Raw genomic sequence first — 115343 nt, forward strand, 5'->3', positions numbered from 1 at the left:
CTATGTGCGGAAGGGATAAGTGCTGAAAGCATCTAAGCATGAAGCCCCCCTCAAGATGAGATTTCCCATAGCGCAAGCTAGTAAGATCCCTGAAAGATGATCAGGTTGATAGGTCAGAGGTGGAAGCGCGGTGACGTGTGGAGCTGACTGATACTAATCGATCGAGGACTTAACCAAATTACGATGAAACGTATTTCTTCTTCTTCAAAAAATATTATCTAGTTTTGAGAGAATGGTAAAAATTTCTCTTGAAAAAATGCGAAAAACTATTATAATAAAATAGTGTCGCATAAATAGTCTGGTGGCGATAGCGAAAAGGTCACACCCGTTCCCATACCGAACACGGAAGTTAAGCTTTTCAGCGCCGATGGTAGTTGAGGGTTTCCCTCTGTGAGAGTAGGACGTCGCCAGGCGGTAATGGAGGATTAGCTCAGCTGGGAGAGCACCTGCCTTACAAGCAGGGGGTCGGCGGTTCGATCCCGTCATCCTCCACCAAAGTTTTTTTACGAAGTGAAAATAATTATCCATTAAAAGTTCTTCTTTTGTAAACTAAAGATATTTATTTTTTTGCCGGCGTAGCTCAATTGGTAGAGCAACTGACTTGTAATCAGTAGGTTGGGGGTTCAAGTCCTCTCACCGGCACCATTTGTACGAGCCATTAGCTCAGTCGGTAGAGCATCTGACTTTTAATCAGAGGGTCGAAGGTTCGAGTCCTTCATGGCTCACCATTTTTCATAAGTAAAATGGTTTTAATTATGCGGGTGTGGCGGAATTGGCAGACGCACTAGACTTAGGATCTAGCGCCGCAAGGCGTGGGGGTTCGACTCCCTTCACCCGCACCAAAGCTTTTTGCACTAGCAAAACAAGTTATCATATGCGGAAGTAGTTCAGTGGTAGAATACAACCTTGCCAAGGTTGGGGTCGCGGGTTCGAATCCCGTCTTCCGCTCCAGAACTTTTTTTGCCGGGGTGGCGGAACTGGCAGACGCACAGGACTTAAAATCCTGCGGTAGGTGACTACCGTACCGGTTCGATTCCGGTCCTCGGCACCAAGGATTTTTACGAAGTAAAATATCCAAAGCTTTTTGCGCAAGCAAAATAGCTGTCCTTAACACTCTAATATAAGTAACATTAAAAAATATGCGCCCGTAGCTCAATTGGATAGAGCGTCTGACTACGGATCAGAAGGTTATGGGTTCGACTCCTTTCGGGCGCGCCATATTAGATTTAATCGGGGAGTAGCTCAGCTTGGTAGAGCACTTGGTTTGGGACCAAGGGGTCGCAGGTTCGAATCCTGTCTTCCCGACCATGATACTATTATTTATTTAATGGGGCCTTAGCTCAGCTGGGAGAGCGCCTGCCTTGCACGCAGGAGGTCAGCGGTTCGATCCCGCTAGGCTCCACCAAGATTTTTTCGCGGAACGTAGTGTAGTGAAAATAATCTTCATTAATTCATTGAGCATAGTAAAAATCTTTATTAATATAACTTTGGCGGTGTAGCTCAGCTGGCTAGAGCGTACGGTTCATACCCGTGAGGTCGGGGGTTCGATCCCCTCCGCCGCTACCAAAACTATTAATTTGTTTCATTATTTTGTTGGACCTTTAGCTCAGCTGGTTAGAGCAGACGGCTCATAACCGTCCGGTCGTAGGTTCGAGTCCTACAAGGTCCACCATTTGCAACATTTGGAGGTATACCCAAGTCCGGCTGAAGGGATCGGTCTTGAAAACCGACAGGCGGGTCAAACCGCGCGGGGGTTCGAATCCCTCTACCTCCTCCATTTTTTTAAAATAATATTGTCGCGGGGTGGAGCAGTCTGGTAGCTCGTCGGGCTCATAACCCGAAGGTCGCAGGTTCAAATCCTGTCCCCGCAATTAATGAAAGTTATTTTTCAAGTAACACTTGAAAAAAGCTCTGGTCCCGTGGTGTAGCGGTTAACATGCCTGCCTGTCACGCAGGAGATCGCCGGTTCGATCCCGGTCGGGACCGCCATTAAATGAATCAGTAGCTCAGTTGGTAGAGCACGATGAATAAGCTTCAAAGATAAAGCATTTTTATCTAGGGTATTATAATAAGTATGGCTCAGTAGCTCAGTCGGTAGAGCAAAGGACTGAAAATCCTTGTGTCGGCGGTTCGATTCCGTCCTGAGCCACCATTTATTTTCAATTTAATTATGGCGATTGTGGCGAAGTGGTTAACGCACCGGATTGTGGTTCCGGCATTCGTGGGTTCAATTCCCATCAGTCGCCCCATAAATTTTTCGCGGGTGTAGTTTAATGGTAAAACCTCAGCCTTCCAAGCTGATGTCGTGAGTTCGATTCTCATCACCCGCTCCAAATAAGGGCCTATAGCTCAGCTGGTTAGAGCGCACGCCTGATAAGCGTGAGGTCGATGGTTCGAGTCCATTTAGGCCCACCATATTTTATTACGATAATGAATAACTTACCAATATTCCACAGTAGCTCAGTTGGTAGAGCATTCGGCTGTTAACCGAACGGTCACAGGTTCGAGTCCTGTCTGTGGAGCCATATGGGGAAGTACTCAAGAGGCTGAAGAGGCGCCCCTGCTAAGGGTGTAGGTCGGGTAACCGGCGCGAGGGTTCAAATCCCTCCTTCTCCGCCATATTGGCCCCTTGGTCAAGCGGTTAAGACACCGCCCTTTCACGGCGGTAACACGGGTTCGAATCCCGTAGGGGTCATAAAAACATTGAACATTTGTTCAATGTTTTTTTCTTATTTGGCAAGTCCATGGTTAAAGAATATCTCTTTAAGTTTTCTTACCTACTCTAACTAAAATACGTGCAGCTAGAGGAATAAAGCAATCTAGTTATACGGAGGGAGAGATACCTGCATTGATTATGTTAATCATTAAACTTCATATTATCTCTTACATAGGAGATCGATTAAATACAGAACCAGCATTAATTTGATAAAAGCTCTCTTTTTCTCATACATTTTCTGATTGAATCCTAATTCATACAAAAGGAAATGGAGAGCTTTTTAATGACTTCACAAGTGAATAATAACGAATCTTTATCTTCCGATGCAAAAAAAATGGTGGTTTTAACATGTACCATTCTCGCTTTTGCAGTGATGAATGGAACCATGTTCAACGTGCAATTCCTGATATATCCGAATCATTTAATTTAACCCCTGCTCAAGTTAGTTGGGTAGTGACTAGTTTCACTACAATTTTTGCAATAGGAACATTGATTTATGAAAAAATAGCTGATTTTTATCCCATTCGAACTCTCTATACAATAGGAATAAGCTTATTTTCATTGGGAGCCTTCATTGGCTTTCTATCACCAAACTATGAGATATTAATTCTTGCAAGAATCCTCCAGGCAATGGGAGTTGCTTCTGTGCCTTCTTTATCTTTTATCGTACCTATGCGTTTTTTTAAAAACGATAGAGGAAAAATCTTCTGTTACCTAGCCTCTACCATTGCTTTCTATCCGATAACACCTCCAACAATAGGACCTATTCCTGCTCCATAGTGTTTGGATTGATTTTTTTAATTCCTATAATGCTAAGGGATCAACTTCATATAAACCTCCATTGTATCAGTGGAGGTTTATTAATTTTTACCTCTTCTATTAAATATCTTCAAATCATTTCAAACACTTCCAATTTTCGACAAATATATGAAAACCCTTTCATTTTTCATCATAAAAATGACCTCATCACAGAAAGAAATCCACTTGAATATATTATTCAAATTTCAATTATTACACAATTCGAAATACATATTTTATTCATTATCACCAAATAATTAGCATATATCTCTATATCTGCATCATAAAATTTATTATCTATTAAAAAATAATTTCTATCATTTTTTGCAGTTTGCTGCGTTAAAGGGATGAATGCTGTCGAAATCATTGGTCTTATAGAAAATTTTGTCGAAATGGACAGTTAATTGTCAGAAAAATTAAAGAGGGATTTGAAAGAGTGGCGAGAATTATACAGTAAAAGTAATGTACAAAACTAATGAATAGGTAGGGAGTAGAATGATTTTGGATTTGATTCATCCAACTGAATACCAGCTGCACTTGTTTCATGAGGGGAATTTCTTTGAATGTTATCGTCTGTTTGGAGCTCATGTTCTTACCATTGACGAAAAGAAATGCACAAGATTTTGTGTGTGGGCACCAAACGCAAAGCAAGTATCTTTAGTTAGTAATGTAAACAATTGGAATGGAAGTGGTTATGAATTTAAGAAGGTGAATGATGAAGGTGTATGGATGCTCATTGTTGAACAGGATTTAACGGGCTGCCTTTATAAATATGAAATTCATACATCCACTGGAGAAGTATTATTGAAATCTGATCCATATGCTTTTTTCTCTGAAGAGCGGCCAAAAACAGCTTCCATATGTTACTCCTTAGATGGATACCAATGGAACGACCATAAATGGCTTCAGAAAAAAGAAAAAAACAAGGTATATTCAAGTCCTACTGTTATTTATGAGATGCATGTTGGATCATGGAAAAAGAAAGAGGACGGTAGCTTTTTCACGTATCGTGAATTAGCAGACGAGGTTATTCCTTATGTACTTGAACATGGATTTACTCATATTGAGCTATTGCCACTAGTGGAGCATCCTCTAGATATTTCTTGGGGCTATCAAGGAACAGGATATTTTTCCGTTACTAGTCGTTATGGAACGCCTCACGATCTAATGTATTTTATTGACCAATGTCATCAAAATCACATTGGTGTAATTATGGATTGGGTTCCAGGTCATTTCTGTAAAGATGCACATGGTTTACACAGATTTGATGGATCATGGGTTTATGAATATGAAACAGAAGTGGATCGTGAAAATTTTACTTGGGGGACTGCTAATTTTAACTTATGTAAAACTGAGGTACAGAGTTTCTTAATTTCTAATGCATTGTTTTGGATGGAATACTTTCATGTGGACGGATTTCGCGTAGATGCGGTTTCAAATATCATTTATTGGCCTAATTCAGATGGTCAACGAGTAAATGAATTTGGTCTTGCATTTTTAAAGAAGTTAAATCAAATTGTTTATCAATATGATTCACACCTTTTGATGATTGCCGAGGACTCTACTGATTGGCCACAGGTAACTTCCCCAACTCACTACGGTGGATTAGGTTTTAACTACAAATGGAATATGGGCTGGATGAACGATATTCTTTCCTATATGGAAAAAAGTTCAAATGAACGCTCACAATTTCACGATAAAGTCAGCTTCTCCCTTCTGTATGCATTTTCGGAGAATTATGTCCTTCCATTTTCACATGACGAAGTTGTTCATGGAAAGAAATCATTACTTGATAAAATGCCAGGAGATTATTGGCAGAAATTTGCTCAACTAAGGCTTTTATTAGCATATATGTTTGGACACCCAGGAAAAAAACTCCTATTTATGGGATTTGAACTAGGTCAGTTCTCTGAATGGAAGGATGAAGAAGAACTCGATTGGCATTTATTAGATTATGAAATGCATGGAAAAATGAATCAGTTCGTAAAAGAGTTGATTAAGGTATATAAGCGCAATAAACCTTTATATGAACTTGACCATTTACATGAAGGATTTGAATGGATTGATGTAAATAACCGTGATCAATCGATTTTCTCTTATGTTAGAAAAGGGGAAGAAGGAGAACCATTGGTCATCGTGTGTAATTTTACAGAAAAGACATATGAAGATTATAAAGTCGGTGTCCCAAAAGAGGGAACGTATCGCGAAATATTAAATACTGATGCGGAGGACTTCGGAGGATCCGGTGTAATAAATAAAAAGTCATTAGAAACAATTGATGAAAGTTTTCATGGAAGAGAGCATCACATCATGATGAGGATACCTCCATTTGGGGTTTCTATATTGCGTCCAGTTAAACATCGAAAGGAGAGAAAAGGAAATGGCAAAGAAGAAGTGCGTAGCTATGCTGTTAGCAGGAGGGCAAGGAAGTAGGTTACATTCCTTAACTTCAAATTTAGCAAAACCAGCTGTACCGTTTGGAGGGAAGTACCGAATCATTGACTTTACTTTGAGCAATTGTACGAATTCTGGAATTGATACGGTGGGTGTCCTAACTCAGTATCAACCACTAGTATTAAACTCGTACATTGGAATCGGAAGTGCATGGGACTTGGATCGAAAAAATGGTGGAGTGACTGTTCTCCCACCTTATAGTGAGTCCAAAGAGATGAAATGGTATACAGGTACTGCTTGTGCCATCTATCAAAATTTAAACTACTTAATTCAATATGATCCGGAATACGTACTCATTTTGTCCGGGGACCATATATACAAAATGAACTATGAGTTAATGCTAGATTTCCATATTAAAAGAGATGCTGATGCTACCATTTCGGTCATTGAAGTGCCTTGGGATGAAGCGAGTCGATTTGGTATCTTAAATACTGATAGCGATATGAAGGTTGTTGAATTTGATGAAAAACCTGCTAATCCGAAAAACAATCTAGCCTCTATGGGGATTTACATTTTTAAATGGTCTGTTCTGAAAGAATACTTAATAAAGGATGCTGCACTTCCCGATTCAAGTCATGATTTCGGAAAGGATATTCTTCCGACGTTACTATCAGACCAGAAGAAACTATTTGCTTATCCATTTAGTGGTTATTGGAAGGATGTTGGGACTGTTCGTAGTCTCTGGGAAGCAAATATGGATCTATTAGATGATACATGTGGATTGGATTTATTTGATTATACTTGGAGAATTTATTCAGTTAATCCAAATCAACCACCACAGTTTATATCAGACGATGCACTCGTCGTTGATTCCCTGATCAACGAGGGTTGTGTAATTGAAGGAGAGGTTGAGAAGTCGGTTCTTTTTCAAGGAGTAAAGGTTGAAAAAGGTGCTCTTATTAAAGAATCAGTGATCATGCCTGATGCAGTAATTGGAAAAAATGTGTTTATTGAAAAGGCGATTGTCCCTTCAGAAATGGTTATACCTGATGGAACGATTATTCGTGCGTTGCCAGATGCGGATGATGAAATTGTGTTAGTAACAGAGGATATGCTTCAATCCCTTTAAAATACAGAATAGAGAACAATAAATGAGGAGATGAGGGGTAAGGATGGATAGAAAGCTGCTTGGAGTAATTGATGCAACAACATATCAAAAAGGATTAGAGGATCTAATCCAACATCGTTCATTAGCTGCAGTACCATTTGGAGGACGATATCGATTAATAGATTTTATCCTATCAAACATGGTTAATTCTGGAATAAAGAGTGTAGCAATTTTTCCGAAAAACCAATACCGTTCCTTAATGGATCATTTGGGGTCTGGGAAGGATTGGGACTTAAATCGTAAGCGCGATGGGCTCTTCTTTTTTCCTGCTCCTGCAGAAGAAAAAGAAATAACATCATTTAATCATTTTGCTGCAAATAAAGATTTCTTTGATCGTAGTAACCAACAGTACGCCCTCATCTCAAATTGCTTTACTGTTTGTAATATGGATTTTGAACCAATCCTTGATTGGCATATCAAGAGCGGCTGCGATATTACAGAAGTAAGAAAAGACGGACGGTCTCTTCATATGTTTTTAATGAAAAAATCTCTTTTAGTAGAACTTTTCGAAACAAGAGAGGAAACAGGATATACATGTATGAGAGATGTTGTGACAGATATTAATAGTCCTTATCGTCAATGTCATTATGAATTTAAAGGATACGCAGTGATGATTGACTCGATTACTACGTATTTTAATGAAAGTATGAAGCTATTAAAACCATCCATTTGGAAGGAACTATTTTTAAAGAATCAGCCAGTATATACAAAAGTAAAGGATGAGCCTCCTACTAGGTATTTTACAGGAGCTTCAGTGAAAAACTCAGTAATTGCCAATGGGTGCTTAATTGAAGGAACAGTTGAAAATAGTATTATTTCTCGTGCTGTAAAAATCGGCAAGGGATCTGTTATAAAAAACAGCATCATCATGCAAAAATGTCAAATTGGTGAAAATTGCGTATTAGACTCCGTTGTTTTAGATAAAGATGTTAAGGTAAATAATGGAACGATGATGTATGGAACAAAGGAATTACCATATGTGGTTCGTAAAGGAACAGTACAAGGGGCGTTGATGAATTCGTGAAAGTTTTATTCGCAGTTTCGGAATGTGTACCTTTCGTTAAATCCGGAGGGTTAGCAGATGTAGCAGGATCTCTACCAAAAGAGTTGAAAAGACTTGGTACAGATGTAAGAGTAATGATGCCGAAATACGGTACCATTTCTCAAGCAATACGTGAAAAGATGACAAAAAAACATGAGTTAATTGTGAGTGTTGGTTGGAGAGAACAATATTGCGGTATTGAAGAGTATATACATGAGGGTATTACTTATTATTTTATAGATAATGAATACTATTTTAAGAGAGATTCTCTGTACGGTTATTTTGATGATGGTGAACGATTTGCTTTCTTTAACCGAGCCGTACTTGAAGCGATACGGATGTTAGATTACTATCCAGATGTCATTCATTGCCATGATTGGCATACTGGGATGATTCCTTTCTTGCTAAAAACAGAATATCAAAAGAAAAATGGTTATGGTTTTATGCGAACGGTATTTACCATTCATAATCTTGGGTTCCAAGGTATTATGCCTAAGGAAGCTTTAAAGGATTTATTTGATTTAGATGATTCATATTTTAATACCGACCAGCTTGAGTTTTATGGAAATATAAATTTCATGAAAGCAGCACTTATTGCATCTGATCGAATTACTACGGTAAGCCCAACATATATGGACGAAATCCAAACGGAGTACTATGGAGAAAAGCTGGATGGATTGTTAAGAAGTCGTATAAGCGATCTAGAAGGAATCCTAAATGGAATCGATGATGAATTTTATAATCCAGAGAAGGATTCATTTCTCGTAAAAACATACGATGCAAATCATCGAAATCATAAGCTTGTAAATAAAAAGGCCATACAAGAACGATTTGGCTTGCCACAGGCTTCACAAATACCATTAATGGTGATGGTTACACGTTTAACAAAACAAAAAGGATTAGACCTTGTTAAACATGTGTTTAATGAAATTATGGCTGAGCCAATTCAATTCCTCATTCTTGGAACGGGGGATGACGAGTTTGAAAATTTCTTTCGAGACATGGAGCGGGAGTATCCAGATCGATTTAAAGCATATATTGGTTTTGATGAAGGTCTAGCTCATCAAATTTATGCGGGTGCAGATCTTTTTCTCATGCCTTCAAAATTTGAACCATGTGGGTTAGGCCAAATGATTGCGATGAGATATGGCACACTCCCTATCGTTCGAGAAACAGGGGGTCTAAATGACACGGTATCAGCATATGATGAATTCTCAGGAGAAGGGAATGGTTTCTCCTTCAAGAATTTTAATGCGCATGATATGTTGTATACCATTAAACGTGCCATCCATTTTTACGAAAATGATAGGGTTTGGAATAATCTTGTTAAGCATACAATGAGCATTGATAACAGCTGGGCGCAGTCTGCGTTTAAGTACAATCAATTATATGCTCAACTTATATCCAGGAGTGAAACTCATGTTTTCTAATAAAGAAATGTTCACGGAAACGTTTTTACAACGTCTCGAAATGACTTGTGGAAAAAGCTTTCAAGAAAGTACGAATAGAGATCACTATCATACTTTAGGAATTATGATCCGTGAATATGTAAGCTCAAACTGGATCAAGACAAATGAAAGTTATCGGGCTGAGAAAGAAAAACAAATTTATTACTTATCTATTGAATTCCTACTTGGTAAGCTTTTAAGGCATAACCTCCTTAACCTAGGAATTGATCATGTAGTGGAAGAGGGACTTAAAGAGCTAGGAATTGATCTTAGCGATTTAGAGGAAATGGAAGCAGATGCAGCACTAGGTAATGGCGGCTTAGGACGTCTTGCTGCCTGCTTCATGGATTCTCTCGCTACTTTAGATCTTCCGGGTCACGGATGTGGTATTCGCTATAAGCATGGCTTATTTGAGCAGAAAATTGTAGATGGATATCAAGTAGAATTACCTGAGCAATGGCTTCGTCATGGTCATGTATGGGAAGTAAGGAAAGCTGATTTAGCAGTAGATGTTCCTTTTTGGGGAAGAGTTGAAGCGATCAATAATAATGGAAAGCTAGTATTTCGTCATATTGAAGCAGAAACCGTCATGGCCGTGCCATATGACCTTCCAGTAGTAGGTTATGAGACTGACACGGTCAACACGTTGCGTCTATGGAGTGCCGAAACGACGCCGTATCCAATGAATCGAGATATTATGAAATACAAGCGTGATACGGAGCTTATTTCAGAGTTTTTGTATCCAGATGATACGCATGATGAAGGAAAAATTCTACGATTAAAGCAGCAGTATTTCCTTGTATCTGCAAGTATTCGCTCGATTGTAAGATCTTATCGTAAACAACATGCTAGTTTAATAGATTTTCATAAATATGTGGGTCTTCATATAAATGATACGCATCCCGTGGTAGCCATCCCTGAATTGATGAGGGTACTTATTGATGAGGAAGGGATGAGCTGGGAAGAAGCTTGGCATATTACTACGAACACTATTTCATATACGAATCATACAACTTTAGCAGAGGCTTTAGAAAAATGGCCGGTTCGTATTTTTCAACCGTTGCTTCCAAGAATCTTTATGATTGTAAATGAAATAAACGAGAGATTTTGCCAAGATCTATGGAAGCAGTATCCAGGAGATTGGCGAAAAATTGAGGACATGGCAATCATTGCTCATGACCAAGTAAAGATGGCTCACTTGGCGATTGTCGGTTCATACAGTGTGAATGGAGTGGCAGCCATTCATACAGAAATTTTAAAACAAAGAGAGATGAACCAATTTTATCAAGTATTTCCTGAAAAGTTTAATAATAAAACAAATGGGATTACGCATAGACGTTGGCTGATCAAATCCAATCCACAACTGACCAATTTAATTAACGAGGGGATTGGAACGAAGTGGATCAATCACCCAGAGCATTTAAAAGAGCTTCAGTTCTTCCAGCAAGATTCTGCATTTTTAGAGCAGTTGTATGAAATCAAGCAGAATAATAAGAAATCACTTGCTGAAAAAATTAAAGCAAAGACAGGTATTGTCGTTGATCCTCAATCTATATTTGATGTTCAAGTAAAGAGATTGCATGCTTATAAACGGCAACTCTTAAATGTTCTTCATATTATGTATTTGTATAATCGCTTAAAAGAGGATTCAAGCTTTCAGATGCATCCAAGAACATTCTTGTTTGGAGCGAAAGCGTCACCAGGTTATTACTATGCAAAGAAGATTATTAAACTCATTAATACCATTGCAGAAAAAATAAATAATGATAAAACGGTATCTGATCGATTGAAAGTAGTGTTTCTTGAAAACTACCGTGTGTCATTAGCTGAAGAAATCTTTCCTGCATCAGATGTGAGTGAACAAATTTCGACTGCTAGTAAAGAAGCCTCGGGAACAGGTAATATGAAGTTTATGATGAATGGTGCAATAACATTAGGTACACTTGATGGAGCTAACATCGAAATCAAGGAACATGTCGGCGATGACAATATATTTATTTTTGGATTAACAGCGGAAGAAGTAATGAATTATTACCAGTATGGTGGCTATACGTCAGTTGACTATTATCATCATGATAAACGTATTCGCCAGGTGGTAGATCAGTTAACGAATGGATATTTTGGCGATCTTGATAATGAGTTTGAACCAATCCATGATTCGTTATTAATGGAAAATGACCAGTATTTTGTATTACGTGATTTTTCATCTTATATAGAAGCCCAAAGAGAAGTAGGGAATGCTTATGGTGATCAAAATAGGTGGTTAAAGATGAGTTTAGCAAATATAGCGAATTCAGGCTTTTTCTCTAGTGACCGAACCATACAGCAGTATGCGGATGATATTTGGAGTATCTCTCCTGTAAAAGGCAAAGTAAGGTAAATGAAAAAGAGGAGACCATTTAATATGGCCTCCTCTTTTGTTTAATTGTTTAAGAAATGTCCTAAAAATAGTCCAATTGATAACAAAAATCCAAATATCGTATTTGTTTGGGCTGTTGCTATCATAGCTGGCACCATTTGAACGGGCTTTGTTTTTCCGATAAATCCTTTGATCGCTTTTACTGCCTTAGGTGAGCTTAGGAGCACAATCGCTAACCAAGCAGAAGCATAGTCCAAACCAATAAGAGTAAACACCCAGGCATAAGAGACTACGAACATTCCTGCTAAAAGAACGATCGCTCTTTTTTGACCTAGTAATATTGCTAATGTTCTTCTTCCATTTTCCTTGTCACCATCATGGTCACGTATATTATTGGCAAGTAGAATCGCACCTACTGTTATGACAATTGGTACAGAAACTAATACACTAATCGTAGTAATAAAACCTGTTTGAATATAAAAGGCAATCAGTATGATAAGCATTCCCATAAAGAACCCTGCAAAGATTTCTCCAAAAGGGGTGTACGCGATCGGAATAGGTCCTCCCGTGTATAAATAACCAACTGTCATTGAAACTAGACCAATCGCAGCTAGCCACCAGCTAGAATTCATACAAATATAGACACCTAACAGCATAGAAATACCATAAAGGCTAAGAGCTATTTTCATGACGGTCGCTGGTTGAATTCCTTCCCGAACAATGGCTCCACCTATACCGACAGAGTGCTCGTTATCGAGACCACGTTTGAAATCATAATACTCATTAAACATATTTGTGGCTGCCTGTATAAGTAAGCAAGCGATAAGCATGGCGATAAATAAACCAAGGTCAATAGATGTTAATGGTAAGGCTAATGCGGTTCCTAATAATACTGGAACAAAGGCAGCTGTTAACGTATGTGGTCGTGTAAGTTGCCACCAGACTCTCCAATTTTTCCCTTTAAACGTAGGCGAAGGACCCGTTTGCATTTGTGGTTGCATCGTACCTCTCCCCATTTCTATATTTATTTGTCAAAACTATATAAGTTTAAAATAATTTATATCCAAATTCAAGTGTAGGAAAAACGAAGGATTGTGTCAATTAAATTTTCCTCCCTATTGGAGGAGACGATTTCCATATTTTCTACGATAATTTTTTGTGCAGGAAAGACATTTAAGGGCATAATATCTCAAAATAGATAGAAATAGCTTATAATAAGGAAAGATATAGGTTTTTCAAGGTTCCTTTTGTTGACATGGTCTTGGATTGAGGTGTATCTTAAAATAAGTTTATAACGTTATTTAACAGGAGTTGTACGAATTTGGTTACCATTCAGAATACGGAGCTTAAGGAAGGGATCATTGAAGCAATTGAGAGAGCACGGAAGCTTTCAATGCCCGTATTAGTTAGCGAAGTCCAAAGGATTCATCCGGTTCAGCCGCTGTCCGTGTTTGCAGCTGGAAGAGACCAATTTGTTGGCGAACGCTTTTTTTGGAAAGATCCCTCTGATGAAGTAGTTATGATTGGCATTGGAATATGTAAAGAAATACAATCGGATCAGGCTTCTGGCCGCTTTTTTCATGTGGAGAAACAATGGCAAGAGCTTATGAATAATAGCATCATGCTAATGGAAGAGAAACAGACAGCAACAGGACCAATGATGTTCGGAGGATTTTCCTTTGATCCATTAAAAAAGAAAACAGATCTTTGGGCACAGTTTCCACATTCTCTTTTCCACATACCCAAATACTTAGTAAGTGCAATAAAAGGAGAATACTATTTAACGACTAATCTTCTTTGTTCAGCGGAAGATAATGATACATTATTTGAGGAAGTTGAACAAGAAAGAAAAGCGCTATTCAGTGGAATGGAGAAAGAATCACTTCCACGTTTGTCTACCCTATCAGATGTAACTGAAGTCCACCCTGAAAATTGGAAGAAACGTGTGAGTGAGGTAGTAGAATTATTAAAGGCAGGTACCATGAAAAAGGTCGTGCTTGCTAGAGAACTAAGGCTTCATTTTGAGGAGCAAATCCCAGTAGAGCCCGTGATTATGAATCTTTTAGAGGAACAGAGAGACAGTTTTATTTTTGCCTTTGAATCGAAAGGTGACTGTTTTATTGGGGCATCACCAGAAAGATTAGTTAAGAAGGTGAAAAACACGGTGTACTCGACCTGTTTGGCCGGTTCTATTGCCAGAGGGAAGACTTTAAAAGAAGATGAGCAGCTAGGTAATGAGCTTCTATGCGATGAAAAAAATTTAATTGAACATCAATTTGTTGTTGATATGATCAAAGAGGCAATGGAAAAGGTATGCCACGAAGTACGAATTCCGACTCACCCACAGTTGTTGAAAAATAAGCATATCCAGCACTTATACACACCAGTAGTTGGAACCGCAGATGAGAAAAGTTCGTTACTTCAGCTTGTGAACCTGCTTCACCCCACGCCTGCTTTAGGTGGGTTGCCAAGAAAAGAAGCAGTAGAGAGCATCCGGATCATGGAAGACTTAGATAGAGGAATGTATGCTGCACCGATCGGTTGGATTGATTTTGAAGGCAATGGAGAATTTGCGGTTGCGATACGTTCGGGCTTGGTACAAGGAAACGAGGCTTCTTTATTCGCCGGTTGTGGAATCGTAAAGGATTCAAACGTAGACAGTGAGTATCAGGAGACGAATATTAAGTTTCGTCCAATGCTTTCTGCCTTAAGGGGGAAAGAGTAATGAATCACCAACAAGCATTAACAAAATACATTGCTTCATTTGTAGCAGAACTAATACATGCAGGAGTAAAGGATGTTGTTGTTAGCCCAGGGTCAAGATCTACTCCTATTGCAATGATTATGGCTGAACATCCTGATCTTCGTCTTCATATTCATGTAGATGAAAGATCAGCAGCCTTTTTTGCGTTGGGAATGGCCAAGGCTTCCCGAAATCCAACCGTCTTGTTATGTACTTCTGGAACAGCAGCAGCGAACTATTTCCCTGCGATAGCTGAAGCAAATTTATCAAGGGTACCTCTTATGATTATCACAGCGGATCGACCACATGAACTTCGTGATGTTGGGGCACCACAAGCAATGGATCAAGTGAATTTATACGGAAAGCATGTAAAATGGTTTATCGAGATGTCTCATCCGGAAGGCTCCAAAGAGATGCTTCGGTATGCGCGCACCGTTGCTGGACGAGCTGTTGCAACCGCTTTATCTTCACCAGCTGGTCCCGTTCATTTGAATTTTCCACTTCGTGAACCTCTTGTTCCTGATATAACAAGTGAGAATATATTTGTCATGGCAGAAAGAGAAAATGGTTATGTTCACATTGAACAAGGTCATTTGTCACTGAATGAAAATCAATTAACATCCATTGCGAACGTGTTGAATGAACATACAAGAGGCTTAATTGTTTGTGGCGAAATCGATCATCCTGCCTTTGCTAGAGCCATCACTACGCTAGCTGCAAAGCTACAGTATCCAATTATTGCGGATCCTTTATCACAGCTGCGGAGCGGAAAACACGAGTTTGTACATATTATAGACAGCTATGATACATTTTTAAGAAATGAGGATGCCGTAAGTCACTTAGCACCAGATGTAATTATTCGCTTTGGTGCAATGCCTATCTCAAAAGCATTTTCATTATTTATGAAAAAGAATGAACAAGTCCCGCAATTTGTGGTGGATGGCGGGGAAGGCTGGAGAGACCCATCCTTATTAACGACAAACATGGTTTATTGTGATGAAGTAGAATTTTGTGAATCACTTCTCCCTCTTTTAAAAGATCACCAGGATACAATGTTTGTTGAAAAGTGGCAACAAATGAACGAGCTAACTAGAACATCGTTGTTCCGTGTAAAGGAAAACGAATCCCTCAGTGAGGGTCGTTTATTTTATGAATTAGTAGAATTACTGCCTGATGGAGCCACCTTATTTGTTGGAAATTCCATGCCAATACGAGATTTAGATTCCTTTTTCTATAATAATCAAAAGTCCATTCGAATCATGGCAAATCGCGGTGCAAACGGGATTGATGGAGTCATTTCATCCGCTCTAGGTGCTGCTACCGTCCATAAACCTATGTATTTAGTGCTTGGAGATTTGACTTTTTTCCATGATTTAAATGGACTCATTGCATCAAAGTTATATCATATTGATCTACGTGTCATTGTGATAAATAACAATGGTGGGGGGATTTTCAGCTTCCTTCCTCAAGCTAGTCATCCGAAGCATTTTGAACGACTATTTGGTACTCCATTAGACCTTGATTTTGAACCCGTTGTTACTATGTACGGTGGGACATTTAGCCGAGTTTCTTCTTGGGGAGAGCTTTCTTCCTCTTTTGAGCAAACTTTGGCGAAAGATGGATTATCGGTTATTGAAGTTCCGACAAAAAGAGACGAAAACCTACAAGAACATCGAAATCTGTGGGATTACGTTTCCCGGGAAATTAGTCGGAATTTGCGTGGCGAAATCTGATGAATATTGAAGTTAGTGGTATAGATTACCATGTCGAAGTTTCAGGAGTGGGTTTTCCAGTTGTTTTACTTCATGGATTTACCGGTAGCATCTCTACATGGTCGGAATGTGAAGAGGAGTTAATGAAAAACTCAAAAATCATTAAAATAGATCTTGTTGGACATGGAAGATCGTCATCCCCAGATTCAATTAAGCGTTATGAAATGAAGTCAGTGTTAGCAGATTTACGTTATATTTTACAATATTTAAATATAGATCAAGCAGATGTAGTTGGATACTCGATGGGAGGTCGAGTGGCACTTGCATTTGCGGTGATGAATCCAACGTTAGTACGTAAGCTTGTACTCGAAAGTGCTTCACCAGGACTCGTAACGGATGAAGATAGAAGAAGTCGAAGAGAACAGGATCAACAGTTAGCCAATAAAATGAAACAAAATGGGTTAGAGTGGTTCGTCGAATATTGGGGCAATATTCCGTTATTCGAGAGTCAAAAAAAATTACCATCACTTATTCGACAACGAATAAAAGAGCAAAGAAAGCAAAACTCTATTAAAGGATTGGCAAATAGCTTGATTGGAATGGGCACCGGCTCACAACCCAGCTATTGGGAAAACCTAAAGCAGTACGCAGGTGAAGTCTTATTGCTTACAGGATCCGTTGACAAAAAATTTGTCATCATTGCTGAAAAGATGTCAAAACGTCTAAAATACAGTCAGTGGGTAAATATTGATGGATGTGGACATGCAATACATGTGGAACAACCTGAAAAATTTGGTACAATAGTAAGTGGGTTTTTGTCGAATAAATCCGATTCTTAATTAAAGGAGGAAAACACATTGACAGTTGAATGGGTATCTCAAAGAAATTACGAAGATATTCTGTATGAAACATATAATGGCATTGCAAAGATTACGATCAATCGTCCAGAAGTGCGAAATGCCTTTCGCCCTAAGACAGTAATGGAATTGATTGATGCATTTGCTTATGCACGTGACGACCGCAATGTAGGTGTAATCGTCTTAACAGGAGCTGGAGACCAAGCGTTCTGTTCAGGTGGAGATCAAAAAGTACGAGGACATGGTGGGTACGTTGGAGAAGACGAAATCCCTCGTTTAAACGTTCTTGATCTTCAACGTTTGATTCGTGTTATTCCTAAGCCAGTTGTTGCGATGGTAAAGGGATATGCTATTGGTGGAGGACATGTTTTACATATCGTTTGTGATTTAACCATTGCTGCTGATAATGCGATCTTTGGACAAACGGGTCCTAAAGTGGGTAGCTTTGATGCTGGATATGGCTCCGGCTATTTAGCAAGAATCGTTGGACACAAAAAAGCACGAGAAATTTGGTATTTATGCCGTCAATACAATGCGCAGGAAGCACTTGATATGGGGCTAGTAAATACAGTTGTTCCTCTTGATCAAGTAGAGGCAGAAACAATTCAATGGTGTGAGGAAATGCTTGAAAAGAGCCCAACCGCTCTTCGTTTCTTAAAAGCAGCATTTAATGCAGATACTGATGGTTTAGCTGGAATTCAACAGTTTGCTGGAGATGCAACTCTCCTATATTACACAACGGATGAAGCAAAGGAAGGGCGCGATGCGTTTAAAGAAAAACGCAAGCCAGACTTTGGTCAATTCCCTCGTTTCCCTTGATCGGTTAGAAAGAAGATGCTTGGCTTATAAACAGCCAGGCTCTTTTTTTTGAAAAATATCTTGTAATACAACTTATAATTATTGTATATTCAAATAATCAGATATACAAATAAAAAGATAAGAAGGGTGAACATGTTAAGTGATAAAAGATTTTCTAATTATTCGTTAAGTAGTATTCCAAAGGATGTACTATCTGGTCTTATTGTTGGTGTCATCGCTATTCCACTTGGAATGGCCTTTGCCATTGCTTCAGGAGTAAAACCGGAATATGGTATAGTTTCAACCATTATAGGTGGAATCCTTATCTCCTTGTTAGGAGGATCTAAATTTCAAATAGGGGGTCCAACCGGGGCTTTTATTCCCATTCTATTTGGAATTGTTATGACTTACGGATATGAAAATCTATTAATTGCAGGTTTTTTAGCTGGTATTATGCTCCTTCTTATGGGGATCTTTAAAATCGGCTCACTTATCAAATACATTCCAAGACCCGTAACTATTGGTTTTACATCGGGAATCGCTGTTACTATTTTTTCTGGACAACTGGCAAGTTTTCTCGGACTTGTTGGAATTCAAAAGCATGAAGAATTAATTAGTAATTTACTAGAAATTGTTACACATTTTCATTCAGCGAATCTTTATAGTGTATTAACTGCGGGTGTATGCTTACTAATTATCGTACTTTCACCGAGGTTAGTCCCTAAGGTTCCAGGTCCATTACTGGGCTTGATCATCTCAACCTTGGTAGCAACCTGGTTTTATCCTGGTCAGGTTGCAACGATTGGTTCTGCATACGGTGCAATTCCGAACTCATTACCGCGCATACATTTGCCAAACATAAGTATCGAAATGATCCTTACTCTATTAAAACCTGCCTTTGTTATTGCCATGCTCGGAGGAATAGAATCGTTGCTCTCGGCAGTTGTGGCAGATGGCATGACAAACACCCGTCACAACAGTAACAAAGAATTAATCGGACAAGGAATTGCAAATATGGTTACTCCACTATTCGGAGGCATTCCGGTAACAGGGGCTATTGCAAGAACAGCTACCAATATAAAAAATGGAGCAGTTTCTCCTTTATCTGGAATTATACACGGGGTTGTTGTTTTACTAGTTTTGTTGTTTTTTTCTCCATATGCTACCTATATTCCACTCGCTAGTATGGCACCGATATTAATGGTGGTTGCATGGAATATGAGTGAAAGGAAGGTATTTGCTCATATATTAAAAACAAGATCTACTGACTCCATCGTTCTGGTAGTTACCTTTTTACTAACTGTCTTTGTTAATTTAATGACTGCTGTTGAAATCGGATTGATATTGGCAGCTATCTTATTTACAAAAAGAATGAGTGATGTAGTCACGACTGCGAAAGCATTGCCTAATTTACATCATAAGTATGCAAAAGTAGAAAATCATGTTGTGACGGATACACATGATTGCCCGCAAATTAGCATCTATAATGTAGCAGGTCCCCTCTTTTTTGGGGCAGCTCAAACCTTTGAATTTTCAATCATGGATACGATTCACTATCGACCTAGTATATTATTGTTACGAATGAGTAGGGTGCCTCTTATGGATACAACGGGGGAAGCAAATTTAGCTAGTATTGTGTCTCATTTTTCAAGAAATGGTATAGTTATCATATCAGGTATAAACGAGCAGCCAAAAAATGTATTAATGCGAACGGGTCTATATGACAAAATTGGTCACGAACACTTTTTTGAACATACTGGGGAAGCGATTGAATTTGCGTTAAAACAGGTGGACAAAAATAAGTGTTTAGGGTGTAGACACTTTGCTTTCAGAGAGTGTACCAAACTATCAAAAGCCGAATCTACTGAAGGGAAAGTACTACAGCCTACAGCCTTCTAGTAATGAAACAAGGAAGTGAAATGATTGAATTTAGAGATGCAACAGTTTAAAGCAGAGTTTTTTAAGGCTTTGGCTCATCCGTTAAGAATACGCATTCTAGAATTGTTAGCTGAAGGGGATAAGAACGTAAATGAAATTCAAACCCTCATAGGTAGCGAAGGTTCATCTGTTTCACAGCAATTAACGATATTAAGAGCTAAAAATATTGTGTCAGGGACAAAGGAAGGTAATAAAGTCATTTACACGTTAAAGGATCCGATGATTATCGAACTTTTAGCGGTTGCGCGCCAAATATTTAACAATCATCTTGTCGATACAATAACTATTTTAGACCGTTTCACTGAAAAGGAAGAAGAAGGGAACATCGTGCCGAAGAATTAGATCTTCGGCTTTATTTATGTTGTACTTCAGCATGTACATTGAAAAAAAGAAAACAATTTGATAACGTGAATAGGAAGAGGGTGAAAAAATTGTCAATAGAAGTCATGCCGAATTTTCTTAAAAAAAGAGCATTTTTGACACCTAGTCGAACGGCGTTGGTATATGAAGATAAACGCTACACATTTCAACAGCTATATGTCGAAAGTGTCGATGTAGCAGGTCGAATGCATGCATATGGAATGAAACAGGGGCAATACATTGCATTGTTATTATCGAATCATTCCGAAAGTGTCGTTATATTGTTATCATTACAGCTACTTGGTATTAAAGCAGTTTTGCTTAACACAAGATTAACTACAGAAGAACTGAATTATCAATTGAAGGACTCAGATGCAGCATTTCTAATTACGGAATCATTGTTCGAAGAAAAAGCAAAACAATTAAATGTAAGTGTCGTCCTCAAAAATGAGTTGTTTCAAATATCATATATGGAACCACCTCTTGTTCATGAAGTAGCTTTAGAGGAGGTTTGCACTCTCATGTACACTTCCGGAACGACGGGTTCTCCTAAAGGGGTTATGCAAACGTACGGAAACCATTGGTGGAGTGCAGTTGGCTCAAGCTTAAATCTTGGATTGCAAGAGAGTGATGGCTGGCTATGTGCAGTGCCTCTGTTTCATATTAGTGGGTATTCCATATTAATGAGAAGTGTGATTTATGGAATGAAGATGGTGTTGCATGAGAGCTTTGACGTGGAAAAAACGTTACAAGATATAAAGTCAGAGAAAGTAACAACGATGTCTGTTGTAAGTACAATGCTTTCACGATTACTAGATCACTTGGATAGCCAGTTACCGAGTCATTTTCGCTGTATGCTTTTAGGAGGAGGACCAGCGTCTCTTTCATTATTAGAAAGATGTGTGGAGCTACAAGTTCCAGTTTATCAAACATACGGAATGACCGAAACGGCCTCTCAATTTGTCACTTTATCTCCTGAGTATAGCTTGAGCAAATTAGGTTCGGCAGGAAAGGCACTTTTTCCATCACAGTTACAAATTGTTGATTCTGATGGTTTGGAACAGCAACCGTTAAAATCCGGAGACATCTATGTAAAAGGTCCGAATGTTACGAAAGGGTACTTGAATAAAGAGGGTTCGCACCTAAAGGATGGATGGTTTGCAACAGGAGATATAGGGTTTGTCGATGAAGAAGGGTTCTTATACGTCCAAGATCGCCGTTCTGACTTGATTATCTCAGGTGGAGAAAACATTTATCCTGCGGAAATCGAAGGAGTTTTACAAGGGCATCCTGCTATTCAAGAGGTGGGGGTTATCGGTGTGGAAGATCTGGAATGGGGACAAGTACCGGTAGCCTTTGTTGTTAGGGATTCACCTATTACTGAAGCAGAAATCATACAATATGCTTCATCCAAGTTAGCGAAATATAAGGTTCCTAAAAAGGTCATCATCGTTGACCACCTACCAAGAAATGCGTCTAATAAGCTTTTAAGAAGAAGTTTGAAGGAATGGATTAAAGGCGGAGACACAAATGAAAATTGAGAGAATTAAGCTATCAGTTATCTCCATGAAATTAAAGACTCCATTTACCACTCATTTAGGTACGGTGCACGAACGGGAAGGGATTGTAATAGAGGTGATGGATCGAGAGGGAGTGTCTGGGTTTGGAGAGGTAGTTGCCTTTTCCTCTCCGTGGTATACGGAAGAAACCGTCCAAACCTCCTTACATATGTTAAAAGAGTTTTTTATCCCGCTGATCTTTGACAGTACCATTGAGCATCCAAGTGAGGTTACTCCGCTTTTTAACCGATTCCGGAGAAATTTTATGGCCAAAGCAGGTCTTGAGATGGCTGTTTGGGATCTATATGCAAAGGAAAGAAATCAGTCATTATCAAGCCTGCTTGGAGGGACTCAAAGTGCAATTCCATCCGGAGTGGTGGTTGGGGCCAAGTCGATGAGAGAGACGCTTCTGCAAATTGAAAGAAATCTTGAGAACGGCTATAAGCGTGTGAAGGTAAAAATCTCTCCAAAAAATGATTACGAATATATCCAATCAATTAGAACTCATTTTCCTCATGTTCAATTAATGGCCGATGCAAACTCTGCCTATACATTAAGAGATATCAATCGATTAAAGGCACTTGATGAGTTTGGATTGCTAATGATTGAACAACCGTTAGGGTACGATGATATTGTTGAGCATGCAAAGCTACAATCCGTACTTCAAACACCGATTTGTTTGGATGAGAGTATTGTAACATTTGACGATGCTAAAAAAGCAATAGAGTTAGGGAGTTGCCGGGTAATAAATATAAAAGCTGGCAGAGTAGGTGGGATTCAAACGGTAAAGGACATTCATGATTATTGTTTGGAAAAAGGAGTCCCCGTCTGGTGTGGAGGCGTGTTGGAGTTTGGTATCTCTAGAGCACACAACATCGCTATTGCAACTCTCCCTAATTTTACGATTGCCGGAGATATTTCAGCAAGCAACCGATACTGGGAGGAGGACATTACAACTCCTGAAGTGATGGTCCGTAATGGTATGATTGATGTTCCAAGTGGTCCTGGTATAGGGTTTGAGATGAATCATAAGAGATTGAAAGATGTAATGATCTTTGAGCAAACCTTTACGAAATAATGATTAGAAAAAATCGTGCCAAAGTTGGTTTCACATCAAATTTCGGGCACGATTTTTCCTTGCGCTTTTCTTATGACTTCGTTTCTTCTGGTGGTTTTTGCTGCAGATATCTTTTGTCATTCATAAATAATGTCCAGAAATAAAAGAAACCTGGGAAAAGAATGGCAAAACCTGCTATGTAGGTTGCGAAAATAGCACGGAACGAATTTGGATCTGTAAAGGCGTTCTGAATGGTTACCTCTGGGTAAACAATGTAAGGCAAGTGTGCTTGTCCGTATACAAGACTAGCAAGTAAGTATTGAATAGTAATTGCAATGACAGTAAGGCGAGGCATTCCCTTTGGTCCTCCAGTAACAGAAGGTAAAAACAAACCAAGTCCTCCAATGACAAAAAACACAACCGATGCGATTAGAAAAGCTAAATTATCCATCATTTTTTCGTAAAGCCAAGGTGCTTCTGTTCGGATGGTGAACATAATGAGGACAGCCATTCCCAGAGAGATGGGCCCTAGAATAATGGCATCCCTTCGATATACAGCATATGCCTCATATTCTTCCGCTGTTTTTGAATAGTCTGCAAGCAATAAAGATGATAAAAACAAAGTGGAACTTATTGCGAAGCCAATAAAGGCGTATTCATTGGCACTGGTAAAAAGTTTTATCAGATCAAGGGTTTGACGACCATCTGAAAAATCAATATAGTTCCCATGTGTAATTGGAAGTACGCTGATGAGTAATCCAGGAATGAGAATACCGGTAATTCCAGAGATATATGTTAGTGGTTTTCGATATTCAGATGCAATATTTGAGAAAACGAGAAACGCACTTCGTAAGGCGAGCAAAAGCAAGATCATACTGCCTGGAATAAGCAATACAGTCCCAAGCGTGTATGCTGCAGATGGAAATAAACTGTACACAGCAACAACAAGAGCAACAATAAATGTGTTGGTAACCTCCCATGTGGGGGACAGATATCGGTTAGCTATGTTAGTAGCCTTAGTCTGCGTTCTATTGAAGTAAAGCATAGACCAAAATCCGGCTCCAAAGTCCATGGTTGCCATTACAGCATAGATGAATACAAATCCCCATAATACAGTAATGGCTAGTAATGCATCCGTCATTTATTTTCACTCCTCCATTAAAATGGTGCCTCGTTACGTATTGGATCCATATAGCGGTACACCTTTTTGTTCGGCTCGATGTAAATCATCAGCAACCGTGTTCTTTCTAAAATAATATAAAAGGACAAATACAACAGAAACTCCTAGAATGATGTATACAGATACAAATGCTAGAAATAAGATGCCTAAATTTGTCGCTGTTGTCGCCGAATCGGCCGTTGACAGGACACGATAAATTGTCCAAGGTTGTCTTCCTGTACAAGCAAAAATCCATCCAAATTCAATCGCGAGTACTGCTAAAGGGCCTGAGGCAATAAAGGTCGAAAGAATCCAACGAGGATATTTGTCTTTTTTCAAAAATTTTATCCAAAGTAACGCGAGTAAAGGTAATAAGATTAGTAAAGATCCAATGCCGACCATTCCATTGAAAAGGGTGTGAACAAAAAGCGGTGGCCATTCTTCTTCCGGCCATTCTTTAAGTCCCTTAACGACGGTATCAAAGCTATTTCCTGCTAAAAAGCTAAGTGCCCAAGGAATGTGAATAGCGTACTTAACCTCTTCGGTTTCTCGGTCAGTAAACCCTCCGATAACGAGAGGGGCATGAGATTGAGTTTCAAATAATCCTTCTGCTGCTGCAAGTTTTTCAGGTTGATATTCATGCAAATATTGAGCGGATTCATGTCCGTTTATGGCGGTTAATAGAGAAAATACTCCTCCAACAATGAGACTTAGCGTTAATGCTTTTTTGTGAAAATGGTAGATGCGTGTATTAAATTCAGTGCGCCATAGTTTATAGGCTGATACGGACGCAATTACAAATGCACCTGTTGTATAGGCAGATAAAGCGACATGTCCGGCTGTGACAATAAAGCTCGGGTTAAAAAATGCTGCCCATGGATCAACATCGGTTATGATACCGTTTTCGATTCGAAATCCAGTGGGTGTCCCTTCCCAGGCATGTACATTTGTTATGAGAACAGCAGATGCTAAAGCACCAATCGCTACAAGTACCAAACTTGTGATTCTAGCCCAAGGAGGAATACGTTCAGCGGCATATACATAAATGGACATAAATAGAGCTTCAATAAAGAAAGCATAGATTTCAATTTGGAAGGGAAGGGCCATGACGACACCGATGACTTCCATAAAGCCTGGCCATAATAAAGAAAGTTGAACTCCAGCAATTGTACCTGTTGGGATCCCTACACCAAGAAGTACGGCAAAAGCTTTTGTCCAGCGCTTAGCCATAACTACGTACTCTTGGTCTTTCGTTTTTTGGTACATGAGCTCAGCCGTAAGCATCATAAATGGCAAACCTACTCCGATCGTGGCAAAAATAATATGAAAACCCATAGTAGTTCCGAATAGCGAGCGCGCAATTAGTAAATCATCCATAAAAATCTCCCTTTCAATATACTCACCAAGTTATTCTTTTCTAATTAAAAATAAATATGTAATCTTTTCCTCTATTTACAAGAAATAAGGCAATATCGTGACAGATAATGGATCTAAGAACAGCAAAACCCCCTCGAAAACCGAGGGGGTTGACTTTACACTATTCGTTTAAAGCGGTTTGCAATGCTTCCAAATTATCTTTCATAATGGTAAAATACGTGCGTTCTTCTTTTACATCTTCATCGGTTAAGGTTGATAGATTATGAAGGGTTAATGGTTCTGCCCCAATTTCCTTTTGAACAATTTCAGTTAGCTTTGAGCTTACATTTTGCTCAAAGAAAATATAATGTAGATCATGTTCCTCGGCTTCAGCGATAATATTTTCAAGCTCCTTTTGAGTAGGTTCATTTGTTGAAGCTAAACCAGATACGCTGATTTGCTCAAGCCCGTAACGCTCAGACCAATAACCGAATGCGGCGTGGGACACTAAAAATTCCTTATGTTTTGCTGTGCTTGTTACTTCAGTAAAATCGTCATTTAATTGCTGTAATTCTTTTTCTAGTGCTGCGAAATTTTCTTCGATTTGCTCTTTATCATCTGGTAATTTTTCAAGAAGCTGTTCTTTAATTTCTTCCGCTAAGCTAATGGCGTAAATTGGATCAAGCCATACATGAGGGTCTACATCACCGTGGTTATGTTCATCCTCTTCTTCATGAGCATGCTCTTCTGACGTTTCTTCATGAGCATGTTCTTCTTCAGTTTCTTCGGCATGCTCTTCGAAAGTGATATGTTCAGCAGTGGCTACTAACGTGACGTTTTCATTCTTTAATGCTTTCTCTGCCTTTGAAACGAATCCTTCTAAACCTAAGCCAATGTAAAAGAAAAGGTCAGAATCGGCAAGATCAATCATATCCTTTTGAGATGGCTCATAAGAGTGTTCATCTGCACCATTAGGATAAATGGATTGGACATTTACTAAATCTCCACCAATACGTTCTGTGAAGTACTGTAATGGATAAACGGTTGTATAGATTGATAGTTTATCGTCTTCTTGGCTACTTTCCGCTGTATCTCCCTGACAACCTGCTAAAAATGTGGCAATGAGTATCATAAAAACGAATGCTGTATATTTACGAAACATACTTACTCTCCTCTCGATTATAAATAAAACGTAATTATTTCGATTTAAAGTATATAAGAATAGATGGAGTTTGGTATTTTAATAGATAATCCGAAACGGTTACGATTTACATTAGTTATATTACCTAATTGTAGAGAATTATGCAACCATAAAAATTGTCTAGTTTTGCAATTATCTTGTATTATAGTCATAAGTACAAAAAAGGGGGTAACCAGGATGAGACTGTTAGATGAGATTTTACAATATAATCAGGAGTTTGTTTCCGAAAAACGGTATGAGGAATTTACAACAACAAAATTTCCGAACAAACGACTTGTTATTTTAACATGTATGGACACAAGATTATTAGAGCTATTACCAAAAGCAATGAACGTGTCCAATGGGGATGTAAAGATTGTTAAAAATGCTGGTGCACTAGTTATGCATCCGTTTGGAAGTATTATGAGAAGTTTACTTGTTGCGGTGTATCAGTTGCAAGCAGACGAAATCCTAGTTATTGGTCATTATGATTGTGGAATGAGTGGAATGAAGGCTGATGTAGTGATCGAAAGCATGAAAGAGCGGGGAATCACGCAAGAGACGCTTGATATGCTTAACTACTCTGGCATTAACGTCTCTGAATGGATGCATGGATTTGACAATGTGTCTGATAGCGTAAAGCATAGTGTGGACATGATTAAGAAGCATCCTCTTCTTCCAAAAGGAGTTCCTGTACATGGACTTGTCATTGACCCTGCAACAGGTAGATTAGACGCTGTCGAAAATGGGTATGAGAACATCTAGTTCTTTCTTTCCTTTTTTTCAGGAACATAATCAAACCCACCTGGATGAAAAGGATGACATTTTAATAATCGCTTGATGGTTAGGTATCCACCTTTTATCGGTCCAAATCTTTCGATGGCCTCTAAACCATAGTGTGAGCATGTTGGATAGAAGCGGCAACTTGGCGGCTTGAGCGGAGATATGGCAACTTGGTAGAAACGGATAAAGGCAATCATCGCCTTTTTTAACATGTAAATCTCTCACTTTCCTCTTCCTATTTACGAACAACATAACATAGATAGGGAAATTAGTCTAAAAAATGGTATGTGGGTATGTAGAGATAATGCGTAATAATTGTTGTATACTGATAAAAGAAATTGAATGATTAGGAGTGGAGTATATGCCTTCTGTAGAAAGCTTTGAATTAGATCATAATGCAGTGAAAGCCCCGTATGTAAGACATTGTGGAGTACATAAAGTGGGAACTGATGGAGTTGTTAATAAATTTGATATTCGATTCTGTCAGCCGAATAAGCAAGCTATGAAGCCAGATGTTATTCATACACTGGAACACTTATTAGCATTTAATCTTCGTGAGCATGCTGAAAAATACAGCCATTTTGATATTATTGATATCTCTCCAATGGGATGTCAAACAGGCTATTACCTAGTGGTGAGTGGGGAGCCTTCGGTAGAAGAAATTATTGATCTATTAGAGGATACGATGAAATCAGCGGTGGAAATCGTTGAGATTCCTGCAGCTAATGAAACACAATGTGGGCAAGCGAAGCTTCATGACCTTGAGGGAGCTAAACGATTAATGCGTTTTTGGCTTGAACAATCAAAAGAAGATTTGAAACAGGTATTTGCATAAAAATTTAGCCGAGCATTTTTTTTGCTCGGCTTTTTTTTATAAGATAGGAGATAACAGTCTTGATACAGATTCTTTTAGACGAATCTTCAGTGGTCTTTTCATATAATTTTCAAGAGTAAGCTCTGTTGAGGATTTCATATCCTCTGAAAATTGATCCATTAGTATGCTGGAAAATTCTCGATTATAGATAAATGCATTTACTTCAAAATTCAGTCGGAAGCTTCGCACATCAATATTAGCTGTCCCAACAGAAGCAATTTCATTATCCACGACAATAGATTTCGAATGGATAAATCCTTTTTCATAAATATAAATTTTTGCCCCAGCCTTCAGCATTTCTCCAACATAAAAATAGGTAGCCCAATAAACAAACATATGATCTGGCTTATTTGGGATCATAATTTTAACATCGACTCCACATAAAGAAGCGATTCTTAATGCGTCTAAAAGGCTCGTGTCAGGAATAAAGTATGGTGTTTGAATAAAAATGGTTTCTTTTGCTAAAGAAATCATTTTTATATATCCGTTTTTTATTTGTTCCCACTCTGAGTCAGGTCCGCTTGTTACAATTTGTAGGCCCACATCCCCACTATTTCTTAGTTGTTGAAAGTATCGAGGGGAATAGTTAATATCGTGACGGTAGGAAGCTTGATTCCAATCGAGAATAAACCTAGTTTGTATAGGGTGCACAGCTTCACCGACAATCCGAACATGTGTATCACGCCAGTATCCGAATCTTTTATTTAATCCTAAATATTCATCTCCCACATTGAATCCGCCCACATAACCGATTGTCCCATCAATGATCGCAAGCTTACGATGATTACGATAATTTAATCGCAAATTGATTAAAGGAAGTTTTGAAGGGAAGAAGGCTTCTACCTCTCCTCCAGCTCGACGCAACTCCTTGAAAAAAGACTTTCTTAATGATCGAGACCCTAGCTCATCGTAAAGAACTCGAACCTTTACTCCAGCTCGTGCCTTTTGTGATAATACGTTCATTAACCTTCTGCCGAGTTCGTCGTTTTTGATGATATAGTATTGCAAATGAATATGATCTCGAGCTTGTTCTATGTCATGAAAGAGTGAGTGGAATTTTTCTTTACCATCAGTAAAGATTTGAATGTCGTTATTTCGAGAAAACATGGCAGCATTATTAATTAAATGCATATGAATGAGGTCTCGACTTTTTTCCTCGGTTGAATTTTGGAAAGGAAAGCTTCTTTGATTCAATTGTGAAATCTGCTCTTCGATTAAAGGCTCTATTCCTACTTTGTCACGATCTTCCCAATAAAACATTTTCTTTCTGCTCAAATTCTGTCCAAATAGTAAATACATAATAAAACCGAGTACAGGAATGAAAAATAGTACTAAAATCCAAGCCCAGGTGGCACTAGGATCTCTTCTTTCTAAAAAAATGACAATGATAGCAAGTAAAATGTTTAGGAAGAAAATAATTCCAACAAAAATAGAAAGTATATTCACTAAGATACCCTCACTCTTCTTTTTTTTGATCGATTTCTTTATGTATATTTGGGTTATCCTCAAGTGAATCAACGGTATGTTTATATGAATAGGCCTTTGAAGTTGTGACAACCGATAATAGTAAAACAATACCTACAATTATGAGACAAATAATTAGAACAGTTATCATATTATTCCTCCTTTCTCCCATTCTATTTTAGCATGTGTGATTAAGAACTTTAATTATTTGTCACTTAGCAAAACGTTTTATCTTGTCCATTCTGGGTAATATAACAATGGGAGTAATGGCATGAATAAAAATGGTAGGAGGAGATCATATGGATAATAAACTGCATGATGTGTTGAATAGCCAAATCTCTAACTGGAGCGTGTTATTTGTCAAGCTACATAATTTTCACTGGTATATAAAAGGGAAAGACTTTTTTACACTGCATACAAAATTTGAGGAGTTTTATAATGAAGCCGCTATTCATATTGACGAATTAGCAGAAAGACTTCTATCCATAGGTGGAGAGCCTATTGCTACTATGAAGGAGTACTTAGAGAAATCGAGTATCAAGGAATCTACAGGTAGTGAAACAGCGATTGAAATGGTTCAAAGCCTATCAAATGATTTTTCATTGTTAATTGAAGAACTAAAAAGTGGAATGTCACTAGCGGAAGAGATGAACGATGAAGCAACAGGTGACATGTTCCTAGCCATTCATTCAACACTAGAAAAACATGTATGGATGTTAAAAGCGTACCTAGGTGAATCAGTATAATTGTAAAAACAACTCTTGAACAGGAACGGGTTCAGATAACTATCACTTTTTATATAAATTTGAAAATCTCCTTATATTTGTATACATTTTGTCCTGCGAAATGCAGGGCTTTTTGTTGTGTAAGAATATTACAAAGTGCCACCTAATGTATAATGCATGTTAAGCCAAGGAACTGTTATAAAACTGATGTTGGATTTCACTGTGCTTGAAAAATAACCGGAAAAATTCCGTTTAAATTGGGAAATACCCATATTTCCTTAAGAATAAGCGGAGTTTTTCCGCTTATGTGATCCAAATCTTTGAATTTTGGCTTATTAAGAGCAGTTAACCGGAATTCCTCCGCTTATTTCTGCTTCTTAAGCGTCCTCTATATACATTAGCCGGAAATTCTCCGCCTATTCATTCTTTTACCTATACGAAATCATCAATGAATAACTACAGAGCCAAAGTCAAAAGAATCAATAAAAAATGGAACATCAAATTCACATACAAATGAATGGTCATTTTAATATACATTTTGGATTTTTGTAATAGGTAAGAGAACCCGTAACTTGAACATGGTACAAAAGATTCAATAATTTTAAAAATTTCCTATTCTCTAAATCGACAATATTTTCGAAATTGTGATATTATTTATCATATCATGTCATAAAACATAACATTGAGGTTCGGTTTGAGAGGAGAATGAGTGGTTATGGTTAGTACTCAAGAGAAAAATTTAAATGTATCCGTGCTGATGGATGAGTTAAAGCAGGAAAATAGTAAGATGGAAGGGGTCATGCAAAATATTAAAGACATTTCCATGAAATCCAATATATTAGCGTTAAATTCAGGAATTGAGGCAGCAAGAGCGGGAGAGGCAGGACGAGCATTTTCAGTCGTTGCGAAGGAAATTAAAAAGTTTGCTCAAGATTGCTTAGATTCTAGCAAAGCAAGTGAGAGCATTATCAAAAGTATACAAACAAAAGCAAATAATATTATTGCTTTACGAACGGTGGATATTGCCTATGATACGATTGATAAAATCGATCGGAATTTATTTGAAAGAAATTGTGATGTTCAGGCATGGGCAACCTTCGATGCGATAAAAGAATGTTTAATTCAGCCTACCTCTGCTTCAAAAAAGACAGCGGAAGCATTCATGAAAAATATTTATAAGATTTATGAAGTATATTTCGATTTGTTCGTTGTTGATTTATCCGGAGAAATTCTGGTTGCTGCACAAAATCAAAGCCAAGTAGGACGGAATATGAGTGACCGGGATTGGTTTCAAGAAACGGTAAAAACAAACGATGTGTTTGTCACAGATATGTACTATTCTTCAGTTGTTGAAGGGTACACAATGGGATATTCCTGTCCTGTTCGAAATGATGCGGGAGAAGTCATAGGTGTATTTACTACCCGATTTAACTGGGAGTACATATACGACATTATTGACCGTGTTCAAACAGATGAAAAAAGTAAGCTCTATGCAATCAATTCAGAAGGTTATGTTATAGCTTCTAAGGACCGTACCGAAATTTTAAAAACAAAGCTCACTCATTTAAAAGCTGTCCAGAATATTTTATCAGGAAGAGAGACGCGAGGGTATACGATTGAGGATAATCAAATTTTCGCATACTCGTTAACGGAAGGATATAATGCCTATAAAGGTAAAGGTTGGTCAGTTATTGTTGCAGAATCTATATAAAGTAAAATAAAGGAAGCTGACTAATGTTAGTCAGCTTCTGTATATGTGCTTTCGTTTTCTTCTATGTACCGTTAGTGAAAGTTCCGTTGTTGGAAGTTAGGGATTTTTCGTTGGCCGTATTCTTCTTGAGCAAATTTCCCTTTCAATCCTTCAATTAGATAGACACCAACTAAATCGTACAATTCCTGCTTATCAAGATCTTTAATGATATTAAGTAAATCCTCTTGCGTTAACTCCTCTAAAAAGGCAAAAGCAAGCATATCAATATCTTCTTCATCTCCAGTTAACTTGTGCCGATAAAACTCATATATTTCATCTACAAGCTTCACGTTCTTCACCTCCCTTATTTTTTATTATAAAGGTATTGTTATCATTATACTTCAGCAATACCCGTAAATATGTAAACTATTCTTTAATTTTCTTCAATAAGGTGTTGGGAAAAAGGGAATAAATCATTTCCTTGTGCTAATTATAATAAAAAAGGGAGTGTGGGTCATGGATAATGAGAAAAAGACTTACTATATAACGGTAAGTACTGGAGAAATCACACAAAGCAAGACGAGTTCTCCTTGGAATTTTAAAATTGAAGCCACAGATGAAGAAATCATTCAGCTTCGTGAATATTTTGATCAAAATCATGCAAACGACTGGGAAAACTTTTTTCGTGCACATGTTCCATATGTTCAATATCATCATGACAGACAAAATGATGCCTATGATTCTGTTACGGTTCAAGTGTATAACATGATTTATAATCTTGGGGACGACGAAGCTAAAAAGCATATTGAGTCTATGGGCATATTAAACAACAAACCGCTTACGTAATTCGAAAGCGGTTTGTCTATTTACATTTCCATTTCTGTAGCAGTTTCTAATACTTCTTTTGGAATGGTAATTGTATTAACTTCGTTAAACTTGTTGTATGTTCCTTTCATGTCTTGAATCATGTGTACAGTTTCACCTTCTGCTGAGATTTCCATATCCATGTACACATCGGTTTTAACAGGATAAAACGTTTCTTTATCAATATGGTATACAAATTTAGCGTCATTAATTTTCATCGCATCAAAAATGGCAGGGTCAGCAGTCAGCTCAGCGGGCATTCCTTCCATCGCTGTCTCTTTGATCAATTCACTAAGATCTTCCCCAGAAGCATGTAGAGTTAAGATGTAATTCTTATTATCTTGTTCGAAAGAAAATTCATTAACATATTCCTTTAGATTTTTTAGTTCTTCTGCAGGATTTGTTTGTTGATCAGATAGTTGTAGCAATTGATCAGACATCTCACTTGGGAACTTCATCCAAGTATTGGTGGTTGGATCTGAAATAAACATTCCATCCTTTGAAAAGTATGCTTCTGTTGCAAAGCTTTCAGAAGTACCTCCCATTGTCATGTTCATTTTTTGGTAAAACGCCATTGGTTCTGTAACAACATCCATCGTAATGGAAGATTCAATCTTCATCGCTTCTTCTTGTGCTACAGTTATCTCTTGGCTAAGATCCATGTCGACAGTGAAACTTTGTAATTCCTCAGAGGCTTTTAATGACTTCTCAAATACTTGTTCAAGAGTTAAATCTGAATTTGTTTCTTTGCTGCTACTGTCTTTTTCATTATTTCCTGTTGGTGTGGCTGTTTGTGAACAGGCTGCTAGTAATAATACTAGTAATAAGGTACCGAATGGTTTCAAGAACTTTTTCATTTTATCCCCCCTAAATCTCTTCGACATATATACGATTGGAAAAACAATTGGTTTCAGCTATTATGTAAATAAATAGAAAAATTAAGGGTGAAGGGTTCATGGAAATGTTTAGGGACCATTTGGGAGCACAAGTGTTGCTTTCATTTGGAGAAAATAAGTTTGGCACTGTTGTTAAACATGTTCTTATTCTAAGTAAATTTAAAAATGGATGGGTGCTGACTAAGCATAAGAAAAGAGGTTTGGAATTTCCTGGTGGGAAAGTGGAACGTGGGGAAACGTTAGAGGAAGCTGCAACCCGAGAAGTATTTGAAGAAACAGGCGGAGTGTTAAATAAGTTAATAAAAATTGGTCATTATGAAGTTCGTAACAAGGATGAGAGATTTGTTAAAGCCATCTTCTTCGGAGAAATAAAGGAATTGATAAGGAAAGATGACTTTCTAGAAACGGACGGGCCAGTGTTCATTGATGATCCACACCTAAGTGATCGATTGAGTGGTGAATATAGTTTTATTATGAAGGATTCAGTGGTTGAAAAGAGTTTACATTACATACAAACACATTTGTTGTAAAAAAGAGGCAAGGATGATCCTTCGCCTCTTTTAGTTGCTTTTAATCAATTTTCTCTCTAACAGTTCAACCAACTGGTACATAATTGTCGCGAATATGGCAATGACCAATAAGGAGAGCAGTACAAGAGTGAAATTAAATACTTGAAAACCATAAATTATCATGTAACCCAATCCTTTGGACGAAACAAGGAATTCTCCAACAATGACTCCAACCCATGAGAGTCCAACATTCACCTTCAGTGTTGAAATGATCGTAGGAAAACAAGCTGGAAGTATGGCCTCTTTAAAGCATTGAGATCTTGTGGCACCAAATGTTTGGAGTACCTTAATATAATTGGGATCCACTTCTTTAAAGGCAGTATAAACGACAATGGTCGTGATGATGACCGAGATGATTGCACCCATCGCAATAATAGAAGTCATACTCGGACCGAGTGCAACGATTAAAATTGGACCTAAGGCTACCTTTGGCATAGCATTTAAAATCACTAAATAGGGGTCAAGTACCTTTGACAGGAAGGGTGACCACCAGAGTATAGCAGCAAGAATGGTTCCAAGAAGCGTTCCTAAAATAAAACCAAGAACGGTTTCTGATAAGGTGTAGCCAAGGTCGACCATTAGTGTGCCGTCTTGGATTTTTCTAATGAAAAGATTCCATACTTTTGAAGGTGCACTAAAGATTAACGGATCAATCCATTGTTTCTTGCTCGCAATCTCCCAACCTAGGAAAAATACAAAGAAGATGACAAATTGGTAAAAACGGACCCATCTCTTCTCATAGGTGAGCTTTTTAATATAATTTTTATGAAGGAGTTCCGTTGATTGCTTATTATTCAAGGGATTCCAACTCCTTCCATATTTCTTGAAATAGGTGAGTATAATTTTCGTGATTTCTAGCTTGAAAAGGTGAGAGTTCTCTTAACTCCTTTGGAACCTTAAATGACTTGTGAATTTGCCCAGGACGAGCAGAAAATAAATAAATTCGATCACTCATGGCGATTGCTTCTCCAATATCATGTGTGACGAGGATAGCGGTTTTTCCGAAGGATTTCAATGTCTCAGACACAAGATCCTCGAGTCGAAGCTTTGTTTGATAATCTAATGCAGAAAATGGTTCATCTAGCATTAGTAGCTTCGGTTCTGTTACTAAAGTTCTAACTAGTGCAACCCTTTGTCTCATTCCACCAGAGAGTTGCTTCGGATATTGTTTTTCATAACCCTTTAATCCCATTTCTTCAAGAAGAGAATAGGCATATTCTTTCTTAGCACTGTCTTCATTTCCAAAAATCTTTAAACCTAGCAATATATTTTCCTCGATGGTTTTCCAAGGAAATAAATAATCTTGCTGTAGCATATAACCGATCTTTTTCTTAGATTTGTTAACAGATTGATTCTCAAGCAGGATGGTACCCTCAGTTGGTTGAAATAATCCCGCTATAATTGATAGTAGGGTTGTTTTTCCGCATCCGCTCGGACCAAGGAAGGAAATGAATTCTCCTTCCTTGACTTCGAGTGAAATGTCGGAGAGGGCCGTTGTAGCAGAGGTCTTAGTAAAATACGTGTGATGAATATGTTCTAGCTTCAAAAAGCTCATAGTCGGCCACCTCGAAATTTAGTGATTTTATTTCATTACTTCTTCAGCAATTACGGTATTAACAAGAACACTGTGATCCACTCTCTTAGGTAACTCTCCTGCTTCATCCATAATATTTTGAAGGTTTTCCCACTCTGCTTCATCAAGTACTGGATTGGTTGCGTAAGAGCCCTGGCTCTTGTATCGGTCAACCACCGTCTCAATTAAGGTTAAGTCGGTATCTTCGAAGTAAGGAGAAATCGCTTCAGCGATATCCTTTGCAGAATTTTCTGCAACCCATTTTTGTGCTTTATAAATAGCTTTTGCGAATTTTTCAACGGTTTCTTTGTTTTCCATCATATAGCTTTCTTTTGACATAAATGTTGTATAAGGTACCATGCCTGACTCTGTTCCGAATGAGGCGACAATATGCCCTCTTCCTTCCTGTTCAAACACACTCGCAGTTGGTTCGAAAAGTTGAACAAAGTCGCCCGTTCCAGAAGCAAAGGCACTGGAAATATTGGCAAAATCAATATTTTGGATTAGGTTCAGGTCGTTATGTGGATCAATCCCGTGCTGTTTTAGAACGAACTCCCCAACCATTTGTGGCATACCACCTTTTCTTTGACCTAAAAAGGTGGATCCCTTCAACATATCCCAAGAAAAATTATCAATTTTTTCGCGAGATACAAGGAAAGTACCATCTGTTTGTGTGAGCTGTGCAAAATTGATGACTGGGTCATTGGCTTCTTGAGCATAAACGTAAATAGATGTTTCAGAACCAACGAGAGCAACATCAATACTATTGGATAACAAGGCAGTCATTGTCTTGTCTCCACCTGAGGTAGTTGTTAGCTCAACATCTAATCCTTCTTCTTTAAAAAAACCTTTTTCAATGGCAACATATTCAGGTGCATAGAAAATGGAACGCGTTACTTCACCAATACGTACTTTTTGAACTTCTTCCTTGCTACAGGCAGCAATCGGTATAATGAGAATGACGACTAATAACATGGAAAAGAAAATCTTAAATGACTTTTTCATTTTATGGATAACCTCCTTAATAGATAAACTTTTTTATGTGAACGGTTTGGGAGCCTAACATATCGTATGAAGTCGAAAAAAATGTGTGAATGCCTATATGAAAAACATGTGTAAGGGAGTGTAACACAAGGGATGTATACTCTAGAAATTATTGATATGGAGAGGTTTCCTTCACCTCATCCTCATGTGGAGTTATCGATCGTAACGTATTATTCAGATGGATATAAGGTGAAAGGAATGTTAGCAGAACCTAAAGGCGATGAGCCTCTAGATGGTTTCTTATATTTGAGGGGTGGAATAAAAAGTGTAGGAAAGGTAAGACCATCCAGGTTGGTTCAATTTGCTAGTGAAGGTTTTATTGTCTTTGCCCCGTACTACCGAGGAAATCAAGGAGGAGAAGGAAATGAAGATTTTGCTGGAGATGATCGAGAAGATGCATTTGCAGGGTATCGTATCTTACAGCAGCATTCAAGAGTGAAAAGGGTACATGTATTTGGATTTTCTCGTGGTGGGGTGATGGCATTATTAACAGCCATCAAGTTTCCTGATACAGCCTCTCTCGTCACCTGGGGTGGAGTAAGTGATATGAACCTTACATATATAGAAAGAGAAGATTTGAGAAGAATGATGAAGAGGGTGATTGGTGGTACACCGACAAAATATCCAGAAAGATATAGATTTCGGACCCCTTTGTATGAGATAGAACAATTAAGATGTCCCATTTTAATTATTCATGGATCGAAGGATCAAAATGTAAGTGTGGACCATGCTAGAAGATTGGAAGAGAGGCTAAAGGATTTGCGTCATAAAGTAGAGAGCTGGTATTTTGAGGAGTTGACACATTATTTTCCTCCAAGTATTAATCGAAAAGTCGTAGCAGACTTAACTCAATGGATGAAAAAACAGTCATAATAATGATAAAATATAAGAAAAGGAGTGGAGCATTATGGGTATGCCATTAGAGCTTAATACTATGATTGTTACTAAAGGTAGAGAAAAGAGACTTGAGGAAAACCTGTTTACGCTAACTAAAGAAGGATATCGCTTATATCCAATAGACATTCCTCTTGAGGTCAGAAGAACGATTGATGGGGAAGTTAGTGGCATGGCAAAAATCAAAAAAGTAATATTAGAAGCTGAAAAAACGACGATCGAGTATCAATTAATCTCCTTACATTCATCTAATTAAAAGAGCGTAATCGACTGATTACGCTCTTTTTTTAAAATTAGACTAAAGGACCGCCTTCTTCAACAATCTGTGCTGAAACATTTGCAAATTTTTTGAAGTTATCTTTGAATTTAGTGGCTAATTCGTTTGCTTTAATTTGGTACGCCTCTTGGTCAGCCCATGTTCGGTTTGGCTGAAGAACATCATCCGGCACTCCAGGAACATGAAGAGGAATCTCTAATCCAAAAATAGGATCTTTACATGTTTCTACATGGTTTAGTTCCCCTTCAAGAGCTGCCTGTACCATGGAGCGAGTGTATGTTAGCTTCATTCTACTTCCGACTCCATACTCGCCACCAGTCCAGCCTGTATTCACTAGATATACCTTCGCATTATGTTCGTCAATCTTGGATCCTAGCATTTCAGCATAGCGGGTAGCTTCTAATGGTAGGAATGGAGAGCCAAAGCAAGTTGAAAATGTTGCTTGCGGTGAAGTGATTCCTTGTTCCGTACCAGCAAGTTTTGATGTGTATCCGCTTAAGAAATGGTACATCGCTTGTTCTTTAGATAGCTTTGCAATGGGAGGTAGTACTCCAAAAGCGTCTGCTGTTAGGAATATAATTGTATTAGGATGACCAGCTACACTTGGATCCACGATATTACTAATAGATTGGATAGGATAAGCAGCACGCGTATTTTCAGTTAATGTTCCATCATCATAGTCAGCGACTCGTGATTCCTTATTCAGCACGACGTTTTCTAACACAGATCCAAAATGAATCGCGTCGAAGATTTGAGGCTCCTTTTCTCTTGAAAGGTTAATGCACTTAGCGTAGCAGCCTCCTTCAATATTAAAGACACCGTTAGCTGACCAGCCGTGTTCATCATCTCCGATTAAGCGTCGATTCGCATCAGCAGATAAGGTCGTTTTACCTGTGCCTGATAAGCCGAAGAATAAAGCAACATCTCCTTCAACGCCGACGTTTGCTGAGCAGTGCATAGGGAGAATATTATTTTCAGGCAGTAAGTAGTTCATAATGGAGAAAATGGATTTCTTCATCTCCCCTGCATATTCGGTACCACCGATTAATACGGTCTTTCTTTCAAAGGAGACAATGATAAAAGTCTCAGACTTCGTTCCATCCATAATCGGGTCTGCTTTAAAGTTTGGAGCCGAAATGACTGTGAATTGTTCCTCATGAGTCAAAAGCTCTTCTGCTGTTGGTCTAATGAATAACTGGTGGGCAAATAGATTATGCCAAGCAAACTCATTTATCACTTGTATCGGTAGACGATGTTTCTTATCTGCTCCAGCAAACCCTTTAAAAACAAATAACTCATCTCTATCTTTCAAGTAACTTAGTACTTTATTATATAACCGTTCAAACACTTCTGGAGAGATTGGTTGGTTAACAGCTCCCCAGTCAATCTTGTCCTTTGTAGAAGCTTCTTCAACAATGTATTTGTCCTTTGGAGACCGACCAGTATATTTTCCTGTTGTTGCACGTACTGCTCCTGTCGAAGTCAAGACACCTTCGTTTCTAGTAAGAACCTTCTCGACTAATTGTGGTACAGATAGTTGCACATGTACATGACCAGAGGCTAACAATTCACTTAATTGGTTAGAAATACGGACAGAGTTCATCTGATGACTACCTACCTTTATTTGTTATTTTTTAATTAGTATAACACATTAACTTAATTAGTCTATACTATTTATAAAAATATTAGAGGGTGCAAGAAAAAACATCTTTTTCTACCTATTTTTTAGCCTTTTCTTTTCATAAAAACAAGAATCTAAGCTAATAGTCTATACTATTAACAAATGGGACGAATTTAAGGCAGTGGATCTTAGAAGGGAAATTCATATGACTAATCCAGATGGTAAGGTATTTGTGGGAGATTGGGCTGTATGAAGGCTATTACTTCTATAACAGTTGCTCATTATTTGAAGAATGAATCAACTATTTTTTCATAAAGATGTTGACAGTATTTGACGTGATACGGTATTATTCTACATTGAACGGATACTCTCTTATCCCGAGCTGGTGGAGGGACAGGCCCTATGAAACCCAGCAACCTGCTTTAATAATTAATTACGATAACTGTAATTAATATAAAAGAGAAGGTGCTAACCTGAGGCAAGGATTTTAGTCCTTGAACGATAAGAGCGAAAGGCGCAAATTACTTTGCTATCACCCTTTCCTCAAGCAGGGAAGGTTTTTTATTTTGCATAAAGTTTTTATTTTTGGTGGGTAATTTTTCAAACCTTCATAATAAAAATGGCATGTTTATTTCATACTACTTAGGGAATGAGTTCCGTATCAAATGGAAGGTTTTGTTTATGTTGATATAATAAGCATACCTTTTTCTCAAGTATAAATAAATAGGAGGTCAGGAGATGTCAAAAAAACGTCGTTTATTTACATCCGAGTCAGTTACTGAAGGTCATCCAGATAAAATCAGTGACCAAATTTCAGACTCAATTTTAGATGCTATCTTAGCAAAAGACGCAAATGCTCGTGTTGCTGCAGAAACGTCAGTAACAACAGGTTTAGTATTAGTTGCTGGGGAAATTACAACTTCTACATACGTAGATATTCCAAAGATTGTTCGTGAAACAATTAAGGAAATTGGGTACACTCGTGCAAAATATGGTTTCGATTCTGAAACATGTGCGGTTTTAACTTCAATTGATGAGCAATCAGCTGATATTGCAATGGGGGTTGACCAAGCACTAGAAGCGCGTGAAGGATCTATGTCTGATGAGGAAATCGATGCAATTGGAGCAGGTGACCAAGGGTTAATGTTTGGTTTTGCTTGTAATGAGACAAAGGAGCTTATGCCTCTTCCAATTTCTTTAGCACATAAACTAGCTCGTAGACTAACTGAAGTTCGTAAGGATGATATCCTTCCTTACCTTCGTCCTGACGGTAAAACTCAGGTTACAGTTGAATACGATGAAAATAATAAGCCAGTTCGTATTGATACAATTGTTATTTCAACACAGCATCATCCTGAAGTAACTTTGGAGCAAATTCAACGTAATCTTAAAGAGTATGTTATTAACCCTGTTGTACCAGAAGAGTTAATTGATGAAAATACAAAGTATTTCATTAACCCAACAGGTCGTTTCGTTATCGGTGGACCACAAGGTGACGCTGGATTAACAGGACGTAAGATTATTGTAGATACGTACGGTGGTTATGCTCGTCACGGTGGCGGTGCATTCTCTGGTAAGGATCCTACAAAGGTTGACCGTTCAGCTGCTTACGCTGCTCGTTATGTAGCGAAGAATCTGGTTGCTGCAGGTCTAGCAGATAAAGTGGAAGTACAGCTTGCATATGCAATCGGTGTTGCACATCCAGTATCTATTTCTATTGATACATTTGGTACTAGCGAAGTAAGTGAAGAAGTCCTTATTGAGGTTGTACGTAATAACTTCGATCTTCGTCCAGCTGGAATCATTAACATGCTTGATTTAAGACGTCCTATCTATAAGCAAACTGCTGCTTATGGTCACTTTGGCCGTACAGATGTAGATCTTCCATGGGAGCGTACAGATAAAGCTGACACGCTTCGTAAGGAAGCTCTTGAAAGATAAATTAATATAGTAGAATTCAACCGGGAGTTACAGAAAATTTGTAACTCCCGGTTTTTCTTTACGTCTATAAGGGTATGGTGGTTTAGAAGCAAAAAGGGATGTAAACAATGGGTAGTAAGCTTGAATTTTTAGGAAATGGTCAATTAGACAGTGCGATTCGATAATTTTAGTGGTAGTATTAATAGGTATTCTTTCTGAATGGAAGATTAAACTCGTAAGAACGGAGTAGGTGAGTTACATACATGTGTGGTTTTATTGGATGTGTTCATGACAAATCGCAAGTGTTTAGTGATGGACAAAAACAACAATTTGAAAATATGAACAATGTGATTACGCATCGCGGACCTGATGATGACGGATATTTCTATGATTCTCATGTTCAATTTGGGTTTCGTCGTTTAAGTATCATTGATATAGAAAGTGGACATCAACCCCTTCATTTTGAAAACGAGAGATACTGGATTATTTTTAACGGTGAAATTTATAACTATGTTGAGTTAAGAGAAGAGTTACTGGCAGAAGGAATAACCTTTGCAACAAGCTCCGATACAGAAGTAATTATTGCCCTATATAGCCATCTGAAGGAAAAAGCTGTGGAGAAACTTCGTGGAATGTTTGCTTTTGTTATTTGGGATAAGGTTGAGAAGACGCTTTATGGAGCACGTGATCCATTCGGCATTAAGCCTTTTTTCTATTTTGATGACGGGGAAAAGACCTTCTTTGCATCTGAGAAAAAGAGTATTTTACTTGCATTGCAAAACGATGTATTGAACTATGATTCTTTACAGTATTACTTAACATATCAGTTTGTTCCTGAGCCTTATACAATGTCAGAGGGGATTTCAAAATTAGAACCAGGACACTACTTTACAAAGAAAATTGGATCTGAAATGGAAATCAAGCGTTATTGGAAGGCTCATTTCCACCCAGTAAGAAAGTCAGAAAGTGATTTTGTAAAGGAAATTAAAGATGTTCTTTTCGATTCTGTCAAAATTCATATGAGAAGTGATGTGCCTGTTGGTTCATTCCTTTCTGGTGGAATTGATTCTTCGATCATTGCTTCGATTGCAAAAGAATTCCATCCGGCGATTAAGACATTTTCTGTAGGTTTTGATCATAATGGGTTTAGTGAGATTGATGTTGCAAAGGAAACAGCTGATAAGCTTGGAGTAGAGAATATTAGCTATATCATTACTCCAGAAGAGTACATGAATGAAGTGCCGAAGATTATGTGGCATATGGACGATCCGCTTGCAGACCCTGCATGTGTGCCTTTATATTTTGTGGCACGTGAAGCACGTAAGCATGTGACGGTGGTTCTATCTGGAGAAGGTGCAGATGAGCTATTTGGTGGATACAATATTTATAGAGAGCCTCAGAGTTTAGAGGTGTTTAATAAAATTCCACAGGTTGGAAAAGCATTTTTACGTTTACTAGCGAAAATGATGCCAGAAGGAATGCGTGGGAAGAGCTTTATTGAACGTGGTTTGACTCCTTTAGAAGAACGCTATATCGGAAACGCAAAAATGTTTACTGAGCTTGAAAAGAGTGATCTGCTAAATACGTATAACAAAGGTTTAGATTTCACCAATATCACAAAGCCTCTTTATAAAGAAAGCGAAGGCTACGATCCAGTTGACCGTATGCAGTATATTGATATTCACACATGGATGCGTGGAGATATTTTATTAAAGGCTGACAAAATGACCATGGCTCATTCGTTAGAACTTCGTGTTCCGTTTTTAGATAAAGCTGTTTTTGAGGTTGCTTCTAAAATTCCAACAAGTTTAAAAACTGCCAACGGAACAACGAAATACGTTCTTAGAAAAGCAGCAGAAGGAATTGTACCAGAACATGTTCTTAATCGGAAAAAGCTAGGCTTCCCTGTTCCCATTCGTCATTGGTTAAAGGCTGAGATGAATGAGTGGGCGAAGACAATTATTAGAGAAAGTGATACAGATTATTTATTAAATAAGACGTATGTGCTGCAATTGCTTGAGGATCACTGCCAAGGAAAAGCTGATAATAGCAGAAAGATTTGGACGGTGCTCATGTTTATGGTATGGCATCAGGTATATGTAGAAAAAAAGTATTCCTTCGAGAAGGAATACTTAGCGGAAAAAGTGTTACAAAGCTAATTAGAGAGGGAGGTAGGTAATTGCCTGACTTCCCATTTGCACCCAGGATTCTTCAAAATCCATTATGGGTGCTTTTTTATTTTTTTCACCTGTTAATGGATCGTTAAAGTATACATAGTCCTTATCAAAGCCTGTTAATAAAACAGAGTGTTCTTTGTAGGTTATATCAATCACACCATTTGGAGTATGCCAGGTCACAAATTGATTGGATGACAGCTTTTTAAAAGAGGTGTTGGTGATTACCCAAACAGGACGCTTGTCAGAAAGGTGTATTTTTAGATCATTAAAAGATGAACCGGTTAAATCTTCAATTTGTCCAGGTAAATATTTTTCAGCTAGTTCTTTAATGGGTTCATGGTACACGCCTAAACCAGGCAGTTCTTTCGAATACATGCTCCCTACAAATCCGTCATTAGGATGACCATAGTGAACCTTTCCACCGGAGACCTTGTAGGCTGTAGTGTCTTTTTTGATTTCTTTAGCAAGTGTCATCTTATCTACTGAAATATTAGCATATTGTAATAGCATGGCTAAACTCGTAACTTCACAGCCGCGTGGAAGTTCAGGGAGTTGGTTGATGACCGGTGCATCTAAAAGAACGGTTTGTTCTAACGGAATAATCGTTAGGTCCTTATCATCGATAAAAGTGTTCGTCGAATGAATGGGGGCTTGTACCCAGGTTTTCATTCGGCCTACGGCTTCCGCGATATGAGGTGTTTGTGCTATATATAAGATAAAGAACCCTAGTAAAACCAATCCAATAATGGAAAAAGAAGTTATAAGAGAAGGGCTTTTCTTTATAAGACGTGTGAAAATAAATAGTAGGAGAATTATTGTCCCTATTAATATCATTAGTGTAGTCATAGGCACCACCGATAAACAATTAGTTGAGCAATCTATTTTTAGTTATATCGGCATATTTCTTCTAGTTTCAAGATACTTTTTCTAAGAATTCTTATTTTTGTATCGATTTGTAGTATTGTCCTTTTTCTACGTACTGGTTCATGATTCTGTCACGATCCTTAATGTCCGCCTCAGTTAACTCGCGAATCACCTTGGCAGGGCGACCAAATGCAAGCGTGTTCGGTGGGATCTTTTTTCCTTGAGGAACTAAACTACCGGCTCCAATGAATGCCCCTTCGCCAATTTCTGCCTGATCTAGTATAATAGAACCCATTCCAACTAAAGCTTTCTTTCGGATGGTACAACTATGCAAAATCACTTGGTGACCAATGGTTACTTCATCTTCAATTATGAGCGGATTATTTGGACTTTGGTGTAAAATAGAGTTATCCTGAATGTTCACGCGGTCCCCTATGATTGTTGGAGCAACATCACCGCGGATAACTGTACCGAACCATATACTTGTATGGTCACCAATTACAACATCCCCAGTAACCGTGGTATATTCAGCAAGGTACGCACTCTCGGAAATTTTTGGGGTTTTATCATGATAAGGATAAATCATAAACATCCTCCTTTATGTAATCATATATATTTACTATAACGAATTTACATCATATTTTCTTATACTTTTTTCAGAAGGGGCAATACATATGTGGAAATGGGAAGCAGAAGGGAATGCTAGAGCAGTAATTGTTATCGTTCATGGGGCGATGGAGCACCATAGAAGATACGGCTGGCTCATTGAGCAGTGGAGAAATGCAGGCTTTCATGTCGTCATGGGTGATTTGCCTGGTCATGGATTAACGACAAGATCTAGAAGAGGGCATATCGATTCATTCGAAGAATATGTGGATGAAGTAAAAAAGTGGATTGATGCATCCTATCAATTTGATTTGCCAGTTTTCTTAATTGGTCACAGCATGGGCGGCCTGATTACACTAAGACTTCTACAAAAAGAGAGATTAAATCTAGCAGGTGTTATTCTTTCATCTCCATGCTTAGGTTTGGTGAACAAGCCTTCTCCAATCCTACACGCGGCAACCTTTATTTTAAATAAAGTGTTCCCAGCCTTACGGGTATCTTCAGGAATTTCTTTGGACATGGTAACGAGAAATGAAGATGTAAGAGAGTTGGATCTTAAAGACACTTTATATGTGAAAAAGGTATCTGTACGCTGGTATCGTGAGTTAGAAGAAGCGATGAAGAATGCATTCGCAATGATCAAAAGAACACAGGACACACCATTATTGGTCGTTCAAAGTGGGGATGACAGGATCGTAGATAAAGAAAAGGTAAGAAATTGGTTCAACACTGTCCCACTTTCGGAAAAACGTTTTAAGGAATGGCCAAAATGCTATCATGAAGTGTTTAATGAACCAGAACGGGAAGAAGTATTTTTATATGTTAAAGATTTTGTGGAAGGTCAGTTAAAGGGACTAGGATATATTGTGTGAGTGAGGTGAAATGAATGAGTGTTCCAACAATGCCCATTAGCTTAATGACGGAAGTGTACAGGAAGGTTTTACCTGCTGTTCACAGAGAACTAAGGGGTTGGAAGGCACGAGCGGATGAGATACCGAATCTAGAGCTTCGGAAGCAAGCGCTAGCTAGCATTGAACACAAAACGTTTCATTGTGAAGGCGGTGGCATTCTTTCTTTAATGGGAATGGACCGCTATGAACAAGCGATTCGCTTTATCGTTGCTTATCAGACAATTAGTGATTATTTAGACAATTTATGTGACCGAAGTACTTCTCTTGACCCGAATGATTTTGCTTCCTTGCATGAATCAATGGAACATGCACTTACCGTTGGGAAAGAGCAGAAGAATTATTATGAGCATCGTGAAGACCAGGATGATGGAGGGTATTTACATGACCTAGTAGCAACTTGTCAGGAGGTTCTTGCAGGGTTAGATAAGTACGAAATGATTCGAGAGCATTTGCTGGAATTATGCCGCTATTATTGCGATTTACAAATTCATAAGCATGTTCAACACGAAGAACGAATTCCCCGACTCAAAAACTGGTTTGGTAAACATAGAAACAAAATACCTGAAATGGAGTGGTATGAATTTTCTGCTTGCTCTGGTTCTACATTAGGAATCTTCTGCCTTGTTTCATTTGCAATGAGCGAGGGATTTACTCATCACCATGCGAATTCTATTCGTGAAGGTTATTTCCCTTATGTTCAAGGATTACATATTCTTCTAGATTACTTTATCGACCAGGAAGAGGATTTAGATGGTGGTGATCTTAATTTTTGTTTTTACTATAAAGATGAAAAAGCATTGTTTGAACGACTTAATTATTTTGTAAATGAAGCAGATCGCCATATTGAAAATCTGCCGTATAAAAGGTTTCATCAGTTGATTAACCGAGGTTTATTAGGAATTTATTTATCAGATGATAAAGTACGTAATCAAAGAGGGATAAGAAAGCTTTCACGATTAATGATATGGAATTCAGGTCCCGTAGGGTTATTTTTCTACATCAATGGACGTTTGTATCGTTCCCTGCAAAAATGGAATATTTTTCGAGCTCGAACACAGTAAAAAACAGTCTGAAATCAAATTTCAGACTGTTTTTTTATGAGCGTTTTTCAATAGCAATGATAAATGGGGCATTGTTTTTCTGATTTTCAAACTGATAACGAAGGACATGAGCCTTTTGTTGATCTAATTCTTTCACATATTGCAAAAGTTCATCCCGTTCAATTGCTCCTTCGTTGTGGCCATGATAAATGACAAGGACAATGATTCCCTCAACAGCTAAAAGGTCCAAAAGCTGCTCAATCGCAGAGATAGTCGTTTCAGGCTTTGTAACAATGCTTTTGTCCCCTCCGGGAAGGTATCCTAGGTTAAAAATTGCTGCTGTTATCTTTCCTTTTGCTGATTCGGGAATGCAGTCTTTCAACTCTTCATGTCCACGATGAATAAGGGTGACACGGTCTGAAAGGTTTTCCTTCGCTAGGCGCTCCTTAGTCGCTTGAATGGCTTGTTCTTGAATATCAAAACCATACACATGTCCAGTGCCGCTTGCGAGCTTTGCTAAAAAATAAGTATCATGTCCATTTCCTAAAGTAGCATCTACTGCTATAGTATCCGGGAGAAATGCCTTTTCTAGCAAGTTTCTCGCAAAGGGCAAAATTCTCTCTAGCTTCATAAGCGGCTCGTCTCCACCTGATGAAACTTCCCTTGCCAGCTGTCTCTTCTTTTGAGTTCAGCGTCAATTGCATTTAATACTTCCCATTTATTTACGCTCCACATCGGTCCAATCATTAAATCAATCGGTCCATCCCCGGTAATTCGATGGACAATCATTTCAGGTGGTAAAATTTCTAATTGGTCACATACTAAGCTTACGTAGTTTTCAAAGGAAAGAAACTCAAGCATTCCCTTCTCATATTGCTTCACCATAGGTGTTCCTTTTAATAGATGTAGTAAATGAATCTTAATTCCTTGAACATCCAGCTTAGCCACTTCTTTTGCTGTTGTCATCATCATGTCATATGATTCAAGTGGCAATCCATTAATAATATGTGAGCATATTCGAATATTATGCTTGCGGAGCTTATTTACTCCCTCCACATAACATTGGTAATCATGGGCTCTGTTTATCAATAATGCTGTTCGTTCATGAACGGTTTGAAGACCTAATTCAATCCATAAATAGGTTCTTTTATTCAGTTCGGCTAAATACTCGACCACCTCGTCAGGTAGACAATCAGGTCTTGTAGCTATAGATATACCTACAACCCCTTCTTGTGAAAGGACACTTTCGAATTTTTCTTTTAATTCCTCAATTGGTCCATGCGTATTGGTATAGGCTTGAAAATAAGCCATATACTTACCATCTTTCCATTTTGAGTGCATTTTTGCTTTTATATCTTGGAACTGTGTCGTTAAATCATCCACTCTGTTTCCTGCGAAATCTCCTGAGCCTGCTGCGCTACAAAAGGTACAGCCTCCATAAGCAACAGTGCCGTCTCGGTTCGGACAATCGAAGCCGCCATCAAGTGCTACTTTAAATACTTTATGTCCAAAGGTTTGTCTCAAGTGGTAATTCCATGTATGATATCGCTTATTATCTGATGCGTATAAAAAAGGATGTAACTTACTCACTTACGTATCTCCTTACAATCAAAGTATTCTCATTTTATCAGAAAAAGGGTGGACAACCAACTGAATAAATGATTGGTGAGTTCTGCCACTAGAGAGAAGTTGTAAGAAAAGGGGTACTTGTACAAACTACATATGAAGCATATTGCTTCTTTGTCAGAAGAAAAAGGGGGGCTTTAGAATGGCAACTCATCAATCCATGATTAACCTCTTTGAGAGATGTAATGCGGTATTACGAAATGCCGAGACACAGTTTAACATAAGCAGTAGGCAGGATCATTATAACGATGAGAACTTAGATATTGCTATGAGAGAGCTTGAGGATGCATACAATGATGTCGCAAAAATGGCATTAAGTGCAAATGAGGTACAACGAGAAGATCTGCACCGCATGAGGCTGCAAATTCAGCAGCTCCAAAACCAAATGACGCTACTTGATCGATAGGGGGAGAAGGATGAAAAAGCGTTCGAAGCAAAACAACCCTGAGCAAAAAACACGAAACGGAATCAACAATCAAGATGTAGAGCTTGGATCTGATTTCGATCAGGTCAAAGCAGCAAAAAAGAAGTATGAAAACAAAGGCGGCCAGCCTGTGAAATCAAAGTTTCATCCAGAACCGGAGCAAAGCTCTTAATAAGATAAGAGTCCCACAGTCGTTGGGACTCTTACTTTTTTTGTTAAGAATTAATTGAATATTTTTACTCTCTTTTTGTCAGTAGAAAATGATTTATGATGTTGTTAATCCTAATCACTTTGTTTGTAATCTCCATCATAACCACATACCTATATGATCGAAATCTTCAAACCAGAAAGATACAATACAAACAAGCGTAATGAACTAGCTTATTATTGAGCTAGTTTTTTATTTTGCTCAGATGTTTCTAAGCCTGAAGTCTGAGGAGAAGTTAAAGCTTGCGCCTCGCTACATTTTTTCAATCTCCTTCTATAATCAAGGTATAGAATTCAAGGAGGAAGAAAAATGAAAAAATTTATATATGGTGTAGTGGTAGCAACGGGAGTTTTAATGCTTGCAGGGTGTAATATCTTGGCAGTTGGGAAGGATGCATATGAAAAAAGCCTATTGGTTGAAAGGGATCAAGCAGAAGAATTGGAGCTTGAGATAAATATGGGAGCGGGAGAATTAACATTGGAACAAGGATCCAAGGAGTGGGTAACTGGAGAGGCAAAATACAACAATAAAGATTTAGAGCCTGAGGTTTCCTATAAATTAACCGGAGATACAGGAAAGATTTCTATAGACCAGTCAAAGAGCGAAGATATCAATGTAAATAAGGGCGGCCTAAAAAATGAATGGAATCTACAGGTTACCAATCAAGTTCCTTTGGAATTAATTGTGAACTCTGGTGCTTCCGCTAGTACGCTGAACTTATCAGGATTAAAGCTTCAAGACCTTCAAATTAACGCAGGTGTTGGAGATTTTACTGTTGATTTAAGTGGAGACTGGAAGAATAGTTTCGATGTAACTATGGATATGGGGGTAGGAGTCACAACCTTGATTTTACCAAAAGATGTTGGGGTAAAGGTTATTTCGGAAAAAGGTTTAGGAATAAGATCTGTGGAAGGATTATCGTCAGAGGGAGATGGAGTCTACGTAAATGACAAGTTTGGTAAAAGTGACGTCACAATAACGGTGAATGCAGATCTTGGTATTGGGGAGTTTGAGATTAAAGAAGAGTAGTCATTCTTAGGTAGAAAAACTGATTGAAATAATCAATCAGTTTTTTTCTTCTTTACACTATTATCTGAAAAATATGATAATGAAATAAAAAGCAGAGGAGCCATCCTATGATTCAAGCGTTGTCAAAACTTTCGGTGGATACGATTGAAACAATTGTTGAACATGCATTTGAGTGGCTAGTGGTTGTTGATAGAGAAGGGTTAATTACTTATATAAATAAAAATTATTGTGAGTTTCTTGATGTGAACAGAGATGAAGTAATTGGTGTTCATGTATCAAAAGTAATTGAGAATTCAAGAATGCATATTGTAGCAAGAACTGGAAAGGAAGAAATTGCAGATCTTCAGTATATTAAAGGCAATTATATGATTGCGAATCGTCTCCCTATTTTTTCAAAAGGGGAAGTGATTGGGGCGTTTGGAACCGTTTTCTTTCGAGATACACAAGAATGGATGAAGATGAACTCACATGTAAAGAGCTTGCTGTCAAAGATGCAAAGTTACATACAAGATCTGGATCGAAGTGTGAAATACTCTTTAGAAGATATTCTTGGGACTTCAAAGCAAATTGTGAGCTTAAAAGAAAAGGTCAAGATGATTGCGGCGAGTGATATATCGATCCTGATTCGGGGAGAAAGCGGTACGGGAAAGGAGCTTTTTGCACACAGCCTTCATCAACTCAGCAATCGAAGTCATCAGCCATTCGTTAAAATCAACTGTGCAGCCATTCCAGAACATCTATTAGAATCTGAGCTTTTTGGCTATGAGGAGGGTGCGTTCACGGGGGCAAAAAAAGGTGGAAAAAAAGGAAAGTTTCATCTAGCGGATGGAGGAACTCTCTTCTTAGACGAAGTGGGCGATATGCCATTAAATATGCAGGTAAAGTTGCTGCGTGCACTTCAGGAAGGGGAAATTGAAAGTGTTGGGGCACTAAAGCCAATGAATGTAGATGTTCGGATTATTGCTGCGACTAACCGTCCTTTAGAAAAAATGATGGAAGAAAAACGATTCCGGGAAGATCTATTTTATCGGATTAATGTTGTTCCCTTTCAAGTACCTTCATTACGAGAAAGAATGGAAGATATTCCTATTTTATTAGAATATTTTATTAATAAGATTACAAGAAAAAGTGGGAAGAGAATTCACGGAGTAAGTGAAGAGGTTTTTGAAGTGCTTCAAACATATAGCTGGCCAGGAAATATTCGCGAGTTAGAAAATGTGATAGAGGCTGCCATTCATTTAACAAATGGAGAAAGCATCACAGTCGAGTCCTTACCGGATTATATTCATGACTCCTCTGTATATCCACTTGGAAAAAGGAAGCTAAAGGAAATATTGGACGAAACCGAGCGAAGAGTTCTTCAGCAAAGCTTAGTAAAGTATAACCATGATAAGCTTTTGGCAGCTAAAGCACTAGGGATAAGTAAATCAACTATGTATGATAAATTAAAAAAATATGGGCTTGAGTAGTCCAGAAATTCGGAATATGTTCCAGATTTCTGGACTTCTTTCCGTCTATGATTTTATTAATACTTTTCAGGTAAAGGACATGTTTTTTTTGAAATCTACTCTATGATTTTTTTAATCTAATAGACTGTTCAGTCCAGAAATCCGGAATGAATGTTCACCAAAAAGTCATAAAAAACACACTACAATAAGGATTAACGGTTTGGCACGATCCTTGCATAAGTAAAAGGGAAGGGAGGATGCAAAAGAAGAGTGTAACCGTTTGCAATTTAGTGCGACTACAAAGGGGGAAATAAGATGCTAAGTATGATTGGTTTAATTGGTGGTTTGGCCTTATTAATTTTCTTAACGATGCGAGGAATGAATTTACTTGTCGCAGGTCCATTATCAGCATTGTTTGTAGCTGTTCTGAATGGAATGCCATTGTTTCCACAACTTGTGGCAGAAGGGGAAGCGAACCTTGTTGGAAACTATATGTCTGGTTTCTCTAGCTTTGTTACGGCATGGTATTTAATGTTCCTTCTAGGGGCTATCTTTGGAAAAGTTATGGAAGATAGCGGTGCAGCTGATTCAGTTTCTAGGCTAATTGTTGAGAAGCTTGGAATGAAGTATGCCATTCTTGCCATTGTTGCTGCCTGTGCGGTCTTAACATATGGAGGAGTAAGTTTGTTCGTGGTGGCCTTTTCTGTCTATCCGATGGCACTTAGTTTGTTTAAACAAGCAAACTTACCACGACGTTTTATACCAGCAGCATTAGCCTTCGGATCGGTTACCTTTACGATGACCTCTGCTGGCTCACCGGAAATTCAAAACTGGATTCCAATCGATTATTTGAATACTTCTCCTTATGCGGGTTGGGAAGTTAGCCTAATTGTTGCCGTATTTATGATGATTTTTGGTTATTGGTGGCTAAAGCGCATGATTACAAAAGCGGTGGAAAAAGGGGAGCGCTTTGTTGAACGAGATGGTGATCCAGTCAATGAAGAAAGACAACTACCAAATCCTTTAATGGGTATTTTGCCGTTAGTCGTGGTTCTTGCGATTTCATTTATTTTCCATGATTCCTTAAAGCAATCGGCACTTATCATTGCTCTCTTAGGTGGTGTTATCGCGACGTATGCCCTTAACCGTAAATACTTTAAAAACTTTTGGAGTGCTGTTTCAGAAGGAACTCTTGGAGCATTGATTGCCATAGGAAATACAGCTGCTGTTGTTGGATTTGGTGGTGTAGCGAAGGCAGTTCCTGCATTTGGAGTGGCTGTTGACTTTATGACGAGCATTCCGGGAAGCCCTCTTATTGGAGGGGCGATAGCAGTTAGTGTCATTGCTGGTATGACAGGATCAGCCTCTGGTGGTCAAGCGATTGCATTGCCATTGCTTGCCCCTCACTACATGGATATGGGAGTCAATCCGGAAGCACTCCACCGTGTCGTGGCTATTTCATCTGGAGCATTGGACTCTCTCCCACATAACGGATATGTGGTCACCACGGTTCGAGCCATTTGTGGGGAAAGTCATAAGGATGCATACAATCCAGTTGGTGCAGTAACCGTCATAGTACCTACTCTAGGTGTGATTCTGGCGATTATTTTGTTCTCTTTAGGTGTAGGAATCTAGAAAGGAGTTTCTTATGAAGGACCAATCGATTGTTTTTGTAACGGGGGCAGCCCAGGGAATCGGGTATGAGATTAGTAGAAAGTTTGCTGAGCAAGGTGCAAAGATTGTCTTAACGGATGTCAATGAAGAAGCGGTTGTCACTTCAGCAAACGAGCTTCGAGCGTTAGGTTTTGAGGCAATGGGAATCAAATGCGATGTAACAAAAGAAGTAGAAATTATTGCAGCAATTGAACAGGTGATTTCTCATTTAGGATCTATTGATGTGTTAATCAATAATGCAGGACTTCAACATGTATCTTCTATTGAGGATTTTCCTACAGAAAGGTTTGAGCTGCTGATAAAAGTCATGTTAACGGCACCGTTTATGTTAACAAAGCATGTATTGCCTCATATGAAAACACAAGGCTTCGGGCGAATCATTAATATGTCTTCTATCAATGGGTTAGTTGGGTTCGCTGGTAAAGCCGCATACAATAGTGCGAAGCATGGGGTGATAGGGTTAACGAAAGTAACGGCCTTAGAAGCAGCAACCTATGGGATTACGGTGAATGCTCTTTGCCCTGGTTATGTAGACACTCCTCTGGTACGAAATCAGCTAGCCGATCTGGCCAGGACGAGAGGAGTAGAGCTAGAAAGAGTTCTCGAGGATGTTATTTACCCACTCGTCCCACAAAAACGCTTGTTAACTGTTGACGAGATTGCGAGTTACGCGATTTTTCTAGCAAGTGAAGCGGCGAAAGGGATTACTGGTCAAGCGGTTGTTATTGACGCAGGCTATACGGTTCAGTAAAAAATACACACACTCTACTCCTTATCATCATATGCTACAAAACACAACTTGCATCAAGCTAGAAAATACACTACAATAGCATCATACTTAAATATGTGGTGACCATGATAAGGAGTAGTAGTGAGAATTACCTGAAAGTAGAGAGTTGACGGATGGTGAAAGTCAACCAGGTGTCCATGAACTCGCCTTTGAGTCGCAAGTGTGAAAGAAAAGTAATGCTTGCCGTATTCCGCGTTAAGGATAATGAAGCGAGTGACTTGTGCACTAATGTGGGTGGTACCGCGGGAGATTCTACATAATCCTCTCGTCCCTTTTTATAGGGACGGGATTTTTTGCGTTTAAACAAGTATTTTTAGGAGGAATTAAAAGTGAGCTTTAATCATCAAGAAATTGAAAAAAAGTGGCAGAGCTTTTGGGATGCTAATAAGACGTTTCAAACCAGTGAAGAAAAAGGAAAGCGCAAATTTTATGCGTTAGATATGTTTCCATATCCATCTGGAGCAGGGCTGCATGTAGGACATCCAGAAGGGTACACAGCAACAGACATTTTATCACGTATGAAGCGTGCGCAAGGCTATAACGTGTTACACCCAATGGGATGGGATGCGTTCGGTCTTCCAGCTGAGCAATATGCATTGGACACAGGGAATGATCCTGCTGAATTCACAGCATTAAATATTGCCACATTTAAGCGTCAAATCAAGGCTCTAGGTTTCTCTTACGATTGGGATCGCGAAGTGAATACTACAGATCCTGAATATTATAAATGGACACAATGGATTTTCTTAAAATTGTTTGAAAAAGGCCTAGCCTATATTGATGAGGTAGCCGTAAACTGGTGTCCAGCTCTGGGAACCGTATTATCAAATGAAGAAGTCATTGATGGAAAAAGTGAACGTGGTGGTCATCCTGTTGAACGCCGTCCAATGAAGCAGTGGGTGTTAAAAATTACTGCGTATGCGGATCGTTTATTAGAGGATTTAGAAGAACTTGACTGGCCAGAGAGCTTAAAGGATATGCAACGCAACTGGATTGGTCGTTCTGAAGGAGCCGAGATTACTTTTAATATTGAGGGGAACGACGGTCAATTCACCGTTTTTACCACAAGACCTGATACATTATTCGGTGCTACCTATGCGGTATTAGCACCAGAGCATGCATTGGTTGAAAAGATTACGACAGCAGAGCAGCGAAACGCGGTTCAAGCATATATTGAACAGATAAAGAGTAAGAGTGATTTGGAGCGTACCGATTTAGCTAAAGACAAAACGGGTGTATTTACAGGAGCTTATGCCATTAATCCGGTTAATGGAGCGAAAATGCCTATCTGGATTGCTGATTATGTACTTGTTAGCTATGGAACAGGAGCGATCATGGCGGTACCAGGTCACGATGAGCGAGACTACGAATTTGCTAAAAAATTCGAATTGCCAATTGTGGAAGTAGTTGCAGGTGGAGATGTTTCAAAGGAAGCATACACAGGTGATGGCGAGCATGTAAACTCTGACTTCTTAAATGGAATGAATAAAGAAGAAGCGATTTCTCGTATGATTGCTTGGTTAGAGGAAAAAGAAATCGGAACGAAGAAGGTTACGTACCGTCTACGCGATTGGTTATTTAGCCGTCAACGCTATTGGGGAGAGCCAATTCCAGTCATTCACTGGGAGGATGGAACTATGACAGCTGTTCCTGATTCAGAGCTTCCATTGGTATTGCCAAAAACGACAGAAATTCGTCCGTCTGGTACAGGCGAATCTCCACTTGCGAATATCGAAGACTGGGTTAACGTAGTTGACCCTGGTACAGGCAAAAAAGGACGTCGTGAAACAAATACGATGCCTCAATGGGCAGGAAGCTGCTGGTATTACCTACGTTATATTGATCCGAAGAATGATCAAGCGTTAGCAGATCCAGAAAAGTTAAAAGAGTGGCTTCCAGTAGATATTTATATCGGTGGCGCAGAGCATGCGGTTCTTCACTTGCTTTATGCTCGATTCTGGCATAAGTTTTTGTATGATATCGGTGTTGTAAGCACGAAAGAACCATTCCAAAAATTGTTTAATCAAGGGATGATTCTTGGGGAAAACAATGAAAAAATGAGTAAGTCAAAAGGGAATGTCGTAAACCCTGACGAGATCGTTGGAACTCATGGTGCTGATACGCTACGTTTATACGAAATGTTCATGGGTCCACTTGAAGCTTCTATCGCATGGTCCACACAAGGATTAGACGGTTCACGCCGCTTCTTAGACCGTATTTGGCGCTTGTTAGTAGATGAAAATGGGGAGATTGCTGAGAAGGTTCAATCGGTTGATTCTTCTAGTCTTGAAAAGATCTATCACCAAACCGTGAAAAAGGTGACAGAGGACTTTGAAGGATTACGCTTTAATACGGCTATTTCACAGTTAATGGTATTTATTAACGAAGCTTATAAAACACCAGTGCTTCCTAAAGACTATGTGGAGGGCTTTGTGAAATTGCTTGCTCCGATTTGTCCACATATCGCTGAAGAGCTTTGGTCAAAATTAGGTCATAGTGAAAGCGTCTCTTATGAAGCTTGGCCAGCATTTGATGAAGCGAAGCTAGTCGATGACGAAGTAGAAATTGTTGTTCAAATTAACGGCAAGGTGAAGGCGAAGCTTATGGTACCGTCTGATGCAAATAAAGAAGCGCTTGAGCAAATAGCAATGGATGATACAACGGTAAAAGAGCAAATCGATGGCAAGACGGTTCGAAAAGTTATCGCTGTTCCTGGAAAGCTAGTGAATATTGTTGCTAATTAATTAGGGTTGATTTGAGCACCTGTTTTCGGGCAGGTGCTCTTTTTCTAAAAGAGAATGATTGAAAAGTATCGTACAAGTCGTGTACGATAGAAGAAAATTAAAAGGGGTAATGTTGGATGGTAAAAGAAATTACAACTGCAGAGTTACAAGAAAAGCTAGAAAAAGGGGAAAAATTACAACTGATCGACGTGCGTGAGGATGAAGAAGTAGCTGCTGGAATGATTCCTGGTGCAAAGCATATTAAAATGGGTGAAGTTCCAATGCGTTTAGACGAATTAGATCAAGATACGGAGTACATATTTATATGCCGTTCAGGTGCAAGAAGTGAAAATGTGTGCTATTTCTTGCATGATCACGGCTATAATGTAGTAAATATGGTCGGTGGCATGATGAAATGGACTGGAAAAGTAGAATAATGTAGTGTGGGCCTAGGAAACTAGGCTTTTTTTTATGCTTTTAAAATATCTGAATTTTGTTAATACTCAATAATAAAAGGGAGTGAGACTAATGATTCAAGTCAAACTGTTTGATGAGGAGCATGAAAAAGATCTTGAAAAGAAAATGAATCGTTTTCTCGAAAAGGTGGATGAACAAAAACTAGTTGATATTAAATACAATATTGCTGCCTTACCTGAGGACGTGGATGAGCAAATTTATTGTTTTACCGCCATGATTATATATAAAGCCTGAGGAAAAATAATCCTCAGGCTTGACTCAAGGCATACTCCGCACTATTGGCACCAGCTAAATGTCCGGTCACAAGGGCAGAAGTAATATTATACCCACCAGTATATCCGTGGATATCTAGTATCTCCCCACAAAAATACAATCCATTAACAAGCTTGGAGGCCATGGTTTGTGGTTCAACCTCTTTCACTGACACTCCACCACCAGTAACAAAGGCTTTTTCTAGGGAAAGAGTTCCATTCACCTTAAACTGAAACTGTTTGCAAACTTTCACAAAGTTTCGTAGCTTATCATGGGAAATGACTCCCCCCTGTTCGTTTGCATCGATGTCAGCAACCTGTAATAAAAACAATAAATAGCGTTCTGGTAAATAGCCCTTCAATATATTTTTTATACTTTTCTTTGGATCGGCCTTCACCATCGCAATGATTTCTTGGAAAAGTGGCTCCTCTTTTTTACCTGGAAGGGCATCAATACTCATCACCACTTCCTTTAGGTTCCACTTTTTCATCGCCTTCACCACATACTGACTGCAACGAAGTACTGCCGGGCCACTAATCCCAAAGTGAGTGAATATCATATCCATCTCATGAGTGATGAGAGGTTTGCCCTTTGGATTCAACACACTAAGACCGACGCCACGCAAGGATAGGCCTTGCAATTCCTTTGATTGAATGAAAGGCTCATTTGAAGTGATAGGAACTTCAGTTGGAAATAGCTCTGTGATGGTATGTCCGGCCTTTTCCGCCCAAGCATATCCATCTCCTGTAGATCCGGTATGAGGGACTGATTTGCCTCCAACTGCTAAAATAATCGCAGACGCAGAATAGCTCTCTTTGTTTTTTAAACGTACAGCGGATGCTTTTCCATCTTTATATTCCACGGTTTCAACAGGGGAGTTTGTGAGTATATCCACCCTAAGCTCTTTCATCCTTCTGATCATTGCATCTACAACAGATTGTGCTTTGTCAGAAACAGGAAACATTCTTCCGTGGTCTTCCTCTTTCAATTGAATGCCAAGCTTTTCAAAAAAAGAAATAATGTCTTCGTTATTGAAGATGCTAAACGCACTATATAAAAAGCGACCGTTACCTGGGATATGTTTGATTATTTCGTCCACTGGAAGGCGATTCGTCACATTACAGCGACCACCTCCAGATATGGCAAGCTTTCGTCCAAGCTTGTCTCCTTTATCAATTAAAAGGACTTTTGCTCCCTTTTCACCTGCCGCGATGGAAGCCATCAGTCCAGAAGGTCCTCCACCAATGACAATTACGTCATAGTTCATATCTTTCACCAACTTTCCATCACCATTATAAGTCAGCTTGTTAAGAAAGAAAACTTTTCCACAAAAAGTGGCATCAAAGCACGGAGTTGTGTACACTCAGATTAGATTCACACAAAAATCACAGTTTTTTTCAAACTTTATGATAAAATATGAATTTGGCGTTTGAAATAATTTTCGGCATTTCTACATAGGAAGGGATCACATGCAATCTAAGTTATTACGAGGAACATTTATTCTAACTTTAGGAACATTTATTTCAAAATTATTAGGTCTTTTTTATGTTATACCGTTTGCAAGGATTGTAGGAGAGACAGGAACCGTACTGTATCAATATTCCTATGTTCCTTATACCATATTTATCAGTCTTGCCACTGCTGGAGTACCTCTAGCTGTAGCGAAGTTTATTTCCAAATATAATGCCATGGAAGAATATGCGGTCGGCAGGAGACTCTTTAAGTCAGGATTGCTAGTCATGCTTGGGACAGGGGTTGCGGCCTTCTTGATCCTCTATTTATCCGCGCCAATGGTTGCGGACATTATCATTGCTGATCATGATAAACAAACGAATCCTAGGGATATTGTAACGGTTATACGAGCAGTAAGCTTTGCGCTTATCATTATTCCTTTTATGAGTTTAATTCGCGGATTTTTCCAAGGACATCAATCGATGGGGCCTTCGGCTGTGTCCCAGGTAGTTGAACAAATTGTTCGTATTGCCTTTTTATTAGCTGGAGCGTTCATCGTTCTTAAAGTGATGAAAGGTGACATCGTAACTGCCATTAGTATTGCCACTTTCTCAGCCTTTGTTGGAGGCTTGGGTAGCTTATTTATTCTCTTTTGGTATTGGTATAAAAGAAAGCCATATCTCGATGAATTACTTCTACAAGATAAGGGAACCGTTCAAGTATCATTAAAAGATATGTACAAGGAAATACTGATTTATTCGATTCCTTTTATTCTTGTTGGAATTGCCAATCCTTTATTTCAATGGATTGATACGATGACCTTTAACCGAGCAATGACTTCTATTGGGTTAGGGGGTATTTCAGAAAGAGAACTAGCTAAATTAAGTTTTAATACTCATAAGTTAGTCATCATTCCGGTATCGTTGGCAACGGCATTTTCATTAACGCTAGTGCCTAGTATTACTCAAGCCTTTATTTCAAAAGATCAAAAGGCTGTGAACAAGCAACTTAATCAAACCTTCCAGGTGCTAATGTTCATCACATTGCCCGCTGCGCTTGGATTATCTCTACTTGCTGAGCCTGCGTATACGGTTTTTTACGGACCTAACGCATCAGGGACGGACATCCTGCAATTATATGCACCAGTTGCGGTCTTGTTTGCCCTCTACTCAGTGACGGCGGCCATATTACAAGGAATTGACGAACAAAAGTTTACCATTTTAAGTCTGTTAGTAGGGATATTAGTGAAGCTCTCACTCAATATTCCATTCATCAAGATGTTTGAGACAGATGGAGCGATTTACGCAACCGCACTTGGTTACGGAGTTGCCATTGGCATTAATTTAGTGGTTATTAAAATATTTTCTGGATATCGCTTCCGCCTCGTTTTGCGGAGAGGATTGCTTATTGTTATTTTTAATGTGTTTATGATTCTCATAGCTGCACTTGTCTACTATTTAGCTACACTGGTTTTATCTCCAAAATCTGAGATGCAGTCTATTATTATCATCCTCCTTTCAGCAGCAGCTGGAGCAGGGATTTATGTATACTTAAGCTTTAAAACACGCCTCATTTACTTTTTGTTTGGAGAACGTGTGGAAAGAATCATGAAGAAGGTAAAACTAAGAGGGTAAGACTCCACTGGGAGGGAAACAATTGCGTATTGATAAAATGCTCGCGAATTTAGGTTATGGAAGTAGAAAAGATGTAAAAAAACTTCTAAAAGACGGCGCAGTAGTCGTGAACGATAAAGTAATAAAAGATTCAAAACAACATATTGATCCAGATAATGACGTGGTCACCTTAAATGGAGAAGTAGTCGAGTACAAGGAATTTGTTTATTTAATGATGAACAAACCCCCTGGTGTCATATCAGCTACTGAAGATAATCACGATGAGACAGTGATTGATTTGCTTGAATATGAGGATCAAGTGTTTGAACCGTTTCCTGTTGGTCGACTTGATAAAGATACGGAAGGACTCTTACTGATAACAAACGATGGTCAGCTATCTCATCGTTTGTTATCTCCAAAGAAGCACGTTCCGAAAACATACTTCGCAGTTATTGAAGGAATGGTTACTAACGATGATGGGGAAGCTTTTCAAAAGGGTGTCACACTCGATGACGGGTATTTGACGAAGCCAGCCTATTTAACGATTTTGAAATCCGGAATAATATCTGATATCGAGCTAACGATTACCGAAGGGAAATTCCATCAAGTAAAAAGAATGTTTGAAGCGGTAGGGAAAAGAGTCATTTATTTAAAAAGATTATCAATGGGGCCTCTAAAGCTTGATGAGACTCTGGAATTAGGAGAGTATCGAGAATTAACAGATGAGGAATTAGAAGAGTTAATCAACTATGAAGTGAAATAAAGAGTCCGCCCTTCCGATGAGGGAAGGGCGAACCGTCATTTAAGATGATATTTTTACCTTTTTTTCGGTTGTTGTCCATTTTCCACGACTTGGACTTTCGACTAGGTCATTATAAGCTAAAACATTTAGATCTCTCTGGATCGTTCGAGGAGTGATACCAAATTCCTCCACAAGCTCTTGCGTCGTGACAATTCCATGGTTATTAATAAACATGTAGATGGATTTGATACGGTTTAACATCCGGTTAGTCGAAGGTTTCAAAAAACCACTCCCTATCCTTTTTTCAAACCTTTGGCAAATAGCTACAACGGACGACTTCTTGAAGATGACTCTCCAAATGTATGTAAGCTTCTTTTCCCTAGACAACCCCTTTACAAGTGAATTATAAGCTGCTAAATGAAAATGTCTTTTCTTGTAGATTATTGTACTCTTATTTACAGATAATTTCTACTTTTACATAATAAATTAATAAAATGGTAATCTTTTCTTTAAAATATCCCTCCTTTTTCTTGCTGCTGTTACATTCTATTACTTATGTCATATAAGTTATGATAAGAAATTTGATTTTTGAAAAAATAGGACAATAATAATTTGAAAGGAATGACACAGATTGAATTCTTATTTACCTTCACAGCTTGTCCATCGCAAAGAGAATATCTATTTTGCACTTGTATTAACTTTTAGTATTTTAACTTATATTTTTTTAGTTTTTTCTATTTTAGGTATCGGAATTATTATCGTCATGGTCCTCTTATCCATTTTTTTTCATGGATTAATGATCGGAGGAATTAGAAGAAATGGCGTTCGAATAAGTGAAGAACAATTTCCTTCCCTTTATGAAAAGGCAAAGGAAATGGCCGCACAGATGGGCTTAGAAAACATACCACAAATGTATGTCATGGAATCACAAGGAATATTAAATGCATTTGCGACCAGATTTTTCGGGAGAAATATGGTGGTACTTTATTCAGAGATATTTGAACTAATTGAAAGAGATGCAGAAGATGAAGTACTATTTGTTCTTGCTCATGAGTTTGCTCATTTAAAAAGGAAACATGTTACGGTGAATTTTCTTTTATTGCCGGCCATGTGGGTCCCTTTTTTAGGAGATGCCTACTTACGAGCATGTGAATATACATGCGACCGTTATGCAACCTATTACTCTGGATCACTATCAGCATCAAAAAATGCTTTGACCATTCTAGCAATAGGGAAGGAACTTTATAAAAAGGTTAACAAAGAGTTATACATGAGACAAATTGAATCTGAAGCGGGCTTCTTTGTTTGGTTAAATGAAAAGCTCTCTACACATCCTCATCTGCCAAAAAGATTATATGAAGTGGATAAGTTCTTTTCAGAAACAGAAGTGGAGACGTTAAAGGAACCAAAAAGGGGAATTGTCATTGGAGTTATTGTAACGCTATTACTATCACTTGTATTTGCCGGTGGCGTGTATATGACTTTCAAGGCATTAGAGAAGTTCAATATTTTCTCTGAAGCATTTGAAATCGAGGGCATGACACCCTTAATGGAAGCGGCAAGTGAAAACGATACCGATTCCATTTCCACTCTTTTAGATGAAGGTGCTGACATAAATGAAGTAGATAGTGAGGGCTCATCTGCTCTTCATTGGGCGGTTTACTCTGGTTATTATGAAGCTGCAGTTTTATTACTTGAAAATGGGGCAGATGCCAATACGGTCGATATATACGATGCAACCCCACTCATCAGTGCTGTTTTTGCGGAGGACGTAGAAATGGTTAAGCTGTTGTTAGAATACGGAGCAGATGCCAAATACATCGATGCCTCTGGCTACACGGCTTATGATTACGCATTAGATTACGAAAATGCTGAGCTACAGGAACTACTTGCTCCATGAGAAAAATGCTGTCCGATTTGGGCAGCATTTTTCTTATGAAACTTTTTCTAGCAGTCCTGTCATTGTGGTTGTCTTTTCCAGCAGGGGGATATATTATTTAAGTCAAGTAGATTGGATTATTTAGGAGGATTTTCGTGACAAACATCAATTGGTCTTCAGAAGTCGAGAAAAGAAAAGATTCATTAATTGAAGATACTCAAAAGCTTTTACAAATTAAAAGCGTACTAGATGAAGAAAATGCCACTGATGATGCACCGCTCGGACAAGGAGTAAAGGATGCGCTTGTCCACATGCTTGAACTTGGGGAATCAGATGGGTTTTCAATCAAAAATGTGGGAAATCTTGCTGGACATGTAGAATTCGGAGAAGGAAAGGAAAGCATCGGAATTCTTTGTCACGTTGATGTGGTGCCAGAAGGAGATGGATGGTCAAGTGACCCGTATGCAGCAGAAATTCGGGATGGGAATATTTATGCTCGTGGTGCCATTGATGATAAGGGACCAACGATGGCTGCTTATTATGCGATGAAAATTGTAAAAGAACTTCAATTGCCTCTTTCGAAAAGAGTGAGAATGATCATCGGAACAGATGAAGAAAGCAACTGGCGCTGTGTGGATCATTATTTTAAGCACGAAGAAATGCCAACGATGGGGTTTGCACCAGATGCTGATTTCCCGATCATATTTGCTGAAAAAGGAATCTCTGATTTTGATATTGTGCAAAGGCCAAATGATACAGAGGAAAACAGTGGAACAACTGTATTATCTTTTCAAGCGGGCAGAAGATATAATATGGTTCCTGACTATGCCAAGGCAGCCTTACATACGAATCAAGAAGAGACACATATTATACAAGAATTTCAAACCTTCCTTGATGAACAACAGCTGAATGGAAAATACTTTGTAGATAAAGGCGAATTGATTTTAGAGCTAGAAGGAATCTCGGTGCATGGGATGGAACCTGATCTTGGTAAAAATGCCGGTATACTTTTAGCCGTTTTCTTAAATAAATTGCAGCTAAGTGGTCTAGGTAAACAGTATTTTTCCTTTATTCAAACCAATTTCTATCTTGATAGCCGTGGAAAGCAATTGGGAATTTCATATACGGATGATATTTCTGGGGATCTTACGTTAAACGTTGGAAAACTTTCCTTTACAAAAGAAAATGGCGGGATGTTAGGAATCAATCTTCGTTATCCTGTCACAGCAAAAATTGATCAAATACAGGAAAAGTTAGCTTCTGTTTTGCATGAACAAGGTTTTGAGGTCCAAAATGTATCAGATTCCAAACCCCATCATGTGGATGAAAAGGATTTTCTAATTCAAACTCTGAAAAAGGTTTATGAAGAACAAACGGGTGAGAAGGCAGAGTTACTTGCGATTGGTGGGGGCACTTATGCACGTTCGCTGCAATCAGGAGTTGCCTTTGGACCATTATTTCCAGGTCGACCAGACGTGGCTCACCAAAAGGACGAGTATATGGTTGTAGAGGATTTGCTTAAAGCAACAGCCATCTATGCTCAGGCTATCTATGAATTAGCTAAATAAATAGAGGACAAAGGGAGTGTATGTATGGATTACGTTATCGTTGGTGGAGAAATAGTTGATCGTGGCCTTGCAACGGTTGATATTGAGGATCGTGGTTATCAGTTTGGTGATGGTGTCTATGAAGTGATACGGGTGTATAATGGAAAAATGTTTACGGCCAAGGAACATTTGAATCGATTGCAGGAAAGTGCGGAAAAGATAAGCATTCAAATACCTTATCAACCGTCCGAATTAGAGACAATGTTACAAGGTCTGATTGAGAAAAATGAGCTAACTAATGGCATCATTTATATGCAATTTACAAGGGGAGCATCTCCACGTAATCACGCCTTCCCTCAAAACGTAGCTCCTATTTTTGTTGCTTATACAAGAAAAGTGGATCGTCCAGTCAGCAGTATGCAAGAAGGGGTAAAGGCTATATTCATTGAGGACATTCGTTGGCTACGCTGTGATATTAAGAGTCTGAATTTACTAGGGAATCTCCTTGCCAAACAGAAAGCTGTAGAAGCTGGTTGCTTTGAGGCCATACAACATCGAGACGATATCGTAACAGAAGGCAGTTCATCAAATGTAGCCATTGTAAAAAATGGAACGGTTATCACTCATCCATCGAACAACTTGATACTAAACGGAATCACAAGGCAAAAAGTAAAACAAGTATGTGAACAACATCAAATTCCTTTTGAAGAAAAAGAATTCACTGTTGAAGAGGTTTTACGAGCGGATGAAGTATTTTTATCTGGAACAACTGTGGAGGTAACACCAATTGTAGAAGTTGAGAAGAAAAAAATCTCTGGAGGACTTCCAGGAGAAGTTACGAAAAAACTTCAGCAGTTAATAAAGGAAGAAATAGAGAAGGAATGTGGAACGATAGAATAACTAAAATAGGCTGCCTATTATGGCAGCCTTCTCTAGTATCTTAAGAAAATAAATCACTTGATAGATATCTTTCACCGGTATCACATGCAATGCAGACAACAACGTCATCAGGGCCAAGAGTTTTAGCCACTTCGATGGCAGCGAAGCAGGCGGCACCAGAGGATGGCCCCACTAAGATTCCTTCTTCACTAGCCAATCTTCTTGTGATTGTGTAGGCATCTTCATCGGTAATTTTATGAATGTGGTCGTATACATCCTGGTTTAGGATATCAGGAATAAATCCTGGGCTCGTTCCTACTAGTTTATGCTTACCAGGCTTGCCTCCAGAAAGCACCGGTGAGCCTGCAGGTTCCACTACATGAACTTGCAAATTTAAGAAATGTTCTTTTAACACTTCACCCGTTCCAGTTATCGTGCCTCCTGTTCCCGCAGTGGCGACAAAAGCCGAAAGTGGTTTACCTATTTCCTTCATCGCTTCAACAATTTCAAGAGCGGTAGAGTGTCTGTGTGCATCAGGATTCGCTTCGTTTTCAAATTGCATAGGTAAATAACTATTAGGTATTTCTTTTGCTAGCTCTTGTGCCTTTCTTATGGAACCAGGCATTTTTTCATCACCTGGTGTTAAAACAACCTCAGCACCGTATGCCTTTAATAGATTGATGCGTTCCTTTGTCATGGTATCAGGCATGACTAAAATGGAGCGGTATCCTCGGGCTGCAGCATTCATAGCTAGTCCAATTCCTGTGTTCCCGCTTGTCGGCTCAATAATAGTTGCACCCTTTTTTAATAAACCTTTTTGTTCAGCTGTAATCATCATGTTGAATGCAGCACGATCTTTTACACTTTTACTAGGATTAAAAAATTCGAGTTTCAAATAGACGCTAGCACCATTTTGGGGTGCCAAACGATTTAATTTAAGTAGAGGGGTTTCCCCAATTAGTTCCGCAATATTTTGAACAACTTTCATCTAATGTTCTCCTAACCTTCAATAATTTTCCTTAGAAATCGATATTTTTACTGCAAAAATGGGAAATGTAACATATAAAAGTGAATAACTTTATTATACCTAAAGAGGTATATTGTATTCAAACATATGTGCTTCGTGTGATCGTCATTTTTTCGATTCAGTTACAATCTCTGTTAAAATATAAGAAAGCTTGAAAGGTTTGAAAAGTTTATGGATAAAAAAGCTCATTTTTTTTATGCAGTAAAAATACCAAGTGATACAAAAATCCTTGTATATAATAAACTACTTCCCCTTCAAAAGGAGTTTCCTTTTCAAAAATGGGTTCATCCTGAGGATTTTCATATTACTCTAGCCTTTTTAGGAAATGCAGAAATAGGCATGTTGGAAAAGTCGATTCAATTTGTATCCGATGCACTTAAGAATGAAAATGCTTTTCCTCTAAATATTGAAGGGCTTGATACTTTCGGAAGAAAGGAGTCTCCAAGAATCTTTTGGGTGCGATTAGTGGAACAATTTTGTTTATACGAAGTAAGGAAAAAGGTATTTGATGCTTGCGAGCTAGCCGGTTTTTCCCTTGAGAAGAGACCTTTTCATCCACATATAACTATAGCAAGAAAGTGGAAGGGAAATACCCCTTTTGCGCCTGAATTACTACAGCTAAAGAACCCTTTTGTTCGTGACGCTTTCTCGTTTGTTGCTAATGAAGTGGTGTTGTATCAGACACATTTGGACAGAGAACCAAAATATGAGGTTGTTCAATCTTTTAAGTTGTAGATCATCTGTTTATAGAAAGGAAAACCCGCATGGGACAATTAATTAAACTGCAAGATTATGTTTCACGTTACGAACAAAATATTTATGAATATCCCTCTAGATATGTAAGGTTGAAAAAGCAGCAATGGGGAAAAATTCACTCTCTCTGGGAGTCAGATTCTATCATTGAAAGCATTCAACCGGTCTCAACGAATTGGTTAGAAGAAGATAAACAGCCATTAGTTGATCGTATGAAGGGATTTTTTAAAAGAGAAAGAAAAGACGATGAAGCGGAGGAGAAGGAGATACAATCGGAGGTACAAGAATCTTCTGGTCTTTCATTTTCCCCGTCATTTACCTTTAAACCAGCTACTGAAGTTGAGCTAAAGCATCAATTTCTCGACCAATTACTACGTTTTCAAATGAAATGGGCGAGCACAACCTTATTGGAGCAATCGAATATCAGTAAGAAGTATTTGTATGATCACAGGCTTAAATACTTTTTGCAACGCTTTCCTGATACAACCCTCGTGATGTATGAGCCAATCTTTCTATTGAAAAAAGCTCCGGTAGAAGTAGAAACGATTTTAATCACTCCAACAGATGTGTGGTGTATCAGCTTCTTAGAGGAAGAGGATCATGCGGTCTTTCAAGGAACGAAAGAAAGGTTTTGGGTAAAGCGTCATCAAGACCAGGAACAAAAGGTGTTAAATCCACTTATTGGACTCAATCGTACAGAAAAAATTGTAAAGAAAATATTTGAGTTGTATGAAATAGAGTTGCCGATTCATAAAGTAGTATTAAGTAGAAATGGCTATATTGATTATCCCTATCCACCCTATGGTATACAACTCATTGAAAAAAGAAATTACGAAGAATGGTTTCAAACAATGAGAAGCAATAAAACGCCACTAAAGCATGCACAGCTTAGAGCAGCACAAATGCTTCTGCAGTTTAGTCAAACAACAAGTATGCGCCGAATAGAATGGGATGTTTTAAATAAAGGAGAACAAGAAGAAAAAGAATTCTAGACACGTATGGGATGAGAAAAATGGGGAAATTATACTTTATTATTAATCCAAATGCGAAAAATGGCTATAGTTTAAAAGTGTGGGATAAAGTCGAAAAAGAATTACAAAGACAACAAATTCCCTACAAAGCCTTTCTCACCGCTTATAAAGGAAATGGTGCTGAAATAGCGATGCGTCTTGCTAAGCAAGAAGGTGAGGTATCAATCACAGTTGTTGGTGGAGATGGAACATTAAATGAGGTAGTTAATGGAGTCATCTCTAGTCCACATGTAAAGGTTGGATTTATTCCTGCTGGTTCTGGAAATGATTTTGCAAGAGGATTTCAAATACCACGAAATCCTCTTCATGCATTATCCGTAATGTTAAGAGAGAGAAAGCAAGAACCGAGGTTAACTGACGTGGGGAGAATATCAAGCTCCAGTATGGAAGACCTGTACTTCATAAATAACATGGGAGCAGGACTCGATGGCTTAATTTCCAAACTCGCTAATCAATCAACTATGAAAAAGTGGTTAAATAAATTATCCTTAGGTGGCCTTGTATACGTGTACTTGCTTATCAAGGAAATTCTATTTTATCAACCGACAGATGTTCAACTTACTGTGGATGGCAGCCTTTATGATTTTCCTGCTACCTGGTTTGTGACTGTGGCCAACCAGCCGTTTTATGGGGGAGGAATGCAAATTGCCCCGAATGCAAAAACCGATGATGGCTTGTTAAATATTATCATTGTACATCGTGTATCAAGGCTAAAAATGCTTTCTGTGTTTGTAAGCGTTTTTTGGGGTGGTCATGTCGCCTTCAAAGAAGTGAAGATATTAGCTGGACGAGAAATTCAAATATATTCTTCTAACCCAATGATGGCACATGCTGATGGTGATTATTTTGCCGAAACACCTTTACAAATTCAGGCTTGTCAGCAGGTGTTGCCAATTATCACAAGGGGAATAAAGAAGGATAGGGGGCAGAAGGAGCTGAAAAATGCATGATTATTATTGAGAGACTTTTTTATGCCTATTTAGATGATGTGAACATAATTACAATCTTGTTACCAATGAGTTATCATAATGGCGAGTCAAGGGAATTTTCACTGAAAGCAGCTGATAAAACGGAGAAGTTAGCTATTATTGAGAAAATACGATTACATGATTCCGTTAAATATATTTGCACCACCGGCAAGGAGCCGGAAGTCGGATTGACTTATTGTGTGATGGATGAATATGGAGGGGAGACGGATCTCCAAATAGGAGCGGTTATCCGAACTCCTCAGTTTGATGAGAAATTTTATTATGACGGGCCATTGGGAATTCAATATTCACCAGAAAGGACCATCTTTACACTTTGGGCGCCTACCGCAACCCAATGTCAGGTGAAACTTGCTCGTACAGCTGACGATCAAGCAAACCAATACGAAATGACTCGCATGGAAAAAGGGGTATGGGTCACGACGGTAGAAGGGGATCTGGAGGGATATCACTATACTTATCTTGTTTGTGTGAATCTTCAATGGAGAGAAGCGGTAGATCCTTATGTTGTTGCTGTTACAGCGAATGGGGAAAAAGGGGTGATAATTGATCTAAATCGAACACCTGTGGTAAGTAAACCACTAACCGGATTTAATTCCCCTACTGACGCTATTATTTATGAAGCACATATTAGAGACTTAACCGTCCATCCAAATAGTGGAGTTACAGATAAAGGTTTATATTTAGGTACGAGTGAACGAGATACGTTTACTAGCCACGGTCAACTTACGGGTCTTAGCTATATAAAGAATTTAGGAGTAACACATATCGAGCTACTACCGCTTCATGATTTTGCTGGTGTTGATGAGTTAGGGGATAAGGAGGATTATAACTGGGGGTATAATCCGATACACTTTAATGCTCCTGAAGGAAGTTATTCATCTAATTGTCATGATCCATATGCGAGAATCAATGAATTAAAAAAGTTAATTGGCGCTGTTCATGATGAAGGCCTTCGAGTCATATTGGATGTAGTATACAACCATGTTTATATTAGAGAAGAATCTTCTTTTGAAAAAATTGTACCAGGCTACTTTTTTCGTCATGATCAAAATGGAATGCCCTCTAATGGAACTGGAGTAGGAAATGACATTGCTTCTGAACGAAAAATGGTAAGGAAATTTATCGTCGAATCGGTCCTCTTTTGGAAAAAAGAATACGGTATAGATGGCTTTCGCTTTGATTTGATGGGGATTTTAGATATAGAAACCATGAATGAAATAAGAAAATCGCTTGATTTATTGGATCCTTCGACCATTATGATTGGGGAAGGGTGGGACTTAAATACTCCGATCGCCATTGATACAAAGGCGAGTATTCGTAATCAGAAGAAACTTTCAAGGGTTGGTCAATTCAATGACTTCTTTAGGGATACCGTAAAGGGCAATACATTCAATCTCCATGATAAAGGCTACGCGTTAGGAAATGAAAGATACTATGAGGCTGCAAAGAAGATTTTAGCAGGTAGTGTAGGTTTAAAGGAAAAGGGATTATTTCAAGAGCCGATTCAATCGGTAAACTACATCGAATCTCATGACAACCACACCTTTTGGGATAAACTCCTTATATGTGAGAAAGAGGAGCCTGAAGAGATTAGAAAAAAGCAGCAGAGATTAGCAACCGCATTTGTTCTCCTGTCACAAGGAGTGCCTTTCTTACATTGTGGCCAAGAATTTTTTCGGACGAAAAAAGGAAATGGAAATAGTTATCGAGCCCCTAATGACATTAATCAAGTGGATTGGGACCGGGTCTATGAAAACAAAGAGCATGTAGACTATATCAAGGGATTAATCAAATTAAGAAAAACACATCAAGCCTTTCGTTTTCATACAACTGAACTGATTAATAAGCATATGTCTTTCTTACCATTGGAAAAGCCTGTTATTGGATATACCCTTCGTGATGTTAGGAAATTTGGAACATGGAGTGAAATCATCGTTCTATTCAATCCTCTAAAAGTAGAACGTCATGTTTCGTTACCTACCGTTGATTGGCAGGTCATTGCGGACCAAAATATTGTAGAATTGAATGGGATTTATCAGATACATGAAAAAGAATTTAGTCTCCCTCCACTTAGTGTTTATGTACTAGTCAAGTAAGAAAGTATGATGTCTCTACTTGACGAAGGAAACACTAGGAGATAAAATCTATAAAGATGGCTATTGTCGATTTTTTTTACAATAGCCGTCTTTTTTACTTGTAAGAGACTTGTACCTTACCATGGTGAATACTTAATAAAGCAAAGCTACTTATTATAGAAACTAACGACGCAGTTAAAATGAAGGTGAACAATTTTGGAACACTTATTTGGACAAGAGTGGGAAATCGTTCCTGCAGGAGGAGCGACAGGAGAAGCGTTTATTGCACAGCATGAAGATCAGAGGCTCTTTCTTAAACGAAATTCCTCTCCATTCCTTGCCGTATTATCAGCAGAAGGTATTGTTCCAAAGCTAATTTGGACGAAAAGGCTTGAAAACGGGGATGTAATCACTGCTCAGCAATGGTTAGAGGGAAGAGAGCTAAAGCCGCAAGATATGAATACGAAGCGCGTGGCAAAGCTCTTAAAGAAAATTCACCAGTCGGAAGCCTTACTCGGCATGCTAAAAAGGATGGGGAAAACTCCATTAGAGCCTGTTCATCTTTTGTCCATTGTAGTGGAGGGGCTAGATGAGGATGTGAAATCTCAAGCGGCCATCCAAGAGGCTCTATTATTCTTGCATCAGGAGCTCGATCGTATACATTATGAGGAAAAAGTTGTTTGTCATTGCGATGTTAATCACAATAACTGGTTGCTCACAGAAAGCAACCAGTTGTACCTCATTGATTGGGATGGTGCGATGATTGCCGACCCTGCCATAGACCTAGGGATGATGCTGTATTGGTATCTCCCGCAAGACAAATGGAGCGATTGGTTGGACATGTATGAAATAGAGCTTACGGACGAACTGATGCTACGAATGAAATGGTATACGATTGCGCAGACCATTTCATCTATTCAATGGCATAAAAATAAGGATAGATACGAAGAGATGAATTACTGGGTGAATTATTTGTCTACACTGGTTGGTCAAGAAAATTGATCGATTTCTGATACCCACTGTCCAAGTTGTTCTTGGTGGGACTCGATATGTTGATCAAGCTCATTTGTGTTTGCTCCGTGCTGAGAATAGCTATAAATTTGTTCTAGTACATGTTTTACATCTTGATCGAGTTCCGTGTTAACCATCAGTGATTTTACCAAACGTTCTAATTGTTCACATTCAGATACAGACCCGCAACAATCGGTACTGTGATTCGTTAATATATCTTTTAATAAATTCATTTGATCTTTTTGTTCTAAAGGCATTCGATACACCCTTTCAAGGTTGCTTGAAAATACGCAAAAAGGAACTTCACATTTATGTTGTGAATTCCTTTTTTTATTTATACGTAAATTAATAATATGGGCGAAGTATTAGTTTTGGTTGCATCAAAATTGCTCACATGATATGGTTTGAACGATAGATTATTTTAGGGGTGTCAACATGCGTTTAAGAAATAAGCCTTGGGCAAAGGATAGGCTCGAATCCTATCCGCAATATGTTGTAGCAAATCCAGAAAGCTACAAAGGAAATTGGAACGAAGTATTCGGGAATGACCAGCCTATTCATATCGAAATTGGAACGGGGAAAGGTCGTTTCATTACTGAAATGGCTAAAGCAAATCCACATATTAATTATATTGGGATTGAGGTATATAAAAGTGTAATTGTTATTGCTCTCGACCGCCTAATTGAGGAAGACCTTCCTAATTTGCGTCTAATGAACGTAAACGCTGTCGAACTTCAGAACTATTTTGCTAAGGGTGATGTTGATCAAGTTTATCTAAATTTCTCAGATCCTTGGCCAAAAACACGCCATGAAAAGAGACGGTTAACATACAAAACCTTCCTTTCCATTTATGAAAATATTCTGGTAGATAATGGAGAAATTCACTTTAAAACAGATAATCAAGGCTTATTTGAATTCTCTCTTAGAAGCTTTTCAGAGTACGGAATGCTTTTAAAGTATGTAAGCTTAGACCTTCATAATAGTTCTTACGAAGGAAATATTATGACAGAATACGAAGAGAAGTTCTCGTCTAAAGGCTTCCGTATCTATCGTTCTGAAGTTCAATTTCAGAAAAAATAAGCAGTCCTACAATTGTAGGACTGTTTTTTTCGTAAGGAGTTGGGTAAGTTAATAATATTTACGGAGATTATGTGAAGGGGGAAGAATGAATGCTCACTCCAGAACAGCGAATTGAGTTGCATGGATTTAATAACTTAACTAAATCACTTAGCTTTAATATGTATGATATTTGTTACACAAAAACCAGACAAGAGCGAGAAGCTTACTTAGAATATATTGATGAACAATATAATGCAGACCGGTTAACCAAAATTTTAAAAAATGTATCCGATATTATTGGTGCACATGTTTTAAATATTGCTCAGCAGGATTATGTACCGCAGGGAGCAAGTGTGACCATCCTCGTTTCTGAAGGACCTGTTGTTGAGGTACCGACTGAGTCTACATATGACGAATCACCAGGTCCACTACCTGATTCAGTGGTGATGCAATTGGATAAAAGTCATATTACGGTTCATACGTACCCAGAGTTTCATCCATATGAAGGAATTAGTACTTTCCGTGCGGACATTGATGTCTCTACTTGTGGGGAAATCTCTCCTTTAAAAGCGTTAAATTACTTAATCCATTCGTTTGATACAGATATTATGACGATTGATTATCGGGTACGCGGGTTTACGAGGGATAAACACGGTCACAAATTGTTTATTGATCATGATATCACATCGATACAAAACTTTATTCCGGACGAGATCAAGAATCAATATGATATGATTGATGTAAACGTGTATCAAGAGAATATTTTTCATACAAAGTGCAAACTGAAAAATTTTGATTTAAATAATTATTTATTTGGATACACAAAGAATTCGTTAAGCCCATATGAGCAGGAAGAAATTACAGAAAGCTTAACAACCGAAATGGATGAAATTTTTTATGGAAAAAATTTTATACAGTAAATCGAGTGAGTCTATTGTCGTGATAGACTCTTTTTTATATTCCTAAAAAAGGAAGGAATGGTACAATACAGGTATAAGACCTAGGGGGGATGAAATGGAAACGTTACAGTTAAACCATGTAAAGCTTACTTGGTTAAATGGTGGAGTTACACATTTAGATGGTGGTGCCATGTTTGGTGTCGTACCGAAAGCGCTTTGGTCAAAGAAATACCCTCATAACGACAAAAATCAAATTGAGCTTCGGACGGACCCAATTTTAATTCAGCAGGATGGGAAAAACTTTTTGGTTGAGACTGGAATTGGGAAAGGAAAGCTATCTGACAAACAAAAAAAGAATTTCGGTGTCACAGAGGAATCAGAACTACTACATTCCTTAGAGAAATTAGGGTTAACAAAAGAAAATATTGATTATGTTTTAATGACACATTTGCACTTTGATCATGCTTGTGGGCTAACAGAAAAAGTGAACAACGAGTATGTTTCTGTATTTCCTAACGCAGAAATTATCGTTTCCACAGTAGAGTGGAATGAAATGAGAAAACCAAATATTCGGTCTCAAAATACATACTGGAAAGAAAATTGGCAAAGCATAGAATCACAGGTGGTTCCTTTTGAGAAAGAGTGGGTCAAAGGGAAAATAAAAATGGTGCATACAGGCGGACATAGTGATGGACATTCCATTCTTATCATTGAGGATGACCATGAAATGATTATTCATATGGCAGATATCATGCCTACACATGCCCATCAAAATCCACTTTGGGTTATGGCATACGATGATTACCCAATGAATTCAATAGATGCAAAGCAAAAGTGGCTTCAATTTGGGATAGAGAATCAGGCTTGGTTTACCTTTTATCATGATGCTTTCTATCGCGCACTAAAGTGGAATGAGCATTATGAAATTGTTGAGTCAGTGAAGAGAGAGAGATAAGAAAAGCTGCCCTATTGGCAGCTTTTCTTATAGTGAATATACTTCTAGAATGGTTCCAGTTTTTGCATCTGATACAAATTCGTATTGTTCTAAAGTGTCATCTACTGTTCGTGATACTCCACCTTTATACACATCATAGGTTATGTTGTTTTTTTCAAACGGCTCGGTTGTCATTTGGATCCAAGAGCCACTAATTGGACCTCTTTCTTTAAATTTTGCCTTTGCGTGTGTAAGGGCTTTTTCTGGGGACACTTTGCCCTTTTGGGAGACCCATTCGCTAGCCAGAAAGCCTGAAATGATTCCAACAGAAACACCAGTAAAAAATGATTTCCAGTTCATAAAGCCCCTCCTTTTTCATACCAATAAATCCTTCTTCCATCATATCAAATTTTGCGCACATAATTAAGCGTAGCAGCCAATAAAGTGGTAACACGTAGGAAAGTTAAGTAAAATAAGAATGTACATAAAGAGTCATGTGAATATTAGGAGGCCATAATACATGAATTCGAAGACATTACAGCTTTTCAAAACGCTAACGGAACTTCAGGGTGCATCAGGAAATGAGCATTTGGTTAGAAAGTTTATGCGTGAACAATTAACTCAGTATTCTGATGAAATCATTCAAGATAATTTAGGAAGTATTTTTGGAGTGAAGCACGGAAATTCCAAGGGTCCTCGTGTGATGGTTGCGGGACATATGGACGAGGTTGGATTTATGGTTACTGCGATTACAGATAATGGGATGATTCGTTTTCAGCCATTAGGCGGTTGGTGGAGCCAAGTTTTACTAGCACAGCGTGTACAGGTCATGACAAATGACGGACCTGTTACTGGGGTGATTGCTTCCATTCCTCCTCATCTTTTGGACGAAAGTAAGAGAAGTAAGCCGATGGAAATTAGCAATATGTTGATTGATATTGGGGCAGATAGCAGGGATCACGCAAAGGAACTAGGCATTAAGCCAGGACAGCAAATTGTACCAATCTGTCCGTTTACCCCAATGGCAAATGAAAAGAAAATAATGGCTAAGGCTTGGGATAATCGGTATGGTTGTGGTCTAGCTATTGAATTATTAGAAGAAGTTCAAGGAGAGAGCTTGCCAAATATTTTATATTCTGGCGCAACAGTTCAAGAAGAAGTTGGATTGAGAGGGGCACAAACAGCAGCCGCTTTAATTAAGCCAGATATCTTCTTTGCCCTTGATGCAAGTCCTGCAAATGATGCTGCGGGTGATAAAAATGAGTTTGGTCAACTAGGAAAAGGAGCACTGCTAAGAATTCTAGATCGATCAATGGTGACCCATCGTGGGATGAGGGAGTTTGTTCTAGATACAGCAGAGACGCATAATATATCATATCAATACTTTGTCTCCCCTGGTGGTACTGATGCTGGACGAGTGCATATCTCAAATGAAGGCGTTCCAAGTGCTGTTGTTGGTATTTGCTCTCGATACATCCATACTGCCGCTTCAATTGTTCATGTTGATGATTATGCTGCTGCAAAAGAGCTTTTAATAAAACTTGTAAAAGCTTGTGACCAGACTACAGTAGATACGATTAGACAAAATAGTTAAAAACGATAGGGAGGTACCATTGGTAACCTCTCCTTTTATATTGAAGCTGAGGTGTAGTTATATGCATGTGGCAGTAGGATCAAAAAACCAAACGAAAGTAAAAGCTGTTGAAGAGGCCTTTAAGAGATATCGTGCAACAGTCATGGGAATGGATGTCCCATCTGGAGTAAGTGAACAACCCTTTTCAGATGAAGAGACGATTCAAGGAGCCATCAATCGAGCACAAGCAGCTCTTGAAAATAGTGATGCAGAAATAGGGATAGGTCTTGAAGGTGGAGTGCAGCAAACGAAATTTGGAATGATGTTATGTAATTGGGGGGCATTAGTTCAACATGGAAAATCCCCCATTAGCAGCGGTGGAGCTAGGATCTTATTACCAAAAGAAATTGAGCATAGGCTTTTAGTAGGAGAAGAATTAGGTCCGATTATGGATGAATTCATGAAAAAAACCAATATTCGAAGCAAAGAAGGAGCCATTGGAATCTTTACAAATGGACTCATCCCGAGGCAGGGAATGTTTCTTCACGTCAGCACTTTACTTGTCGGTCAGTATGAATACAGGCACATAAACGGTTTAGAAACACAATTGTAACAATTGGAAGGCTTGTCATTGGATAGGGAGACGGGTATGATAGACATGAAGACAATAGTTCCTATGTAGGGAGGAAGAAAGTATGAGAAAGTATATACAGGCATCTCTCCTCTGTATAGCTGCTCTATTTTACCTTAGCGGATGTTCTGCATCCTTTGACGAAGAGGAAACAGAAACAGTTAATGCTGTGGAGAACGCATTTAAGGAAGAGGCTAAAAAACCAAATAATAAAACTGAGGAAATTGAATATTATTTACCTTTTGGTTTTGAAGTGGAAGAAGAATCTCCCAATAATATTATTTTAAAGAATGGTTCAAAAACATATATATTGTTTTACAATCCTATAGAAGGTCAAGATAGCGAAGTCGTTTACCAATCAACAGTCGATCAAGACAAATACGATACCGATAAAGTAATCAAAACGGATGGGAAATATGGTTATCTATTAGTAAAAAAGCTAGAGAATAACCTGAACGAGCTTACTATAGGGGTTGGTGGTATGAAGATTACCACAGAAACAAAAACAAGGTCTCTAAGCAGCGAAGCAGATATGATGATTGACATCGTTAACTCCATAAAGTTAAAAGGAAGCGAAGGATGAAGTCCTTCGTTTTTTGTTGGAAGCTAATTTCTTTTCAAAATAAGCTACAATGATTTAGAATATGGGGTAGTCTGAATAACAATTTACTTACTGTATAAACTGTAATGGGAGGTAATCATATGAAAATGCTTGAGAGTGTAGAACAGTTTGAAACGATGAAAAATAACGGGAAACATATTTTTATGTTTTCGGCAAATTGGTGTCCAGACTGCCGAGTCATTGAGCCGGTCTTGCCAGAAATAGAAGAGAAATATAGTGAATACCAATTTGTACATGTAGATCGTGATCAGTTTATTGACCTGTGTATTAGCTTAGATGTGTTCGGAATCCCAAGTTTTATCGCGTTTGCAGATGGAAACGAGCTAGGTCGTTTTGTCAGCAAAGACCGGAAAACCCAAGAGGAAATTGAGCAATTTATCGAAGGTCTATAATAATGAAATAGCTCCCAATCCTCCCAAGATTGGGGCTATTTCATGTAGAAAAAAGCGTATTCTCCAAAAAGGAGGGAAGTATTTATGAAGATGGATAGTAAAAAAATGAAGGCGGAACTTGAAAAATGCCTTCAAAGTGAAAGTCGTACGATTACTTATGACCGAAAAAATGATTTATTACGTATAGAGAGTAAGGAAAGTGGACGAGGTATTACGGTTGAGTTGCCTAGAATTATAGCAAAATGGGAAGTAGACAAAGAAAAGGCCATTGATGAAGTTGTATATTATGTTGAAGAAGGTCTTAAGGCTATGGATGAGAAAACGACTCAACAAGGTGAAAAAACTCGGATTTTCCCTGTCATACGATCTACGTCTACACCAGTTGTATCGCGTGAAGAAATTCCGCTAGTATATGATGATCATACGGCCGAAACTAGAGTGTATTATGCGTTAGATTTGGGAAATGCCTACCGAATTATTGATGAAGCATTAATGGCAAAGGAAAATTGGACGAGAGACTATATTCGGGAAGTAGCTCTATTCAATGTAAGAAGCCTAAAGACTAACATGAAACGCGATGAAGTGGCAGGAAATATCTTTTATTTTCTCAATACAAACGACGGGTATGATGCAAGCCGTGTCCTAAACGATGCATTTTTAAAGGAAATGAGTTCGAAAATTACTGGTGATATGGCTGTAGCGGTTCCACATCAGGATGTATTAATTTTAGCAGATATTCAAAATGAGACCGGTTATGATATTCTCGCACAAATGACCATGAGCTTTTTTGCCAGCGGTCGAGTGCCAATCACGGCATTATCCTTTTTATATGAAAATGGTGAATTAGAACCGATCTTTATCTTAGGAAAAAATAGAAGCAAAAAACCAAACTAAAGGGCCAATCAGGGTCCTTTTTTCTTTTTTATGTTGTCCTGAAACAAAGACCAACAAGCTTACTGGTAGTTAGGTCAAAAGATTCAAAATTATATTATTACTAGCAATCTTTTATTTCTTGTCGATATTATTGTATTCAATGATAAAATAAGAAGACATGATGAGATAGAAGAAAGAGTGATAAGGTTTGAATTGGTTTAAGAAATTATTTAGTAAAATAAGTGACGACGATGAAGTGGAAGAAATAAATGAACAAATAGTAGAACCCTTTAAAGAAACTAAAAAAGAACAAAAGGATATTGATGCTCGAATTGTCTACCAGTATCCGAAGGGGAAATTTAAGTTTCCGTTAATACCTGATGAAAGAGAAATGCAGCAAACAACAAGAAAGAGTAGAGAAGAAAGGACTTCTTCCCGTCAACGAACAGAACCAGAGAGGAAAAGTGAACCGGTTCGTTCGAAGCCTAGAGTTGGCTCTCTTACAAAAAGCAAAGTAAGTCCTCCTCCTAAAAGTGAAACAAAAAATAGAGATGTATCAAGAAGACCGTTTCGACCAACAGAAATTCCTTCTCCAGTTTATGGGTTTGAGAAAAGGGGAAGAACGCAGGAGGAGAAGCCGGTAGAATACGAGTTAAACTCCTTTTTGAAGAAAGAGTACATAGAGCGATCTTATGAGGCACCTGTTAAGGGAGAAAAAATAGAGAAACAAGCCATTGAAGAAGTGGTTCAAGTAGAAGAACCGATTATAAATACGGATCCAATTGAATTAGTTAGCATGGATCCTACGGAGGAATTGCTTCCTGTAGAAACAGGGGTAGACCTAGAATATGTTCATCTAGAACAAATAGAGAGAGTTAATGAGGAAGTTATAGAGGAAGACGTTCCATCGGAGCCTACCTGGGAATTGGAGGTTGCCGTAGCAGTTGAGAGTTCCACCCAGGAAGAGGTAAAGCTAAAAGTTGAACAGAGTGTTCAAATAGAAGAACTGCAAGTAGAAGTACAGAGTATACAGACAGAAGAATGGACTGTTGCCGAAGAGGAACTTGAACAGGTAGAAGTGCAAACAATCGAAGAAAGCATGCAACAGAATACGGAACAGAATATCAAACAGGAGGAATTAGATCATAATGAAGAACCTCCTTTCGTACCTGCACCCAAACGCTCGCATTTGCCTTTTAATGTATTAATGTTGAAAGAAGATCGTCGTAAATTAGAGGAAAAAAGGAATCAAATAAAGAGTGAAGTCACTTTTGAACCACCCTCGCCATTGATAACTGAAAAGGAAGCCGAAGATAATGAGCAGCCTATTAGCGTCAATGAGATAGCTGAAGTGATCGATGAGGAAAATCCGTACTATGTATTCCCGGTGCTCGATCTTCTTTCACCTCCCGTTGTATATGATACTAGTGGAGAATGGCTTGAAGAGAGGGAAAGACTACTAAACGACACGTTAGAAAGTTTTAATGTTCGAGCAAGTGTGGTAAATGTTACACAAGGTCCATCGGTTACAAGGTTTGAAGTGCAACCGGAGCCAGGGGTAAAGGTAAATAAAATCACTAATCTAGCAGATGATATCAAATTAAGTCTTGCCGCAAAGGATATTCGAATTGAAGCACCGATTCCAGGAAAACACACAATTGGGATTGAGGTCCCGAATGAAGTAAGTAGACCGGTTTTACTCTCAGAAATAGTAAACAGTACTGAATTTCTTCATTCGAAGTCTCCGTTAACAGCTGTACTCGGACTAGATATATCCGGAAAGCCTATTGTAACTGATTTGCGTAAAATGCCGCACGGATTAATTGCAGGAGCTACTGGATCGGGGAAAAGTGTGTGCATAAATACCATCTTGGTCAGCCTCCTCTATAAAGCAAGGCCTGATGAATTAAAGCTTCTATTAATTGATCCAAAGATGGTTGAACTAGCGCCTTATAATCAAATACCGCATCTTGTAAGCCCAGTGATTACGGATGTAAAAGCAGCTACAGCTGCCCTTAAGTGGGCTGTTGAAGAAATGGAAAGACGATACGAATTATTTGCACATACGGGAGTACGTGAGATTAATCGTTTTAATGAACAATGTGAACAGCATAATCAACATGCCGATAAGCTACCGTTCATTGTCATTATTATAGATGAATTAGCGGACTTGATGATGATGGCTCCTGCAGATGTCGAGGAAGCGATATGTCGAATTGCTCAAAAGGCAAGAGCGTGTGGTATTCACTTAATTATTGCAACACAACGCCCGTCTGTTGATGTTATTACCGGATTAATTAAAGCAAATGTTCCTACAAGAATCGCCTTTTCTGTATCCAGTCAAATCGATTCTCGTACGATTATTGATATTGCTGGAGCAGAACGTCTATTAGGTCGTGGGGATATGCTATTTTTAGAAAATGGATCCTCAAAGCCTGTTCGCCTTCAAGGTACATTTGTTTCGGATGAAGAAATTGATCAAGTAGTTGCTCATGTGCGAAGAGAACAAAGTCCAAACTACTTGTTTCATCAAGAGGAGCTCTTAAAGAGGGCGGCTGTTACTGAAGAAGAAGATGAACTATTCTTTGAAGCTTGTGAATTTGTCGTGGATCAAGGATCTGCTTCGACCTCGAGCCTTCAAAGAAGATTCAAGATTGGTTATAATCGAGCAGCTAGATTAATTGATATGATGGAGAAAAACGGGTATATATCTGAAAACCGTGGAAGTAAACCGCGTGATGTATTAATTAATCAGGATGATCTTCAAAGTTTACAAGAAATGTAAGTATGATTATTTTAGGCTTTTTTTCATAAACTATGGAGTAAAATAGACATAGAAAGAAAAGGTATTATGGCCAAACGTTGCATAGTTTTTATAATTAAAAGATGATATAATGTCACAATATGATAAAATCGTGTTCACTATTTGCTAGCAAAGAGGGTTGTCATGCAAAAATGAGCAAATAAAAGAAAATGTCATATACTGTGATACAGTTAGAAGATGGTTGGAGGTTCTTTATATGACAATTTACCATTTTGTGGGTATAAAAGGATCTGGAATGAGTGCACTAGCACAAATTCTTCATGATATGAATTTTGAGGTTCAGGGTTCAGATGTTGAGAAACGTTTCTTTACACAGACGGCCCTTGAGCATTTAGGAATAAAGATCCTACCTTTCCAAAAAGAAAATATTGTACCAGGATTAACAGTTATTGCTGGAAATGCCTATAAAGATGATCATGAAGAAATTCAAGAAGCGATGAAACTAGGTTTACCTGTCATTCGATATCACCGTTTTTTAGGTGATTTTATGCAAAATTTCACTAGTATTGCTGTGACTGGTGCCCATGGGAAGACATCTACAACCGGGCTCCTTTCGCATGTCATGAGAGGTGCAAAACCAACTGCATTTTTAATCGGAGATGGTACGGGTAAAGGGGAAGAAAATGCCGAGTATTTTGTGTTTGAAGCTTGTGAATATAGAAGGCATTTCCTTTCGTATTTTCCAGATTATGCAATCATGACGAATATTGATTTTGATCACCCTGATTATTTTGCCAATATTGATGATGTATTTTCTGCATTTCAAGAGATGGCATGGCAGGTGAAAAAAGGGATTTTTGCTTGTGGCGATGATGAGCAACTTCAAAAGATTCAAGCAAAAGTACCTGTAGTTTTTTATGGCTTTGGCGAAGAAAATGACTTCCAGGCGAGAAATGTTGTAAAAACTACTGAAGGAACGACCTTTGATGTATTTGTTAGAAACACTTTTTATGATACATTCCAGGTACCAACCTTTGGGGATCACAATGTATTAAATGCTCTTGCTGTTATTGCCATTTGTCACTATGAGGAGCTCTCAGCTGACAAGGTTAAGGAACAGCTCTTAAGCTTTACTGGTGTTAAGAGAAGATTTACAGAAAAGCACGTCGGCTCTCAAGTGTTGATTGATGATTATGCACATCATCCAACGGAGATTAAGGCGACAGTTGATGCAGCAAGACAAAAGTATCCAGATCGTGAAATTGTTGCTGTATTCCAACCTCATACATTTACAAGAACACAAACATTTTTAGAGGAATTTGCTAATAGTCTTCAATTAGCAGATAAAGTATATTTATGTGATATTTTTGGTTCGGCCAGGGAGAACCATGGCAAGTTATCAATCGAGGACTTGCGAAATAAGATCGAATCGGCTGAAATGATTAATGAAGAAAATACAGAAACTTTAAAGCAACACGAAAACAGCGTTATCCTGTTCATGGGAGCAGGAGATATTCAAAAGTTCCAAGAAGCTTACGAGCGCCAATTATAACAAAAAGATGCAGCTTTAATGGCTGCATCTTTTTGTTATTTTAAATTCTCGGGGTTTAATACTTCTAGCTCTTTAATTACGAAGCGTCCATCCTTTCTCACTAACACATCGTCAAAGTACATTTCTCCACCGCCGTAGTCGCTGCGTTGAATATTAACCATGTCCCAGTGAATGTTGGAATGATTTCCATTAAAGGCGTCATCATAACATTGACCAGGCGTAAAATGGAAGCTTCCATCAATCTTTTCATCAAATAAGATATCTTGCATCGGATGTAAGATATAAGGATTCACACCAATGGCAAATTCTCCGACAAAGCGTGCCCCTTCATCTGTATCGAATATTTTATTAATTCGCTCTGTATCATTTGCAGTTGCCTCAACAATTTTTCCATCCTTAAAGGTTAGTTTTACATTTTCAAATGTAAAGCCTTGATACGGAGAAGGAGTATTGTAAGTGATGACTCCATTGACTGAATCACGTACTGGAGCCGTATACACTTCTCCATCAGGAATGTTCATTTGTCCCGAGCACTTTATGGCAGGTATGTCTTTAATTGAGAAGGATAGGTCAGTTCCTGGACCAGTGATTCTTACTTTGTCCGTTTTGTTCATTAATTTAACTAGGGCATCCATTGCCTGATCCATTTTGCCATAATCTAAATTACAAACATTAAAATAGAAATCTTCAAAGCCTTCTGTGCTCATTTTTGCTAGTTGCGCCATTGATGAATTTGGATAACGAAGGACAACCCATTTTGTTTTAGGAACACGGATATCACGGTGTACTTTCTTTCCGATCGTTGATCCGTGAATTTTCATTTTGTCATCGGGAACATCCGCGTGCTCGTTGATATTGTCGCCTGAACGTAATCCTATGTATGCATCCATTTGACTCATAACGTTCGCTTCAAAATCTGCCATTAAGTTAAATTGTTCTTCTTGTGCACCTAGAAGCAATGCTCGGTCCACTTGCTGATCTTTAAGGAGTACGTAAGGATGTCCTCCTGCAGCATACGCTTCCTTTACTAATGCTGTTACTAGCTCTCGCTGCAAACCAAAATTTTCAATTAGCACCTTTTCACCAGGTTGTAGCTTAACAGAGTAATTGATAAGGTTTTTTGCTAGAAGCTCAATGCGTGAATCTTTCATTTTATTCCCTTCCTTTTAAAAAACTTTTAACACATTTATTATTGTAACCTAAAGGGCGAAAGTTGGCGCATTTATAACAATTTTGTTTTGTTTATGGTAAAATTTAAGTATTGATTTATTACGATTGACGTTTAATGCATACTTTGTAGGGTAAGTAATAAAATGTAAGCGTCAATGGAGGTGCAGGATATTTGGAGTGGATACTTTATGTTAGTTCAGGAATTGCGGCAATTGCTTTTCTTATTTTAGTCATTTTTCTATCTAAAGCGTTACAGTCTCTTCAAGTAACGTTAGATAGTATTTCAAAAACATTAAATGGGTTAGAGCGTCAGTTGGACGGAGTCACTAGGGAAACTACGGACTTGTTGCATAAAACGAATGCCCTAGCGGAAGATATTCAAAAGAAATCAGAAAGCTTAGGAAGTGTCGTTGATTCTGTTAAGGATGTTGGAGTAACGGTTCAAAAGTTTAACTCATCCCTTCAAACGATCACAAATTCTGTGAACCTTGCAGTTGAGCAAAATAAGGACAAGGTTAGTCAAGTCATCCAATGGGGCAATGTTCTGCTCGAAATGAAGGATCGATGGACTCATAGGAAAAAAGAAGAGACAGTTGTTGAAAAAGGTTCTAGTGAGAAGGCAAGAGAAAGAGGCTATTATTAGAGGAGGAATATCATATGGTGAATCACGAAACTGAAAAGGAAAATCGACAAAACGTAAATGAAACATCAGGGTCGAAGGAATTTTTAATGGGTGCGATCATCGGTGGGCTAGTTGGAGCAGCAACGGCACTATTCCTCGCTCCAAAATCAGGAAAAGAAATAAGAACGGAATTAAACACACAAGCTGAAAATTTAAAAGGGAAGACTAGTCAGCTTTATGATGTAGCAAAAACAAAGAGTACTGATCTAGCAGAGGCTGCTAAAGTAAAGTCCTCTAGCATTGGACAAGCTGTTTCCAAGCAATCCATTGATATTATGAGTAAAGTGAAATTAGTCAAACCTGTTAATGACTCGGAAGCAGATGTTGTGTATGAAGATGATTTTTCTCCCGTGTTAAGTGATGATAAGGAGCTTCAAAGAAAGCTCGAGGAAACCAAAAGAGCTTTTGATGAAACGGAATCTCAGTTAAATCATTAATAAGCAGATAAATGTTCAAAAACGCAGTGTAATGATATTATATCTACACTGCGTTTTTTATTACAATTTGTGTAAAATAAACTTATACATATCATTAGGAGGGGTAAGAATGGAACAAATTCAAACGAAGGAGCAATTTGATGCTCTTGTAGACAATGAGAGTTTTTATCTTCTAAAGCATTCGAATACTTGTCCAATCAGCCAAGCAGCTTATGAGGAATACGAGGAATTTACTAGTAACTCAAGTGTTAAGAGCTATTACTTAGTAGTTCAAACATCTAGAGAGCTTTCAAATTATATCGCAGAACGCTTTCATATTAAACATGAGTCACCTCAAGCGATTCTTTTTGTAAAAGGGGACGTAGCTTGGCATGCCTCTCACTGGAAGATTACAAGCAAAGCATTAGCTACTGTAGCGCAAGAAAATCAATTATGATAAAAAAGGAAGCTAGGTATCATGTGATAACCTGGCTTCCTTTTTTAGTTGGAAAAATGATTTGTAAAGAGTCGAAAGGTTCAAGAGTATCAAAGAATGTTGTTTCTTCGTTATTCTTTAAGAGTATGAATGAGCCATTCGTTTCTTTTGGAAGGTCAATATTCACCTCTTTAAAAATGTCTTGAAAGATAAAGGACTGTATACGTTGATGGGTGATACTTAAGGAGTCACCATTATAGATGATGCTATCCTCATGTAAGTTTTGATCCCCTCTATTCACAACGGTGATACTCCTTTTTAAGAGTATTTCTTTATCATTAAATGTGACAGGTATCGTTTGATTAAGTATATATTGATTTGCATCAGCAAGGTCCTGTAGAGTAATATTTCCCCTCATTTGGACGGTGATTTTATCTTGATTTTCAAAGCTACTTTGAAGTCTTGATTCTATTCCATTACGGTAGAGCTTCCCTGATAATGAGGGATAAAATGTATTCTTACCATTGAGGATTAGATGAAATGGTCGAAGATCGTCTATAAGATTCGTCAGATTTAAATAATGAAACAGATCTTCCAGTGTCCTCGGAAATTGAAATAGAATGGCATCTCGATCATTGAGTAGATAATTTTTATCTACCGTTTCACCATTGCATATAAATATAGGTTCAATTTGGTATACCTTTCCATTGATCTCTATTTCATTGGTTGGAATTTCATCAAGTAACTGGCCAATGGATAATGTAGTACGTTCTCCATCTTGTCCTTTTTCAACAGACAGGACATCCCCGTTTTCAATAGGATCATCTAGAGCACAACATTCTCCATTTTTCATTAATGTCGGAGGAAGACCATATTGACCAGGAATCGTAATGTTTTTTTCATTTAAAGTAATGATCATGGCTAGTCCAGGTCGCCCATATAGCTTATTCATTTTAATTCCTGCAGCTAACAAACAATCACCAACTGTTAATTTTTTTACTTCGAATAGTCTAACAGGTTGTTCATTTACGTAAACCGTCATGTATTGCACAGGTGATTGTTTGGCAGCAAGTGCGATACCAATAGGAGTCACAAGCTCTGGTCCCTTTGTGATCTTTTCAGAGATAGTTAAGGACGAAATGGCATCGATCCCTCTAATGGCAACTCGGTTTGGAGGAAGCTCAAGTTTCTCAGCAATTTTCTTTGCCAGCTCAGGTGTTAAGCTTCCTCCACCAACCAGCATAACTGCTTTTGGAGATTTTCCATTGTTAAGCTGTTGAACCTCATCGCAAATGGACCCAGCAAGGCGATCAATGGCATAAGAAATTTGTTCGATTGCCTCCCACTTTGAAACCTCTGTCTCAAATCCCAAAATATCAGTGACTGTTATGGACTCTTGGGTGTTTAATTGTCTTTTTGCCTCTTCAGCCAATGGGAAATCCAGTAAGTATTGATCACTGATTGCTTCTGTAATTTCATCTCCTGCGATAGGAACCATTCCATAAGCAATAACTGTTCCCATATCGGTTAAGGCAATATCAGACGTTCCAGCACCGATATCCACCAATGCTACATTTAATCGCCTCATGGAAGGGGGAATGAGAACATTAATGGCTGCTATTGGCTCCAGTGTTAAAGCCTCCATCTCTAACCCTGAGCGTGTTAAGGCTGCTAATAAAGATTCAACTACAACTTTCGGTAAAAAAGTGGCAATGATTTCGACAGATGCCTCGTCTCCTTGTTGGTCAATTAAGCTACCGATTTCTTCTCCATCTAAACGATAATAAAGGACAGAATATCCGACACAATAATAATAATGACTTTTCTCTTCTTTATATTTTTCTGCAACTAGAGCTTGAGCATGTTGAACAGCTAAAAGCTCCAGATGAAGAATGTCCTGTTTCTGCATGATTGGTTTGCCGTTAATGGGAAGTGATACTTTTGAGCGTTCCGTTCGTAAAGCTCTTCCCGCAGCTGCGACGCATACCTTTTGAAGACGGCCATGTTTGATTTCAAGTTTCTCTTTAATTTGGGTAATAAGCTTTGATACAGCCATAACATCATGAATTTGGCCATCTAGCATAGCGCGCTCCGAGTGCTCTATTGATAACATATCAACCACATGATATTGACCATTGGTTTCTTCAAGAATGATGCCAACACATGAGCGAGTTCCTATATCTAAAGCAAACAATTTATTATTCATTGACAAATAAAATCACACCTTCTAGCTTAGGTTCATATAATAAAGAATCTACTTTAATACTTAAAAGCGTTTAATTATTAAAGAAAATTGCGTGACATTTGAAAATATTTCATATATAATTACTCTAACTTATATAGAAATGTAACACACTTTATGAAGCGGATAAAGAACAATCCTTGTTAGGCTTGTCATTTCGCATGTAATAAAGCATTGTTTTCAAATCTACTATTCAAAGGGGCGAGAAATGATGAGTAATGTTGAGTTAGATCAGCTTAGGGACCGTGTTGACGAGTTAAATGTTGAGCTTTTAAAGTTAATTAATGAAAGAGCTAGACTTGTTCAAGAAATTGGACGTGTAAAGGAAACACAAGGGGTATTCCGTTACGATCCAGTTCGTGAAAGAAGCATGCTTGATATAATTAAAGAAAACAACGATGGACCTTTCCAAAATTCTACGGTTGAACATATCTTCAAAGAAATCTTTAAGGCTGGATTAGAGCTTCAAAAGGATGATCATAGCAAAGCATTGCTTGTGTCTCGTAAGAAGAAAGCTGAAGATACAATTGTTGAAGTAAAGGGAGAAAAAGTTGGCCATGGTATTCCACAATTAATTTTCGGACCATGTGCAGTTGAGTCATATGAGCAGGTTGCTGCTGTTGCTGCTTCTATTAAAGAAAAAGGATTAAAATTCATGCGTGGTGGAGCATACAAGCCTAGAACTTCACCTTATGATTTCCAAGGACTTGGTCTAGAAGGATTAAAAATTTTAAAAAGAGTAGCTGACGAGTACGATCTAGCTGTAATTAGTGAAATCGTAAGCCCAGCTGACATAGAGAAGGCAGTTGACTATATTGATGTCATCCAAATTGGTGCACGTAATATGCAGAACTTTGAGCTTCTAAAAGCAGCAGGTGCTGTAAATAAGCCGGTTCTATTAAAGCGTGGACTTGCTGCAACGATTGAAGAATTTATTAATGCAGCTGAATACATTATGTCTCAAGGGAATGGGCAAATTATTCTTTGTGAGCGTGGTATTCGTACGTATGAAAGAGCTACAAGAAACACATTAGACATTTCAGCGGTTCCAATCTTAAAGCAAGAAACACATTTACCTGTTCTTGTTGACGTTACACACTCAACTGGTCGTAGAGATCTTCTTCTTCCAATGGCAAAAGCAGCTCTTGCTGTAGGTGCAGATGGAGTAATGGCAGAAGTTCATCCAGATCCTGCAGTGGCCTTGTCGGATTCGGCTCAACAAATGAACATTGATCAATTTAATGCTTTCTACAAAGAAATTCAAGCTTCTAACTTAGTGCGTGTATAAGAAATAACACAAGAAACCGACTTATGAGAGCTTATCATGGTCGGTTTTTTTGCGTTTTCCAACGTAAAATTGTTTTTTTTGTTAAATAGATAGCCTTTACATTGCGACAATTCACTATGTGAAGTATGATAATGATACATAAATAGACAAGTTTCGATTTTTATATAATGGTTAAAAATTACAGACTTGCAGTAAAATAAACGTAAAGTTAGGACGTATATAGAAGGAGTGGTATTGTGAACGTAACAATTTATGATGTAGCACGTGAAGCAAATGTTTCCATGGCTACAGTGTCACGTGTTGTGAATGGTAATCCAAATGTAAAACCAGCTACAAGAAAGAAAGTCTTAGAAGTGATTGAAAGATTAGGGTATCGTCCAAATGCCGTAGCAAGAGGATTGGCTAGTAAAAAAACAACAACGGTTGGGGTAATTATCCCAGATATCTCAAATCCGTTTTTTGCAGAACTTGCTCGTGGTATTGAAGATATTGCAACGATGTACAAATACAACATTATCTTAAGTAACTCAGACCAAAATAAGGACAAGGAGTTACACTTATTGAACACTATGCTTGGAAAACAAGTAGATGGAATTGTGTTTATGGGTGGAAATATTTCTGAGGAACATGTGACAGAATTTAAAAGATCTCCAGCTCCAATTGTTCTTGCTGGCTCGTTGGAAGATTCTGAACAAGTACCTTCTGTAAATATTGACTATGAGCAAGCTACGTATGATGCTGTAAATACCTTTATTGAAAAAGGACATAAAAGAATTGCCATGGTAATCGGTCCCTTCCATGAACCAATTAACAAAGAGAAGAAGTTAGTAGGCTACCAAAAGGCATTAGAGGCAGCTGGAATTCCAGTTGATGAAGCTCTTGTTGTAGAGGGAGATTATACGTACGATTCAGGTATTGAAGCATTCGATAAGTTAATCGAACTTCCTGAAAAGCCAACAGCTATCTATGTTGGTTCTGATGAAATGGCTGTCGGAGTTGTGCATGGAGCACAAGATAAAGGGTACAGCGTTCCTGATGACTTCGAAGTGATTAGCTCAGACAATACAAGAATTTCTCTCATGGTAAGACCACAACTAACAACGGTTATCCAGCCTTTGTATGATATCGGTGCAGTTGCGATGCGTTTGCTAACGAAATTTATGAATAAGGAAAAAGTCTCAGAACATACAGTAGTACTTCCGCACCGAATTGAGCTTAGAAGCTCAACAAAGTAAACATTTTGTCGATATGTAAGGTAGTGGACAAATTCGTTTATGATAGTTGGGAGAGAAACTATGAAAAAGCTTGATGTTCTAACACCTATCGGATTATCGATAGGTGTAATTATGCTGTTATTTGGAATTGTATACAACGGGGGAATAAGCGGACTATTATCATTTGTTGACCCTGCATCATTGCTTATTGTTATAGGAGGACTACTTTCAGGCTTGCTTGTCAGCTTTTCTTTAAAAGATATAAAGCAGATGATCAAAGTTATGAGACAGTCTTTTTCTTCTGACGAAAGAAAGCTTCAAGATTTGATTGATACCTTTGTCCATTTATCGGGCAAAGCGAGAAGAGAAGGTCTCCTTTCACTTGAAATGGAGATTGATCAAGTAGAAGATCGTTTTTTACGAAAAGGGATGTTATTAGCTATTGATGGAACCGATCCAGATGTTATTCAAGATATTCTATTAGCTGAAATTTCAGCGATGGAAGAACGGCATAGAAAGGGAAGGGCGATTCTCGAAAAGGCTGGTGATTATGCTCCAGCTTGGGGGATGATCGGGACATTAATAGGGCTTGTTCTCATGCTCAAAAATTTAAATGATCCATCTACCCTTGGACCTAATATGGCAATCGCTTTATTAACAACATTATATGGATCCTTGCTTGCGAACCTTGTATTTATTCCTATAGCAGCAAAACTAGAGTTGAAGACAGAAAAAGAAGCTTTTATAAAACAGGTTATTGTTGAAGGGGTTATCGGTGTTCAATCAGGACAAAATCCAAATCTTCTTCAAGAGAAGCTAAGTGCATTTTTGTCTGAAGAAGAACGTGAAGCCAAGGAAAAAGAGTTAAATAGCGAGGCTTTAGATGATGAAAATTACTAAAAAACATCGGCAGCACCATAAAGGGGCACCACGTTGGATGGTAACTTTTTCTGATTTAATAACACTTGTACTAGTCTTTTTTATTCTTTTATTTTCTATGTCGCAAATCGATCTGATTAAGTTCCAAGCACTGGCTGACTCGATGAGAGATAAGCAATTCTTAGATTTTTATCCGTCTATTGTACCGCTCGAAGGAGAGGGTGAGTCGGATCTAGAAGAGAATAATGACTCTGCTCAAAGTTTAGATAATCTTTTGGAAGAGGTTCAATCCTATTTAGATGATAACGGATTAAACAACGTTATCATTGCCAATCGAACAGAACGTGGCGTTGTATTAGTACTTCAAGAACAAGCTTTGTTTCAATCAGGAGAAGCAGAGATTCTAAATGAATCAAATGCCTTTCTCGACAAAGTAGGAGCGTTGCTTGGAGAGATGCCAAATCTTGTGAAGGTTGAAGGACATACTGATAATCGACCAATTACAACTGATCGTTATCCATCCAATTGGGAACTTTCTGCAGCAAGAGCTGGGTCAGTCATCAGATATTTAATTGAAAACTTTCAGCTTGATTCAACCCGGTTTATTGCTGTTGGATACGGTGAGACAAGGCCGATTGTTCCAAACAACAGTGAGGAAAATTGGCAAAAAAATCGTAGGGTTGAGATTGTCATCTCTGATCCAAAATACAATGCAAATGAAATAGCTGATAAATAAGAAAAAGGCTGAGTAATCGTTTCAGCCTTTTTCTATACTCTTTTTATTGTTACGAATTGGATATAATGCTTTTTCGACTGTTTGTGCATTTTTTTCAGTAATTTCAGCTTTCCGAGGAATGGGTGGATATAAATCGCTTGGGTCCTCCCATTTTTTTGGTAGTGGGACAGAGGCTTTTGATTGCCATGCTTGAATCCATTCTGTAGGTAATGGATGCTTTAAAAGTTCTAAGTTATTGGTCATTTCAAGCCAGAGTAAGCCCCAAGCTCTAGGAACAACTCTCCAAATATCATACCCCCCACCACCAACAGCAATCCATCTCCCTTCACAATACTGATGAGCTATACGATGGGCAAGTTTAGGGATTTCACGATAAATGTTCATAGTAGCTGATAAATGGGTTAAAGGGTCCAAATAATGAGAATCAGCGCCATTCTGGGTTACGATCACATCTGGTTTGAAAAAAGCAGCCACTTCTGTTAATGAGGTGGTATACGCTTCAAGCCACGATTCATCTTCCGTAAAGGCATCAACAGGGATGTTGAAGGAAAACCCATAGCCTTTACCCTGACCTCTTTCATTCACATTCCCGGTACCAGGAAATAAATATCTCCCTGTTTCATGTATCGACAATGTACAAACATCCGGGTCATCATAAAAGGTCCATTGTACCCCATCACCATGGTGAGCATCGGTGTCCACATAAAGAACTCTTGCATGGTATTTTTCTTGAAGATACTTGATAGCTACGGAACTATCATTATAAACACAAAAGCCAGAAGCCTTTCCTTTAAAACCGTGATGTAATCCACCACCAAGATTCAGTGCATGTTTGGCTTTCCCTGACATAACATAGTCAACAGCGGTCAATGTTCCACCAACCAGCCAGGAACTTGCATCATGCATATCGGGAAAAATGGGAGTATCATCTGTTCCAAGGCCATAATTTTCTGCTTTTTCGCTAGAGAGTTGGCCGAGACTAGCAAGTTTTACCGCATTAATAAAACTAGGATCATGAATAAGCTGTAATTCTTCATCGCTAGCTTTCCTAGGTTGAATTATTTGATGATCAGATAGAGCATTCAGTTTTTTTAATAGATCTAACGTGATTTTTAGGCGAAGCTGATTAAAAGGATGATTGGAATGAAATTTGTATTTTAGTTGTTCTTCAGAAAAGATAAAAACAGAATCATGAATCATGTCGTAATCCCTGGCAGATTGGGCCATAGGACCGTATATCCTGCTTGTTTTAATTCGGTAATGAGAGTAACCGGATTCATCGTTTGTACTCTCAATACAAGAATTTTATAGTTTTCATCCTTTTTGTCTGGATAGACCAGCACGCTAAGTAAATTGGCTTTTCGCTTACTAATTACTGCAGTAACTTCACAAAGCATTCCAGCTCGATTAGGTACTTTTACTTCTATTTGAGAACCAGGCTGATGGGCTCCAGTTAATTGAACCAACGTATGTAACAGATCTGTTTCAGTTACGATCCCGACAAGTTTTTGATCTTTTACGATAGGGACACAGCTTATATGGTGTTCATAAAAAACCGCTGAAATTTCTTCTACAAAATCTAAAGGGTGCCCAGTAATTATATTGGTTCTCATAATTTCTTTTACTGGTTTTTGAAGTACATCCCTGTGTTCTGATGAATAAAAAATGGAAGGCGTTGCATCCTTAATATCACGGTCTGTCACTAATCCGAGGATCTGATTGCTTTTATCTATTACTGGAAGATGTCTAATTCGTTTCGTTTTCATCATTTGAATGGCGTCTGCTATCGTGCTGTCAGAGGTTAAAGTTGAGACGTCAGATTTCATAATCTCTTCGACTATCATACTATTTTCTCCCCTTCTATGAATACATCACTCTCTTGAAAATAGCAAAGAGCTAGTACATAAAACGATTCATGAATCTTAATCGATCAAATTTCTCAATCGACTCATTGGGAACACGTTTACCGATCTTAGCCATGAGGCAGTTTGCTGGATGAGAGCTAATTTCAGGGTCATCAGTTGCAAAATATTCTAAACCGCCGGCATTCATCATTTTTTCCATGATTTTGCGATACTCCCACACATTCAAGCCAGTACCTTTCAAATCCCAGTGCCAGTAGTATTCGGTTGTAATAGTAATGAAATCCTCCATTGCATCATCCATCATGGAGACGATAAGTAAGTTTTTCCCTACACTACAGCCTCGGTATTTAGGAATAACTTCAATCGCACCTAACTCAATTAGGTCTTCCATATTTCCTTCAGACCAACGCTCGAGAGGATCTGGATATAAATAGGTAACATAACCAACAATCGTATGACGGTCCCTCGCTACAATAATCCTTCCTTCTGGCAGGGCAGCGATTTCAATTAGTGCTTGATGCTGTTGCGCTGGGGGGCGAAAAGCAACTAAGTCATGATGAAACTCATAACCAGATAAGGCTTCAGGAGAAATAGGACCTTCAATAATCAAATCCCCATGGGGCGTTTTTAATTTTTTTGCATTATATATTTTAATATGTTCCATCTATACACCACCCAATGAAAATCGTACCTTTTGTAATCAATATTATACATGAAAATCACTAAATTTAAGCGCTTTCACTAAATTTTCTGTTAAATTTAAAAAGATTTTGTGACATAAATATTTTCCTAAACAAATATTTTAAAAATTGAGAAAAAGATTTTGCTGTTATATAATAACAGTAAGCATGAACAAAGGGGGATACGGTTAGATGAAAGTGGAAGCGCTATCTGTAGTCAATGGGGTATTTAATCTAGGAAACTATGATCAAATGTACAAGCAATTCGACTGGCAAGAAGTGGAGAAAGAATTTTCGTGGTCTGAAACAGGTCGAGTAAACCTTGCGTATGAAGCGATTGACCGACATGCAGAATCCTACCGTAAAAACAAGGTAGCTCTTTACTACCGAGATTCAGATCGTAATGAAAAGTACACGTTTAAAGAAATGAAGCAATTCTCGAACAAAGCTGGTAATGCATTAAAATCATTTGGAGATGTGGAAAAAGGGGACCGTGTCTTCATTTTTATGCCGAGATCACCAGAATTGTATTTTGCTGTTTTAGGAGCAATCAAACTAGGAGCGATTGTCGGTCCATTATTTGAAGCATTTATGGAAGGTGCGGTTCGAGATCGTTTGGAAGACAGTGAAGCAAAGGTTCTTGTGACAACACCAGAACTTCTTGAGAGAGTCCCAGTAGATGAACTTCCTGCTTTAAAAACAATTTTCTTGGTGGGAGAGAATATTCAAGAAGAAGGTAAGTTTATTGATTTTAAAAAGAGATTCCAAGAGTCAAGCAGCAAGCTAGACATTGAATGGGTAGACCGAAGAGACGGACTCATTCTCCACTATACATCAGGGTCAACAGGAAAACCAAAAGGGGTCCTGCATGTACATAATGCAATGATTCAACACTATCAAACGGCAAAGTGGGTATTAGACCTAAAGGATGACGATGTGTATTGGTGTACAGCGGATCCAGGTTGGGTAACTGGTACTTCCTATGGAATCTTTGGTCCATGGCTAACCGGAACATCTAATGTCGTTGTAGGTGGCCGCTTCAATCCAGAAACATGGTACAAAATGATTGAAGAATACGGCGTTAGTGTTTGGTATAGTGCTCCAACCGCCTTTAGAATGCTGATGGGTGCGGGGGATGAAGTGGTAAAACGCTTTGACTTAAGTAGTTTAAGGCATATTTTAAGTGTGGGTGAGCCATTAAACCCAGAGGTTGTTCGTTGGGGAATGAAGGTATTCCAGCTTAGAATTCATGATACATGGTGGATGACAGAGACGGGTGCTCAATTAATTTGTAATTACCCTTGTATGGAAATCAAGCCAGGTTCAATGGGAAAACCAATTCCAGGGGTAAAAGCAGCAATCGTTGATGACCAAGGAAATGAACTGCCTCCATATAGAATGGGCAACTTAGCCATTCAAAAAGGCTGGCCATCCATGATGCATACCATTTGGAAAAATGAGCAGAAATACGAGTCATATTTTATGCCGGGGGGTTGGTATGTGTCCGGTGACTCTGCATATATGGATGAAGATGGTTATTTCTGGTTCCAAGGAAGAATTGACGATGTCATTATGACATCAGGTGAACGTGTTGGACCATTCGAAGTGGAAAGCAAACTCGTGGAACATCCAGCAGTTGCTGAAGCAGGTGTTATTGGGAAGCCAGATCCAGTAAGAGGAGAAATCATTAAGGCATTTGTTGCCTTAAGAGATGGATACGAAGTAACAGAAGAGTTAAAGGAGGATATCCGTCAATTTGTGAAAAAGGGGTTAGCGGCTCATGCAGCGCCTCGTGAAATTGAATTCCGAGATAAACTTCCGAAAACAAGAAGTGGTAAAATAATGCGCCGCGTCTTAAAAGCGTGGGAGTTAGATTTACCAACTGGGGATCTTTCTACAATGGAAGATTAAGAAAAAAGCAATCCTCTCTTCATAGAGGATTGCTTTTTATGTTATCCATTTGAACCATTACCACCGTTATTACCAGGATTTGTTCCGTTACCATTTCCTGAACCAGTTTCACCACCTGTACCAGGGTCTGTACCCGTTTCAGTTCCAGGATCAGTTGCTGGTGGTTCAGCAGGCTTTTCCTCTTCTTTTGGCCCGATTAAAGCCTCATTTGAAGGTGCTGATTCTTGTCCAGCAATGTCAACCGCGGTTACATAATACTTCCCGTTTCCACCACTAAATGAAAGTGCCGTGCCGGTCTTAATACTAGCAACTTTATTTCCGTTCAAATACACACGATATCCAACAATATCATTTTCAGGGTGAGAACCCCAAGTAATTTGATTGCCATTAACACCTATTGATAATGGAGATGACGCCTTTCCATTATCTGAAAGTTTATCATCTGGAAGAAGAATGTTGGCCCAATTGCTATTATTCTTTTTCGGAATCAGGTTTTGTACTCCTGTCTTAATTCCAAAGAGTTTTTCAATATAATCTGGGTTTAATATCATTCCTGTTTGCGCAAACTCAGCTGGAGTTGAATCTAGTGCCAAGTACTTTTTATCTCCGATAGTTACATATTTTCCTTGGACTAAGCTATCATCAACAGTTGTCGGTACGTATTTCGCATTAAATAAGTCGGTTTGAACGAGTCCAGCCTTTGAACATGCATCTGAAGGGAGCAGACCAGAAATACCACAGAATGAACGTCTTACAATTCCACCAGGCATGTTAAAGCTTTCAGCAGGGTCAATTAAACCAGGATTTACATCATAAGCTGCATTCAACAAGTCAGCCCATAGATAGTTGTTTCGTAAACTATAATTGAGGCCAGATGATTTTAGAGATTTTGGTGTATCATACCCGTTCCAAATACCAAAAGAAACATTTGGATTTACCGCAACGAACCAAGCATCGTGGAAATCTGTTCCTGTACCAGTTTTTCCAGCCCAATCCGATGAAAACTTAAGTCTACTTTTAACGGAAGTAGCTGTTCCCATATTAATGACATCACGCATCATATCAATTGTGAGGTAAGCGGTTTGTGGACTGAATACTTCCACCGGTTTTACTTCATGTTGATAAATCACATTTCCGTCTTTATCAACGATTTTTTCAATCATATAGGCATCAATAAACTGCCCACCGTTAGCAAAAGTACCAAATGCATTAGTGTTTTCTTCAACGGTTACTCCATTGTCCAATGATCCAATAGCCGTTGACAATTGTTCATAGTCACCAGGAGTTAAAGAGGAGAATCCCATCTTTTTTAAGTATTCCGCTGGTCTCTGACCAATAATATCTTTGTATAGTTTTACAGCAGGAACGTTAAATGATTTAGCTAAAGCATATCTCGCAGTGACCAGTCCACTATAGCTCTTATCATAGTTCGTTGGCCAAGGACGATTAATTCCTGGTGCTAATCGTAACGGTACATCAGGTAAAATACTACCTGGTGAAGCCTTTCCGAGCTCAAAAGCTGGAGCGTAAACAAGCAGCGGCTTCATCGTTGACCCGTTTTGACGAATGGCATTCGTAGCATGATTCAGTTGTGAGTCTTCAGAATACTCTCTACCACCTACGAAACTTAAGATCTTACCGGTTTTGTTTTCAATAAGTATCGCACCTACTTGGACAGGTTCCATAATGGTTACTTCTTCCCCAGTTTCAGGGTCTATCACCGTTTCTGCCTTGTCCGGCCCATAGTTTTGATACTCATTTTTCACCTTATCCATTACATCATAAATATTCTTATCAATCGTAGAGTGAATTTCATACCCGTTACGACGGATATCTCGGTCTGCTAATGTTTGGTATTCTTCAAACAAAGCATTGTCATTTTGTAAGTCTTCTTCTGTATAACCATCTTTTTCGGCAAGAATTTTAGCAAGTATGTCTATGGCTCTTTTTTCGATTTCAAAGGTAACCCATGGGTATTGCTCTATAGAGCTTGTCCCAGCTGGAATAAAATCCTTTGTCACGTCATAGGTTAATGCTTCGTCATATTGATCTTTTGTAATCGAGTTATTTTCGTACATTCTTTGTAAGACGGTTTTCATTCTTGTTAACCCTGGCTCAAGGTTCTTTTTTAGCTCTCCTTTATTGGTAAAAGGAGTGTAGCCAAAAGGACTTTGTGGCAAACCAGCAATGAAGGCTGCCTGCGGAAGCGATAATTCCTTTGCACTAATCCCGAAAAGTCCCTTTGCCGCAGATTGGACCCCTGCAATATTTCTTCCAGAGGAATTTCTACCAAAGGTCGATACATTTAAATACGCTTCCAAAATTTCTTTTTTGTCAAAAAACTTTTCCAGACGTAGAGCAAGAAGAATTTCTTTCGCTTTGCGCTCAAAAGAAATCTCATTTGTAAGGATTTGATTTTTAATAAGCTGCTGTGTTAACGTACTTCCTCCAGACTGAACAGAGGAGTTGGTTACCTCTTGGAAAAGTGCGCGTAGAATTGCCTTAGGAACTACTCCGTCATGTTCATAAAAGTATTCGTCCTCAGTAGCAACGACCGCTTTTATTAGGTAGTCGGACACTTCATCTAATTTTACTTCTTCTCTCTCTAAATCCGTTCGAAGCTTTCCGAGGTATACATCATTTGCAAAATAAAGAGATGATGTTTCTTCATAGTTGTATATATCTTTCTTCATACTTTCGTAAGTTCGGATAGGTTCGTTTTTTGTCAATGATGCGAAGTAGCCTGCTCCAACACCACCTGCAAACGCTCCACCAAGTAGAATAATAATAAGTAATATTAAGGTCAGGTTCCAAACTACTTGATAGGTAATGCTCGCACCTTTTACTGTTTTTTTATTTGTAAAAAGTTGAAGCAATGTCCTCAGTTTTTCTTTCCAATTACGTTCTTCATTCATTGGCAACATTCCCCCTAAAATCAAGTTATATTATACCACAAAAAGGCTATCAAAAAGGGGAATCCTGTCGTTTTATGAGAAATTACCTTAAATTGGATTGACAATAAAGGTTCCTTTATGTTAAAAATGCTAATAACACCTAAATATTTAGCCTTGACGGGAATTAGTAGCTGTTCTATCTCTGTTAAAGAAAGCTGACGGTTGATGCGAGTCAGTACATGTAGAATAACGAATTACCTCCCTGAGCATTTACTGTGAACCTGTAATTAAAGTCAGTTATAGCAGTAAACGGTTATTCCGTTATCTTTTTAAGTGGAGGAGCTTATGTTCCTCAAGTTGGGTGGTACCGCGATTATATAAGTCGTCCCTTCGAATCTTATGATTCGGAGGGTTTTTTTATTTTTCTCATAATTAAGGAGGATCTTTGTATGGATTTATTACAGGACTTACAGTGGCGAGGAATCGTCTACCAACAAACAGATGAAGAAGGTATTAAAGACGTTTTAGATAAAGAGAAGATTTCTTTGTACTGTGGTGTGGATCCCACAGCTGACAGCATGCATATTGGTCACTTGCTACCGTTTTTAACATTAAGACGTTTTCAACAAGCTGGGCACCGACCAATCGTATTAGTTGGTGGAGCAACAGGACTAATTGGTGATCCAAGTGGAAAAAGCGAAGAGAGAAAACTGCAAACACTTGAACAAGTACAGTTGAATGTAGAGGGAATCAAAGGTCAGTTGAATCGACTATTTAATTTCGAGGGTGAAAATGGCGCAGTTATGGTGAATAACTACGATTGGGCTGGCTCCATGGATATCGTTACGTTTTTACGTGATTTTGGAAAGCATGTGGGAGTCAATTATATGTTGGCGAAGGATACTATTTCCTCACGTTTAGAAACCGGAATTTCGTTCACTGAATTTACGTACACTATTTTACAAGCCATGGATTTCTACTACCTGCATAAAAACCATGAGTGTAGAATTCAAATCGGTGGAAGCGACCAATGGGGGAATATCACAACTGGACTTGAGTTAATCAGAAAGATGTCACCAGAAGGATCCAAAGCTTTTGGTTTAACCATTCCACTAGTGACAAAAGCTGACGGAACGAAATTTGGTAAAACGGAAGGTGGAGCTGTTTGGTTAGATCCAGAAAAAACGTCACCGTACGAGTTTTACCAGTTCTGGATTAACACGAGTGATGCAGACGTTGTGAAATACTTGAAGTTCTTTACATTTCTATCTAAAGAAGAAATTGAAGAGCTTGAAACAGCCGTTCAAGAAGAGCCGCATCTTCGTAAGGCACAAAAAGCTTTAGGTGAAGAAATGACTCGTTTAATTCATGGTGAAGATGCATACCAACAAGCCATTCGAATTTCCGCCGCTTTATTTAGTGGCGATATTCAAAGCTTAACAGGTAGCGAAATTAAACAAGGCTTCAAGGATGTGCCTTCATTTACTTATGAGCAGGGCAGCAGCCTGAATATTGTTGAGCTACTTGTAAATGCGGGGATTGTGCAGTCGAAGCGTCAAGCACGAGAAGACGTGAAAAATGGCGCAATTTCTGTAAATGGAGTCCGTGTGAATGAACTCGAATACACATTAGACGAAAAAGACCGCATTGACGGAGAGTTTACGGTTATTCGACGTGGCAAGAAGAAGTACTTTTTAATTAAATACTAATGTATGTTGGGACCGCTAATAAAGCGGTCTTTTTTCGTTGTTAAGAAATAGACAATTATAAGGGGAGGGAGACAATGGGAAAAAATATATAATTAAGAACGAAAGGATGTGGACAATGATATACAAATCCCGAAGTGAATCAGCAGAGTTACTGATACTTGATTCCTTAAACAAACGAATGAGTTTAACGGAAAAAGACAAACAACATTATTTGGTCTTAAGAAAAGGATACGAGGGGGAGGTACTCTTTGATTCAATGACAGAAAAGCTAGAGTGTGATTGTTTGATTTTGAATGACTTGTTACTACGAATTAATCACACAATATTTCAGATTGATGCGCTAATGATCACTTTTGATACGATGTATTTATTTGAGGTCAAAAATTATGAAGGAGATTTTTATTATGAAGATGACAAATTGTATTTAGCGAACAAAACCGAGGTGACAAATCCAATTAATCAATTAAGAAGAAGTGAAACCTTATTAAGACAGTTGCTTCAAAGTCTTGGAGATCACACTCCGATACAAGGGAAAGTTATTTTTATTAACCCCGAATTCACCCTGTTTCAAGCCCCACTGAACAAACCTTTTATTCTCCCAACCCAAGTAAATAGATTCCTAAAAAGGATAAACAGTAATCCATCAAAATTAAACCGAAAGCATAGGATATTAGCAGAAAAGTTAACTTCCCTTCACCTAACTGAGTCTCCCTATCAGCAATTGCCCAGCTATAGTTATGATGATGTTCAGAAGGGGATTATCTGTGACAGATGTCAATCTTTTGAAGTATTTGTTGAGGGTAAAAGATGTATATGTGGCGATTGTGGGGGAGAGGAAAAACTATCAGAAGCTTTACTTAGAACTATAGAGGTATTTAAGCTCCTCTTCCCAGAACGAAAAATCAATACTAATGAGTTTTATAATTGGTGTAATGAAGTGGTATCTAAAGAGAGGATAAGAAGGTTTCTTAGAAAGAATTTGAACATGGTGGGGATTCACCAATGGGCTTTTTTTGAATAGTGGATATGATAGTCGTTAGAAAGGGGAATGGTGGCTTAATGTCGTTCATCAGTGCTATGAAGGGTGTTATGCCCGGAAAGAAGATGGCTAATGTCGTTCATCAGTGCTATGAAGGGTGTTATGCCCGGAAAGAAGATGGCTAACGTCGTTCATCAGTGCTATGAAGGGTGTTACGCCCGGAAAGAAGATGGCTAACATCGTTCATCAGTGCTATGAAGGGTGTTACGCCCGGAAAGAAGATGGCTAACGTCGTTCATCAGTGCTATGAAGGGTGTTATGCGCGGAAAGAAGGCAGCTAACGTCGTTCATCAGTCGTATGAAGGATGTAAGAGGAGAACAGAAGGTGGCTAACGTCGTTCATCAAGCGAATAAAGGACGTTTAAGGGGGATCAGCAGGATGCTAATGCTGTTCACCTTTCCGTCCTCAGGAACTAACCGATACCCAAACTACTATTAGGAAATTTTTTGAAACCTTTTTCTATAACTTTCGTATTAACTACTAATTACATACGAAAGGAGTTTTAAGTTTATAAAAGAGGTGATTTAAGATGGAGCTCTTTGGTTTTCCCATCCAGACGATTTATCTGACAACACTTATTGTTTCTGGTGCGTTAACAGTGCTGTACATTTTTTTTGGCGATATTGCAGAAGCCGCACTTGATTTTTTAAATCCAACACTTATTCTTGCGTTTCTCACGTTTTTATCAGCATCAGGTTATTTATTAGAGTTAATCACGTCGCTAAATAGTTTGGTGATTCTTTTCATCTCAATTGTTATTGCTTTTATATTTGATACTCTTTTAAATATCTTTGTGCTTGTTCCATTGTCTTCTGCGGAGGAATCCCTCGTGTATACTTCAGATTCATTAAAAGGGAGAGTAGGAACGGTGCTGATTCCTATTCCACAAGACGGGTTTGGTGAGGTTGTACTGAAAAGCAACAGTGGGACGATTTCGAAATCAGCGGTGAGCTTTGAGAATGAAGCGATTGCTGAAGGACAAAAGGTGTTAGTGATCGATGTGAAGGATGGAGTTCTGCATGTTGCCCATTACGAGAAAACAGAAAAGCTATTTTTTACTTAAGGAGAGATGTCTATGTTACCCATTTTTATTGTAGGAGGCATTGTTGCCTTTTTACTCATTGCACTTATTGCCGTATTCATTACAAAGTATCGTACAGCTGGACCAGATGAAGCGTTAATTGTTACAGGAAGTTATTTAGGAAGTAAAAATGTTCATGTTGATGAGTCAGGAAATCGTATAAAGATTATACGAGGTGGAGGGGCATTTATTTTTCCCGTGTTCCAACAAGCAGAACCATTAAGCTTGCTTTCTAGCAAACTTGAAGTGACGACACCTGAAGTGTATACAGAGCAAGGGGTTCCTGTTATGGCTGATGGAGTTGCGATTATTAAGATCGGAGGATCTATCGAGGAAATCGCGACAGCAGCAGAACAGTTTTTAGGAAAAGCGAAGGAAGACCGAGAAAACGAGGCGAAGGAAGTCTTAGAAGGTCATTTACGTTCCATCCTCGGCTCAATGACCGTGGAGGAAATTTACAAAAATCGTGATAAATTCTCTCAAGAAGTACAGCGAGTGGCTTCGCAGGACTTAGCGAAAATGGGACTTGTTATTGTATCGTTTACGATTAAGGATGTAAGAGACAAAAATGGATACTTGGATTCCTTAGGTAAGCCAAGAATTGCCCAGGTAAAAAGAGATGCAGACATTGCGACTGCTGAGGCAGAAAAAGAAACACGCATTAAGCGTGCGGAAGCAGCAAAAGACGCGCAAAAGGCAGAACTTGAAAGAGCCACAGAAATTGCTGAAGCTGAAAAAGTGAATCAAATGAAAATTGCCGAGTATCGCCGTGAACAAGATATTGCTAAAGCGCGTGCGGACCAAGCGTATGATCTAGAAACAGCAAGAGCGAAGCAAGAGGTTACCGAGCAAGAAATGCAAATAAAAATCATCGAGCGTCAAAAGCAAATTGAACTAGAAGAAAAAGAAATTCAACGCCGTGAACGACAGTACGATTCTGAAGTAAAGAAGAAAGCTGATGCGGATCGTTATGCGGTTGAACAAGCCGCTGCAGCAGACAAGGCAAGACAGTTAGCTGAAGCAGATGCGAATAAATACCGAATTGAAGCAATGGCAAAAGCGGATGCTGAAAAGGTACGACTGGATGGTCTTGCTAAAGCCGAGTCGGAGAGAGCTCAAGGGGAAGCAGAAGCAGAAATCATTCGCCTGAAAGGGTTAGCTGAGGCAGAAGCGAAACGTAAGATTGCAGAAGCATTCGAAATGTATGGCCAGGCAGCTGTTATGGATATGATTGTGAGAATGCTACCTGAATACGCGAAAGAGATTGCAAGTCCACTATCCAATATTGATAAAATCACTGTTGTTGATACAGGTGGTGGTGAAGGCGGCGGAGCGAATAAAGTTACGGGTTATGCCACTAGCTTAATGTCTTCGTTACAAGAGTCGTTGAAGGCTTCATCAGGAATTGATGTAAAAAACCTACTTGAAACATTTGCGGGTAAAGGGAATGTCCGCCAAAGTATTGATCAGTTAGCAGAGGATTTAAAAGAAAGCAAAGCAGAATAAAAAAAGATCCAGCGAATGTTCGCTGGATCTCTTTTTTATTAACGAGAGTAGAATTCAACGATAAGAGCTTCGTTGATTTCAGCTGGTAATTCAGAACGCTCAGGTAAGCGAGTGAATGTACCTTCTAATTTGTCAGCATCGAAAGTTAAGAAATCAGGTACGAAGTTGTTCACTTCAACTGCTTCTTTAACGATGTCAAGGTTACGTGACTTTTCACGTAAAGAAATTGTTTGACCAGGTAATACGCGGAATGATGGGATATCAACGCGCTTGCCATTTACTAAAATGTGACCGTGGTTAACAAGCTGACGAGCTTGACGACGAGTACGAGCAAGACCTAAACGGTATACTACGTTATCTAAACGTGACTCTAAAAGAGCCATGAAGTTTTCACCGTGCTTACCAGAAATCTTACCAGCTTTGTCAAATAAGTTACGGAACTGACGCTCAGTCACTCCATACATATGACGAAGCTTTTGCTTCTCTTGTAATTGTAAACCGTATTCAGATAACTTCTTGCGTTGGTTTGGACCATGTTGTCCAGGAGCGTAAGGACGCTTTTCTAATTCTTTACCAGTGCCGCTTAGAGAGATTCCAAGACGACGTGATAATTTCCAGCTTGGGCCAGTATAACGAGCCATGAATGACTCCTCCTCGTGTTTTTATTTTGTTGTAAAATAAAAACAGTAGTGTTCACAAGCAATATGACCATTTTGTTTTCATGTACCTTCGCCCTAGCAGCTTAAGGGTTACCGATACCCCATCCTAGAAGCTCAGCTTCTATTGAGGAACAAAATGTATTCATAAAGGCGTTCACATAGGCTGCGATATTTTACACAAAGAATATTATATGTTTTAAAGTCATATAAAGTCAAGGAAATTTTATTTTTTAGGAATATGTTATTATCTAATGGATGATCGTTATTATGGTATAATCTAATTATGAAAAAGAGTGGTTAAAGTGCGTGAAACTAGGAAAGAACGAAGAGTACGATTTGTTTTGCTTTTTATTTGTATTAGTTTTACAATAGGAGCATTGTACTATAAATATAGTAATCAAAGAGAAATAATTAATCCTCCACTTGTTACAGTCCTCCATCAAAGCCTGGATAAAGAAGATAATCCTATCATCGTCTTAGCAAAAAAACAAGAAAACAACTATATATTGGCTGAATATGAGGTTCAATTAGATGATAATTATCTATTTAAGACAAGGAAGGCAGTCACCCTAGATGGAAAGCCAACGATGATCTCTTTAGATAAAGAGAGTGTAGGTGTATGGTTGAAAATAGATGGACAGTGGAATTATTTCACAAGTGAATTGGAACAAGCTACACGATCACGAGAGTATAGAGAACGTAAATCTGTAGAACGATTCAACTTGATCACAATAAAAGAAGATGGTCGCACGATTGTTCAATTGGGAGACAAGCAGTTGGATGTGGGGAAGAGGAATATTAACCAGCTATTTCCCTTATCAAAGGACGGTTCCCTATGGCTTGTTATTACTGATCAGGAGATAATAATTTCGACTTTAAAAAATTAATATATATTTCATGCGGGATGGGATCAAATGGTTTCAAACCAGCTAAGGTATTAGGTGATGACGTAATGAGATTTCTTACTGATAAATCAATTGAAACACTTAAAAGTCAGTTCTTTGATCTAATCGACACGGAGTCGGGAGCTTTTCACTATCAAAATGTATTAAAGACTATGCTAGAAACGATTCAAAAAATGCTTGATCTTGATGAAGTTACTCTGTTTATTTGCCAAGCTTGGAAGAATCAATTTTCCATTGAAGTTTCTACAAACGAAAACATAATAGGAGTTACACCATCCAACGATTCAAGTGACTGGTTAAGTTCATTGAAAACGATAGATTTTTCCCCAACCAACATGAACTTTAAGGATTACCAAGTACTTATCCCACTTGTCAAATCGGGCAGAAATTTAGGTGTTTTATGCTTAAAAGGGAATCAATCATCTATTACCCCTTTTAATCAAGAGTGGTTTGAACAATTTGCGATTGTGTGTTCGTCATTTGTACAGAAAGCTCAAGAATTATACAAAATTGTCATGGAAGAAAAACGTTATAAACAGTTATTTCGTGTGAATGAAAAATTTCATTCTACAATGGATATGGATGCTGTGTTAGGTGAGATTATTTATACGCTTCAGGAGGTATATCCGAGTTTTACGTATTATTTAATGCTGTCTCATGACAACGATAATCATAGTGAACTCCCAATTAAGGATTTAGAATATGATAGTGAAAATATAGCAGCTATGGAAGCCTACGTTACTGGTACGATTCAAATGGAGGATTCGTTGAATGAACGACGTTCAGTACTTTATGCACCTTTAAAAGGAAAACAAGGTGTATACGGAGTACTCCAAGTTATTGCCCCAGATACATTGACGTTTCCAAGTAATGAAGTGGAGTTTATTAAACTATTAGCAAATACGGCTGGTTCTGCGCTTGAAAATGCACAGCTTTACCAGCAATCAAAACGATTAATTGCTGATCTTCAACTGATCAATGAGACTTCGCATCGATTAAATTCGAATTTGCGTTTGACCGAAACAATGTCGTACATGACGGAACAAATTGTTCAGTCGTTTGATGCGGAAGAGGTATGCTTTGTATTGCTATCACCGGATTTGAGACCAATTAGTGTACTAGCGGGTTCGACACCATTTTTTGATACGGAAGCCTCCATGGCATACGTTCAATACGTAGTCGACAGATTAAAGAAAGAACATGATTCGATTTTTATTGGAGATGTAGAAATAAACCACAATCATGATGTGAAACAATACCGTTCCATTATGGCGGTTCCAATGGTACAATCCGCAGTAATTAAAGGGATCGCTCTCGTTATGCATACCGAACCTTATCATTTTTCCTTCGAGACATTTAAGTTAATGCAGTCATTAATTCATCATTCTACCTTGGCTTTTACGAATTCCATGCTTAGAGAAGAATTAGAGAAAATGGTTGTTACAGATCATTTAACGAAGCTGTACTCAAGGAACTATTTAGATACAAGGGTTCATGAGTCACTAGATGAAGATCAGCAAGGAACCTTCCTTTTAATTGATATTGATAATTTTAAAGGTGTTAACGATAAATATGGTCACCAAGTTGGGGATGAGATCCTTATCCAAGTGGCGGATATTATAAAAAGTAATATAAGAGAAAGTGATATTGGTGCTCGTTGGGGTGGAGAGGAACTTGCTGTTTATTTACCACGTATCCCGCTTGAGGTGGGAATAAGTATTGCCAATCGATTAGTAGATAAGGTAAGGGAATTATCTAAACCATCAATAACCATTTCCTGTGGGGTTTCGTATTGGAATGTGGACAATCCAGATAACTTTACAAACTTGTTCAAGCGAGCGGACACAGCCCTTTATGTGGCAAAGGATACAGGTAAGGATCGAGTAGTGGTTCAAGAAAATATAACCTCTCAGTAAAAAGGAGCTCAACTTTCGAGCTCCTTTTTAATTTCCAATTGGATGGGTATCACATATGCTAGTAATGAGAGCCTTTTGAATAGAGTGTAAGCGTTTACAATTGGAGGAGGAGCATATGGGAGAGAAGAAAGCTTTTAAGATTGAAACTGAAGTGATTCATCATGGTTATGATGCAAGTTCTTTTGAAGGCAGCTTAGTTCCGCCTGTTTTTCAGACATCTACGTATTGCTTTGAAACAGCAGAGCAAGGGGAAAAAAGGTTTGCTGGAGAAGAATCAGGGTATATTTACTCCCGTTTGGGGAATCCAACCGTTTCTATACTTCAAGAGAGAATGGCAGCGATTGAGAAAGGGGAAGCTGCTCTAGCATTTGGTTCAGGAATGGCTGCCGTGTCGGCTGTATTAGTTTCTCTTACGAAAGCAGGTGACCATATTCTTTGTTCTCAAGGTGTATATGGTTGTACTTTTGGTTTGCTTAAGATGCTAAATCATAAATATCAAATCACATATACCTTTTCAGAAATGGAAACAAAGGAACAGCTGTTACAAGCCATTAAGCCTGAAACTACTTGTATTTATGTGGAAACTCCAATCAATCCAACGATGAAGCTTGTTGACCTAGAGATGATTGCTGCAGTTGGAAATGAAAAAGGGATTCCTGTTGTTGTTGATAATACGTTTTGTTCTCCTTATTTGCAGACACCTCTTGAGCTTGGTTGTGACGTAGTCGTTCATAGTGCAACGAAATATATTTGTGGGCATGGAGATGTGATTGCTGGTATCGTTGTTGGTAAGCGTGATTTTCTCCAAGAGGTGGCAATGACCACACAAAAGGATATTGGAGGGATTATTTCTCCGTTTGATGCATGGTTGCTATTAAGAGGGTTGAAAACCTTGCCAGTTAGAATGGATCGTCATTGTGAGAATGCTAGGAAGATTCACTCGTTTTTAAGTGAGCATGTGGCTGTGAATCAAGTATTCTACCCAGGGGATAGTATGCATCCAGACTATATAATAATGAAAAAGCAAATGCGTCAGGCAGGTGGATTGCTTTCTTTTACTTTGAAAGGAGGGGTAGAAGAAGCACAGAAGTTTATGAACCGGTTACAGTTAATAAAGATTGCTGTCAGTCTAGGTGATGCGGAAACCTTAATACAGCACCCAGCAACAATGACCCACTCTGTTGTTCCTAAAACAGAAAGAGAAAAGATGGGGATACAAGATAATTTAATACGGTTATCGGTCGGGTTAGAAGCATGGGAAGATGTTCAGGAAGATTTAGATCAAGCTTTGAACGCTTTAATATAAATAAGAGGCAGACCATCTGCCTCTTTTATAAGTGATTAATTAATTCATCAACAAATTGCTCAAGCATTTTTTGATCTAATGTATCAAAACGGCTCTTGCTAGGTGAATCTATATCTAGAACGCCCAGGAGTTGTCCTTCTTTTATTATTGGAATAACAATTTCTGATTGAGAAGCTGCATCACATGCAATATGACCAGGGAATTGATGAACATCCTCAACTAAAATCGTCTTCTTTTCTTTCGCGCTTGTTCCGCAAACACCCCTGCCAAGAGGAATTCTTACACATGCAGGCAGGCCTTGGAATGGTCCGAGCACTAATTCTTTATCCTCGTCCATTAAGTAAAAACCAACCCAGTTGACGTCAGTCAAAAATTGATTTAAAAGAGATGACGCATTGCTTAGATTGGCAATCGAGTTCATCTCCCCTTCAAGAAGCGCCTTCAGTTGTTTTATTAATAGACGATAGTTTTCCTCTCTCGTCCCTACGTAATTCTTTACTTCAAACATTTTCTTCCCTCCAAAACATAGGTAATTATCATATTTTAGCGAAAATAAGAAGACTTTGTCGAGTTTTTTATACAGGAGAAGAAATGTCGAATAAAGAATGTTATACATAAGGCTATTTTCTGTGATTAAGAGATGGAGGTGGTTTCAAATGAAGAAAAATTCAAAGGATTCCATTGTCGAGGCAGCAATTTATCTTTTTAACACAAAGGGGTTTACAGGAACAACAATTCGAGATATTGCCCAAAAGGCAAACAGCAACGTCTCTAACATCTCCTACTATTTCCAGAATAAACATGGTCTACTTGAGTATTGCTTTTTAAAGTATTTTGAAGCGTATATTGCAGAGCTTGAATCCGCATTTTTATGTATTGACCAAGGAGCAAAGGCAACACTTCAGAAAATGGCTGAAAGCATTATTAATTACCACACGGAGAACATGCAGCTGACAAGATTAATTTTAAGAGAAATGTCGATAGATTCACAAACCGTTCGAGAAATAATGAGTACGTACTTTGCAAAGGAAAAGTATTATTTTAAAGCTGTCATTGAGGAGGGAATCATAACCGGAGAGTTCAGACAAGTGTCTGTCGCTTTTACTATTGTCCAACTCAAATCGCTTTTATCGATGCCTTTTCTAAATACCCATTATCTCTCAGAAGTTCTTCATGTATTTCCTCATGAACCGTATTTTACACAGAAATATATTGGTGAAATCAATAACTGGATTGAAGGAGTCTTAACTCCCCATCATCCAAAGGAATTAGTGTTTTAATCATATTATTTTCGAAGGATGTGCTCATATCCTTGAAGGAGTTCCTTTGCTTGATGTGCATCAGAACCATATATCATTGGAATGTTTAATTGAATGGCTTGGTTAGCTATCGCTGTTGGCGGATAAGGTTCCCGACATAACGGCTTTGCTGTTCCAGCTCCGTTATAATCGAGCTCGTAGTTTTTTTGTTTCACTTCTATCAAAATACTTTGTATTTCCTTGTTAAAGCTAACTGGACAAGGATATTTTTTTTGGAATTTATTCACTAAAGTTATATGTCCGATACGCTTAGGTTTATAACATCCTAAATCGGATTTTATGGACAGTAAAAGCGTTCGATAGTAGGCTTCATATACCTTTTCTATCCCACCATAACGCTTAATCATATCACCAAATACGTCAGGGCTATAATCTAAACAATCATATTCTTCTTCAAGCTTTAAAAAATGGACTGACAAAATGCTATCAGTCAGAGATGGACCGTATTTGTTTAGAAATTGTGTTGTTTCTTTTTCAAATCCCTCGATGAAATCTACTTCTAAACCTGTATGTATGGTGATCTTCCCTTTATATTTTTCTCTTAGAACAGCTAGCTCTTCTAAATATGCAGGTAAATCCTCCATTTTCATAGCGCTGTCTTGAAGAGGGGTTGGATCAGTAAAACCAGTTGGAAGAGGAGCGTGTTCTGTAAATGAGATAGTGGTAATTCCAAGTTCTATTGCGTGCTCAATATAGGCTTGGAAAGCATCTTTTGAACCATGGGGACAAAATTTTGAATGAACATGACCATCACGCATGATGAGAAGCCTCCTTGTTTATGATTTTTGCAGTATTTGTCGAAAAAAGAGATGTGATGTAGCTAAAGTGATTGTAAATAAATTTTAGTACAAAAAATTTGAAATTAATAGTCAAAAAATGTCGTTTACATGGTATCATAAGAGCATTGAAAATACATTTATATGAACCTTTATATAGATAACATAAATGTAGCTCGGATGAGAACAGGGGGCTTAACATGGAGTACATAATCGGGGGCTTAGTTCTTTTACTAGCTCTGTACGTGATTGGATATACGATGAAAAAAAAGCTTTATAAAGAAATTGACCGTCTCGAGAACTGGAAAATAGATATTACGAATCGCCCAGTACTTGATGAAATGTCGAAGGTAAAACAGCTTAATATGACGGGTGAAACAGAGGAACTATTCGAGAACTGGAGAAATGATTGGGATGACATCGTAACAAGTCAGCTTCCAGAAGTAGAAGAGTATCTATTTGATGCCGAGGAATATATTGACCGCTACCGCTTTAATAAAGCAAAACAGGTTCAGCGTGCCATTGATTCTCATTTAAAAGAAACGGAAGATAAAATTCAACAGTTACTTGATGAAATCAATGAATTGGTTGGAAGTGAAGAGAAGAATAGAATAGAAATTGAAGAGTTAAAAGAGGTGTATCGTGAGCGCCGCAAAACTCTTCTTGCACATCGTCATAATTTTGGACGTGCAGAAGCTAAGTTAGAAGTTCTTCTTGATGAAATAGTAGCATGTTTTACTAATTTTGAGGAAAGAACAGAAAACGGAGATTATCTGCAAGCGCGTGAGATTGTGCTTTTGATTCAGTCAAAGACAGATGAATTGAGCAAGAAGATGGATGCTATTCCAAATTTGCTCATAGAATGCCAATCAAGTATTCCTTCAGAAATCGAGAATCTGAGAGACGGATTCCGTGAGATGCACAATCAAGGCTATCCGTTAGAACATCTTCATTTTGAAGAGGAGCTAGAAAAACTTCATTCAGAAGTAAATGAGTGTTTGGAGTTAATTGAACAAACCGAGATTGATGAGCTTCAAAAGAAAATAGATGAAGTAAAGGAAAAAATTGAAGTTATTTATGATCTATTGGAACAAGAGGTTAATGCCAAACGGTTTGTTATAGAAAACGAAGAGCCAACGAGAAACTTGTTATTTGAAGTAAAAGAAGAAAATAATGTTCTGAAGGTGGAAGTACAAGAAGTACTGCAAAGTTATCACCTTGAAGAGAGCGAAGTAGAAGGGCAAGTGCAGTTTGAAAAGAAACTTGCTCAGTTAATGAAACGATTTGAAGTATTAGAACACAAGATTATAGGTGATGAAACGGCTCTTACGATTCTAAAGGGTGAGCTAGCTGAGTTAAAGCTCGAGCTTGAAAAATTAACTCTAGAGCAAAAAAAATATGCTGAACGACTACAAACACTTAGAAAAGATGAAATTGCCGCACGTGAGACAGTAGTCGAACTTTCCAAAAAAATTGCTGATTGCATCCGCCTTGTAAATAAAAGCAATATTCCTGGTCTCCCAGAAGAATATCGTTATTTATTAGAGGACGCAAGAGAGAGTATTTCTAATGTGAAATTAAAGTTGGAAGAAAAGCCATTAAATATACCTACCGTTCAAAAATACTTAGAAGTGGCTGTAATGACGGTAGATAAAGTATATGACCATACCTCTCAGCTTATTGAAACGGTTCTTTTATCTGAAAAGGTTATACAGTATGGCAATAGATATCGGAGCAGTTATCCGGCTGTACAAAAAGCTTTGGTTGATGCGGAAATGGCTTTTCGAAGCTATGATTATCAAGCAGCACTAGAAGTTGCTGCGACCTCTATTGAGGAAGTAGAGCCTGGTGCTTTAAAGCGAATTGAAGCTCTATTACAAGAAACGGTAGAGATTTAAAAGGAAAAGACCGCTTTATTTGAAGCGGTCTTTTCCTATTCGTTTTCCTGATTGTGATTTATATGATAACATTGTTAGTTGAGTTTACCCGTGATTGGTAAGAAAAAGGGGTTTTCAGACATGATTTATTTTGATAACAGTGCAACCACAAAACCATACCCAGAAGTTGTGGATTCATTTGTAAAAGTTTCAAATGATTTTTTTGGCAATCCTTCGTCTATTCACCGATTAGGTGTAGAAGCGGAGAGCCTGTTAGCTCAAGCAAGAAAACAAATGAGTGAGCTATTACAGGTAAATCCGAGTGAGGTTTACTTTACATCCGGAGGTACCGAGAGCAATAACTTAGCAATTAAAGGTACGGCTCTTATGTATCGTAACAGAGGGAAACATATTATTACATCAGCGGTCGAGCATGCTTCTGTAAGAGAGGC

105 protein-coding genes, 21 tRNA genes, 2 rRNA genes, 1 riboswitch and 2 other annotated features (1 of these 131 running past the window's edge) are annotated in these 115343 nt (G+C 38.4%); of the genes, 97 read left to right on the forward strand and 31 right to left on the reverse strand.

The window, feature by feature from the left end; genetic code table 11:
• The 29 genes from M3175_RS00005 to M3175_RS00145 form a co-directional block, all read left to right on the forward strand.
• Positions 1-177: ribosomal RNA gene (locus M3175_RS00005) — 23S ribosomal RNA — on the forward strand; the annotation flags it as partial.
• Positions 178-297: 120 nt separating this feature from the next.
• Positions 298-413: ribosomal RNA gene (gene rrf / locus M3175_RS00010) — 5S ribosomal RNA — on the forward strand.
• Between the two features lie 6 nt (positions 414-419).
• Positions 420-495, forward strand: a tRNA-Val gene (locus tag M3175_RS00015).
• A gap of 74 nt (positions 496-569) precedes the next feature.
• Positions 570-645 (forward strand) — tRNA-Thr (locus M3175_RS00020).
• Positions 646-652: 7 nt separating this feature from the next.
• Positions 653-728 (forward strand) — tRNA-Lys (locus M3175_RS00025).
• Positions 729-757: 29 nt separating this feature from the next.
• Positions 758-842, forward strand: a tRNA-Leu gene (locus M3175_RS00030).
• 34 nt (positions 843-876) lie between these two features.
• Positions 877-951: transfer RNA gene (locus tag M3175_RS00035), tRNA-Gly, on the forward strand.
• A gap of 11 nt (positions 952-962) precedes the next feature.
• A tRNA-Leu gene (locus M3175_RS00040) sits at positions 963-1051 on the forward strand.
• Between the two features lie 90 nt (positions 1052-1141).
• Positions 1142-1218 (forward strand) — tRNA-Arg (locus tag M3175_RS00045).
• 13 nt (positions 1219-1231) lie between these two features.
• Positions 1232-1308, forward strand: a tRNA-Pro gene (locus tag M3175_RS00050).
• A 21-nt stretch (positions 1309-1329) separates the two neighbouring features.
• A tRNA-Ala gene (locus M3175_RS00055) sits at positions 1330-1405 on the forward strand.
• A gap of 84 nt (positions 1406-1489) precedes the next feature.
• Positions 1490-1566: transfer RNA gene (locus M3175_RS00060), tRNA-Met, on the forward strand.
• 29 nt (positions 1567-1595) lie between these two features.
• Positions 1596-1672: transfer RNA gene (locus M3175_RS00065), tRNA-Ile, on the forward strand.
• 12 nt (positions 1673-1684) lie between these two features.
• Positions 1685-1777 (forward strand) — tRNA-Ser (locus M3175_RS00070).
• A gap of 20 nt (positions 1778-1797) precedes the next feature.
• A tRNA-Met gene (locus tag M3175_RS00075) sits at positions 1798-1871 on the forward strand.
• A 42-nt stretch (positions 1872-1913) separates the two neighbouring features.
• Positions 1914-1989 (forward strand) — tRNA-Asp (locus M3175_RS00080).
• 87 nt (positions 1990-2076) lie between these two features.
• Positions 2077-2152 (forward strand) — tRNA-Phe (locus M3175_RS00085).
• Positions 2153-2173: 21 nt separating this feature from the next.
• Positions 2174-2249: transfer RNA gene (locus M3175_RS00090), tRNA-His, on the forward strand.
• Positions 2250-2259: 10 nt separating this feature from the next.
• Positions 2260-2333 (forward strand) — tRNA-Gly (locus M3175_RS00095).
• A gap of 5 nt (positions 2334-2338) precedes the next feature.
• Positions 2339-2415: transfer RNA gene (locus M3175_RS00100), tRNA-Ile, on the forward strand.
• 34 nt (positions 2416-2449) lie between these two features.
• Positions 2450-2525, forward strand: a tRNA-Asn gene (locus tag M3175_RS00105).
• Between the two features lie 3 nt (positions 2526-2528).
• A tRNA-Ser gene (locus M3175_RS00110) sits at positions 2529-2619 on the forward strand.
• 4 nt (positions 2620-2623) lie between these two features.
• A tRNA-Glu gene (locus M3175_RS00115) sits at positions 2624-2695 on the forward strand.
• 369 nt (positions 2696-3064) lie between these two features.
• The gene (locus tag M3175_RS00120; protein WP_251513266.1) at positions 3065-3496 is read left to right on the forward strand and encodes an MFS transporter; all 432 of its coding nucleotides are present in this window, start codon (positions 3065-3067) and stop codon (positions 3494-3496) included.
• Between the two features lie 513 nt (positions 3497-4009).
• Complete coding sequence (glgB, locus tag M3175_RS00125) at positions 4010-5947, forward strand: 1,4-alpha-glucan branching protein GlgB (protein WP_251513269.1); 1938 nt, start codon at positions 4010-4012, stop codon at positions 5945-5947.
• On the forward strand, positions 5895-7037 hold the full coding sequence (locus M3175_RS00130; RefSeq protein WP_251513272.1) for a glucose-1-phosphate adenylyltransferase: 1143 nt from the start codon (positions 5895-5897) through the stop codon (positions 7035-7037). Before glgB ends, M3175_RS00130 begins: the two co-directional genes overlap by 53 nt.
• Before the next feature lie 43 nt (positions 7038-7080).
• Entirely contained in the window at positions 7081-8100 is a 1020-nt protein-coding gene (locus tag M3175_RS00135; RefSeq protein ID WP_251513274.1) for a GlgC family sugar phosphate nucleotidyltransferase, read from the forward strand.
• Positions 8097-9548 (forward strand): glycogen synthase GlgA, encoded by a 1452-nt coding sequence (gene glgA / locus M3175_RS00140; protein ID WP_251513277.1) that lies wholly within the window; start codon positions 8097-8099, stop codon positions 9546-9548. Before M3175_RS00135 ends, glgA begins: the two co-directional genes overlap by 4 nt.
• Positions 9538-11946 carry a glycogen/starch/alpha-glucan phosphorylase gene (locus M3175_RS00145; protein WP_251513280.1) on the forward strand — a complete coding sequence of 803 codons (2409 nt, stop codon included), beginning with the start codon at positions 9538-9540 and terminating at the stop codon, positions 11944-11946. Before glgA ends, M3175_RS00145 begins: the two co-directional genes overlap by 11 nt.
• A gap of 41 nt (positions 11947-11987) precedes the next feature.
• Here the strand turns inward: M3175_RS00145 and M3175_RS00150 are convergent, their stop codons facing one another.
• The gene (locus tag M3175_RS00150) at positions 11988-12926 is read right to left on the reverse strand and encodes a 1,4-dihydroxy-2-naphthoate polyprenyltransferase (RefSeq protein ID WP_251513283.1); all 939 of its coding nucleotides are present in this window, start codon (positions 12924-12926) and stop codon (positions 11988-11990) included.
• Between the two features lie 320 nt (positions 12927-13246).
• Here M3175_RS00150 and M3175_RS00155 point away from each other — a divergent pair, with 320 nt between their 5' ends.
• The 8 genes from M3175_RS00155 to menC all read left to right on the forward strand — a co-directional run bounded on the left by M3175_RS00155 (position 13247) and on the right by menC (position 22970).
• Positions 13247-14650, forward strand: coding sequence for an isochorismate synthase (locus tag M3175_RS00155; protein ID WP_251513285.1), 1404 nt, complete (start codon positions 13247-13249; stop codon positions 14648-14650).
• A complete protein-coding gene (menD, locus tag M3175_RS00160; RefSeq protein WP_251513288.1) occupies positions 14650-16401 on the forward strand; it encodes a 2-succinyl-5-enolpyruvyl-6-hydroxy-3-cyclohexene-1-carboxylic-acid synthase in 1752 nt (583 codons plus the stop codon). Before M3175_RS00155 ends, menD begins: the two co-directional genes overlap by 1 nt.
• Entirely contained in the window at positions 16401-17219 is an 819-nt protein-coding gene (menH, locus tag M3175_RS00165; protein ID WP_251513291.1) for a 2-succinyl-6-hydroxy-2,4-cyclohexadiene-1-carboxylate synthase, read from the forward strand. Before menD ends, menH begins: the two co-directional genes overlap by 1 nt.
• 18 nt (positions 17220-17237) lie before the next feature.
• The gene (gene menB / locus M3175_RS00170; protein ID WP_251513294.1) at positions 17238-18056 is read left to right on the forward strand and encodes a 1,4-dihydroxy-2-naphthoyl-CoA synthase; all 819 of its coding nucleotides are present in this window, start codon (positions 17238-17240) and stop codon (positions 18054-18056) included.
• A 132-nt stretch (positions 18057-18188) separates the two neighbouring features.
• Positions 18189-19934, forward strand: a complete 1746-nt coding sequence (locus M3175_RS00175; protein WP_251513296.1) for a SulP family inorganic anion transporter — start codon at positions 18189-18191, stop codon at positions 19932-19934.
• Positions 19935-19958: 24 nt separating this feature from the next.
• Positions 19959-20315, forward strand: a complete 357-nt coding sequence (locus M3175_RS00180; RefSeq protein WP_251513321.1) for an ArsR/SmtB family transcription factor — start codon at positions 19959-19961, stop codon at positions 20313-20315.
• A gap of 104 nt (positions 20316-20419) precedes the next feature.
• Positions 20420-21874 (forward strand): o-succinylbenzoate--CoA ligase, encoded by a 1455-nt coding sequence (locus M3175_RS00185; protein WP_251513331.1) that lies wholly within the window; start codon positions 20420-20422, stop codon positions 21872-21874.
• A complete protein-coding gene (menC, locus tag M3175_RS00190; protein ID WP_251513332.1) occupies positions 21864-22970 on the forward strand; it encodes an o-succinylbenzoate synthase in 1107 nt (368 codons plus the stop codon). The genes M3175_RS00185 and menC overlap by 11 nt, the downstream gene beginning before the upstream one ends.
• Positions 22971-23040: 70 nt before the next feature.
• On the opposite strand, the gene M3175_RS00195 is transcribed toward menC, so the two are convergent.
• The 3 genes from M3175_RS00195 to M3175_RS00205 all read right to left on the reverse strand — a co-directional run bounded on the left by M3175_RS00195 (position 23041) and on the right by M3175_RS00205 (position 26626).
• Positions 23041-24090 carry a cytochrome d ubiquinol oxidase subunit II gene (locus M3175_RS00195; RefSeq protein ID WP_251513333.1) on the reverse strand — a complete coding sequence of 350 codons (1050 nt, stop codon included), beginning with the start codon at positions 24088-24090 and terminating at the stop codon, positions 23041-23043.
• A 33-nt stretch (positions 24091-24123) separates the two neighbouring features.
• Positions 24124-25485: a cytochrome ubiquinol oxidase subunit I gene (locus tag M3175_RS00200; RefSeq protein ID WP_251513334.1), complete on the reverse strand. Its 1362-nt coding sequence runs from the start codon at positions 25483-25485 to the stop codon at positions 24124-24126.
• A gap of 160 nt (positions 25486-25645) precedes the next feature.
• Positions 25646-26626 carry a metal ABC transporter solute-binding protein, Zn/Mn family gene (locus tag M3175_RS00205; protein WP_251513336.1) on the reverse strand — a complete coding sequence of 327 codons (981 nt, stop codon included), beginning with the start codon at positions 26624-26626 and terminating at the stop codon, positions 25646-25648.
• 216 nt (positions 26627-26842) lie between these two features.
• Here M3175_RS00205 and M3175_RS00210 point away from each other — a divergent pair, with 216 nt between their 5' ends.
• On the forward strand, positions 26843-27409 hold the full coding sequence (locus tag M3175_RS00210) for a beta-class carbonic anhydrase (RefSeq protein ID WP_251513337.1): 567 nt from the start codon (positions 26843-26845) through the stop codon (positions 27407-27409).
• On the opposite strand, the gene yidD is transcribed toward M3175_RS00210, so the two are convergent.
• Complete coding sequence (yidD, locus tag M3175_RS00215; RefSeq protein ID WP_251513339.1) at positions 27406-27639, reverse strand: membrane protein insertion efficiency factor YidD; 234 nt, start codon at positions 27637-27639, stop codon at positions 27406-27408. The genes M3175_RS00210 and yidD overlap by 4 nt on opposite strands.
• 149 nt (positions 27640-27788) lie before the next feature.
• Between yidD and M3175_RS00220 the strand changes: the two genes are divergently transcribed.
• Positions 27789-28262, forward strand: a complete 474-nt coding sequence (locus tag M3175_RS00220) for an S-ribosylhomocysteine lyase (RefSeq protein WP_251513341.1) — start codon at positions 27789-27791, stop codon at positions 28260-28262.
• A 36-nt stretch (positions 28263-28298) separates the two neighbouring features.
• On the opposite strand, the gene cls is transcribed toward M3175_RS00220, so the two are convergent.
• Complete coding sequence (cls, locus tag M3175_RS00225; protein ID WP_251513342.1) at positions 28299-29747, reverse strand: cardiolipin synthase; 1449 nt, start codon at positions 29745-29747, stop codon at positions 28299-28301.
• Positions 29748-29757: 10 nt separating this feature from the next.
• Complete coding sequence (ytzI, locus tag M3175_RS00230; RefSeq protein ID WP_251513344.1) at positions 29758-29916, reverse strand: YtzI protein; 159 nt, start codon at positions 29914-29916, stop codon at positions 29758-29760.
• Between the two features lie 148 nt (positions 29917-30064).
• Here ytzI and M3175_RS00235 point away from each other — a divergent pair, with 148 nt between their 5' ends.
• Complete coding sequence (locus M3175_RS00235) at positions 30065-30511, forward strand: Dps family protein (RefSeq protein WP_251513346.1); 447 nt, start codon at positions 30065-30067, stop codon at positions 30509-30511.
• A gap of 694 nt (positions 30512-31205) precedes the next feature.
• Complete coding sequence (locus M3175_RS00240) at positions 31206-32201, forward strand: methyl-accepting chemotaxis protein (protein WP_251513348.1); 996 nt, start codon at positions 31206-31208, stop codon at positions 32199-32201.
• Positions 32202-32272: 71 nt separating this feature from the next.
• Here the strand turns inward: M3175_RS00240 and M3175_RS00245 are convergent, their stop codons facing one another.
• Positions 32273-32530 (reverse strand): DUF6154 family protein, encoded by a 258-nt coding sequence (locus tag M3175_RS00245; RefSeq protein WP_119709552.1) that lies wholly within the window; start codon positions 32528-32530, stop codon positions 32273-32275.
• A gap of 166 nt (positions 32531-32696) precedes the next feature.
• Between M3175_RS00245 and M3175_RS00250 the strand changes: the two genes are divergently transcribed.
• The gene (locus M3175_RS00250) at positions 32697-33026 is read left to right on the forward strand and encodes a hydrolase (RefSeq protein WP_251513350.1); all 330 of its coding nucleotides are present in this window, start codon (positions 32697-32699) and stop codon (positions 33024-33026) included.
• Between the two features lie 20 nt (positions 33027-33046).
• Here M3175_RS00250 and M3175_RS00255 read toward each other — a convergent pair whose 3' ends face one another.
• Positions 33047-33901 (reverse strand): DUF6612 family protein, encoded by an 855-nt coding sequence (locus M3175_RS00255; RefSeq protein WP_251513353.1) that lies wholly within the window; start codon positions 33899-33901, stop codon positions 33047-33049.
• Between the two features lie 98 nt (positions 33902-33999).
• Here M3175_RS00255 and ytkD point away from each other — a divergent pair, with 98 nt between their 5' ends.
• Complete coding sequence (gene ytkD / locus M3175_RS00260; protein ID WP_251513356.1) at positions 34000-34470, forward strand: RNA deprotection pyrophosphohydrolase; 471 nt, start codon at positions 34000-34002, stop codon at positions 34468-34470.
• Positions 34471-34500: 30 nt separating this feature from the next.
• On the opposite strand, the gene M3175_RS00265 is transcribed toward ytkD, so the two are convergent.
• From M3175_RS00265 to M3175_RS00275, 3 genes are read right to left on the reverse strand one after another with little or no spacing between them, the layout of a single operon-like run.
• The gene (locus tag M3175_RS00265; RefSeq protein ID WP_251513359.1) at positions 34501-35307 is read right to left on the reverse strand and encodes an ABC transporter permease; all 807 of its coding nucleotides are present in this window, start codon (positions 35305-35307) and stop codon (positions 34501-34503) included.
• Entirely contained in the window at positions 35300-36064 is a 765-nt protein-coding gene (locus M3175_RS00270) for an ABC transporter ATP-binding protein (RefSeq protein WP_251513362.1), read from the reverse strand. Before M3175_RS00270 ends, M3175_RS00265 begins: the two co-directional genes overlap by 8 nt.
• Before the next feature lie 27 nt (positions 36065-36091).
• Positions 36092-37087: an ABC transporter substrate-binding protein gene (locus M3175_RS00275; protein WP_251513363.1), complete on the reverse strand. Its 996-nt coding sequence runs from the start codon at positions 37085-37087 to the stop codon at positions 36092-36094.
• A 132-nt stretch (positions 37088-37219) separates the two neighbouring features.
• On the opposite strand from M3175_RS00275, the gene M3175_RS00280 reads away from it, so the two are divergent.
• On the forward strand, positions 37220-37999 hold the full coding sequence (locus M3175_RS00280; protein WP_251513365.1) for an alpha/beta hydrolase family protein: 780 nt from the start codon (positions 37220-37222) through the stop codon (positions 37997-37999).
• A 34-nt stretch (positions 38000-38033) separates the two neighbouring features.
• Entirely contained in the window at positions 38034-38276 is a 243-nt protein-coding gene (locus M3175_RS00285) for a DUF2584 domain-containing protein (protein ID WP_251513367.1), read from the forward strand.
• 37 nt (positions 38277-38313) lie between these two features.
• Here the strand turns inward: M3175_RS00285 and pckA are convergent, their stop codons facing one another.
• Positions 38314-39900 (reverse strand): phosphoenolpyruvate carboxykinase (ATP), encoded by a 1587-nt coding sequence (gene pckA / locus M3175_RS00290; RefSeq protein WP_251513369.1) that lies wholly within the window; start codon positions 39898-39900, stop codon positions 38314-38316.
• A 387-nt stretch (positions 39901-40287) separates the two neighbouring features.
• Positions 40288-40426: riboswitch (SAM riboswitch) on the forward strand.
• A gap of 230 nt (positions 40427-40656) precedes the next feature.
• Here pckA and metK point away from each other — a divergent pair.
• Both metK and asnB read left to right on the forward strand, forming a co-directional pair.
• Complete coding sequence (metK, locus tag M3175_RS00295; RefSeq protein ID WP_251513370.1) at positions 40657-41859, forward strand: methionine adenosyltransferase; 1203 nt, start codon at positions 40657-40659, stop codon at positions 41857-41859.
• A 242-nt stretch (positions 41860-42101) separates the two neighbouring features.
• Positions 42102-43997: an asparagine synthase (glutamine-hydrolyzing) gene (asnB, locus tag M3175_RS00300; protein WP_251513372.1), complete on the forward strand. Its 1896-nt coding sequence runs from the start codon at positions 42102-42104 to the stop codon at positions 43995-43997.
• On the opposite strand, the gene M3175_RS00305 is transcribed toward asnB, so the two are convergent.
• Both M3175_RS00305 and M3175_RS00310 read right to left on the reverse strand, forming a co-directional pair.
• Positions 43998-44861, reverse strand: coding sequence for a C39 family peptidase (locus tag M3175_RS00305; protein WP_251513375.1), 864 nt, complete (start codon positions 44859-44861; stop codon positions 43998-44000).
• 91 nt (positions 44862-44952) lie between these two features.
• Positions 44953-45465 carry a gamma carbonic anhydrase gene (locus tag M3175_RS00310; RefSeq protein WP_251513378.1) on the reverse strand — a complete coding sequence of 171 codons (513 nt, stop codon included), beginning with the start codon at positions 45463-45465 and terminating at the stop codon, positions 44953-44955.
• An 88-nt stretch (positions 45466-45553) separates the two neighbouring features.
• Between M3175_RS00310 and M3175_RS00315 the strand changes: the two genes are divergently transcribed.
• On the forward strand, positions 45554-46357 hold the full coding sequence (locus M3175_RS00315; RefSeq protein ID WP_251513381.1) for an alpha/beta hydrolase: 804 nt from the start codon (positions 45554-45556) through the stop codon (positions 46355-46357).
• A 14-nt stretch (positions 46358-46371) separates the two neighbouring features.
• On the forward strand, positions 46372-47457 hold the full coding sequence (gene tbcS / locus M3175_RS00320) for a tetraprenyl-beta-curcumene synthase (protein WP_251513383.1): 1086 nt from the start codon (positions 46372-46374) through the stop codon (positions 47455-47457).
• A 34-nt stretch (positions 47458-47491) separates the two neighbouring features.
• On the opposite strand, the gene mnmM is transcribed toward tbcS, so the two are convergent.
• Together mnmM and mnmL are read right to left on the reverse strand one after the other, a co-directional pair.
• Positions 47492-48067 (reverse strand): tRNA 5-(aminomethyl)-2-thiouridylate-methyltransferase MnmM, encoded by a 576-nt coding sequence (mnmM, locus tag M3175_RS00325; RefSeq protein ID WP_251513384.1) that lies wholly within the window; start codon positions 48065-48067, stop codon positions 47492-47494.
• A complete protein-coding gene (mnmL, locus tag M3175_RS00330; RefSeq protein WP_251513386.1) occupies positions 48064-49026 on the reverse strand; it encodes a tRNA modification radical SAM protein MnmL/YtqA in 963 nt (320 codons plus the stop codon). The genes mnmM and mnmL overlap by 4 nt, the downstream gene beginning before the upstream one ends.
• Positions 49027-49204: 178 nt before the next feature.
• On the opposite strand from mnmL, the gene M3175_RS00335 reads away from it, so the two are divergent.
• From M3175_RS00335 to M3175_RS00375, 9 genes are all read left to right on the forward strand, one after another.
• On the forward strand, positions 49205-49468 hold the full coding sequence (locus M3175_RS00335) for a YtzC family protein (protein WP_251513388.1): 264 nt from the start codon (positions 49205-49207) through the stop codon (positions 49466-49468).
• A 10-nt stretch (positions 49469-49478) separates the two neighbouring features.
• A complete protein-coding gene (locus tag M3175_RS00340) occupies positions 49479-49658 on the forward strand; it encodes a glycogen biosynthesis protein GlgD (protein WP_251513390.1) in 180 nt (59 codons plus the stop codon).
• A gap of 345 nt (positions 49659-50003) precedes the next feature.
• The gene (locus tag M3175_RS00345; protein ID WP_251513391.1) at positions 50004-50723 is read left to right on the forward strand and encodes a toast rack family protein; all 720 of its coding nucleotides are present in this window, start codon (positions 50004-50006) and stop codon (positions 50721-50723) included.
• A gap of 107 nt (positions 50724-50830) precedes the next feature.
• Positions 50831-52192 carry a sigma-54 interaction domain-containing protein gene (locus tag M3175_RS00350; RefSeq protein ID WP_251513394.1) on the forward strand — a complete coding sequence of 454 codons (1362 nt, stop codon included), beginning with the start codon at positions 50831-50833 and terminating at the stop codon, positions 52190-52192.
• A 294-nt stretch (positions 52193-52486) separates the two neighbouring features.
• On the forward strand, positions 52487-53806 hold the full coding sequence (locus M3175_RS00355; protein ID WP_251513397.1) for a GntP family permease: 1320 nt from the start codon (positions 52487-52489) through the stop codon (positions 53804-53806).
• A gap of 13 nt (positions 53807-53819) precedes the next feature.
• On the forward strand, positions 53820-54596 hold the full coding sequence (locus tag M3175_RS00360; protein WP_251513399.1) for a 3-hydroxybutyrate dehydrogenase: 777 nt from the start codon (positions 53820-53822) through the stop codon (positions 54594-54596).
• A gap of 95 nt (positions 54597-54691) precedes the next feature.
• Positions 54692-54911, forward strand: a binding site (T-box leader).
• Between the two features lie 53 nt (positions 54912-54964).
• Positions 54965-57379, forward strand: coding sequence for a leucine--tRNA ligase (gene leuS / locus M3175_RS00365; protein ID WP_251513400.1), 2415 nt, complete (start codon positions 54965-54967; stop codon positions 57377-57379).
• A gap of 116 nt (positions 57380-57495) precedes the next feature.
• A complete protein-coding gene (locus M3175_RS00370) occupies positions 57496-57795 on the forward strand; it encodes a rhodanese-like domain-containing protein (protein ID WP_251513402.1) in 300 nt (99 codons plus the stop codon).
• Positions 57796-57886: 91 nt separating this feature from the next.
• Complete coding sequence (locus tag M3175_RS00375) at positions 57887-58069, forward strand: sporulation protein Cse60 (RefSeq protein WP_066057499.1); 183 nt, start codon at positions 57887-57889, stop codon at positions 58067-58069.
• 13 nt (positions 58070-58082) lie between these two features.
• Here the strand turns inward: M3175_RS00375 and M3175_RS00380 are convergent, their stop codons facing one another.
• Positions 58083-59354, reverse strand: a complete 1272-nt coding sequence (locus tag M3175_RS00380; RefSeq protein WP_251513403.1) for a BaiN/RdsA family NAD(P)/FAD-dependent oxidoreductase — start codon at positions 59352-59354, stop codon at positions 58083-58085.
• Between the two features lie 202 nt (positions 59355-59556).
• Here M3175_RS00380 and M3175_RS00385 point away from each other — a divergent pair, with 202 nt between their 5' ends.
• Both M3175_RS00385 and M3175_RS00390 read left to right on the forward strand, forming a co-directional pair.
• Positions 59557-61173, forward strand: a complete 1617-nt coding sequence (locus M3175_RS00385; RefSeq protein ID WP_251513405.1) for a putative polysaccharide biosynthesis protein — start codon at positions 59557-59559, stop codon at positions 61171-61173.
• Between the two features lie 22 nt (positions 61174-61195).
• A complete protein-coding gene (locus tag M3175_RS00390) occupies positions 61196-61915 on the forward strand; it encodes a pseudouridine synthase (RefSeq protein WP_251513406.1) in 720 nt (239 codons plus the stop codon).
• Positions 61916-61954: 39 nt separating this feature from the next.
• Here M3175_RS00390 and M3175_RS00395 read toward each other — a convergent pair whose 3' ends face one another.
• Entirely contained in the window at positions 61955-62176 is a 222-nt protein-coding gene (locus tag M3175_RS00395; RefSeq protein WP_066057490.1) for a DeoR family transcriptional regulator, read from the reverse strand.
• 349 nt (positions 62177-62525) lie between these two features.
• On the opposite strand from M3175_RS00395, the gene M3175_RS00400 reads away from it, so the two are divergent.
• From M3175_RS00400 to dat, 3 genes are all read left to right on the forward strand, one after another.
• Entirely contained in the window at positions 62526-63794 is a 1269-nt protein-coding gene (locus M3175_RS00400) for a M48 family metallopeptidase (protein WP_251513407.1), read from the forward strand.
• A gap of 134 nt (positions 63795-63928) precedes the next feature.
• Positions 63929-65341 (forward strand): dipeptidase PepV, encoded by a 1413-nt coding sequence (gene pepV / locus M3175_RS00405; protein ID WP_251513409.1) that lies wholly within the window; start codon positions 63929-63931, stop codon positions 65339-65341.
• Between the two features lie 24 nt (positions 65342-65365).
• Positions 65366-66220, forward strand: coding sequence for a D-amino-acid transaminase (gene dat / locus M3175_RS00410; RefSeq protein WP_251513411.1), 855 nt, complete (start codon positions 65366-65368; stop codon positions 66218-66220).
• A 40-nt stretch (positions 66221-66260) separates the two neighbouring features.
• On the opposite strand, the gene cysK is transcribed toward dat, so the two are convergent.
• Complete coding sequence (gene cysK, locus M3175_RS00415; protein WP_251513413.1) at positions 66261-67187, reverse strand: cysteine synthase A; 927 nt, start codon at positions 67185-67187, stop codon at positions 66261-66263.
• A 210-nt stretch (positions 67188-67397) separates the two neighbouring features.
• On the opposite strand from cysK, the gene thpR reads away from it, so the two are divergent.
• The 5 genes from thpR to M3175_RS00440 all read left to right on the forward strand — a co-directional run bounded on the left by thpR (position 67398) and on the right by M3175_RS00440 (position 73076).
• Positions 67398-67961: an RNA 2',3'-cyclic phosphodiesterase gene (thpR, locus tag M3175_RS00420; RefSeq protein ID WP_251513414.1), complete on the forward strand. Its 564-nt coding sequence runs from the start codon at positions 67398-67400 to the stop codon at positions 67959-67961.
• A 29-nt stretch (positions 67962-67990) separates the two neighbouring features.
• Complete coding sequence (locus tag M3175_RS00425) at positions 67991-68971, forward strand: NERD domain-containing protein (protein ID WP_251513416.1); 981 nt, start codon at positions 67991-67993, stop codon at positions 68969-68971.
• A gap of 20 nt (positions 68972-68991) precedes the next feature.
• A complete protein-coding gene (locus M3175_RS00430; protein ID WP_251513418.1) occupies positions 68992-69960 on the forward strand; it encodes a diacylglycerol/lipid kinase family protein in 969 nt (322 codons plus the stop codon).
• Complete coding sequence (gene pulA / locus M3175_RS00435) at positions 69957-72095, forward strand: type I pullulanase (protein WP_251513420.1); 2139 nt, start codon at positions 69957-69959, stop codon at positions 72093-72095. The genes M3175_RS00430 and pulA overlap by 4 nt, the downstream gene beginning before the upstream one ends.
• A 195-nt stretch (positions 72096-72290) precedes the next feature.
• Entirely contained in the window at positions 72291-73076 is a 786-nt protein-coding gene (locus tag M3175_RS00440) for a phosphotransferase family protein (protein ID WP_251513421.1), read from the forward strand.
• On the opposite strand, the gene M3175_RS00445 is transcribed toward M3175_RS00440, so the two are convergent.
• Positions 73064-73342: a YtzH-like family protein gene (locus tag M3175_RS00445; RefSeq protein ID WP_251513423.1), complete on the reverse strand. Its 279-nt coding sequence runs from the start codon at positions 73340-73342 to the stop codon at positions 73064-73066. The genes M3175_RS00440 and M3175_RS00445 overlap by 13 nt on opposite strands.
• A 178-nt stretch (positions 73343-73520) precedes the next feature.
• On the opposite strand from M3175_RS00445, the gene trmB reads away from it, so the two are divergent.
• The 3 genes from trmB to M3175_RS00460 all read left to right on the forward strand — a co-directional run bounded on the left by trmB (position 73521) and on the right by M3175_RS00460 (position 75998).
• Entirely contained in the window at positions 73521-74165 is a 645-nt protein-coding gene (trmB, locus tag M3175_RS00450) for a tRNA (guanosine(46)-N7)-methyltransferase TrmB (protein ID WP_251513425.1), read from the forward strand.
• Between the two features lie 89 nt (positions 74166-74254).
• Positions 74255-75064 (forward strand): adenosylmethionine decarboxylase, encoded by an 810-nt coding sequence (gene speD, locus M3175_RS00455; protein WP_251513426.1) that lies wholly within the window; start codon positions 74255-74257, stop codon positions 75062-75064.
• A gap of 94 nt (positions 75065-75158) precedes the next feature.
• Entirely contained in the window at positions 75159-75998 is an 840-nt protein-coding gene (locus tag M3175_RS00460) for a YtnP family quorum-quenching lactonase (RefSeq protein ID WP_251513428.1), read from the forward strand.
• 27 nt (positions 75999-76025) lie between these two features.
• Here M3175_RS00460 and M3175_RS00465 read toward each other — a convergent pair whose 3' ends face one another.
• Positions 76026-76337, reverse strand: a complete 312-nt coding sequence (locus M3175_RS00465; RefSeq protein WP_251513431.1) for a PepSY domain-containing protein — start codon at positions 76335-76337, stop codon at positions 76026-76028.
• A 160-nt stretch (positions 76338-76497) separates the two neighbouring features.
• Here M3175_RS00465 and M3175_RS00470 point away from each other — a divergent pair, with 160 nt between their 5' ends.
• The 7 genes from M3175_RS00470 (at position 76498) to murC (ending at position 84384) form a co-directional block, all read left to right on the forward strand.
• A complete protein-coding gene (locus M3175_RS00470; protein WP_251513432.1) occupies positions 76498-77571 on the forward strand; it encodes a M42 family metallopeptidase in 1074 nt (357 codons plus the stop codon).
• 61 nt (positions 77572-77632) lie between these two features.
• Complete coding sequence (locus M3175_RS00475; protein WP_251513434.1) at positions 77633-78163, forward strand: DUF84 family protein; 531 nt, start codon at positions 77633-77635, stop codon at positions 78161-78163.
• Between the two features lie 82 nt (positions 78164-78245).
• Positions 78246-78764, forward strand: a complete 519-nt coding sequence (locus M3175_RS00480) for a hypothetical protein (RefSeq protein ID WP_251513436.1) — start codon at positions 78246-78248, stop codon at positions 78762-78764.
• Positions 78765-78883: 119 nt separating this feature from the next.
• Entirely contained in the window at positions 78884-79195 is a 312-nt protein-coding gene (locus M3175_RS00485; protein WP_251513438.1) for a thioredoxin family protein, read from the forward strand.
• 90 nt (positions 79196-79285) lie between these two features.
• On the forward strand, positions 79286-80089 hold the full coding sequence (locus tag M3175_RS00490) for a DUF1444 domain-containing protein (protein WP_251515191.1): 804 nt from the start codon (positions 79286-79288) through the stop codon (positions 80087-80089).
• Between the two features lie 187 nt (positions 80090-80276).
• Positions 80277-82853: a DNA translocase FtsK gene (locus M3175_RS00495; RefSeq protein ID WP_251513439.1), complete on the forward strand. Its 2577-nt coding sequence runs from the start codon at positions 80277-80279 to the stop codon at positions 82851-82853.
• A 235-nt stretch (positions 82854-83088) separates the two neighbouring features.
• A complete protein-coding gene (gene murC, locus M3175_RS00500; RefSeq protein WP_251513441.1) occupies positions 83089-84384 on the forward strand; it encodes a UDP-N-acetylmuramate--L-alanine ligase in 1296 nt (431 codons plus the stop codon).
• Positions 84385-84419: 35 nt separating this feature from the next.
• Here murC and M3175_RS00505 read toward each other — a convergent pair whose 3' ends face one another.
• Entirely contained in the window at positions 84420-85535 is a 1116-nt protein-coding gene (locus M3175_RS00505) for an aminopeptidase (RefSeq protein ID WP_251513443.1), read from the reverse strand.
• A 191-nt stretch (positions 85536-85726) separates the two neighbouring features.
• Here M3175_RS00505 and M3175_RS00510 point away from each other — a divergent pair, with 191 nt between their 5' ends.
• The 3 genes from M3175_RS00510 to ytxJ all read left to right on the forward strand — a co-directional run bounded on the left by M3175_RS00510 (position 85727) and on the right by ytxJ (position 87109).
• On the forward strand, positions 85727-86197 hold the full coding sequence (locus M3175_RS00510) for a DUF948 domain-containing protein (RefSeq protein ID WP_251513460.1): 471 nt from the start codon (positions 85727-85729) through the stop codon (positions 86195-86197).
• A gap of 14 nt (positions 86198-86211) precedes the next feature.
• Positions 86212-86673 carry a YtxH domain-containing protein gene (locus M3175_RS00515; RefSeq protein WP_251513474.1) on the forward strand — a complete coding sequence of 154 codons (462 nt, stop codon included), beginning with the start codon at positions 86212-86214 and terminating at the stop codon, positions 86671-86673.
• A 109-nt stretch (positions 86674-86782) separates the two neighbouring features.
• Positions 86783-87109 (forward strand): bacillithiol system redox-active protein YtxJ, encoded by a 327-nt coding sequence (ytxJ, locus tag M3175_RS00520; RefSeq protein WP_251513477.1) that lies wholly within the window; start codon positions 86783-86785, stop codon positions 87107-87109.
• Between the two features lie 19 nt (positions 87110-87128).
• Here ytxJ and pilM read toward each other — a convergent pair whose 3' ends face one another.
• Entirely contained in the window at positions 87129-89294 is a 2166-nt protein-coding gene (gene pilM / locus M3175_RS00525; protein WP_251515193.1) for a pilus assembly protein PilM, read from the reverse strand.
• Between the two features lie 247 nt (positions 89295-89541).
• On the opposite strand from pilM, the gene M3175_RS00530 reads away from it, so the two are divergent.
• From M3175_RS00530 to motS, 4 genes are all read left to right on the forward strand, one after another.
• Positions 89542-90618, forward strand: a complete 1077-nt coding sequence (locus tag M3175_RS00530; RefSeq protein ID WP_251513480.1) for a bifunctional 3-deoxy-7-phosphoheptulonate synthase/chorismate mutase — start codon at positions 89542-89544, stop codon at positions 90616-90618.
• A gap of 236 nt (positions 90619-90854) precedes the next feature.
• Complete coding sequence (gene ccpA / locus M3175_RS00535; protein ID WP_251513482.1) at positions 90855-91853, forward strand: catabolite control protein A; 999 nt, start codon at positions 90855-90857, stop codon at positions 91851-91853.
• Positions 91854-91913: 60 nt separating this feature from the next.
• Positions 91914-92732, forward strand: coding sequence for a flagellar motor protein MotP (gene motP, locus M3175_RS00540; protein ID WP_251513485.1), 819 nt, complete (start codon positions 91914-91916; stop codon positions 92730-92732).
• A complete protein-coding gene (motS, locus tag M3175_RS00545) occupies positions 92719-93447 on the forward strand; it encodes a flagellar motor protein MotS (RefSeq protein ID WP_251513487.1) in 729 nt (242 codons plus the stop codon). Before motP ends, motS begins: the two co-directional genes overlap by 14 nt.
• A 21-nt stretch (positions 93448-93468) precedes the next feature.
• Here motS and M3175_RS00550 read toward each other — a convergent pair whose 3' ends face one another.
• From M3175_RS00550 to M3175_RS00560, 3 genes are read right to left on the reverse strand one after another with little or no spacing between them, the layout of a single operon-like run.
• Positions 93469-94647 (reverse strand): acetoin utilization protein AcuC, encoded by a 1179-nt coding sequence (locus tag M3175_RS00550; protein ID WP_251515195.1) that lies wholly within the window; start codon positions 94645-94647, stop codon positions 93469-93471.
• On the reverse strand, positions 94644-95291 hold the full coding sequence (locus M3175_RS00555) for an acetoin utilization AcuB family protein (RefSeq protein WP_251513490.1): 648 nt from the start codon (positions 95289-95291) through the stop codon (positions 94644-94646). Before M3175_RS00555 ends, M3175_RS00550 begins: the two co-directional genes overlap by 4 nt.
• A gap of 52 nt (positions 95292-95343) precedes the next feature.
• Complete coding sequence (locus M3175_RS00560) at positions 95344-95976, reverse strand: GNAT family N-acetyltransferase (protein WP_251513493.1); 633 nt, start codon at positions 95974-95976, stop codon at positions 95344-95346.
• 208 nt (positions 95977-96184) lie between these two features.
• On the opposite strand from M3175_RS00560, the gene acsA reads away from it, so the two are divergent.
• On the forward strand, positions 96185-97903 hold the full coding sequence (acsA, locus tag M3175_RS00565; RefSeq protein ID WP_251513495.1) for an acetate--CoA ligase: 1719 nt from the start codon (positions 96185-96187) through the stop codon (positions 97901-97903).
• A 41-nt stretch (positions 97904-97944) separates the two neighbouring features.
• On the opposite strand, the gene M3175_RS00570 is transcribed toward acsA, so the two are convergent.
• On the reverse strand, positions 97945-100818 hold the full coding sequence (locus tag M3175_RS00570) for a transglycosylase domain-containing protein (RefSeq protein WP_251513498.1): 2874 nt from the start codon (positions 100816-100818) through the stop codon (positions 97945-97947).
• Positions 100819-100962: 144 nt separating this feature from the next.
• Positions 100963-101190, forward strand: a binding site (T-box leader).
• Positions 101191-101246: 56 nt separating this feature from the next.
• On the opposite strand from M3175_RS00570, the gene tyrS reads away from it, so the two are divergent.
• From tyrS to floT, 5 genes are all read left to right on the forward strand, one after another.
• A complete protein-coding gene (tyrS, locus tag M3175_RS00575) occupies positions 101247-102506 on the forward strand; it encodes a tyrosine--tRNA ligase (protein WP_251513501.1) in 1260 nt (419 codons plus the stop codon).
• Between the two features lie 115 nt (positions 102507-102621).
• Positions 102622-103527, forward strand: coding sequence for a nuclease-related domain-containing protein (locus M3175_RS00580; RefSeq protein WP_251513503.1), 906 nt, complete (start codon positions 102622-102624; stop codon positions 103525-103527).
• A 219-nt stretch (positions 103528-103746) separates the two neighbouring features.
• On the forward strand, positions 103747-103878 hold the full coding sequence (locus tag M3175_RS24825) for a hypothetical protein (protein ID WP_285852088.1): 132 nt from the start codon (positions 103747-103749) through the stop codon (positions 103876-103878).
• A 197-nt stretch (positions 103879-104075) separates the two neighbouring features.
• The gene (locus tag M3175_RS00585) at positions 104076-104609 is read left to right on the forward strand and encodes an NfeD family protein (protein WP_251513506.1); all 534 of its coding nucleotides are present in this window, start codon (positions 104076-104078) and stop codon (positions 104607-104609) included.
• 12 nt (positions 104610-104621) lie between these two features.
• Positions 104622-106133, forward strand: a complete 1512-nt coding sequence (floT, locus tag M3175_RS00590; protein WP_251513509.1) for a flotillin lipid rafts scaffold protein FloT — start codon at positions 104622-104624, stop codon at positions 106131-106133.
• Between the two features lie 38 nt (positions 106134-106171).
• Here the strand turns inward: floT and rpsD are convergent, their stop codons facing one another.
• Positions 106172-106774: a 30S ribosomal protein S4 gene (rpsD, locus tag M3175_RS00595; protein ID WP_119709411.1), complete on the reverse strand. Its 603-nt coding sequence runs from the start codon at positions 106772-106774 to the stop codon at positions 106172-106174.
• Between the two features lie 320 nt (positions 106775-107094).
• Here rpsD and M3175_RS00600 point away from each other — a divergent pair, with 320 nt between their 5' ends.
• The 3 genes from M3175_RS00600 to megL all read left to right on the forward strand — a co-directional run bounded on the left by M3175_RS00600 (position 107095) and on the right by megL (position 110919).
• Entirely contained in the window at positions 107095-107679 is a 585-nt protein-coding gene (locus tag M3175_RS00600; protein ID WP_251513512.1) for a hypothetical protein, read from the forward strand.
• 65 nt (positions 107680-107744) lie between these two features.
• Positions 107745-109613 (forward strand): diguanylate cyclase domain-containing protein, encoded by a 1869-nt coding sequence (locus M3175_RS00605; protein ID WP_251513515.1) that lies wholly within the window; start codon positions 107745-107747, stop codon positions 109611-109613.
• 115 nt (positions 109614-109728) lie between these two features.
• Positions 109729-110919 carry a methionine gamma-lyase gene (megL, locus tag M3175_RS00610; RefSeq protein WP_251513517.1) on the forward strand — a complete coding sequence of 397 codons (1191 nt, stop codon included), beginning with the start codon at positions 109729-109731 and terminating at the stop codon, positions 110917-110919.
• 25 nt (positions 110920-110944) lie between these two features.
• Here the strand turns inward: megL and msrC are convergent, their stop codons facing one another.
• Positions 110945-111427: a free L-methionine (R)-S-oxide reductase MsrC gene (msrC, locus tag M3175_RS00615; RefSeq protein WP_251513520.1), complete on the reverse strand. Its 483-nt coding sequence runs from the start codon at positions 111425-111427 to the stop codon at positions 110945-110947.
• A 148-nt stretch (positions 111428-111575) separates the two neighbouring features.
• Between msrC and refZ the strand changes: the two genes are divergently transcribed.
• On the forward strand, positions 111576-112199 hold the full coding sequence (gene refZ / locus M3175_RS00620) for a forespore capture DNA-binding protein RefZ (RefSeq protein WP_251513523.1): 624 nt from the start codon (positions 111576-111578) through the stop codon (positions 112197-112199).
• 5 nt (positions 112200-112204) lie between these two features.
• Here refZ and hisJ read toward each other — a convergent pair whose 3' ends face one another.
• The gene (gene hisJ / locus M3175_RS00625) at positions 112205-112996 is read right to left on the reverse strand and encodes a histidinol-phosphatase HisJ (RefSeq protein ID WP_251513525.1); all 792 of its coding nucleotides are present in this window, start codon (positions 112994-112996) and stop codon (positions 112205-112207) included.
• 218 nt (positions 112997-113214) lie between these two features.
• Between hisJ and ezrA the strand changes: the two genes are divergently transcribed.
• Positions 113215-114912, forward strand: a complete 1698-nt coding sequence (gene ezrA / locus M3175_RS00630; RefSeq protein ID WP_251513528.1) for a septation ring formation regulator EzrA — start codon at positions 113215-113217, stop codon at positions 114910-114912.
• 120 nt (positions 114913-115032) lie between these two features.
• On the forward strand, positions 115033-115343 hold the 5' portion of the coding sequence (locus M3175_RS00635; protein ID WP_251513530.1) for a cysteine desulfurase family protein. It continues 832 nt past the right edge of the window; the window shows 311 of its 1143 coding nt (coding positions 1-311); it begins with the start codon at positions 115033-115035; the stop codon falls past the right edge of the window.

The organism is Robertmurraya korlensis (assembly GCF_023715225.1).
GTDB lineage: Bacteria > Bacillota > Bacilli > Bacillales > Cytobacillaceae > Robertmurraya_A.

Coding starts and splice junctions, on each gene's coding strand:
- menD (WP_251513288.1), top strand. CDS start 14,650: ATGAATCACCAACAAGCATTAACAAAATACATTGCTTCATTTGTAGCA.
- metK (WP_251513370.1), top strand. CDS start 40,657: ATGTCAAAAAAACGTCGTTTATTTACATCCGAGTCAGTTACTGAAGGT.
- M3175_RS00515 (WP_251513474.1), top strand. CDS start 86,212: ATGGTGAATCACGAAACTGAAAAGGAAAATCGACAAAACGTAAATGAA.
- floT (WP_251513509.1), top strand. CDS start 104,622: ATGTTACCCATTTTTATTGTAGGAGGCATTGTTGCCTTTTTACTCATT.
- murC (WP_251513441.1), top strand. CDS start 83,089: ATGACAATTTACCATTTTGTGGGTATAAAAGGATCTGGAATGAGTGCA.
- asnB (WP_251513372.1), top strand. CDS start 42,102: ATGTGTGGTTTTATTGGATGTGTTCATGACAAATCGCAAGTGTTTAGT.
- M3175_RS00370 (WP_251513402.1), top strand. CDS start 57,496: ATGGTAAAAGAAATTACAACTGCAGAGTTACAAGAAAAGCTAGAAAAA.
- trmB (WP_251513425.1), top strand. CDS start 73,521: ATGCGTTTAAGAAATAAGCCTTGGGCAAAGGATAGGCTCGAATCCTAT.
- M3175_RS00280 (WP_251513365.1), top strand. CDS start 37,220: ATGTATACTCTAGAAATTATTGATATGGAGAGGTTTCCTTCACCTCAT.
- ytkD (WP_251513356.1), top strand. CDS start 34,000: ATGGAAATGTTTAGGGACCATTTGGGAGCACAAGTGTTGCTTTCATTT.
- M3175_RS00485 (WP_251513438.1), top strand. CDS start 78,884: ATGAAAATGCTTGAGAGTGTAGAACAGTTTGAAACGATGAAAAATAAC.
- M3175_RS00305 (WP_251513375.1), bottom strand. CDS start 44,861: ATGACTACACTAATGATATTAATAGGGACAATAATTCTCCTACTATTT.
- pckA (WP_251513369.1), bottom strand. CDS start 39,900: ATGAACTCTGTCCGTATTTCTAACCAATTAAGTGAATTGTTAGCCTCT.
- M3175_RS00210 (WP_251513337.1), top strand. CDS start 26,843: ATGAGACTGTTAGATGAGATTTTACAATATAATCAGGAGTTTGTTTCC.
- refZ (WP_251513523.1), top strand. CDS start 111,576: ATGAAGAAAAATTCAAAGGATTCCATTGTCGAGGCAGCAATTTATCTT.
- mnmM (WP_251513384.1), bottom strand. CDS start 48,067: ATGAAGCTAGAGAGAATTTTGCCCTTTGCGAGAAACTTGCTAGAAAAG.
- acsA (WP_251513495.1), top strand. CDS start 96,185: ATGAAAGTGGAAGCGCTATCTGTAGTCAATGGGGTATTTAATCTAGGA.
- M3175_RS00315 (WP_251513381.1), top strand. CDS start 45,554: ATGTGGAAATGGGAAGCAGAAGGGAATGCTAGAGCAGTAATTGTTATC.
- M3175_RS00205 (WP_251513336.1), bottom strand. CDS start 26,626: ATGTTTCGTAAATATACAGCATTCGTTTTTATGATACTCATTGCCACA.
- M3175_RS00470 (WP_251513432.1), top strand. CDS start 76,498: ATGAATTCGAAGACATTACAGCTTTTCAAAACGCTAACGGAACTTCAG.
- M3175_RS00570 (WP_251513498.1), bottom strand. CDS start 100,818: ATGAATGAAGAACGTAATTGGAAAGAAAAACTGAGGACATTGCTTCAA.
- M3175_RS00135 (WP_251513274.1), top strand. CDS start 7,081: ATGGATAGAAAGCTGCTTGGAGTAATTGATGCAACAACATATCAAAAA.
- speD (WP_251513426.1), top strand. CDS start 74,255: ATGCTCACTCCAGAACAGCGAATTGAGTTGCATGGATTTAATAACTTA.
- tbcS (WP_251513383.1), top strand. CDS start 46,372: ATGAGTGTTCCAACAATGCCCATTAGCTTAATGACGGAAGTGTACAGG.
- yidD (WP_251513339.1), bottom strand. CDS start 27,639: ATGTTAAAAAAGGCGATGATTGCCTTTATCCGTTTCTACCAAGTTGCC.
- M3175_RS00585 (WP_251513506.1), top strand. CDS start 104,076: ATGGAGCTCTTTGGTTTTCCCATCCAGACGATTTATCTGACAACACTT.
- glgB (WP_251513269.1), top strand. CDS start 4,010: ATGATTTTGGATTTGATTCATCCAACTGAATACCAGCTGCACTTGTTT.
- M3175_RS00385 (WP_251513405.1), top strand. CDS start 59,557: ATGCAATCTAAGTTATTACGAGGAACATTTATTCTAACTTTAGGAACA.
- motS (WP_251513487.1), top strand. CDS start 92,719: ATGAAAATTACTAAAAAACATCGGCAGCACCATAAAGGGGCACCACGT.
- M3175_RS00605 (WP_251513515.1), top strand. CDS start 107,745: ATGAGATTTCTTACTGATAAATCAATTGAAACACTTAAAAGTCAGTTC.
- dat (WP_251513411.1), top strand. CDS start 65,366: ATGGATTACGTTATCGTTGGTGGAGAAATAGTTGATCGTGGCCTTGCA.
- menH (WP_251513291.1), top strand. CDS start 16,401: ATGAATATTGAAGTTAGTGGTATAGATTACCATGTCGAAGTTTCAGGA.
- M3175_RS00200 (WP_251513334.1), bottom strand. CDS start 25,485: ATGGATGATTTACTAATTGCGCGCTCGCTATTCGGAACTACTATGGGT.
- M3175_RS00355 (WP_251513397.1), top strand. CDS start 52,487: ATGCTAAGTATGATTGGTTTAATTGGTGGTTTGGCCTTATTAATTTTC.
- thpR (WP_251513414.1), top strand. CDS start 67,398: ATGGATAAAAAAGCTCATTTTTTTTATGCAGTAAAAATACCAAGTGAT.
- M3175_RS00270 (WP_251513362.1), bottom strand. CDS start 36,064: ATGAGCTTTTTGAAGCTAGAACATATTCATCACACGTATTTTACTAAG.
- M3175_RS00350 (WP_251513394.1), top strand. CDS start 50,831: ATGATTCAAGCGTTGTCAAAACTTTCGGTGGATACGATTGAAACAATT.
- M3175_RS00145 (WP_251513280.1), top strand. CDS start 9,538: ATGTTTTCTAATAAAGAAATGTTCACGGAAACGTTTTTACAACGTCTC.
- M3175_RS00580 (WP_251513503.1), top strand. CDS start 102,622: ATGATATACAAATCCCGAAGTGAATCAGCAGAGTTACTGATACTTGAT.
- M3175_RS00550 (WP_251515195.1), bottom strand. CDS start 94,647: ATGATTCATGATTCTGTTTTTATCTTTTCTGAAGAACAACTAAAATAC.
- M3175_RS00235 (WP_251513346.1), top strand. CDS start 30,065: ATGGATAATAAACTGCATGATGTGTTGAATAGCCAAATCTCTAACTGG.
- ezrA (WP_251513528.1), top strand. CDS start 113,215: ATGGAGTACATAATCGGGGGCTTAGTTCTTTTACTAGCTCTGTACGTG.
- M3175_RS00195 (WP_251513333.1), bottom strand. CDS start 24,090: ATGACGGATGCATTACTAGCCATTACTGTATTATGGGGATTTGTATTC.
- M3175_RS00375 (WP_066057499.1), top strand. CDS start 57,887: ATGATTCAAGTCAAACTGTTTGATGAGGAGCATGAAAAAGATCTTGAA.
- tyrS (WP_251513501.1), top strand. CDS start 101,247: ATGGATTTATTACAGGACTTACAGTGGCGAGGAATCGTCTACCAACAA.
- M3175_RS00425 (WP_251513416.1), top strand. CDS start 67,991: ATGGGACAATTAATTAAACTGCAAGATTATGTTTCACGTTACGAACAA.
- ytzI (WP_251513344.1), bottom strand. CDS start 29,916: ATGATAACTGTTCTAATTATTTGTCTCATAATTGTAGGTATTGTTTTA.
- M3175_RS00360 (WP_251513399.1), top strand. CDS start 53,820: ATGAAGGACCAATCGATTGTTTTTGTAACGGGGGCAGCCCAGGGAATC.
- M3175_RS00285 (WP_251513367.1), top strand. CDS start 38,034: ATGGGTATGCCATTAGAGCTTAATACTATGATTGTTACTAAAGGTAGA.
- M3175_RS00150 (WP_251513283.1), bottom strand. CDS start 12,926: ATGCAACCACAAATGCAAACGGGTCCTTCGCCTACGTTTAAAGGGAAA.
- M3175_RS00250 (WP_251513350.1), top strand. CDS start 32,697: ATGGATAATGAGAAAAAGACTTACTATATAACGGTAAGTACTGGAGAA.
- M3175_RS00335 (WP_251513388.1), top strand. CDS start 49,205: ATGGCAACTCATCAATCCATGATTAACCTCTTTGAGAGATGTAATGCG.
- cysK (WP_251513413.1), bottom strand. CDS start 67,187: ATGAAAGTTGTTCAAAATATTGCGGAACTAATTGGGGAAACCCCTCTA.
- M3175_RS00345 (WP_251513391.1), top strand. CDS start 50,004: ATGAAAAAATTTATATATGGTGTAGTGGTAGCAACGGGAGTTTTAATG.
- M3175_RS00275 (WP_251513363.1), bottom strand. CDS start 37,087: ATGAAAAAGTCATTTAAGATTTTCTTTTCCATGTTATTAGTCGTCATT.
- motP (WP_251513485.1), top strand. CDS start 91,914: ATGAAAAAGCTTGATGTTCTAACACCTATCGGATTATCGATAGGTGTA.
- M3175_RS00555 (WP_251513490.1), bottom strand. CDS start 95,291: ATGATAGTCGAAGAGATTATGAAATCTGACGTCTCAACTTTAACCTCT.
- M3175_RS00340 (WP_251513390.1), top strand. CDS start 49,479: ATGAAAAAGCGTTCGAAGCAAAACAACCCTGAGCAAAAAACACGAAAC.
- M3175_RS00120 (WP_251513266.1), top strand. CDS start 3,065: ATGTACCATTCTCGCTTTTGCAGTGATGAATGGAACCATGTTCAACGT.
- M3175_RS00255 (WP_251513353.1), bottom strand. CDS start 33,901: ATGAAAAAGTTCTTGAAACCATTCGGTACCTTATTACTAGTATTATTA.
- megL (WP_251513517.1), top strand. CDS start 109,729: ATGGGAGAGAAGAAAGCTTTTAAGATTGAAACTGAAGTGATTCATCAT.
- hisJ (WP_251513525.1), bottom strand. CDS start 112,996: ATGCGTGATGGTCATGTTCATTCAAAATTTTGTCCCCATGGTTCAAAA.
- M3175_RS00490 (WP_251515191.1), top strand. CDS start 79,286: ATGGATAGTAAAAAAATGAAGGCGGAACTTGAAAAATGCCTTCAAAGT.
- M3175_RS00530 (WP_251513480.1), top strand. CDS start 89,542: ATGAGTAATGTTGAGTTAGATCAGCTTAGGGACCGTGTTGACGAGTTA.
- M3175_RS00185 (WP_251513331.1), top strand. CDS start 20,420: ATGCCGAATTTTCTTAAAAAAAGAGCATTTTTGACACCTAGTCGAACG.
- rpsD (WP_119709411.1), bottom strand. CDS start 106,774: ATGGCTCGTTATACTGGCCCAAGCTGGAAATTATCACGTCGTCTTGGA.
- M3175_RS00430 (WP_251513418.1), top strand. CDS start 68,992: ATGGGGAAATTATACTTTATTATTAATCCAAATGCGAAAAATGGCTAT.
- msrC (WP_251513520.1), bottom strand. CDS start 111,427: ATGTTTGAAGTAAAGAATTACGTAGGGACGAGAGAGGAAAACTATCGT.
- M3175_RS00560 (WP_251513493.1), bottom strand. CDS start 95,976: ATGGAACATATTAAAATATATAATGCAAAAAAATTAAAAACGCCCCAT.
- M3175_RS00130 (WP_251513272.1), top strand. CDS start 5,895: ATGGCAAAGAAGAAGTGCGTAGCTATGCTGTTAGCAGGAGGGCAAGGA.
- M3175_RS00380 (WP_251513403.1), bottom strand. CDS start 59,354: ATGAACTATGACGTAATTGTCATTGGTGGAGGACCTTCTGGACTGATG.
- pulA (WP_251513420.1), top strand. CDS start 69,957: ATGATTATTATTGAGAGACTTTTTTATGCCTATTTAGATGATGTGAAC.
- M3175_RS00445 (WP_251513423.1), bottom strand. CDS start 73,342: ATGCCTTTAGAACAAAAAGATCAAATGAATTTATTAAAAGATATATTA.
- M3175_RS00460 (WP_251513428.1), top strand. CDS start 75,159: ATGGAAACGTTACAGTTAAACCATGTAAAGCTTACTTGGTTAAATGGT.
- pilM (WP_251515193.1), bottom strand. CDS start 89,294: ATGAATAATAAATTGTTTGCTTTAGATATAGGAACTCGCTCATGTGTT.
- M3175_RS00480 (WP_251513436.1), top strand. CDS start 78,246: ATGAGAAAGTATATACAGGCATCTCTCCTCTGTATAGCTGCTCTATTT.
- M3175_RS00310 (WP_251513378.1), bottom strand. CDS start 45,465: ATGATTTATCCTTATCATGATAAAACCCCAAAAATTTCCGAGAGTGCG.
- M3175_RS00220 (WP_251513341.1), top strand. CDS start 27,789: ATGCCTTCTGTAGAAAGCTTTGAATTAGATCATAATGCAGTGAAAGCC.
- M3175_RS00465 (WP_251513431.1), bottom strand. CDS start 76,337: ATGAACTGGAAATCATTTTTTACTGGTGTTTCTGTTGGAATCATTTCA.
- ytxJ (WP_251513477.1), top strand. CDS start 86,783: ATGGAACAAATTCAAACGAAGGAGCAATTTGATGCTCTTGTAGACAAT.
- M3175_RS00175 (WP_251513296.1), top strand. CDS start 18,189: ATGTTAAGTGATAAAAGATTTTCTAATTATTCGTTAAGTAGTATTCCA.
- menC (WP_251513332.1), top strand. CDS start 21,864: ATGAAAATTGAGAGAATTAAGCTATCAGTTATCTCCATGAAATTAAAG.
- M3175_RS00240 (WP_251513348.1), top strand. CDS start 31,206: ATGGTTAGTACTCAAGAGAAAAATTTAAATGTATCCGTGCTGATGGAT.
- M3175_RS00505 (WP_251513443.1), bottom strand. CDS start 85,535: ATGAAAGATTCACGCATTGAGCTTCTAGCAAAAAACCTTATCAATTAC.
- M3175_RS00475 (WP_251513434.1), top strand. CDS start 77,633: ATGCATGTGGCAGTAGGATCAAAAAACCAAACGAAAGTAAAAGCTGTT.